Below are 114,417 nucleotides of genomic sequence, written 5' to 3'. Positions count from 1 at the left end.
GCACGTCCTGTTCGTTCTTCACCAGCGCACCGGCCAGCGGCGGGATGGCTTTGGTCGGATCGCGTTCGCGCAGCACGGCTTCGCCGATGTTGTCGGCCATCAGCAGTTTCAGCCAGTCGACCAGTTCCGAGGTCGACGGCTTCTTCTTCAGGCCCGGCACCTTGCGCACGTCGAAGAACACGTCCAGCGCTTCGCTGACCAGATCCTTCTTGATGTCCGGGTAGTGAACATCGACGATTTTCTGCAGGGTGGTTCGGTCGGGGAAGGCGATGTAATGGAAGAAGCAGCGGCGCAGGAACGCGTCCGGCAGCTCTTTCTCGTTGTTGGAGGTAATGATGATGATCGGACGCTTCTTGGCCTTGATGGTCTCGTCGATCTCGTAAACGTAGAACTCCATCTTGTCGAGTTCTTGCAGCAGGTCGTTGGGGAACTCGATGTCGGCCTTGTCGATTTCGTCGATCAGCAGGATGACGCGCTCTTCGGACTCGAACGCTTCCCAGAGCTTGCCCTTCTTCAGGTAGTTGCGCACATCGTGGACTTTTTCATTGCCCAGTTGCGAGTCGCGCAGACGGCTGACCGCATCGTACTCGTACAGGCCCTGATGAGCCTTGGTTGTGGACTTGATGTGCCAGGTGATCAGCTTGGCGCCGAACGATTCGGCCAGTTGCTCGGCGAGCATGGTCTTGCCGGTGCCCGGTTCGCCCTTGACCAGCAGCGGCCGCTCCAGGGTGATGGCGGCGTTGACCGCCAGCTTCAGGTCATCGGTGGCGACGTAGGCCTGGGTGCCTTCGAACTTCATCTGCTAATCCTCGAACGGTAACGCCGACCTGAACGGGCAGGGCGGGGGCGAAATAATCGGATGCCCGACTATAACGCGCGGCCCGGTCGACTGTGAACGCAGACGGCTTATTCAGTCTCTGAATGGGGCGTCACATGTTGACTCAGTTTCGGCACGAGGCCAGTATTCCTGGTATCGCCGATTTGGCGATAGCCTTCGGGCATGACTACCAAATACCGATTTCGCGAAAAATACCGCATTCAGTTGCGCGAGAAGGATCACCCTCCACCCCATGTTCACCTGACCGGTGGTGGAGTGGATGTGATGCTGAGCCTGGAAACCGTCGAGCTCATGATGGGCAAGGCACCGCCACTGATCGTCAAGGAAGCGTTGGCGTGGGTTTCGGCCCATCAGACGCAATTGCTGGAGGACTGGAAACGATGTTACCCATGAAGCGGCCACGATTGGCCGCAGTGCAGGCTGTTGGCGATGCTTGCCTGTCGCTGACCTTTATTGATGGCCAACGGCTGAACTTGGACTTGAGCCGCGATCTGCAAACCTATCCGGGGCTCGCTCCGCTACTGGACGCTGAAGTGTTTGCAACCGCTGAGTTGGGTGACGACGGCTGGAGCGCGGAGTGGCTGGAACCGGATATCCAGATTGGTGCCGATACCTTGTATCGGGACGCGCTCGCGCAAAATGCGCCGGACGAAAACACACGGATTTTCATGGATTGGCGCGCTCGCACCGGTCTACCGTTGAATGAGGCGGCCGAAGCATTGGGTATCAGCGCCCGCAGCATCAGTCGCTACAGTAATGGTCGGGAAGCGGTGCCGCGATCATTGGCCCTGGCCTGTCTGGGTTGGGATTCGTTGCAGGAGAAACCTGCACTGATCGCGGCAGAGGATACCGGGCGCTACATCGTCAACCGTAAAACTTAGCCCGCATCCGGCTTCGGCCGTTCATACCGGGCATTGAAGGCTTGAATGAATCCGTTGCGCAAAATCTGCAAAAACGCTTCGAACGCGTTGATATCTTGCTGGTGCACGCTGCCGCTGAGTTCGACCCGGGTGGCAAACTGGTTCTTGCCCTGGTTTTTCAGCACGGTTTCCGTGCCGCCGACCAGCGCTTCCCAGATCGAGCGGAAGATTCCCTTGTTCTTGTTCTCGACATCCTGCTGCCAGTTGAACACGTCCACGTCGCGCAGCAGCGGTTTGATGTAGCCCTTGAGCTGGCCCTTGTTGGCGGCGGCTTCGATGACCACATCGCCGTGGCCGGCGTTGAAGTCGAATTTGCCGTAGGCCGAGGCGAAGTCGTTCATGCGCTTGAGTTCGATGTCGCGGGCCCGCAGGCGAAATTCGAAGTCTTCGAAATTGCTCAAGGGGTCGAAGGTGGCTGTGGTTTCCAGCGGGGCATGCCCCAGCAGCAGAGCCTTGCCTTCGAAGCGAGCATCGCGTTTGCCTTCTTTGTCGACCACGTTGGTCAGGTTGTAAATGCTGGCGTCGACGTTGGTTGCATTCATGTTTACCGGTGGTTTGGAGTTGAAGTTGCGAAAGCTGATCCGCCCATCGCTGATCTGCACTTCGTCGAGCGTGATAGGCAACAGTTTGCCCAGTTGTTCACGCCAGTCGGTGCCCTGACCGGTCTGGGAGTTCTGCTTGTTGGCACCACCATCGACGAAGTTCACCTGAGGTTTAAAGAATTTCACCTGCGCCACGACAGCATGGTCGTACCAAAGCGAGTGCCAACTGACAGACAGGTCGATAACCGGCGCATCGACGAATGGCACCGGCACCTTGCCGTCAGCCTTGACGATTTTCAGGCCATTGATCTTGTAGGCCCCGCGCCAGAGCGCCAGATCGACGTCGGTGATCTGGCCGCGGTAGTCGCCCATGTTGGCCAGCTTGTCATTCAGATAGTCGCGCACGAGGTAGGGCAGGGCGATGTGCAGGGCGACCAGCAACACCACAACAGTGGCGAAAATCCACAATGGCCAACGGTAGCGACGCTTCATGGCAGCAAATTCCGAACGATGTAAAGCGATTGACTGCCGCCTGCCGCAGACGTTCGGCCCGACTGGACTGACACGGGCAACAGGCTTACCTTGGAAGGCTGAATTCAACGCTGCACAAGGACCCAGCCATGAGCCGTATTTTTGCTGACAACGCCCATTCCATCGGCAACACGCCGCTGGTGCAGATCAACCGCATCGCGCCCCGTGGCGTGACCATTCTGGCCAAGATCGAAGGTCGCAACCCGGGCTACTCGGTCAAGTGCCGGATTGGCGCCAACATGATCTGGGACGCCGAAAGCAGCGGCAAACTCAAGCCGGGCATGACCATCGTCGAGCCGACCTCCGGCAACACCGGCATCGGCCTGGCCTTCGTGGCGGCCGCGCGAGGTTACAAATTGCTGCTGACCATGCCGGCCTCGATGAGCATCGAGCGGCGCAAAGTGCTCAAGGCGCTGGGCGCAGAGCTGGTGCTGACCGAGCCAGCCAAGGGCATGAAAGGCGCTATCGAAAAGGCCAACGAGATCGTAGCCAGTGACGCGGGCAAATATTTCATGCCGGCCCAGTTCGATAACCCGGCCAACCCGGCCATTCATGAAAAGACCACCGGCCCGGAAATCTGGAATGACACCGATGGCGCCATCGATGTGCTGGTGGCGGGCGTCGGCACCGGCGGAACCATCACCGGCGTGTCGCGGTATATCAAGAATACGGCAGGCAAACCGATTCTGTCGGTGGCGGTGGAGCCGGTGTCTTCGCCGGTGATTACCCAGGCGCTGGCAGGTCAAGAAATCAAGCCGAGCCCGCACAAGATTCAGGGCATCGGTGCCGGGTTCGTGCCGAAGAACCTTGATCTGTCGATGGTTGACCGGGTCGAGTTGGTGACGGATGACGAGTCCAAGGCCATGGCCCTGCGCCTGATGCAGGAGGAAGGGATCCTGTGCGGGATTTCCTGTGGTGCGGCCATGTCGGTGGCGGTGCGCCTGGCGGAAACCCCGGAAATGCAGGGCAAGACCATTGTGGTGGTGCTGCCCGACTCCGGTGAGCGTTATCTGTCGAGCATGCTGTTCAGTGATCTGTTCACCGATCAGGAGAACCAGCAGTAAGGGGTGCGTTGATTCAGGTCAGCCAGGGTTCAGGATCGTTATGTTAATAAGTGCTTTGTTGCGCAATTCTTAACACTGAATCTTGAGTCGGGCGGGTTTTTCCCGGAGCCGGTAGTGTTTATCATGGCCGGCCGCCATCTCGGGTAAATGACATGGCGTGGCGTTGTCTTATTTCAAGGAGTTGTTGATGACCTTTTCGTTAGCCGCCAAGGTGTCGGTGTTGCTGCTGTTTGTGGGCAGCATCCTCTACGTGCATTTGCGCGGCAAGGCGCGTTTGCCGGTGCTGCGGCAGTTCGTCAACCACTCGGCGCTGTTCGCCCCTTATAACGCCTTGATGTACCTGTTCTCGGGCGTGCCATCCAAACCATATCTGGATCGCAGCAAGTTTCCGGAGCTGGACGTGTTGCGTGATAACTGGGAAACCATTCGCGACGAAGCCATGCATCTGTTCGACGAGGGTTATATTCGCGCCGCCGAGAAGAACAACGACGCCGGTTTCGGCTCGTTCTTCAAAAAGGGCTGGAAGCGTTTCTACCTCAAGTGGTACGACAAACCTCTGCCATCGGCCGAAACCCTGTGCCCGAAAACCGTGGCGCTGGTCAGTGCCATCCCCAACGTCAAAGGCGCGATGTTCGCGCTGTTGCCGGGCGGCAGCCATTTGAACCCGCACCGCGATCCGTTCGCTGGTTCCCTGCGTTATCACCTTGGTCTGTCAACGCCAAACTCCGACGATTGCCGAATCTTCGTCGACGGTCAGGTCTACGCCTGGCGCGACGGTGAAGACGTGATGTTCGACGAGACCTACGTGCATTGGGTCAAGAACGAAACCGACAAGACCCGCGTCATCCTGTTCTGCGACATCGAGCGTCCGCTGAGCAATCGCCTCATGACTCGCATCAACCGCTTCATCAGCGCCTGGCTGGGCCGTGCCACGGCACCGCAGAACCTCGACGACGAGCGTGTTGGCGGGATCAACCAGGCTTACGCCTGGAGCAAGAACTTCAGCGACAAGTTCAGCGGTGGGGTCAAACAGTGGAAACGCCGCAATCCAAAGGCCTACCGCGTAATGCGGCCGGTGCTGGCGGTGGTGGTGTTGACGTTGCTGGGGTATTGGCTGTTTGGTTGAGGCTGGAATTAAAAGCATAAAAAACCGCTCGTTTGAGCGGTTTTTTGTTTTCGGAATCAGGGACGGCCAGCAAGTAAGCTTGGTTCATCGATAGCGGTGCCGGTTGCAATGATCTGTAAGAGCCGTCTTTGACTGGCTGTCAGAACCGCCGGATCAGATTCACCCCTTATTGCATGCGCTTTTTTCTTTCTGGGGGATTTTTTTATTTCTTTGCGCATATTCACACCGTGGTTGATCAATATTTGAGCGTTTTTCACAATACTAGGCTCCCTACTGTTTTGACAAGGCGACCCTCGTTATCCAAACCGAAGCCGAGTTGTTCGTAAATTGGTATTGCTCCCTGGAATGGTTCTTGAGCCTCGATCAAGCTACTGCCAATGATGCGGGCGTATTGCTCAATTGCCAGAACGGATAGCGGTGCAACACGGTTTTTCAATGGATGTGTTTCTCTTGGCCGCCCCTCCAGTCGTACGATTCGGATGCGTTGTCGACTTTTATTCGGGTTGGCGAAGCAAAGTCCGCACAGTTCAGATTCAAACCAGATTGCGATGTCGAGAGCGAGAGGTTCGCGCGCTTTCCATCCAATGACTTCTTCCCATGAAAAATGTGGGCTCTCCCAACACTCAAAAGCACTCAGCGCCAACGAGTCGATGGGTTCGAAACGTACTTTCGAAAGGTCAAGCGTTGTGGGACCGGCCATCTCCAAATCAATCTGGAGTTGAGTCGTGGCAAGGCGGGCAAGCTTCCTGGCTTGCGATTTGTACAACTGATACCGCAGATGATTCCGTTCCCTTGGCATATGATCTCGCGCATTCCATGTCCCCCATCAATGGTCGTTGCAATTGCAAACGAGCCTATGCGCCTGCCTCCTGCCTGTCGCTACTGGCCCTTTGTCCAAGTCGTTGCAATCCATGTCGCGGGCTGGTTATAGTCGGCGCTCGTGAGTCGTATGACTCACCTTTCAACCCTTCAAAAAAGATCAGCCCAGATGCCTGCATCCCTCATCAACGCGGTAGTCGATTCAGCGCTTAACGCTGGCGTCGTGCCGTGCGGGAATCAGCAGCCTGTGCAGATCAGTCATTACCCTCCACCTGTCAGTAGCACGCCGGTGTGCGCAGTCGTATCACCGCCGGGCGTTGGTATTTCGGGCTGATCAGCGTTTGCTGCTGACCCCTGTGCCCGCCTGAAAAAACCTACTGAATTTCAGCTTCGGCTGAGTTGGCTATTTGCCTGACTACAGGTGGTATTCATGTTTGTCCTTTCGAAAAAATCCGCGCTCGCGGCGGCGTCCACGAGCCTGTTCGTTCTGCTGTGGAGCAGCGGGGCGATCTTCTCCAAGTGGGGGCTCGCCCACGCTTCGCCTTTTGCCTTTCTGCTGATCCGTTTTGTGATTGCCCTGTGCGGGTTGGTGCTGCTGGCACCGTTGCTCAAGTTGAAACTGCCCAAGGGCGGCAAGCCGATGCTGTATGCGATGGCCACCGGGGTGGTGTTGTTGGGGGCTTATCAGATTTTCTATCTGCTGGCGCTGGACCTTAAGGTCACGCCCGGGGTGATGGCGACCATCATGGGCGTGCAGCCGATTCTCACGGTGGTGATCATGGAGCGGCAGCGCTCGGCGAGCCGGATGTTTGGGCTGGCGTTGGGATTGGCCGGGTTGATCATGGTGGTCTACCAGGGCATCGGTCTGGCCGGAATGTCGCTGGCGGGGATGTTGTTCGGGCTGCTGGCGCTGGCGAGCATGACCTTCGGCTCGATCATGCAGAAGCGCATCACTGACAATCCCCTCGGCACGCTGCCGGTGCAGTATCTGGCGGGGCTGCTGCTGTGCGGGGTTTTCGTGCCGTTTCAGCCGTTCCACTTCGAGCACAGCGCCGGCTTCATCGTGCCGGTGTTGTGGATGGGGCTGGTGGTTTCCGTGCTGGCGACGTTGCTGCTGTATCGACTGATCGCCCGGGGCAATCTGGTGAATGTCACCAGCCTGTTCTATCTGGTGCCGGCCGTGACGGCGGTGATGGACTACTTGATCTTCGGCAATCGCCTGGCGGCGTTGAGCGTGCTGGGGATGCTGTTGATCATCGTCGGTCTGGTGTTCGTGTTCCGTAAATCGGCCTAATAGCCGCGCATGAAAAAGGCCCGGGAGGAAACTCCCGGGCCTTTGTGCATCTGTGAATCAGCGAGTGGCGATTTCTGCCGGTTTCACCACAGCGGGTTTCAGCACCAGCCACAGCGCAATGGCGATCAATACCCCGCCATACAAGTGGGCCATCGACAGCGGCTCATCGAGAAACAGCGCCCCCCACAATACGCCGAATGGCGGAATCATGAAGGTCACGGTCATCGATTTCACCGGCCCGATGGAACTCAGCAGGCGGAAGTAAATGATGTAGGCAAACGCAGTGCAGCCCAGCCCAAGGCCCAACAGCGACAGCCAGACATTCCAGCCACCCCAGCTCACCGGCGGCGCAGTGATGACGCTGTAACCGAACAGCGGCAACAGAAACAGGGTCGCACCGAGCATGCTGCCCAGCGCCGACAGACGACTGTCGAGCCCGCCGGCCTGATCCAGCCAGCGTCGGGCGAGAAACCCGGCGAAGCCGTAGCAGGTGGTCGCGAGCAGGCAGGCGACCGCGCCCATCAGCAGGTGCAGATCGAACGCGACCGGGCCGGCGCGGGTCAGCACGCCCACCCCGAGCAGGCCGAGGAACACCCCGGCGAGTTTGGCCAGCGTGAGTTTTTCACTGAAGAACAACCCGCCGATCAACACGCCCATCAACGGCGTGGTGGCATTGAAGATTGCGGAGTACCCGGCCGGAAGCACCTGGGCGGCGACCGAATACAGCGTCGCCGGCACGCCGGAGTTGATCACGCCGAGCAACATCACAGTCTTGAGCTTGCCTTTGAAATCCCAGCTGATGCGCATCAGCCCGAGGATCACCAGCAAGCCGACGGCGGCGATTGAAACGCGGAAGAATCCGGTCGGAACCGTACCGATCGCGGGAGCGATGATGCGCATGAACAGGAAGCTCGCGCCCCAGATGGCAGCCAGCGACAACATGCGGAAAATATCGACAGGGCTCACGGGCCACTCCTTCCTTGATCGGGACGAGAGTGTTGCCGAGGGCCCCGGCGATGGCAACCGCTAATCGGGCATTTAATTGTCTGATCAGATCACGAAGCGCGTGACCAGTGCGTTCAGGTCGACGGCCAGGCGCGACAGTTCCTGACTGGCGGCAGACGTCTGGGTGGCGCCGGCAGCAGTCTGGGTCGACAGATCGCGGATGGTCACCAGGTTTTCGTCGACTTCCCGGGCCACCAGCGCCTGTTGCTCGGCGGCGCTGGCGATCACCAGGTTGCGCTGGTTGATCTGCGAAATCGACGCGGTGATTTTCTCCAGAGCCTGGCCGGCGCTGTTGGCCCGGCGCAGGGTGTGGCTGGCCTGCTCGGCGCTGTTTTGCAAGGCGCCGACGGTGGCACTGGTGCCTTGCTGAATGCTGCTGATCATCAGCTCGATTTCTTCGGTGGAGTTCTGCGTGCGCTGGGCCAGCGAACGGACTTCATCGGCAACCACTGCGAAGCCACGTCCGGCCTCGCCGGCGCGCGCGGCTTCAATCGCAGCGTTCAGAGCCAGCAGGTTGGTCTGCCCGGCGATGCCGCGAATCACCTCCAGCACCTTGCTGATGTCTTGAGCCTGAGTCGCAAGGCCCTCGGCCTGTTCGGATGCGCCGAGCACGGCGCTGACCAGTTCCTGAATCGAGCTGATGGTCTCGCTGACCTGCACATGCCCGTGCTTGCTGTCCTCGTTCGACGCTTCGGAGGCCTGGGCACTGGACACCGCATTGGCGGCCACTTCATCCACCGCCGTGCTCATCTCGGTGACCGCCGTGGCGGCCTGCTCGATCTGGTCATTTTGCTGTTGCAGGCCGCGGGTGCTCTGTTCCATCACCGAACTCATTTCCTCGGCGGCGGAGGCCAGTTGCTGGGCCGACTCGCTGATGCCGCGAATGGTCGAACGCAGATTGCCCTGCATCTCGGCCAGAGCCGTGAGCAACTGCGCCGCTTCATCACGACCGTCGCTGTCGATGCGACCGCTGAGGTCTCCCGAAGCAATCCGCCGTGCGACGTTCAGCGCCTGATTGATCGGCGTGGTGATGCTGCGTGTCAGCAACCAGGCCAGCAACAACGTGGCAATCAGGGCGATAACGATGATCGTGGCGACGATCCACAGCGCCTGCTGGTACATCGCCGCCGCGGACTTGGCGGCGGCATCCGCACCTTGCTGATTGAGGCTGATCATTTGCTCCAGCGTCTTGTCGAGCACCGTGCCCTGGGGCGCCAGTTCAGTGCTCAGGCGCGCGTAGGCTTGTTCGTTTTGTCCGGCATCAAGCTGTTTGATGATCTGGTCGAGGATGCTCAGGTACTTGGCGGTGTCGGCGCCCAAGCCTTCCAGCATCGCCCGTTCCTGATCGTTGGCAATCAGGGCCTTGTGATCGTCGAGGCGCTTGAGCAATTCCTGACGTTGCGCCGTGAGAAGGCCCTTGCTGCGTTCGCGAACGGCAGCCTGAGTACTGGTGATCAGGCGCAGGGATTCGAGACGAATACTGGCAATGTTCGCCGCTGCGTCATGGATGCTTTCGATGCTGGGCATCCACGATTCCTCGATCACCGCCGCGCTCTCGCGCAAGGTTTTCATCTGGCCCAGACCAAACAGGCCGACCACCAGCAGCAGACAGGCCAGAACGGCAAAACACAAACTGGCGCGCAAACCGATGCGCAGATTCCGGATAGACATCAATGTGCTCCTTGGGGATTGGGGGAGAGGTCGTCCTCGTGGGCCGAGGATCTTGTTGTGAGGCGGGTGATGGCGGGGTGTATATCAAAGTGCCACTATCTTGGTAAGGCCAGTCGCTGACGGGAATGGGCAGGCATGAACAACTCGGGCAAAAGCGCGGGCTAGAGATGTCGCCGCTGAATTGGATCCGAAACCCAGAGAAGACGCGGGCTGGCGCCCAGTGGTGGGGGGAACCGAAGTGGGTATTTATTGACCGAACGGTCGATTAAAAAAACTTTGATAAAAACTGTGTCGCTGTACAACCCGCAAGAGCATTTGGCAGAAATTGCGCTTCTCCTGCGCCCGCTTCCGTGGCTAAGCTCAGGCCTTCGAGCACAGATTCTCCAATTCCCGCAGAGGTCTCATCTATGCCGCAGCAATGGCCAGCCACCGACATCGCCCGTCTGATCCTCGATGGCTTTGACGATTACCGCGAGCATTTCCGGCGGATCACCGACGGCGCCCGGGAGCGCTTCGAGCAGGCCCGCTGGCAGGACACGCAAACGGCGTCGGCGGCGCGGATCAACCTCTACGAAGAAAAGGTCGGTGAAACCGTCGCCCGTCTGCGCGAGTACTTCGAGCCGGACACCTTGATGGACGTCACCTGCTGGCCGCTGGTGAAAAGCGCCTACATCAGCATCATCGACCTGCGCTTCGACGATGAACTGTCCGAGACCTGGTACAACTCGATTTTCTGCGGCCTGTTCAGCCACGACCTGATCAGCGACGGCTGCATGTTCATCCACACCACGCGCCCGAGCCTGCGCCGCGCAAGGGCCGCACAGACCCGCACCTACAAGCCCCAAGGGCAGATCTCGGGCATGCTTGCGAGCATCTTTGCCGATTATCGCTTCAACGAGGCCTACGCCGATCTGCCCGGTGACTTGCATCGCCTGGAAGCGCAACTGCGCGAGAACCTGCCGGACTGGGTGTGCAAGGACCCGGAACTGAGCGTCGAGCTGTTTTCCTCGGTGCTGTACCGCAACAAGGGCGCGTACCTGGTCGGGCGGATCTACACCAACGACGATCAGTGGCCGCTGGTGATTCCGCTGCTGCACCGCGAAGGGCGCGGGATTCAGATCGACGCATTGATCACCGACGAAGCGGAGGTGTCGATCATCTTCTCCTTCACCCGTTCGTATTTCATGGTGGATGTGCCGGTGCCGGCGGAGTTCATCGGTTTCCTCAAACGCATCCTGCCGGGCAAGCACATCGCCGAGCTGTACACCTCGATCGGTTTCTACAAGCACGGCAAATCGGAGTTCTACCGCGCCCTGATCAATCACCTGGCCAACACCGATGACCAGTTCATCATGGCGCCGGGCGTGCGCGGCATGGTCATGAGCGTGTTCACGCTGCCGGGCTTCAACACCGTGTTCAAGATCATCAAGGACAGGTTCTCGCCGTCGAAAAACGTCGACCGCGCCACGGTGATCGAGAAGTATCGATTGGTGAAAAGCGTCGACCGGGTAGGGCGCATGGCCGATACCCAGGAATTCGCCGACTTCCGTTTTCCCCTGAGCAAATTCGAGCCGGCGTGCCTGGCGGAGCTGCTGGAAGTCGCGCCGTCCACGGTGTCGCTGGAAGGTGAAACCGTGCTGATCCGCCACTGCTGGACCGAGCGCCGGATGACCCCGCTCAACCTCTATCTGGATAACGCCAACGAAGCCCAGGTGCGCGAAGCGCTGGAGGATTACGGGCTGGCGATCAAGCAACTGGCGGCGGCCAACATCTTTCCCGGCGACATGCTGCTGAAGAACTTCGGCGTCACCCGCCATGGCCGGGTGGTGTTCTACGACTACGACGAGATCTGCTTTCTCACCGAAGCCAACTTCCGCCACATTCCGGCACCGCGTACGCCGGAGGACGAAATGGCCTCCGAGCCTTGGTATTCGATCGGGCCTCTGGATGTGTTTCCCGAGGAATTTCCGCCGTTCCTGTTTGCCGATGCAGCGCAGCGCAAGCTGTTCGATCAGTTGCATGGCGAGTTGTACAACGCCGATTACTGGAAGGGATTGCAGGAGGCGATTCGGGCGGGGAAAGTCATCGATGTCTTTCCATATCGGCGAAAGGGCCTTGATAACGAATAAAGCAGCCGCGAGCCGCAAGCTACAAGCCTCAAGTCAAAGACCGCATTCAACTTGCGGCTTGTAGCTTGCCGCTTGTAGCTGCTTTTCTGCGACAATCGCGTCCTTGCGCCACTAGACGACCGAATTGCGTACCCGATGACCGACGAATCGCCCTCCATCGACAAACTGCTGAAAAACCTCGATCACGCCATGCTCGCCGACCGCCACCGGCTGCGGCGGCAGTTGCTTGAGCTGCGCAAGAAACCCGACGAGGCCAAGCTGGCCCAGTGGGTGGCGCGCATGCAGGCGTCCTGCGATCAGGTGCTGGCGCGCAAGGCCAGCCTGCCGGTGATCCGTTACGACGACAGCCTGCCGATTGCGGCCAAGCGTGACGAAATCAAGAAGGCCCTGGAAAAGCATCAGGTGCTGATCATCGCCGGTGAAACCGGCTCGGGCAAAACTACCCAGTTGCCGAAAATCTGCCTGGAAATCGGTCGCGGCCAGCACGGTTTGATCGGCCACACCCAGCCTCGGCGGATCGCAGCGCGCAGCGTGGCCAGCCGGGTCGCTGAAGAACTCGGCACGCCGCTGGGCGCGCTGGTCGGCTATCAGGTGCGCTTCGAAGACCAGAGCGATTCCAATACCCTGATCAAACTGATGACCGACGGCATCCTGCTGGCGGAAACCCAGAACGATCGCTACCTCGAACGCTACGACACGATCATCGTCGACGAAGCCCACGAACGCAGCCTCAACATCGACTTCCTGCTCGGTTACCTGAAAACCCTGCTGCCGCGTCGCCCGGATCTGAAAGTCATCATCACTTCGGCGACCATCGATCTGGAGCGCTTCTCCAAGCATTTCGACGATGCGCCGATTGTCGAAGTGTCCGGCCGCACCTTCCCGGTTGAAACCTGGTATCGCCCGCTGACGCTCGAGCAGGACGAAGAAGGCAACCGCGTCGAGGACGACCTGACTGTCGATCAGGCGATCCTCGCCACCCTCGACGAAATCGCCGCCTATGAGCGCAGCGAGCGCCGCAGTCCCGGTGATGTGCTGGTGTTCCTGCCCGGCGAGCGCGAGATCCGCGACGCCGCCGACATGCTGCGCAAGGCCCAGCTCAAACACACCGAAATCCTGCCGTTGTACGCGCGCCTGTCGCCGGCCGAGCAGCAGCGGATCTTCCAGTCCCATCCGGGGCGTCGCGTGGTGCTGGCGACCAACGTTGCCGAAACTTCCCTGACCGTGCCGGGCATCCGTTACGTGATCGACAGCGGCACCGCGCGCATCAGCCGCTACAGCTACCGCGCCAAGGTCCAGCGACTGCCGATCGAAGCGATTTCCCAGGCCAGTGCCAACCAGCGTAAAGGTCGTTGCGGCCGGGTCGAGCCGGGTATCTGCGTGCGCTTGTACAGCGAAGAGGATTTCCTCGGTCGCCCGGAATTCACCGATCCGGAAATCCTGCGCACCAACCTCGCGGCGGTAATCCTGCAGATGCTCCATCTGCGCCTCGGCGAGATCACCGATTTCCCGTTCATCGAGCCGCCGGACGGCAAGGCGATCAGCGACGGTTTCAACCTGCTGCAAGAACTCTCGGCGGTGGATCGCAACAGTCAGTTGACCCCGCTCGGCCGTCAGCTGGCGCGTCTGCCGGTGGATCCGCGCATGGGCCGCATGCTGCTGGAAGCGGCCAAACTCGGCAGCCTGCAGGAAGTGCTGATCGTCGCCAGCGCCATGTCGATTCAGGATCCGCGCGAGCGTCCGCCGGAGCGTCAGCAGGCCGCTGACCAGGCCCACGCTCAGTGGAAGGACGCCGATTCGGACTTCGCCGGGCTGGTCAATCTGTGGCGCGGTTTTGAAGAGCAGCGCCAGGCGCTGACCGCCAGCCCGCTGCGCAACTGGTGCCGCAAGAATTTCCTCAACTACCTGCGCCTGCGCGAGTGGCGCGATTCCCACCGTCAGTTGAGCCTGATCTGCCGCGACTTGCAGCTGAGCCTGAACAAAGAACCGGCGGATTATCCGAAATTGCACAAAGCGGTGCTGGTCGGCCTGCTCAGCCAGATCGGCCAGAAAACCGAGGACGGCGACTATCTTGGCGCCCGTCAGCGGCGGTTCTGGATTCACCCGTCGTCAGGCATCGGCAAGAAACGCCCGCAGTGGGTGATGACCGCCGAACTGGTGGAAACCACCAAGCTTTATGCGCGGATGGTGGCGAAGATCGACGCCGACTGGATCGAGCCGCTGGCCGGGCACCTGATCAAGAAAAACCACTTCGAACCGCACTGGGAGAAAAAGCGCGGCCAGGTCGTGGCGTTCGAACAGATCACCCTGTTCGGCCTGATCGTGGTCGGTCGTCGACCGGTGCATTACGGGCCGGTGGACCCGGTGGTCTCGCGAGAACTGTTCATCCGCGAAGGTCTGGTGCGCGGCGAGATTCAGTCCCGGGCCAAATGCCTGACTGCCAACAAGCAATTGCTCGAACAACTCGACGAACTGGAAGCCAAGGCTCGTCGTCGGGACATTCTGGCCGACGAGGAAACCCTCTACGCGTTCTACGACGCGCGACTGCCGGCGGAGATCCACCAGACCGCGACGTTCGACAGCTGGTATCGGGTCAACAGCCAGAAAGATCCGCAACTGCTGATCATGCGCGAGGAAGACGTGCTGGCCCGCGAAGCCAGCGAAGTCACCGCCCAGCATTATCCTGACACGCTGCACATCGGCGATCTGGAACTGGCGCTGAGTTACCACTTCGAACCGAATCACCCGCGTGACGGCGTGACCTTGCGTGTGCCGGCGCCGCTGTTGCCGATGCTGCCGCCGGAGCGCCTGGAATGGCTGGTGCCGGGGCTGATCGAGGCCAAGTGCATCGCGCTGGTGCGCAACCTGCCCAAGGCTTTGCGAAAAAACTTCGTGCCGGTGCCGGACTTCATCAAGGCCGCGCTGCAACGCATGACCTTCGCCGAAGGTTCGTTGCCGCAAGCGCTGGGCCGCGAACTGCTGCGCATGACCGGCGCGCGGGTCAGCGATGAGGCCTGGGCGGAAGCGGCGCAGCAGGTCGAAAGCCACCTGCGGATGAACCTGGAAATCGTCGACGGGCAAGGCAAGTTCCTTGGCGAAGGCCGGGATCTGGCCGAACTCACTGCACGTTTCGCCGAAGCCAGCCAGGCCGCGTTGGCCGTGCCGCAAAGTGCGAAGAGCCAGCAACCGGTGGAGGCCAAGGTCTTCGCGCCGGTGGCGGAAAAGACTCAGCAGAAGATCGCCGGGCTGTCGATGACGGTCTATCCGGCGCTGGTGGAAGAGGGCGGTACGGTCAAGGAAGGTCGTTTCTCGACACCGGCCGAAGCCGAATTCCAGCATCGCCGCGCCTTGCAACGTCTGCTGCTGCAGCAACTGGCCGAACCGGCGAAGTTCCTGCGCGGCAAGTTGCCGGGCCTGACCGAACTGGGCCTGCTGTACCGCGAACTGGGGCGGGTCGATGCGCTGGTGGAAGACATTCTGTTGGCCAGCCTCGACAGCTGCATTCTCGAGGGCGAAGACCCGTTGCCGCGTGATGGCGCAGGTCTGGCGGCACTGGCCGAGCGCAAGCGCGGCAGCTGGACCGAACACGCCGAGCGCGTGGCACGCCTGACGCTGGAAATCCTCAAGCTCTGGCACGGTCTGCAAAAACGCTTCAAGGGCAAGATCGACCTGGCTCAGGCGGTGGCGCTTAACGACATCAAGCAGCAGCTCAGTCATCTGGTGTATCCGGGCTTCGTCCGGGAAACGCCGATGCTGTGGCTCAAGGAGTTGCCGCGTTACCTGAAAGCGGTCGAGCAGCGTTTCGAGAAGCTGGGCGCGCAGGTGCAGAAGGATCGGGTCTGGAGCGGCGAGCTTGCCGGGCTCTGGACGCAATACCAGACCCGCGCTGCCAAGCATGCCCAGGAAGGCAAACGCGATCCGCAGCTTGAGCTGTATCGCTGGTGGCTGGAGGAGTACCGGGTTTCGCTGTTCGCCCAGCAGTTGGGGACGAAAGTACCGATCTCCGACAAGCGGCTCAACAAGCAATGGACGCAGGTGGAACCCTAGCGAGTGCCTGATCGCTCCCACGCTCTGCGTGGTAGCGCTTCCCCGGACGCTCTGCGTCCGCTTTTGGGACGCGGAGCGTCCCTGGCTGCATTCCCACGCGGAGCGTGGGAACGATCAGCAAAAGGCGCCAAAAGCCAAGGTTTATGGCAAACTTCGCGCCTATAAACGCCGGCCCCGCGGTTTTGAGCCTTCTCAACTGCGGGCGAGGTCGGAATAAAGCGATGCCAGGTTTTTGCGTCCCTGATACGGGAATGGACCCTTTGCGTGTTGGCACGTCGGTGCCAGCACTTTCTGCCTGAACAGATTAGAGAAACGACCATGCATAACGTCGTCATCAGCGGCACCGGCCTGTACACCCCGGCCAACAGCATCTCCAACGAAGAGCTGGTGCAGTCTTTCAATACCTACGTCGCCCAGTTCAATGCGGACAACGCCGAAGCCATCGCCAACGGCGAAGTCCAGGCCCTGACCGAGTCCAGCGCCGCGTTCATCGAAAAAGCTTCCGGCATCAAGAGCCGCTTTGTCATGGACAAGGACGGCATCCTCGACCCTGCGCGCATGGCGCCACGCCTGCCGGAGCGTTCCAACGACGAATGGTCGGTGCTCTGCCAGATGGCCATCGGCGCTGCCGAACAAGCCCTGCAACGTGCCGGCAAAACCGCCGCCGACATCGACGGCGTGATTGTCGCCTGCTCCAACCTGCAGCGCGCCTACCCGGCCATCGCCATCGAAGTCCAGGAAGCGCTGGGCATCCAGGGTTTCGGTTTCGACATGAACGTGGCCTGCTCGTCGGCGACCTTCGGCATCCAGCAAGCGGCCAACACCGTGCAACTGGGTCAGGCCCGGGCGATCCTGATGGTCAACCCGGAAGTCTGCACCGGTCACCTGAACTTCCGTGACCGCGACAGCCACTTCATCTTCGGTGACGCGGCCACCGCCGTGATTATCGAGCGCGCCGATCTGGCCACCTCCAAGCACCAATTCGACGTGGTCAGCACCAAACTGCTGACCAAGTTTTCCAACAACATCCGCAACAACTTCGGCTTCCTCAATCGCGCGGCGGAAGAGGGCATCGGCGCCCGCGACAAACTGTTCGTGCAGGAAGGCCGCAAGGTGTTCAAGGATGTCTGCCCGATGGTCGCCGAACTGATCGGCGAACATCTGGAAGAGAACAAGCTCAACGTCGGTGACGTAAAACGCTTCTGGCTGCACCAGGCCAACCTGAGCATGAATCACCTGATCGTGCGCAAGTTGCTGGGCCGCGAGGCCACCGAAGAAGAAGCCCCGGTGATTCTCGACACCTACGCCAACACCAGCTCCGCCGGTTCCGTGATTGCGTTCCACAAATATCAGGACGATCTGGCGGCCGGTTCGCTGGCGGTGTTGAGTTCGTTCGGTGCCGGTTACTCGATTGGTAGCGTGATTCTGCGTAAACGCTAAGAGCGAGTTCATTTCCTCTTAATCGCGCTGACGTTTCCTACATCCGAATCGGCGCGAACGCTGTAATTTTCGAAACTGGCGGCAGGAGAGATCCTGCCGCTATCATTTTCGGAGTCAGGAAAAGGGGATTGATGGATGGCGGTTGACGACACACAACTGCTCGAGCGGTTGTTGGCAGGTGAACAGAAAGCCTTCAAGGAACTGGTCAGCACCTATCAAAGCCCCATGCGCGCGGTGGCCTACGCGATTGTCGGCCAGCGCCATGTCGAGGAAGTGGTGCAGGATGCCTGGCTGTCGGTGGTGCGCAATATCGGCCGTTTCGAGGGGCGCTCCAGTCTCAAGACATGGCTGCTGACCATCACCGCCAACTCGGCCAAGAGCCGCTACAAACTCAATCGTCGCGAAGTGTTGCTGGATGATCTGCCGTCCCCCCACGGCACCATCGACGACGATCGCTTTTCTCCCGGCGACGGCCACTGGCTGGTCGCACCGTTCGCCTGGCACCAGGACACCCCCGAGGCATTGCTGACCGAAGGCGAGCTGCGTGAATGTCTGGAGCATACGTTGCTCAGTCTCTCCGAACTTCAGAGCAGTGTGCTCACGCTGCGCGAGCGTCAGGGGCTGGAGCTGGAGGAAATCTGTAATCTTCTGGAGATCTCGCTCTCCAATGTCCGCGTGTTGCTGCACAGGGCACGCTTGAAGGTCTTCGCGACCGTGGAGCATTTTGAGGAGACGGGAGAATGTTGACCTGCAAGGAGCAAGTGGCGCGATCCAGCGATTATCTCGATGGCCAGTTGAGCTTTCGCGAGAAGTTGATGGTGCGTCATCACCTGATGTTCTGCCGCAATTGCCGGCGGTTCATTCGCCAGATGCGTTTGATGCAGGCGACGTTGCGAGCGATGCCGCAAAAGCCTGAAGAGGGCGTGGACGCGTTGGCAGAGCAGCTGGCAGCGCTGCGGCGCAAGGACAGTCCCTGAAAACACAGCCTGGCGCGACCGCAGCGAACGGATGATGGGGATCGCTGCGGCCGCGCCAGTCTGTTGAAGCCTCTTCAAACGATGGAAGCGGATGTACAACCCATCGTTTGAAGTCTGTCGCCGGGTTGCTTAGAACTTCGCTTCCGCGTCCAGCTGCAGGGTGTTGGTGTCTGCATCACGCTGGGTACGGCTGGAGAAGTCGGCCTTGGTCAGGAAGTAAGTCGCACCGATGGCGAAGTTCTTGTCGATGTCGTAGCCGACCTTGAACTTGTGGCCACGGGAACCGGTTGTGCCGTTGGCGAAGTCCGAATCGGTGAAGGCACCGACCACCGCGTTGCGCTGCACGTCACGATAGTTGTAGTCGAGGTTCAGGCCGAAGACTTTCGACTTGGCACCTACCAGCCACGCGGTGTCCTGATCGGTCACTGCATCGTTGTTCTTCACGTACTGACCGTAGAACGACAGCGGCATTGGCAGGCCGCCGATGTCGACCTGGCTGAAGCCTTCGTACAGACGGAATTCGTTGTCTGCCGAGTTACCGTTGACGGCCAGGGCGCACGGCGTGGAAGTGCCGGTGCAACGGCTGTCTTCGTCGTTCTGGTAGGCGTAGACGCTGCCGCCCAGGGTCAGTTTCAGGTTGTCGGTGATGGCGAAGCGGCTGCCCAACTGGCCGGCGGTCAGGCGCAGGTCGTGACGGAATTGCACGCCGTCGCCGTCGACGTTGTCCTTGAGGTTGTAGTTGCCCAGGCTGCCGAACAGCTCGACGCTGCTGCCCAACGGATACTTGTAGGTAACGGCCAGACCTTCCGGGTTGATGTCGCTGTCCCAGATCACGTCGCCCATGCTCACCCACGGTTGCAGCATTTTGCCGCCGATGATGTGCAGGTTCTTGATCTGATCCGGGTGGTAGTCGATGTAGCCCAGGTCGAGCCAGATTTGCTTCTTGTCGAAGTAATTGTCCTGGTCCTGGTTGGTCGAACGGGCGTCGTCGCCGCCGCCGGTGGCGATACGGATGCCGGTGTCGACTTGCGGGTTGATCTCGGTGTACGCACCCAGACGGGCACGGATGCGCTGGCGATCCTTGTCGCGGCCGCCGTTGTTCGGCTCGCCATCGATCTTGATGGTTTCCTGACGGATACGCACGTCACCCTTGAACTGGGTCTTGGCGGCCCAGGCCAGTTTCTGGTCGAAACTGCTGAGTTCGTTGGTTTTCTTCGCGGTCGCCGCGATTTGCTCGTTGGTCTCCTGCTGCGCCTGCTGCGCGATTTGCTGGGCCTTCTGATCCTTGGCCAGTTCAGTTTGCAGTTCAACGTACTGCGCCTGGGAAATCGAACCGTTAGCCTTGAGCATGTCGAGCAGTTTGGCGTCGACTGCGGCACTGGCCGGAACACTCATGGCCAGCAACAGGCCACCGCACAGGGCCGCCGCAGTTTTCGTGGAAGCAAGACGCATAGCAATCTCCGAAGATGAAGGGGATGGCTGAACCATCCTGGGCACAACCGACGGTTTGACGGTCGGAAAACAGTGTCCGGGGGTAGAACCCGGCGCTCTAAAAACAGGCGCCAGTATCGCGATGGTTTATGACAGAGCAGTGGCACGATGATGGCAGGTTGATGACGATACAAAGCTGCCGTGAACTATTGATTTAGAGCGCTGTCGCGTAATCGGACGTGGGCAACGCCCCGCCGATCAGCGATACTCGCCGGGCGTTCACGCCCGAAAGTGGAGAGGAAAATGCCGCTGCAACGTCTGCATAAACTGTCGGAAATTCCAGCGTCCGACTGGGATGTTCTGGTCCCGCAAAACCAGCCGTTTCTGCGCCACGCCTTCCTGGCTTCGCTGGAGGACAGCGGCAGCGTCGGCCCGCACACCGGCTGGCAAGCGGAGCATTTGCTGCACGTCGAAGCGGGGCGCGTGATCGCCGCGTTGCCCGGTTATCGTAAGTGGCACTCCTACGGCGAATATGTGTTCGATCACGGCTGGGCCGATGCCTGCGCTCGGGCCGGCATTGATTACTACCCCAAGTTTTTGAGCGCGGTGCCATTCAGTCCGGTCAGCGGCCCACGGTTGTTGGCAGCGAATGTCGAGGACGGATTCGAGCTGCTCAAGAGCCTGCCGGGGTATCTGGAAATCGAAGAACTCTCCAGCGCCCACATCAACTTCACCGACGCGTTTACCGATGCCGCCATGGCCGAGCAGCCGGGCTGGCTGCAACGCATCGGCTGTCAGTACCACTGGCAGAATCGCGGCTATCGCGACTTTCAGGATTTCCTCGACGTGCTCGCCTCGCGCAAGCGCAAGCAGATGCGCAAGGAGCGCGAGCAAGTGGCGGGACAGGGCTTCGAGTTCGAATGGCTGGAAGGCCGCGAACTGGACGAGACGCAGTGGGATTTTGTCTACGCCTGTTACGCCAACACCTACGCGGTACGCCGGCAGGCACCTTACCTGACCCGGGAATTCTTCAGCCTGCTGGCCGAGCGCATGCCGGAATCGATCCGCGTGGTACTGGCCCGGCAGGGCTCACGGCCGGTGGCGATGGCGTTCAGCCTGGTGGGCGGCGACAGCTTTTACGGGCGTTATTGGGGATGCCTGGCCGAGTTCGACCGGCTGCACTTCGAGACCTGTTTCTATCAGGGCATGGACTATGCGATTGCCCAGGGTTTTCAGCGCTTCGATGCCGGTGCCCAGGGCGAGCACAAACTGATTCGCGGCTTTGAACCGGTGATCACCCATTCCTGGCATTACCTGCGTCATCCCGGTTTGAAAGCAGCGGTCAAAGACTTCCTGCACCAGGAGCGCGCCGGTGTCCTGGCCTATGCCGAAGAGGCGAGGAGCGCCTTGCCGTATCGGCAAGCCTGATCCTCGCCGACTCCCTCAGCTGTCTTCCTTGCCTAACCAGCGATAGATCACGCCACCAATCACCGCACCGAGCAGCGGCGCGACCCAGAACATCCACAACTGGGCGATGGCCCAGCCGCCGACCATCAGCGCCGGGCCGGTGCTGCGGGCGGGGTTGACCGAGGTATTGGTGACCGGGATCGAGATCAGGTGAATCAGCGTCAGGGCCAGGCCGATGGCGATCGGTGCCAGTCCCGCCGGAGCGCGTTTGTCGGTGGCGCCGAGGATGATCACCACGAACATGGCGGTCATCACCAGCTCGGTGACGAAGCCGGACGCCATCGAGTATTTGCCCGGGGAGTGCTCGCCATAACCGTTTGAGGCAAGGCCTGCGGCGATGTCGAAGCCTTCCTTGCCGCTGGCGATGTGGTAGAGCAGGGCCGCTGCCAGAATCCCGCCGATCACCTGGGCGATGACGTAGGCAGGCAGTTCCTTGGCCGGGAACCGACCGCCGACGACCAGACCGACCGACACGGCCGGGTTGAGATGACAGCCGCTGATGTGGCCGATGGCAAACGCCATGGTCAGCACCGTCAGACCAAAGGCCAGGGCCACCCCCAGCACACCGATTCCCAAGGGTGAAGACGCGGCAATGACCGCACTGCCGCAACCGCCCAACACTAACCAGAACGTACCCAACAACTCAGTGACTGAACGTTTGAACAGAGACATGAGAGTGTCCTTGATAGACGTACTATCGAGACTGGATCGAGTGGTGCTTCCTTGCAGATTTACGACAGGTTCCGTTCCGGAGCCTTGGGTCAGTACAGCAGGGTTCATGCGAATTTCCAGCAGGCGATAAAAAACCGCCAGAGCCCATAGTTAAAGGGCTCTGGCGGTTTTATCTCACGTTGATCGTTCCCACGCGGAGCGTGGGAACGATCAGAAGCGCGGTTCAATCGATGCCGACAAACCCTCCGGTCTGGTGCGCCCACAACCGCGCATACAACCCGCCATGGGCCAGCAGTTCGGCATGGTTGCCGCTTTCGGCGATCTTGCCGTTTTCCAGCACCACCAGCCGGTCCATGCGGGCAATGGTCGAAAGGCGGTGGGCGATGGCGATCACGGTCTTGCCCTGCATCAGGGTTTCCAGGCTTTCCTGGATCGCCGCTTCGACTTCCGAGTCCAGCGCCGAGGTCGCTTCGTCCATGATCAGGATTGGCGCGTCCTTGAGCAGCACCCGCGCGATCGCGATCCGCTGACGCTGACCACCGGACAGCTTCACCCCGCGTTCGCCGACATGCGCATCGAATCCTGTGCGCCCCTCGGCGTCCGACAGCAGCGGAATGAACTCATCGGCACGGGCCTTGCGCACCGCTTCCCAGAGTTCGGCGTCAGTGGCGTCGGGCTTGCCGTACAGCAAGTTGTCGCGGATCGAGCGGTGCAGCAGCGAGGTGTCCTGAGTGATCATGCCGATCCGCGCGCGCAGGCTTTCCTGGCCGACTTCGGCGATGTTCTGGCCGTCGATCAGGATCCGCCCGCCCTCGACGTCGTACAGGCGCAGCAGCAGGTTGACCAAAGTCGATTTGCCGGCGCCGGACGGGCCGATCAGACCGATTTTCTCGCCGGGTTTGATGGTCAGGTTGAGGTCGCCGATGATGCCTTTCTTCTTGCCGTAGTGAAAATCCACGTGCTCGAAACGCACTTCACCACGGGCCACGGCCAGCGGTTTGGCCTGCTCCCGGTCGGTGACGCTGACCGGTTGCGAGATGGTCTGCAGACCATCCTGGACCATGCCGATGTTTTCGAAGATACCGGTGACCACCCACATGATCCAGCCGGACATGTTGACGATGCGGATGACAAGGCCGGTGGCCAGGGCGATCGCGCCGACACTGATCAGCGATTGCGTCCACAGCCACAGGGCCAGCGCCGTGGTGCCGACGATCAGCAGGCCATTCATGGTGGTGATGGCCACGTCCATGCTGGTGACCACGCGGCCGGCCAGCTGGGCTTTTTCGGTCTGCTCCTGGATCGCCTCTCGGGCGTAATGCTGTTCGAAGTTGGTGTGGGCGAACAGCTTCAGGGTGGCGATGTTGGTGTAGCCGTCGACGATCCGGCCCATCAGCTTCGAGCGCGCATCGGAGGCTTCCACCGAGCGGTCCTTGACCCGTGGCACGAAGTAATAGAGTGCGCCGACGTAGGCCGCGATCCACGTCAGCAGCGGGATCATCAGGCGCCAGTCGGCCTCGGCGAACAGCACCAGCGAACTGATCGCGTAGATCAGCACGTGCCACAACGCATCCACCGCTTGCACGGCGGAATCGCGCAGCGAGTTGCCGGTCTGCATGATGCGCTGGGCAATGCGCCCGGCGAAGTCGTTCTGGAAGAAATTCAGGCTCTGCTTGAGCACGTAACTGTGGTTCTGCCAGCGGATCAGGCTGGTCATGCTCGGGCTCAGGGTCTGGTGCACCAGCATGTCGTGCAGCGCCAGGAACAGCGGGCGCAGCAGTAACGCTACCACCGCCATCCACGCCAGTTCGACGCCGTGCACCTTGAAGAAGTCGACGTTCGGCGTGCCCTGGGCGAGGTCGATGATGCGGCTCAGGTAGCTGAACAGTGCCACTTCGATCAGTGCACCGAACAGGCCGACGATCAGCAGGGCGACGAAGCTCGGCCAGACCTGCTTCAGGTAATAGGTATAGAAGGGCAGAACGCGGTCCGGCGGAGACGCCGTCGGGGCGTCGCGGAATATGTCGATCAGTTGTTCGAAACGGCGATAGAGCATCAGATAACCGCCCGGAGCACGGGCTCTCCTTTTATCAGTGTGAGCGGCGCGATGGGTAATCGGCGCCGCTCGATATGCCCTGTAAAGCTTAGTCGATGCGCTTGGCCGACTTGATGATCACAGGGTCGACCGGCACGTTTTGCATGCCCTGTTTGGTGGTGGTCTGGGAGTTGACGATGATGTCGACCACGTCCATGCCCTTGACCACTTTGGCGAACACCGCGTAACCGGCGTCACGGCCCGGATCGAGGAAGGCGTTGTCGGCCACGTTGATGAAGAACTGGCTGGTGGCCGAATCCGGATTGGAGGTACGCGCCATCGACAGGGTGCCACGAACGTTATGCAGGCCGTTGCTGGCTTCGTTCTTGATCGGGGCCTTGGTGTCTTTTTGCTGCATCTGCTGGGTGAAGCCGCCACCCTGGGCCATGAAGCCCGGGATCACGCGGTGAAAAATCGTGTTGTTGTAAAAGCCGCTGTCGACGTACTCGAGGAAATTCTTGGTACTGATCGGCGCCTTGACCGGGTCCAGCTCGATTTCGATCTGGCCGTTGGTGGTGTCCAGCAGCACGTGCGGTGCTTTTGCCGGCGTGGCAGCCATCAGGTTGGCAGCGAACAGCAGGGTGCCGGCGGCGAGGGCGAGTTTTTTCAGCATGGGTCAGTGATCCTGAGGGTGATTATCGGCTGTGGCGAGGAACTCCAGCAGCGTTTGATTGAAGCGTTCGGGCTGGTCGAGCGGGGTGGCGTGGCGCGAATCGGCGATTACCACCAGCCGCGCATCGGGCAGCAGTCTGACATAGGTTTCTTTCAGCGAAACGGGGGTGTAGTCCCGGTCGGCGCTGACGACGAGGGTTGGACAGGTGACCCGGGAAAGTCGTTCCTGGACCCCCCAGCCAACAATCGCATCGAAGCTGGCGAGATAAGCACGTTTGTCGTTTTTTGCCCAGCGCTCTGCCATCTTCTGGCGCAAATCGGCCTGCTCCGGTTTGGGGAACAGCTTGGCGCCAAGGGCCTTGCCGATGGTGGCGAGGCTGAGCACACGCATCAGGCTCCAGCGCTTGAACCACTGCCAGTAATCGTCGCGGGTACGCACCTTGACCTCGGGCGCGCTGTTGACGATGGTCAGGCTCTTGAGCATCCGCGGCTGATCGACGGCGAGCTGAAAGCCGATCATGCCGCCCATGGACAGCCCGGCGTAGTGCACCGGGCCGAGTTTCAAATGCTCGATCAGGGCGACGATGTCAGCGCTGAAGCCGGCGATGCTGTAGCGCTCGCGGGGCTTGTCGGAGCGGCCGTGACCGCGCACGTCCGGGACGATCACCCGGTAATGCGCGGCTAGGGCAGGAATCTGCATTTCCCAGTCCAGAGTGCTGGAGCCCAGACCGTGAACCAGCAGCAACGGATCGCCGTGGCCATATTCCTCGTAGTGCAGGTTGCAACCTTCATGCTCGAAATACGCCATCGGTGAACTCCGTGTCAGGCTTGTTCGGGGGCGGCGAACGGTGCGTCCAGCGGCAGGGTGTCGAAGGTGCGCAGCAGTTCGATGAGGATTTGCGTGGCTGGGCCCAAGGGTTTGTCCTTGTTCGAATACAGATAGAAGCTGGAGTTGCGGTTGCCGCCTCTGTCCAACGGTAGCAGCTTGAGCGAGCCGTCTTTCAGTTCCCGCTCGATCATGTGGCGTGGCAGCCAGGCGAATCCCAGGCCACTGCTGACGAACGTCGCAGCCGTGGCGAGACTGCCGACGGTCCAGCGCTGCTCGGCGCCGAGCCAGCCGACGTCCCGAGGTTGCTGGCGGCCGGAGTCGCGGATGACCACTTGCATCTGGGTTTCCAGGTCTTGAAAGCTCAGCTCGCGGTTGAGCCGATGCAGCGCATGATCAGGATGGGCGACGGCGACAAATTCGACATCGCTCAATTCCGCGCCGAGGTAACCGGGAATGCTCAGCCCGGTGATGGCCAGGTCGGCCACGCCTTCGAGCAGCACTTCTTCGACGCCCGACAACACTTCCTCACGCAGACGCACCCGGCAGCCACGGCTCTGCGGCATGAAAGCGGTCAATGCGCGCACGATACGGGCGCTCGGGTAGGCGGCGTCGACCACCAGCCGTACTTCGGCTTCCCAGCCCTGCTCCATATGATGGGCGAGGTCTTCCAGTTGGCTGGCCTGTTTCACCAGTTGTCGCGAGCGGCGCAGCAACACGCCGCCGGCTTCGGTCAGCACAGCCTTGCGACCGTCGATGCGCAACAGTGGCACACCGAGTTGATCCTGCATGCGGGCGACGGTGTAGCTCACCGACGATTGCGAACGGTGCAGGGCCTCGGCGGCCTGGGCGAATCCGCCGTGGTCGACCACGGCCTGCAACGTTCGCCATTGATCAAGGGTCACGCGGGGCGCTTTCATCAATAGCTCCTCTTGTCCTAAGCTGGCGGTCCCTCATGGAGACTGCCGAATGAAAAAATTCTGTTGTGTGTTGCTGGCGCTGCTTCCGCTGACTGCGTTCGCGTACCCGATCGATGTGGAAAAGGACCTCAACGGCCTGAAGATCGACTACAACGCGTTCGACACCGATAACGACATCGGCTCCATCCAGGTCAACAACTACGGCGACGTCGACGCGACCTGCAAGGTGGTATTCACCAACGGCCCGGAAGCGCCGCGCACGCGCAATATCGAGGTGGCGGCGGGCAAGCATAAAAACGCCACGGCCAAGTTCACCCGGACCATCATCAAGCTGCGCATCAAGCTGAGTTGCACCCCGAAATAGCGTCATGGGCCTGTGGGAGCGGGCTTCCACAGGCTAAGGCTTGCATCTAAACGAATTTTTCGATGCTTTGCAGCAATTATTTGCGCTTTTTCATCGATACGGCACTGTTTAACCTTCACTCCATCGACTTACAACATTCTCGGATGGAGGCTACACAACATGTCCCGCGTTCTGATCATCGAAAGCAGCGCCCGCCAGCAAGACTCGGTTTCCCGTCAACTGACCCAGACCTTCATCAGTCAGTGGAAAGCGGCGCATCCGGCCGATCAGATCACCGTACGTGACCTCGCCGTGAACCCGGTACCGCACCTGGACATCAACCTGCTGGGCGGCTGGATGAAATCCGCCGAGCAGCGCAACGACAGCGAGCAGGCCTCGCTGGACCGTTCCAACGAATTGACCGATGAATTGCTGGCCGCCGACGTGCTGGTGATGGCGGCGCCGATGTACAACTTCGCCATCCCGAGCACCCTGAAAGCCTGGCTCGACCACGTCTTGCGTGCCGGCGTGACCTTCAAATACACCGAAACCGGCCCGCAAGGCCTGCTCAGCGGCAAGCGTGCCTATGTGCTGACCGCTCGCGGCGGGATCTACGCCGGCGGCCCGGCGGATCATCAGGAACCGTACCTGCGTCAGGTGATGGGCTTCATCGGCATTAACGACGTGACCTTCATCCACGCTGAAGGCATGAATCTGGGCGGCGACTTCCAGGAGAAAGGCCTCAACCAGGCCAACGCCAAACTGTCCCAGGTCGCCTGATATGTTAATCGCCAGATAATCGCCGATTGTTCTAGTGACCTGGCGCAACCCCTTCAAGGCTCTACGCGCATCGAACCTCCCTTTGCACTTGTTGCTCCTGAGTGCTGTAGCCCGATTGAACGCTTTAGCGAGATCGGGCTTTTTTTTGCCCGGGATTTAGCGATGGCTGGCAAAAACCGCTATCGTCGCCGCCATTCGAAATCGAGGCGAGCATGGGCTATCTACTTTTTGTCACGCTGATCCAGGCGTTTTCCTTCAGTCTGATCGGCGAATACCTGGCCGGTCATGTCGACAGCTACTTCGCGGTGCTGGTGCGTGTGGTACTGGCCGGGCTGGTGTTCATTCCGCTGACGCGCTGGCGCTCGGTGGAACCGGCGTTCATGCGCGGCATGCTGCTGATCGGCGCGTTGCAGTTCGGCGTGACCTACGTCTGCCTGTACTTGAGTTTCCGCGTGCTGACGGTGCCGGAAGTGCTGCTGTTCACCATCCTCACGCCATTGCACGTGACGCTGATCGAAGACGCACTCAACCGACGCTTCAATCCGTGGGCGCTGATCGCCGCACTGGTGGCGGTCGCAGGCGCGGCCGTGATCCGCTACGACCGGATCAACCCGGATTTCTTCATGGGCTTTTTGCTGCTGCAACTGGCCAACTTCACCTACGCCGCCGGGCAAGTGCTGTACAAGCATCTGGTGGCGAAACACCCGAGCGATCTGCCGCACTACCGGCGCTTTGGTTTCTTCTACCTCGGCGCACTGGCGGTGGCGCTGCCGGCGTTCCTGCTGTTCGGCAAATCCAATTTCCTGCCCGAAGCACCGCTGCAATGGGGCGTGCTGGTGTTCCTTGGTCTGGTCTCCACCGCACTCGGTTTGTACTGGTGGAACAAAGGCGCGTGCCTGGTCAACGGCGGCACCCTGGCGGTGATGAACAACCTGCACGTGCCGGTGGGCCTGCTGCTGAACCTGCTGATCTGGAATCAGCATGAAGAGTTGGGTCGATTGTTCCTCGGTGGCAGCGTGATTCTGGCCGCGGTGTGGATCAGCCGGTTGGGGATTCGCAAGCCGCAGGCCATTGGCTGAATTGTCATTCCACCCCTTATTTCCACCGCGATAACTATGTACCGCACCTGACTACCGCTTGATCGACACGCTGTGCCCTACAGACAAGGAGTGACTGTATGGCACAGAACAATTTCAACGATGGAACGTCGGGAAGCGTCGTCATCCGAACCGGGCCGCCCGCTTCGGGTGGCGGCTCGGGTGGTGGTTTTGGTGGCGGTGGCGGGGTATCGGGCGGCTTCGGCAAGGTCAGCAAGAGAAGGCAAAAGGCTCGGGCCAAGGCCAAAGCCGAGGCAGCTCAAAAAAAGCAGGCAGAGCAGGCTGAGGCAACAGCCAAGGCACAAGCCGAAGCGGCACAGGCACAGGCCGCCGCCACGCAGGTTCAGGAACAGGCGCGTTATCAAGCGCTGATGCAGTTCCTGGCGGGATTGGCGCAGCGACATGACGCCATCAGGGCCGAGGTCGATCGTCGCTTTGCCGAAAGAACCAGGCAACTTGCGCCGCTTCTGGATCAGGAGATTTTGGCGGCGCGCAGGGCCCCTGACAGCCGCTACAGCGAGCGCTGGCAGCTCTACCTGATTACCAAGGAAAAAAATGAAATCGACGGGCTGATTGCCCGCAAATCCGTAGACCTCGATGCAAAGAACGCGACCGCCCGCGCCTTCGATGGTCAGGATCCGCTGATTCGAACTTCCAACGATTACCTGACACGACTCGGCCAGTTCGGCCAGGCGCTCGACGACGGCCACCGGATCTGGGAAAGCGCTTACACCGCCGCCCATGAGGCGCGATTACTTACCTCGCAGATCCATGCCCTGCGGGAAAAGTCCGCAGCTCTAGGCAGGCATCACGCCGAGCAGACCGTGGTCTGGCGTGCAAGGGAAGCGGTTTGGGAGGCTCAGCGCCAATACGCTGCGCAACGCGAGGCACGGGTTCGATTCAAGCAACAGGCCGATGAAGATGCGCGGGTCAGTCGAACCCGGCAGGCCAATACGCTGACCGTTCCGATGTCGTCGATGACGCACGGCGCGATGGTGTTGACGCGTTCCGGAGCACTCGTCGCCCAGCAAGCGGGTGCACTCATCGAGGCAGGTGTACGGCAAGCGGTCAAACACCTTCCCCTCGCCATGCTGGTTCCCCATCCGTCCACGGTATTGATCGGCGGGTTGGTGTATTCGCCAACGCTGGGTGATGGAGAACTGACGCCGGAGCAGCGACGACGATTGTTTCAGTCTGTCGCCGTGCCTGCCGAGGTGCTGGGGCTTTCTGATGAGCAGACGCTGCGCTCGATAGCCGATTCCGGCGGGTCGGTGGACATGCCTTATCGGCTCAAGCCTGAGGCCGTTGCGCAAGGCACCGCCGTCATTGCCGTCACCACCGGTAACGAGATCAGCCCCAGTGTGCCGGTCATCAATGCGGTGCCTGATCCGCTGACGGGCAACTACACCGCAGAAGTCCCCGGTTCACCACCCCGACACCTGCAGTTCACGCCCGATGCGAGCATCACCAAAGAGGTTCCGAGTCAGGGCCGGATAGCGCTGCTGCCACCGGTTGTTCAGGACTTGCCGAAGGGCGTCGACCTGCGCATTCAGGACTGCATTATCTGCGTGCCGGGTTCGGCGCCGATGTACCTGTCCTTCAACTTGCCACCCTTGGGCGCGGGCGTTGTCACCGGTAACGGTCAACCCGCGACGGCTGACTGGTGGAACACCGCCAGCCGCAGCACCGGTGCAGCCATTCCCAGTCAGATCGGCGACCAGTTGCGTGGGCGGGAGATTCAGTCGTTCGGCGCGTTTGACCAAGTGTTGTGGCAAACACTCGGTGAGCAATCCGCGTTGACCAGCCAATTCGACAAGGTCAACAAAAAACGCGTCGAGCAAGGTTTCGCCCCCTATGCGCCGAAGAGCACATGGGTGGGAGAACGCCGCGAGTTCGAACTGCGTTTTCAGGACGATGCATCAGTCGGCGAAAACCCGTTCAATCTTGACCGGGTCAGCATCGTCGCGCCGCAAAGTGCCCACGGACGACGTGGTGTTCTACCCGCCGTTCAGCCATGGCCGGTTCCTACAGTGGGCATTGGAACCTGGACCCCGTTGGTGCCGCCGGGCAGCGAACACCTCGGGCCGACCACCACACCGATTTCCCCGTCGACACCCACGGCTTATCCCGGCAACCCGTTCATCCCGATCCTACCGGCAAACGAGACGTTTCCGGCTGTCGATGAAGGGCAGGCGGGTGCGAGTATTCCGGGGTTCCCGGGGGATATGGAGCTGCCTTCACCGGATCTGGTGTTTGCCGGTCCACCGGTTGAGCCGCTGGAGGTCGGGCCGTACAACGAACTCAGTGGGCGAAGCAGGGGGGATGGGTTGGATATTGACCATATTCCTTCGCAGAAGGCATTGGAGTTGTACCTGCGGAATAATTTTCCCCATATGTCTCCGCGTGAGCGTCGAAATTTTCTTCAACGGGCTCCTAGCATTGCCATACCGTTTAATGTGCATCGAAAATTTAGTGAAACCTACGGGGGGCGTAATACCTCTTCAAAACAAGGACAAGATGCGATCAATATCGAGAGTTCAGTCGATCAGAATTTTGATGCGATAAAAACTGGATTGTTGGAAGCAGGGTTTGCTGAGGCGGAAGTTGAAGCTGGACGTAAAAAACTACATGGTCTTCACAAAGAGCAGGGGTGGTATTGATGAATTCTTTGAAGATTAGTGAGCTTATTGCAGGTGTAGGGCTTCCTTTTGGCGCTCTAGTCACACAGGGGTTGCTTGATGAACAGCCTCTGGTGGAGCTATATCCGGGGTGTGACTTGCAAGATCTTGAGATTGAAAACGGGGTGGAGCTGACATTTCTCGCCGAGTCCAAGAAGCTGGAGAGCGTATTTATCACCTTGGTCAAAACGATGCCTATGACTGTCATTTACGAAGGTGATCTTCCAACGCCCTTCAAGTCGGTTATGACACAAACCGATGTTCATGCAATTTTCGGAGCGGCTATGGAGACCCGGGGGCCGATAAAGATGCCCAAGCCAATGGGTCAAACTGGAGGTTGGGAATCCTATCTACTCGATCAAAATACCTATCCAGGTAAAAAGGTGGTGTTTCAATACACCGCTGACATGCAAGTCAAAACGTTGGTTTTTACCATGGTGGAAAAGTAGCAAAACTAAGTGTCTGAATGGTGTTTTCCGGAGATATGTTGTGATTTTTAAAGACAATCTTGAAGACTACACCGAGGTGGAGTTTTTAGAGTTTCTGCGCGCTCTTTATGAAGAAAGAGATGATATGTCTGCTGACGATTACGACGCTTTTATAATCAAGGGAGTAGAACACTTCGAGCGGGTGACGCAGCATCCTGATCGCTCGGATGTGATTTTTTACCCGAAAGAGGGGCAGGAAAGTTCGCCTGAAGGTGTTCTGCGTGTCGTGAAAGAATGGATCGTGCTCAGCGATAAGCGGGGATTTAAGCCAGAATGATTTTTCATAAGGAAAGGGATATGCAATGAAAAATACTGCACGTATCGAAGACTACACAGAGTCCGAATTCCGAGCGTTTCTTACAGAGCTTTTTGAGGGCGGAGAGGAACTGTCTGGTGACGAGTTTGATCGCTACATGATGAGACGCGTAACACATTTCGAGCTTGTCACCGAACACCCCGACCGCTCGGACGTCATCTTCTACCCCAAGGAAGGACGTGAAGACAGCCCCGAAGGCATTCTGAAAGAAGTGAAAGAGTGGCGCGCGCTCAATAACAAACCTGGCTTCAAACCTGAGTAACTTTGAAGCAAGTGACCAAGGACGGAGGGCATTCGCTTGAATGCCCTCCGGTGTCATGCGGACCTACAAGGAAGTTAAAAACCATGAAACTCAAACCAACCCTCGGCGATTACACCGAGCCGGAGTTCCTGGCACTGGTCGAGCGGATCTGGGCCGTCGATATGCCCAAAGCGGATCACGACCGATTGATCAATCATTTCGACCGGATTTCAGGTCATCCCAAAGGGGCCGATCTGTTGTTCTATCACCCCGAGGATGATCCCAATCCGAACTCCAGTGGCTCGGTCGTTTACTACGTCAAAGACTGGCACCGCAAACAGGGCCGGGTTGCGTTCAAAGGGCAGGCCGCTTCTGCGGCGGTTGCGCCTGCGCAAGGGCCACGGGCGCCGCTGGACCAAGCGCAGATAATCCGACAACGCATTGCCCAGACTCAGGCTGAGGTGCAAAAAATCATTGCCGATCTGGCCGTTTCCGAGCGCGCCGCCCAGGCGGCACTCGCGGATCTGCAACTGCGCATCAGCCATTTGCGCCAGCAACTGAGTACGCAAGTGCTCATTGCTCAACGAGAACTGGATATACGTGCGCTGGAGGGAAGCGAATTTGAGTCCCGCCTTGCCCTGCAACGCTATCAATTCTGGAAGCTGCGCGTGCAACTCAAAAGAGACAATGCACAGCGCGAAGTCACGTACGCTCGGGCGGAAAAAGGACAGTGGCAAGGTATTGCGCAGCAGATCAGTGCTGTTTATGACGGCTATGGGGCGAAGTTGAATCAACTTAATGCGCGTCTCAGACAGCTTCAAACTGAGGCCGAAGCGCTGTTGTCTACGGCGCAGACTCAACTTGTTGGTCTACGCGATCAGCAGCAACTCGGGCCCGCGCAGGTCGGAGGGCAGCTGTTTGCCCCGCTGGCTTTCGTCAATGCACGCCCGGCAATCCTGGTCGATGGCGCACTTTCACGAACATTGGAAGGACCTCGTGTCGATCTGCAAAAAGCCATTCGCTCGGCGGTGGCAGAGTTCACCTGGCAGATCACTTCAAACGCCCGGACCGATCAAGTTCAGTATGCGGCAGTGCTACGGTTCGACTTTCGCAGCCGAGCGGAAGTTGGCCGTTATGGAGTTTGCGTTCCTCTGGCGGAATTTCTGCCGATTGAAGGAACGGACTGGTTGTCTCTGGCGGCAACCCTTGGAAGGGTCAATGTTCCGTTCAGAATGACTAGCGGTACTTATGCCGTGCCGGTCGGCACCCTGTCGCAGGGCGTCAGAGAAATCAAAACCTTGTTTCAGGTGGAACTGGCACCGAGCAGTGTTGCAATTACGGCGTCTGGCGTAAGAGTTCGCTCCGCGATCTGGAATGAGTCTTCTCAAACCTACCGTTTCACCGCCGATGGAGCCACACCCATCACTGTGAGCTGGTGCCATCCGGACACGCTGGAGGTTTTCCGGCCACCCACCTCCATTGCTGATTATCGACTGGGCACGGTTCGATCATCGCCGGTGCCATTACTGGAAACATTCACCGCTCCGGCAACGCTTGCTTACGATGACTATGTCGTGGTGTTCCCTGCCGATTCGGGCCTGGAACCTGTGTATGTGATGTTCAGGAATCCACTGGAGTTTGCCCAGGAAGCCGGCACTACTCCGGCGCCAGTTGCCCCACCAGAAACGCGATAAACGCCCGGGTCTTCTGCGGCACTCGCCGGGCTGACGAATACACCGCGTTGATAGTGATCGCCGGGGCTTGCCATTCGCACAGCACCGGCACCAGTCGTCCGGCTGCCAATGCTTCTTCGACGATGAAGTCCGGCAGCAGCGCAATGCCCATGCCGGCCTCGGCCGCTTGCGCCAGCAGGTCGCCGTTGTTGGCGTGCAACGGCCCGGTCACGTTCACGCGCTGGGTCTCCTTGCCATTACACAATTGCAGGCTGACGCCACTCTGCAGATAGCCGTAGTTCAAGCATTGATGTGAGCGCAGATCCTGCGGGGTCTGCGGCGTGCCCGCGCGTTCGAGGTAAGCGGGGGAGGCGACCATGATTCGTGGGGCAGGCGCCAGTTGCCGGGCGATCATGGTCGAGTCGGGCAGGCTGGCGATGCGGATGGTCACGTCGAACCCGCCGCGCACGGGATCGACCTGCTGGTCGCTGAGCACCAGTTGCAGCTCGATGTTCGGGTGCTGCTCGTGGAACAGCGGAATCAGCTTGCCCAGCCGTCGCAGGCCGAACGACATCGGTGCGTTGACCCGCAACACCCCGCGCAATTCGCCCACCCCGTCCCGCGCTCGCTGTTCGGCCTCGTCCAGTGCCGCAATCACTTCCCGCGCCGCTTCGAAATACTCGGCGCCGGCTTCGGTCAGGTGCAGGCTGCGGGTGGTGCGTTGCAGCAGTTGCACGCCGATGGCTTCTTCCAGCGCCTGAATCTGTTTGCTGACTTTCGAGCGGGGCACGTCCATGGCCCGGGCGGCGGCTGCGAAGCCGTTCTCGCCGACCGTCACCACGAAGGCGCGCATGCATTCGATGCGATCCATGATTGTCCCTATTTTAGAATCAATGATTCTCGATTTTATGGAATTGTCCCTTTATCGGCTAGCCCCTAAAGTGACATCCAAGCCGAGACAACAACGCCGAAGACGGCAAGCCACTCGACTCACCCATTACCCAATCGAAACTCTGAATCGACATCAAAAGGAACGCGCCATGTCTATCCGTGAACTGCTGAACCCAACCAACTCCGCCCTGATCCTGATCGACCACCAGCCGCAAATGGCTTTCGGCGTGCAGTCGATCGACCGTCAGACCCTGAAGAACAACACCGTCGGCCTGGCCAAGGCTGCCAAGATCTTCAACGTACCGACCATTTACACCTCGGTCGAAACCGAAAGCTTCAGCGGCTACATCTGGCCGGAACTGCTGGCGGTACACCCTGAGCAGAAGCCGATCGAACGCACCTCGATGAACTCCTGGGAAGACAAGGCGCTGGTTGACGCGGTCAAGGCCACCGGCCGCAAGAAACTGATCATCGCCGCGCTGTGGACCGAAGTCTGCCTGACCTTCCCGGCCCTGGAAGCCCTGGCCGAAGGTTACGAGGTGTACATCGTCACCGACGCGTCCGGCGGCACCACCAAAGAAGCCCACGACATGTCGGTACAGCGGATGATTCAGGCCGGTGCGGTGCCGGTGACCTGGCAACAGGTGCTGCTCGAGTACCAGCGTGATTGGGCGCACAAAGACACTTATCAGGCGGTAATGGACCTGGTGCTGGAACACAGCGGTGCGTACGGCATGGGCGTCGATTACGCCTACACCATGGTGCACAAGGCACCGCAGCGGCAGGCCTGATAAATCGGCGGGACAAAAAAAGACGCAACCTGGGTTGCGTCTTTTTTGTTGAGCTCAAGAAAGCTCTACATCAGATGTTTTTCGGCTTCCGGAATATGGCTCGCGCCAAGGACTGCCGGCAATATCCCGGAACGCAAATCCCCACCACTCGGCTGCTGATACAGGCTCAAGCCAAACTCCGGCAGCACCGCCAGCAGGTAATCGAAAATATCCCCCTGGATCCGCTCGTAATCGGCCCAAACCGTGGTGGTGGTGAAGCAGTAGATTTCCAGCGGAATGCCCTGGGCGGTGGTCTGCATCTGGCGGACCATGCAGGTCATGTTCGGCTGGATCTCCGGGTGGCTCTTCAAGTAAGCCAAGGCATAGGCGCGGAACGTACCGATGTTGGTCATGCGCCGACGGTTGGCCGACATCGCCGCGACATTGCCCTGCGCCTCGTTCCAGGCCTTGAGCTCGGCTTTCTTGCGGCCCATGTAGGCGGTCAGCAGGTGCACCTGGGAGAGTTTCTCCTCTTCATCGTCGCGGATGAAGCGCACACCGCTGGCGTCGATGAACAGGCTGCGCTTGATCCGCCGCCCGCCGGACTGCTGCATGCCGCGCCAGTTTCTGAACGATTCGGACATCAGGCGCCAGGTCGGGATCGAGACGATGGTCTTGTCGAAGTTCTGCACCTTGACCGTGTGCAGGGTGATGTCGACCACGTCGCCATCGGCGCCGACCTGCGGCATTTCGATCCAGTCGCCGACCCGCAGCATGTCGTTGCTGGTCAGTTGCACACTGGCCACGAACGACAGCAGGGTGTCCTTGTAGACCAACAGGATCACCGCCGACATCGCACCCAGACCCGACAGCAGCAACAGCGGCGAACGGTCGATCAGGGTGGCGACGATGATGATCGCGCCGAACACGTACAGGACCATTTTCGCCAGTTGCACATAACCCTTGATCGAGCGGGTGCGAGCGTGTTCGGTGCGGGCGTAGATGTCCAGCAGTGCGTTGAGCAGGGCGCTGACCGACAGCAGCAGGAACAGAATGGTGAACGCCAGGGCCACGTTGCCGAGGAACACCATGGCGGTCTTGCTCAGTTCCGGCACCAGGTGCAGGCCGAACTGGATCACCAGCGACGGCGTCATCTGCGCCAGACGCTGAAACACCTTGTTATGGCGAAAGTCGTTGATCCAGTGCAACGCAGGCTGGCGACCGAGCATGCGGCTGGCATGCAGGATCAGGTAGCGCGCCACTCGTCCGAGCACCAGCGCGATCACCAACAACAGGAGTAGCGCCAGGCCGGCGTGCAGGAGCGGGTGCTGATCGAGGGCACCCCAGAGGTCTTGGGCGTTGAGCCAGAGCTGTTTGAAATCCATGAGCGAAACGATTCTTCTGTGAGACGCGACGGGCGATTAGAGCATTTAAGACGCTGTGTATTACCGTTGGAGACAAATCGAGCAACAAAAAAGCCACTGATTACGGCGGATTTCACAAAGAAACTCGGCCTGAGCGCTCGAAACCGGTAACCTATGCAGCTGATTTTTTGCATATCTTCGAGGTAGCACCCGTGTTTTCCCAATTCGCCCTGCACGAACGCCTGCTCAAAGCCGTGGCCGAGCTGAAATTTGTCGAGCCAACGCCTGTGCAAGCCGCGGCCATTCCGCTGGCGCTTCAGGGGCGTGACCTGCGGGTGACGGCGCAAACCGGTAGCGGCAAGACCGCCGCTTTTGTCCTGCCGATCCTCAACCGCCTGATCGGCCCGGCCAAGGTTCGCGTCAGCATCAAGACCCTGATCCTGCTGCCGACCCGCGAGCTGGCCCAGCAGACCCTTAAGGAAGTCGAGCGCTTTTCGCAGTTCACTTTCATCAAGTCCGGCCTGATCACCGGCGGTGAAGACTTCAAGGTCCAGGCCGCCATGCTGCGCAAGGTGCCGGACATCCTGATCGGCACCCCGGGCCGGATGATCGAGCAACTGAACGCCGGCAACCTCGACCTCAAAGAAGTCGAAGTGTTGGTGCTCGACGAAGCCGACCGCATGCTCGACATGGGTTTCGCCGAAGACGTGCAGCGTCTGGTCGACGAATGCCCGAACCGTCAGCAGACCATGCTGTTCTCCGCCACCACCGGCGGTTCCGGCCTGCGCGAGATGATCGCAAAGGTGCTGAACAACCCCGAGCACCTGCAGCTGAACGCGGTCAGCCAACTGAACGACACCACCCGTCAGCAGATCATCACCGCCGACCACAACCAGCACAAAGAACAGATTGTGAACTGGCTGCTGGCCAACGAGACCTACCAGAAGGCCATCGTCTTCACCAACACTCGGGCCATGGCCGACCGCATCTACGGTCGCCTCGTCGCTCAGGAATACAAGGCGTTCGTGCTACACGGCGAGAAAGACCAGAAGGATCGCAAACTGGCGATCGACCGTCTGAAGCAGGGCGGCGTGAAAATCCTGGTGGCTACCGACGTGGCGGCCCGTGGTCTGGACGTTGACGGCCTGGATCTGGTGATCAACTTCGACATGCCACGCAGCGGCGACGAATACGTGCACCGCATCGGTCGTACCGGCCGTGCCGGCAACGACGGTCTGGCGATCTCGCTGATCTGCCACGGCGACTGGAACCTGATGTCGAGCATCGAGCGCTATCTGAAGCAGAGCTTCGAGCGCCGCACCATCAAGGAAGTCAAAGGCACCTATGGCGGACCGAAAAAGGTCAAGGCCTCGGGCAAGGCCGTCGGTGTGAAGAAGAAAAAGACCGACGCCAAGGGCGACAAGAAGAAAACCGCCGCCAAGACCCCGACCAAGCGCAAGAGCGCCAACCGTCCGAAACCGGACGCTCTGGTGAGCAGCGACGGCATGGCCCCGCTGAAACGCCGCAAGCCGGCAGCGCCAGCGGTGGAATAAACCGTTTCAGGCAACCAATAAAAAACCCGGACACGGTCCGGGTTTTTTATTGCCTGGGTTTATCAACTGCCCAGCAGGCCAGTGGTGTCGGCGTCAAAACGCCGCTTGGCCTGATCGGCCGCCGGTTTGAGCTGTGCGAGCAGGGCAGCCTCGCTGTACAGCCCGGTCAGTGCCAGCTCTTTTGGCGTTGGCTCGATCGGGATCAGCACGTCTTCGTCCGCCGCATGCAGCCAGATCGCCACGAAGTGCAGCGACGACACAAACAGCATCCGCAGCTCAACGGTTTTGCCCTTCAGCTGCGGTGATTGTTCCGCCAGTTTCAGCGCACCGACCGTGGCGGCCGCCAGGTTGCCGTGGTTCAGCGAGGCGAACTCGACGTGACCGCGTACTTCGGCCAATTGCGCATCGGCAATTGATACCCCGCCAGAAAACACCAGGTAATGCCAGTCGCCGACTCGGGCGTTTTTCAGGCCTTTGCCCTGGCTCAAGTCGTCCAGACTGAGCGAGTAGCCGCGATAGGCCTCGCTGAGGCTGATCCCGGTGGGCGCGGCGCTGGCGAACTGGCGATTGACGCCGAAACCCTGGGTCTGCAACGCGGCCTGCAGGGCCGGACGCAAGGTCTGGACGCCGTTGGAAGGCGCTTTTGGATAAGTCAGTTTCATGATGCCGCCCCCTGGTTTTTCGCCGTGAAGTAGGTGTGGGTCCAGTTACCGCCGCCGTTGTAGGAGCCGGGGAAGGCACTCAGCGCGCGGGTCGAATAGCCGTAGATCGAGTCCGCGACCAGCACGTAATTGCCGTTGGTGCCATAGATCGCCAGGAAGTGCGCACCGCCACCGTACCAGGCACAGCGCAGGCCTATCGGGCGGCCCATATTGATCTGGTTCTGGATGGCCGACATCTGTAGCGAGCCCGAATTCATGCCGTTGAAACTGCGGGTGATCTTCAGCGCTACGTCCAGATAGCCGTACACGTTGCACGGCCCCGGTTGATTGCAGCAATTGCGATCCAGCGCGGCACTGGCAACGGCGCATTGGGTCCAGGACCCGGTGCCGTAATAATTGCCGACCGAGGCGGAAGCGGCGGCCCAGCACCAGTTGGTCTGGGTCTGTTGCTGCATGATGAAGTTCAGGCTGGCGGCCGCGAGGGCGCGTTGTTGAACAGCTGCCTCGACCTCGACCAGTTGCGGGTCGAGCAGATGGCTGATCAGACATTCGGGCAGGGTGTTGCCAGTGAATGCCGTTGTCTCAGTGGTTAACATTTTTCAATCCTCCATGAATGAAAACAAACGTTCCGCGTTTGCGGGATAACGCTATTGCCGAGCGATCGGTGCTAAAGGGTTGCCATCTCCGATGGCCGGTTCCGATCAGGCTCGGGGTAACCCTAGGTGTGAATATGCATTTGTGCAAATAACAAAATGCACCAATGCAAATTTAAGGACAAAAGAAAGCAGGCCTTGGTATCGATCCAGCCGGATCGATACCAAAGCCTGCCGTTGTCTGCGCGGGTGCTATCCCTCGGTTTTCTTCTCGGCCGAACCCAGTTCCTTCAAGCGCTGATCGATCAACTGGCATTTGTCCGGCAGATCGGCGGAGGCAGTGCCCAAGTCCATTTTCTGCAACTCGGCGTTGATCTCTTTGGCCTTGGTCGGGTTTTGCTCGGTGAGCTTCGCGACTTCCTTGGCCAGTTGCTCGCGTTTGGCGGTGGCTTCTTCCGGCGTACAGGCCCAGACGGGCAGGGCGCAGGCAAGCGTGGCGGCGAGGGTGAGCTTGAGCAGGGTTTTCATGGGGGCAGGCCTCAGTTCCGGTTAAGGCGGGTTAACCGGTTGAGGGTTTTGGCCGAGCGAAAGTTCAGTTTCTGTATTGAAGGTTTGCCCTGTAATTGACCGTTTTCGGGGGCTCCACTAGGATGCGCCACTATATTGATATCAACTGGCACTGAAGGATCGAACATGCTTTCTAGAGTTGTCACCGCGGGCCTGCTGCTGGCGCTGGCCGGTTGCACCAACGTCAAGGTCGAGCCGGTGGCTCCTCAATACAAGATCTCGACACTGTGCATCGAGGAAAATCCGAAAGTGGTCGTGGGCGACTTCGTTGCTGGCGTTCAAACAGTGTTGCGTCGCCACGGCATCGACAGCCAGGTGTATACCGCTCCGGTTCCTGCCAACTGTGAATATCGCTTGAACTACACCGCCATCCGCTCCTGGGATCTCTCCATGTACTTGTCCGATGCCACCGTTCGACTTTACAAGGGCGAGCAGCAAATCGGTTTTGCCCATTACAACCTGACAAACGAGGGCGGTTTCGATTTGTCGAAACTGGCCTCGGTCGAGGAAAAAATGGCGCCGGTGTTCAACCAGCTGTTGGGGCAAAAACAATGAGCCCGTTTATCCAGCGTCTCTCGGCCCTGTTGTTCCTGCTGATGCTGAGCGGGTGCAGCCACCATCAAACTGCTCAACCGTACTTCGAGCCGCCCCAGCCACCGCAGGGCAAGGCGCTGGTCTACATGATGCGTTCGCAGGTGATTCAGGGCAGTTTCTACGACAGCATTTTCAGCATCAATGACAGTGCGGTCGTGGCACTCGGCAGCAAAAACTATTCGTGGGTGTATGTCAGCCCTGGTTTGCACAAGGTTTCCGCAGGGCAGCGCCCGAACCCCGGCAATGTCTTCCTGAACCTGCCCGTCGAGGCGGGCAAAGAGTACTTCGTCGAATACACACAGGAAAACATGATGGAACTGATCCGGTTGCGCAAACCGGAGGAGGGTAAGCCCATGGTTCGCGGTTACGAATACTTGCGGGTCGAGTGATGTTCTCGGGTAACGAATTCAAGGCGGACGTGCTGGGTGATCCGCCCCTTTGCCGTTGTGAACCCAGGAAGGACACGCGATGACCGAAGATAAGATTTACCAAAGGCTCGGACAGCTGTTGGTCGATGAGGCGCCTGAGTCAGCGATGAGAGTGATCGTTGATGTGGAGCTTTCGCCCGAGGACGATCACTGTCAGTTGCTGTTTGATTATGTCGACGGAAAAGGCGAGCGGGACTGGTTCAGTCCGAGCAGTGGTGAGGTTGACCGCATTGTCATGAACAGCCTGGTTGCCCTTAGAAAGTTGCACAGAGCGCAAAACCTTACGGCCGGACTACCCGCGTGGAACGCCTGTGAGATTGCCATGGACATTGTGGGCGGCAAGTTGGAAATCGACTTCAGGTATGACGAGACGCTTTATCTGCAGACTGACTGACGCAAAGCATCCTTAGCGACTGGCGTCGCTTTACCGTATTTGAAGCAGAGACAGATTCAAAAGGTCGAACAATCTGTCTCGCTTCATCGCAATCAAGTGGCGATCAGGTCGCGTGGCAGCAACTGGATTTCGTTTCTCCCTCATACCGGTCATGGTGCCGCACCCATTCCATGATCTCGTCCTCATTGCGGCCCTTGGGCGTGAGGTCGAGGTAGTTGTAGGCGCCGACCAACAGGTCGAGGCCGCGGGCATAGGTTGAGTAAGTGTGGAAAATGTCGCCGTTGTCGGCGCGATAAAACACGCTGAGCCCGGGCATTTCTTCCTCGACGCTGTCGGTCTTTTCGTAGTTGTACGTAGCCTTGCCTGCCTCGACATCTTCAGCGCGGGCGCACACGCCAAAGTCGTAGTTGAAATCGCAACCGTCCGACGACACCCAGTCGAATGTCCAGCCCATCCGCCGCTTGAAGGCCTGGAATTCGGCGAACGGTGCGTGGGACACCGCCACCAGCGCAATGTCGTGATGGGCCAGGTGTTGGTTGGCGCCGTCGATGTGGTCGCTGAGGAATGAACAGCCCGGGCAGCCTTCCTCCCAGCCCTTGGCGAACATGAAGTGGTAAACGACGAGCTGGCTGTGTTTGCCGAACAGGTCGGCAAGTTTCAATTCGCCGTTCGGGCCCATGAAGCGGTAATCCTTGTCTACCTTCACCCAGGGCAGGGCGCGGCGTTTGGCGCTGAGCCGGTCGCGTTCCTTGGTGAAGGCCTTTTCATCGGCCAGATGCTGCTTGCGGGCGGCGAGCCATTCTTCGCGCGACACCACCGGATGATTCTCAACGTTCATGATGATTTCTCCTGCGGGGTTGAAACCGTCTGTCGCAGACTAGTCGTTCAACCACCCGGGAATTCGACAGACCGCCGGTCGGTCGGGGCGCCGAATAATCCTGAACGGTGACGCAGCGCTCCGGTCACAACCTGTGAACGCGCCAAAAAATCACGCGCACCGGAGGTTGAATCAGGATGACGACTTATAACTGGGATTTGATTGAGCGCCTGCTGCATGAAGTGCAGAACGGCGCGGGCCACAGCTTTGCGCCACGGTCTTTTGCCGAAGACTATGCGGCGGAAAAAGCGGCGGCGGGCGAGCCGATCGAGAATCTGGATCACCTGAAAACGCTCGCCTGCGACTACGAAAAGCTGCTGCTGGAGCGCGGCTACATCGAGCCCCGTGGCGAAGATGAAGGCAGTACCGGCAACAACTTCAGCCTGACCCCGCGTGGCTCCAGCCTGTTGAGCCTGATCGACAGCAGCATTCCCGGCAACGATCATCCGCGTCAGGTGCTCGATGAGCAGGAAGATGCGCTGGATGAGCTGACATTCGATGAGGTGGCCTCCAAGGCGCAGATTGCCTGAGGCGTTGCACGAAAAACCGTGGGAGCGATTTTGCTCGCTCCCACATGGGTTTTTCAGTGATCTCAGCTTTTTTGTGCGGCCTTCAGGCACTTCAAGTCATTGAAGTCCTTGCGCACCCCTTCGATTTTTTTCAACAGGCGCTGCCTTTGCTGCGGCGTGCTCTCTGCCATCAGGTCGACGAACAGCGAACGGGCCTGCGCCTCGGTATTGGCGTAGGCCTTTTGGTAATCCGCTGTCCATAAACGCTCGCGATTGACCAGAAGCGTCTCGATCCGTTGTGGGAATTCAGGACTTTTGCGTTGCGCCACCGCCGCGCTGAACTGCTTCTGCCAATGCGCACGGTTGGCGATCCACTGGGTGTTCTGATCGCCCAGGGCGGTTGACCAGGCCATCACCCGCTGTTCCTGTTTGGCGCTCAACGGGCCGAGCCAATCGTTGAGACGCTTGTCCATGCGCGCGCCTCGTTCGGCAATCTGCTGCGCCAGTGGTGGCTTGAGGTATTCCTGCTGGCGCTTTTGCAGATCCTTGGCAAACGCGTCGTTCATTTCAGCGACCTGCCGATCATCCAGCCCTTGCAGCAATTCAATCGCCGACGGGGTGATTTCCCGGGCGGTTTCGGCGATCGCCTGCTTGGCTTCTGCGGTGCGGGCCTGGAGCGCTGCGTCGGTGACCTGATTGGTCTCGACCATGGTTTGCAGGCGATCCAGCCAATCGAGATAACCCGGCAATTGCGTGGTGCAATGCCAGTTCAAGTGTTCCCTGAGTCGCTCGTTGAACCAGTCCTTCTGCTCGCCGTTCATGTCCAGGTAGTCGCTGAGCGTCCACGGAATGATCACGTCAAGATTGCGATAGGCCAGGCCAACACGGCTGCAGGCGCCGAGGGCGAGGGTCAGGATCATTAGAACTGCGATGCGTTTGAACCAGCTAGACATGGGCGAGTCCTTGCGAAAGCCAGCCTTGAGGGTCTGATTCTCATGTGAACACAGGATGGCCCCGGCAGTTCAGCCCATCAAAAGAACGGGCGTTCGGCCTTGAGCGTGACCAGCCCGTCGCACTGACTGTTATGCCCGGAATAGGCCGAGCAATCGCTGCCGCTGAGGCTCGAATTGCTGTAGATCAGGTCGAGGTCGATGCCCATGAACGGCCGGGAAAGTTTCACCGACCAATCGGTAAAACTGCTGACATAACCCCCGTCCACCGAGACCGGCGTGTTGAGTTGATGGGTGGTGTATTTCATGCTGATCCCGATACCGAACGGCTGATTGCCGCCCAGGTCGGCAAACAGGGTGTTGTTCTGTTTGTCCGGATCGTTGCTCAGGGCGATGCCGATCCGGCTGCCGAGCAGGGTCAGGCCACCGAACAGTTCCTGGCTGTCGAGGGTGTCGACCTTGGGGTAGCTGTAATGGATCATCCCGACTTCGTAGCCGAGGGTCTGATCGAAAGGTTGTTTAAAGCCGACGTAGGAGTCGATTTCGAGATTCTTCCCCGGCGTGAGGCCCATGCTCGGTGCGTACTGGCCTACATACAGGCCGCTGTCGTGGCTCAGGTCCAGACCGCCGTGGAACGAGCCGACTGCCGAAGGTTTGACCAGCCCCTGGGCCATGCTGCGGCTGGGCGTGGTGCCGAGCTTGAGGTCGAAGTCACCGAGTTCACGCTGGAAAATCTGCGCGTGCGCGGCCGTGCTCGCCAGCAGGCCTACAAGCAATAAACAGGATGATTTGAGCATGCGTCACTCCTTGAGCAGCGAGCGCAGGGCGATAAAGCCTGCTGAAACGCTTGATCCAGACGCGTGCAAGGATACCGGCGAATGATCGGCATCGAGGGCCGTTCGTCGATTTCTGCTGTTTTACAGGTTTGATTAAACGCGAGAGAGGTCTTGCGAGGGATCCGGTCCAGACGCTTCGAAGCTCAAAGCGCCTTTGGACTGGTGTGCTGCGGGGGTGTTACTTCTTGCCCAGGCTGATCTGCTTGGACGGGCCGAACGTCTGGCCGCTGACGCCCTTGGCAATTTGCTGGATTTCGCCGCCGGACTTGAGGAATGCCGCGATCTGATCGTTGATCGATTCGCTGGTTTCAACGGCTGGAGCTGGCTTTGCTTTGCTGGAGGATGCTTTTACACGCATGGCGGCCATTAACCTGTAGAAAAGTAACTCGGCCAGGCATCGTACAGGAATAACTTGACAATTGCTTGGTAAATATCCCCCGGAATAACCCAGTGGGCGGGTGGATTATTCGTGATTAATTATTCGAAATATCCCGCTAACCTGCTGTTTTAAATAACAACATTTAGGCGATTCCATGATGTTCGGCGCTGTCGGGAACGCGTGATAGCCGTCACGCTGGCCTGACGAGCGGCGTCCATCCAACCCGAAATCCAGGAAAATCAAGGCCTCCCACAGATTTTCGCGCGGCCGGCCGATCGGACGGCCAACCAGCACGGCAAAACCGGGTAGAATGCCGCCCACGCAATGAGGGTATTGGAAATGGCTTTAGTCGGGCGTTACAACAGTTTGCAAGTGGTTAAACACACTAACTTCGGTTTATATCTGGACGGCGGTGCCGACGGCGAAATTCTTTTGCCCAACCGTTATATCCCCAAAGATATTCCCAGCGAAGATGAAGACTGGCTCAATGTTTTCATTTATCTGGACAGCGATGACAAACTTATTGCCACCACTGAAAAACCAAAAGTTCAGGTCGGTGAATTTGCCAGTTTGAAAGTTGTTGAAGTCAACAGCATCGGCGTGTTTCTCGATTGGGGCCTGCCGAAGGATCTGCTGCTGCCTTACTCCGAAGAAAAACGCCAGATGACCGCCGGCGAGTACTGCGTGGTGCACGTCTACCTCGACAAACACACCCGCCGCATCACCGCCACCGCGCGCCTGGATCGTTATCTGGACAAGACCCCGGCCAACTATAGCGCTGGGCAGGAAGTTGATCTGCTGGTCGCCGAAGCCACCGACATGGGCTTCAAGGCAATCATCAACAACAAGCACTGGGGTCTGATTCACAAGAATGAAATCTTCAAGTTCATGCGTTCCGGCATGCGCGAGAAAGGTTTCATCAAGGAAGTGCGCGCCGACGGCAAGATCAGCCTGAGTCTGCAACCGGTAGGGCAGGAAGCGGCCAGCAGCCTGAACTCGAAGATCCTCGCCAAGTTGCGCGAAAACGATGGCACCCTGGCCGTCAGCGACAAGAGCGATCCGGCACTGATCAGCAGCCTGTTCGGTGTCAGCAAGGGCAATTTCAAGAAGGCCATCGGTTCGTTGTACAAGAACGGTCAGATCGTCATTCATGCCGATCGCATTGAACTAACCTGAGTCTTGCGTGGCCCATGTTGCATGGGCTTACTTGAGATCGGCAGATGAAAAAAGCGTTGATTGCCTACGTTGCCACACTGCTGGCGTTTCTTCTGCTCGACGGGCTCTGGCTCGGCGTGCTGATGGCGCCGACCTATCGTGAACTGCTCGGTTCGCTGATGCTCGAAAAACCGTTGCTGGTACCAGCAGCGATTTTTTATTGCCTGTACGTTTTCGGCTGTGTGGTGTTTGTGGTGCTGCCGTCGCTGACCTGGCAACGCGCCGCCCGCATGGGCGCGCTGCTCGGGTTGGTGGCTTATGGCACCTATGACCTGACCAATTGGGCGACCTTGCGCGGCTGGTCGATGCAGGTGTCGCTGATTGATTGGGCCTGGGGGACGTTTGCCACGGCGCTGGCCTGTACGGTCGGGTTTTGGGCCGCTCGCCGAGGCTGACGGCGGGCATGACGCAACAGGGCAATTGCATGTCTTTGCCGGGCGGCAATTTCTGTCCGACTGGTTGATAATCCCTGCCATCCTTTTTAGCCCCGGACAAAGAGCCGGGGCTTTGTTTGACCATTGGAAAAACTGCCATGTCGTGTGTGTTCGAGGTGTCGAAGTGAGCGTCAGTCGGCGCAGTGCCGACGGTTTTGCCCTGCAAGTGATGATCGGCCTGTGCCTGATCTGGGGCGTGCAGCAGGTGATGATCAAGTGGGCGGCGACCGACATTGCGCCGGTGATGCAGGCGGCGGGGCGGTCGGGAATTTCCGCGTTGCTGGTAGGACTGCTCATCTGCTGGAAGGGCGGCTGGGATCAGGTAGGTAGCACCTGGCGCGGCGGCTTGCTGGCCGGTGCCTTGTTCGGTCTGGAGTTCCTGTTCATCTCCGAAGGCTTGCAGTTGACCACGGCGGCGCACATGTCGGTGTTCCTTTACACCGCACCAATCTTCACCGCGCTGGGTGTGCATTTCCTGTTGCCGAGCGAGCGTCTAAGACCGGTGCAATGGCTGGGGATCTTCATGGCATTCGTCGGGATCGCCGTGGCGTTTGCCGGCGGTGTGTCGTGGGACAACCTCGACCGCCGGATGTTGATGGGCGATGCCCTCGGCGTGCTGGCCGGCGCCAGTTGGGGCGCAACCACCGTGGTGGTGCGCGCCTCGCGTCTGTCGGAAGCGCCGGTGACGCTGACGCTTTTTTACCAGCTGATTGTCGGCTTCATCGGCCTGTTGCTGATCGCGCTGCTCAGCGGCCAGATCACCCACGTCAGCCTGACCGTCGTAGCCGTGGGCAGCGTGCTGTTCCAGGGACTGGTGGTGTCGTTCTTCAGTTACCTGACCTGGTTCTGGCTGCTGCGCCGTTATCTGGCGGCCAACCTTGCGGTGTTTTCTTTCATGACGCCATTGTTCGGCGTGACCTTCGGCGTAGTGCTGCTCGGCGAAGAACTCAGCCTGAACTTCATCGTCGGTGCCGTGCTGGTGTTACTCGGCATCACCTTCGTCAGCGCGGAACAGTGGGTGCGTCGGCGTTTGCGCAAAGCCCTCGGCCAGCCGTAACGGATTTGCACGCCAGACCGCCGGCAATCAGCAGGCCGCTGCCGGCGATCACCAGCGCCGGTTGCAGGCCGCCGCTGAAATGGCTGCTGACCGCCGCCAGCAACGGCCCGCTGAGCTGGCCGACGGCGAAGCACGCAGTGAGCAGGCCGGCGTTGCGCTGGGTGGCGTGGGGCGCCAGTTCCCGGGAGCGTTGCATCACCAGTTGCATGCAGGCCAGGAACGGCGTGCCGCACAGGATCACGCCCAGCGCCAGACCAGGGCCACTGCCCAGCAGACAAGCGAACACCCCGGCGGCCTGCAGCCACAACGTCGCCATCAACCAGTGCCGGGTGGTTTCCGGATCGTGCCGACGCAAACTCACCAGCAGCACCCCGATTGCAGCGCCGAGGCCGAAGCACGGCCAGAACAGATCCGCCTGCCACTGCCCGTGAAACTGCGCGTTGGCCATTTGCGACAGAAACGTGGCCGGAATGATGTAGCCCACGCCATACAAGGCATACACCACCGCCAAACGTCCAATGCCACGATTTGACGAACCGACCGCAGTCGGCGCGGCCGATACACCGACGCCCGGTTGCGGCAGGATCCGCACGATCCCCAGCAACATCACCAGCGCCACGGCGGCGTAGATCAGCCACAGGGTGGCGGAAGTCTGCTGCGCCAGATGTGAGAACAGCGCCAGCAGCCCAGTCAGAAAAATCCCCAACCCCGGCCCGGCAAATACCAGCGCCCCCAACCGTGGGCGACCCGCCGCCGCAGCCAGTGGCTGACTCAACGCAGTAATCATCACCAGCACCCAGGCGCTCGCCACACCAGTGCCGAAGCGCAGTAACAAATGCGACCAGAAACCGTTGGCCCAAAACGACGCCAGCGTCAGCAGCACACACAACCACAAGCCACCGTGCAGGCGCCGCTGCACCTGATCCGGCCGCCGGGAAAACATCGCATCCACCGCGCCGAGCAGGTAACCAAGGTAGTTGGCCGCCGCAATCAGACCGGCGGCGGTCAGGTCGATCTGGCCTTCGCTGAGCAGGTGCGGCAGTTGCGGGGTGAGGGCGAAACGCCCGATGCCCATGGCCATCATCAGGGCAATGAAACAGGCGGATAAGCGAATCAGCGGTGACATGGTCTGAATTCCGTTGGAGGTTCAATGACCGTCAGGCTAGGACTGATTGACTTTCTTTAAAATTGAATAATAGTGAGAAACTTGTTCTGTTCAGGAGAAAGGTTGTGGAGTTCAGCCAATTGCGGATCTTCCAGGCCGTTGCCGAAGAGGGCTCGATCACCCGCGCCGCCGAACGTTTGCACCGCGTGCCGTCGAACCTGTCGACCCGGCTTAAACAGCTGGAGGAGCAACTGGGCGTCGAACTGTTCGTCCGTGAGCGTCAGCGTTTGCAGTTGTCGCCTGCGGGAAAAGTCCTGCTGGACTACACCGGCAAACTGTTCGCCTTGCGCGATCAGGCCTGCGCGGCGGTGATGGGCGGGCAGCCGGCGGGGGATTTCGTGCTCGGTACGCTGTACAGCACCGCCGCGATCCATTTGCCGGCGCTGCTGGCGCGCTATCACAAGCAATATCCGGCAGTGAATCTTCAGGTGCAGTCCGGGCCCAGTGGCGAGTTGCTCGAAGGCCTGCTCACCGGGCGCCTCGACGCCGCGCTGGTGGACGGCCCGCCGCAACTGGCCGGGATCGACGGTGTGCCGTTGTGCAACGAGCGACTGGTGCTGATCAGCGAGGCCGATCACCCGCCGGTGCGTAGCGCCAGGGATGTCGAAGGGCGGGCAGTGTTCACCTTCCGCCATGGCTGCGCCTATCGCGCACGGCTGGAAGCGTGGTTCGCCCACTATCAGGCGGCGATGGGGCGGGCGATGGAGATCGAGTCCTATCAGGGCATGCTCGCCTGTGTGATTGCCGGCAGCGGTGTGGCGCTGATGTCGGAGTCGATGCTCGCCAGCCTGCCGGGGCGCGAAAGCGTGGCGGTGCATCCGCTGGCCGAACCTTTTGCCAGTGCGACAACATGGCTCATGTGGCGCCGGGGCATGGTCGGTGCCAACCTCAACGCGTGGATTGAACAGCAGCAGGCGCTCTATCCCGTGGCTGGCGAGGACGTGCGGGAAACGGCTTGAACGAACGGACAGGGATTTGGATCAATTCAGTAACAGATCATTGCGGATTTGGCCGAGCATTGCGTAGGACTTCGGACTATTATCAGTGCGAAGCGGCCTCAGAATTCCGGACGCTCAGCACCACCCTGAAGGGGGCATGACGATGAAAGAGAAAATTCAAAACTGGCTGCACGATTTGGGTGTTGCCCTCGGCTTGATCGAACCGCCTCTGCAACCGGTCCCGATTCGCACCGATGACGAACAGCGTCGGCGTCAGCCACGTCGGCGGTAATGCCCCGCTTTGAAGGATCAAAGGATTTAAACGACAAAAGATCGCATCCGGCCGTCGCTCCATGGAGTGGCGGCCGGGTGCGATCTTTTGTTTTCAGTGACGCCCGATTTCCATCAGAAACCGGCTCAGGTCATTCACGGTTTTCGCAGTCTTGAGCATCCGATCCTCTTCGGCGGTGAAGGCCGTCAGTCCGAATTCATCTTCCAGATGGAAGATCAGATCCTCGATATCCGCTTTTTCCAGCCCCAGTTGCGCAAGGCTGGTGTGGTCGTCGAATTCACGATTTTCCAGCAGGCGCAGGATGAAGCGGTGCACGGCAGCACGCACGGCAGCTCTTCTCATGGCAGATTTTTATTGTGGTTGATCTGACTGAAGTACAGCAGGCCTCAAGCGTGCCGGCGCAACCATTCGTCAATCATCCCGCGCAGGTGCTCTCCGGAAAAACTGCCGAAGTGCCCGCCATGCACCGTGCGGATCTTCAACCCCTGCAAGCGCCGCAGGCTGGCGGCGTAGTCGTCGAGGTTGGAGTGGTAGGCGTCCTCGATCAACGGCCCGTCGTAAATGATGTCGCCGCTGAACAGGGTTTCGCTGGCCGCTTCGTAGAGGCTGATCCCGCCCGGTGAATGCCCCGGCGTGTGCAGCACCTGCAGCGTGCGATTGCCCAGGTCCAGCACATCGCCGTCCTCGACAAAACCAGTGGCCGGCGCCGCCTTGACCCGATATTCGGCGTAGCACAACGGGCAATCCGGGTGCGCGTCGAACATGTCGTCGCCGACGAAGGCCCGGCTCAGATCGTTCTCGCCATCCGGCGCCGCCAGAATGTCCGCCTCGGCCGGGTGCACCAGCCGTTCGGTAAATTCGTGATGCCCGGCGATGTGGTCGAAATGGCAATGACTGGCCACCGCCACCAGCGGCCGTTCGGTCAGCCACGGCAGTTGTTCGCGCAGGCTGACCAGCCCGGAACCGCTGTCGAGCAACAGATCCTTGTCCCGGCCCTGAACGTGCCACAGGTTGCAGCGATAGAACGGGCGGATGAACGGCTCGTGAATCAGCCGAATGCCGTCGCTAAGGTGCTGCACTTCGAACCACTGATCGCGAGAAACAATCTTCATAAGCACTTTCCTTGAGACGAAAAAAACGGGTGTGGCAACCGACGCCACACCCGCCGAAGAAAGTTGTTGCTACCGCTTCAGCTTAGATCGCGCTGGCCACCACGTTTGGGCGACGGGACATCAGGCTGACCACCACAAAACTCACCAGCCCCACAGCCAGGCTGTAGTAGATCGGCGTGTTGGCATCCAGACCATCCTTGAACATGAACAGCAGGGCGGTGGCGAAGCCCAGGCCCATGCTGGCGATGGCGCCGGCGGTGGTGGCGCGTTTCCAGAAGATCGCACCGATCAGCGGGATCAGCATGCCGCCCACCAACAGGTTGTACGCGAGGGTCAGGGCGCTGATCACGTCGTTGACCACCAGCGCGATGCCCAGCACCACGACACCGGTCAGCAGGGTGAACAGGCGGTTTACCCCCAGGCTCGACTGTTTGCCGCCACGCAGTTTCGGCAGCAGGTCTTCGGTCAGGGTGGTGGCAGCGGCGAGCAGGCCGGCGCTGGCGGTGGACATCATCGCGGCCAGGGCAGCGGCGATCACCAGGCCACGGATGCCATCCGGGAGCGACAGTTTGACGATGGCGGCGAAGGCGTTGTTGACGTTGTCCAGATCCGGGATCAGCACGTGCGCCGCCATGCCGATCAGGGCACAGGCCAGACCGTAAAGGATGCAGTAGATGCCCGCGAAGCTACCGGCGTACTGAGCCACTTTTTCGTTCTTGACGGTGAACACCCGTTGCCAGATGTCCTGACCGATCAGGATGCCGAAGAAGTAGATCATGAAGTAGGTGATGATCGTGTCCCAGCCGATGGTGGTGAAGCTGAAGGCGGTGGCCGGCAGTTTCAGCACCAGTTCGTCCCAGCCGCCGACGCGGTACAGGCAGATTGGCAGGAGGATGAACATCAGGCCGACGGTCTTGATGATGAACTGGACGATGTCGGTCAGGGTCAGCGACCACATGCCGCCGATGGCCGAGTAGATCACCACCACGCCACCGCCGAGCAGTACCGAGATCCAGAACGGCAGGCCGAACAGCACTTGCAGCACGGTGCCGATGGCGAGGATCGAGGTCACGCCGATCATCAGCGCGTAGGCCAGCATGATTGCCGCGCTGGCCGAGCGGGCCATCGGGTTATAGCGTTTTTCCAGGACCTGGGTAACGGTGTAGATCTTCAGTTTCAGCAGCGGCTTGGCGAGGAACAGGTTCAGCGCCACGATGCCGCAACCCAGTGCCGCGCACAGCCAGAAACCGGAGATGCCGTGCACGTAGCCCAGGCGCACGGTGCCGACGGTGGACGCGCCGCCGAGAACGGTCGCAGCCATGGTGCCCATGTACAGGCTCGGGCCTAGGTTACGCCCGGCGACCAGGAAGTCCTCGTTGGTCTTGGCCTTGCGCATGCCAAAGTAGCCGAGCAAGAGCATGCCGGCGGCGTAGATGAGGACGACGAATAAATCCAAAGCCATGATGGCGTGTCTCCGATTGTCTTTTTTATGGTGAAACAAAATTGGTTCTATGAGGCTGCCCTTGTGGGAGCAAGCCCGCTCCCACAAGGTTGATCAGGCAGCCTGACGCAGCGCCGCTTCAGCCGGCGCATGCGCGCCTTTGCTGCGGGGATCCTTCGGGCCGTAGACCAGCGCCGGCTCCGGGAACAGGCTCAGCAGCATCAGGTACATCACCGAGGCCAGCCCGAGGGTCACCAGCAGGCTGATGTCGATGCCGCCGGCCAGCTCACCCAGCGGACCCACGAACTGCCCCGGCAGGTTGACGAAGCACAGGCCGACCGCCGCGCTCGGGATCCACGCACCCAGGCCGCGCCAGTTCCAGCCGTGGCTGAACCAGTAGCGTCCGCCTTGCTCGCCGCGAGTAAACACTTGCAGGTCGTCCGGGCAGTAGAAGCCGCGACGCACCACCAGGCCGATGATCATGATCACCATCCACGGGGTGGTGCAGGTGATGATCAGCACCGCGAAGGTCGACACGCTCTGCACCAGGTTCGCCGCGAAGCGCCCGATGAAGATGAAGGCAATCGACAGCACGCCGATCAGCAGCGTCGCCTTGACCCGCGACAGCAGACGCGGGAACACGCTCGACATGTCCAGCCCGGTGCCATACAGCGACGTGGTGCCGGTGGACATGCCGCCGATCACCGCAATCAGGCACACCGGCAGGAAGAACCAGCTCGGCGATACCGCCAGCAGACCGCCGACGTAGTTGTTGGCCGCGATGTAGTCCGGCGCCTGGATCGCAACGATGGTCGCCGTGGTCAGGCCGAACAGGAACGGGATGAAGGTGGCGATCTGCGACAGAACCACCGCCGCCATGATCCGCTGGCGCGAGGTTTCACGCGGGATATAACGGGCCCAGTCGCCGAGGAACGCGCCGAAGGAAATCGGGTTGCTCATGGCTACCAGCGCGGCGCCGATGAACGCGGCCCAGAAGCCCGGCTGGCCGAGGCTGACGGTGCCGGCGTAGTGCGAATCGAACGGGCCGGCGAAAGCGAAGATGCCCAGCAGGAACAGCAGGCTCGCGCTCCACACCGCGACCTTGTTCACCCACAGCAGGAAGCGGAAGCCGTAGATGCACACGGTCAGCACCAGAATCGCGAACAGACCGTAGGCCAGGCCCAGGGTCAGGTCGGTTTCCGGCAGGCCGATCAGGCGTTTTGCACCACCGATCAGCGCATCCCCCGAACTCCACACCGAGAGCGAGAAGAAGGCGATGGCGGTCAGCAGCGACAGGAACGAACCGACGATCCGCCCGTGCACGCCGAAGTGCGCACCGGACGACACGGCATTGTTGGTGCCGTTGAGCGGGCCGAACAGGCCCATCGGTGCAAGGATCAGCGAGCCGAGCAGCACGCCCGAGACAATCGCCCAGACGCCCGCCTGAAAGGACAGGCCGAACAGCACCGGGAAACTGCCGAGCACGGCGGTGGCAAAGGTATTCGCGCCGCCAAAGATCATGCGGAACAAGTCCACGGGACCGGCGGTGCGTTCGTTGTCCGGGATCTGTTCGACCCCGTGGGTTTCAATCTGCGTAAGGCTTTGGTCTTTGTTGTTGTTATTCATGATCTGCTCCGATCATAAAGGCGCGCCTCATCGTGTGTGAGGCGTCACCTGTTTGGCTAAGGGGATGGCAGCCCTTCCGGCATTGCGGACAAATGTTCGTGGCAGGCCAGCCAATGGCCTTGTTGTTCTAGGCTCGACGCTTGTTTTCTGAAAACAATCGTCTCGCGCTCCTGGCTGAAGTGTTGCTCCCCTTGCATGCGCAGCTCGGTGGCCACGTCATGGATGAAAATCGCCACGTCACCCTGCAGGCTGACGAAGGCGTTGCTCGAGGTGCAGGACAGCACCTCGAAGCCATCCTCGGCGCGCCAGTTGTCCCACAACGCCTGATAGGCATCGCGCGACAGCAAGGGCTGTTCGAGGGTGTAGAACACAAAGCTCGCATCGGCGCTGAACGCGCCGAAGTAGGCTTCGCGATCGTTGCGGGCGAAGGCGGACACCAGAGCGGCGGCCGCTTTCAGAACCTGATCACGTTCGTTCATGACCCGACCCTCAGCGGTGGACCACGCCCGGCAGTACGCAGAGCATTTCGTACAGCAGGTTGGCGGCCAGCAGCGAGGTGTTGCCGGTGGTGTCATAAGCGGGCGAGACTTCTACCAGATCGCAGCCGATCAGGTCGAGGCCCTGGCAGCCGCGAACGATTTCAATCGCCTGAATGGTCGTCAGACCACCGATTTCCGGGGTGCCGGTGCCTGGCGCCCAGGCCGGGTCGATGCCGTCGATGTCGAAGCTCAGGTACACCGGGCCGCCACCGACTTTCTCGCGCACTTCAGCCATCAGCGGCGCCAGCGACTTGTGCCAGCACTCCTCGGCCTGAACGACGCGGAAGCCCTGATCGCGGCTCCAGTTGAAGTCGTCGGCGGTGTAACCCTGCGCCCGCAGACCGATCTGCACCACGCGGTCGCAGTCCAGAAGACCTTCTTCGACCGCACGACGGAAGGTCGTACCGTGGGCGATTTTCTCGCCGAACATGTGATCGTTGACGTCAGCGTGGGCATCGATATGCACCAGACCGACCTTGCCGTGCTTTTTGTGGATCGCACGCAGGATCGGCAGGGTGATGGTGTGGTCGCCACCCAGGGTCATCGGGATCACGTTGTGCTCGAGGATGTTGTCGTAGGCTTCTTCAATGATGCGCACGGCGTCGAGCAGGTTGAAGGTGTTGATCGCCACGTCACCGATGTCGGCAACCGACAGCGAGTCGAACGGCGCAGCGCCGGTGGCCATGTTGTACGGGCGGATCATCACCGATTCGGTGCGGATGTCGCGCGGCCCGAAGCGGGTGCCGGGGCGCAGCGAAGTACCGATGTCCAGCGGCACGCCAACGAAGGCGGCGTCCAGACCGGCAGCGGTCGGTACATGGGGGAGTCGGAGCATGGTGGCGATGCCGCCGAAGCGCGGCATTTCGTTGCCGCCCAGTGGTTGGTGAAGAATCTTGTCCACGGGTAGGGCCTCATCGTCTTTGTTTTATTTATGTCGGCACGCCGTATTCGCAAGGTCACGGGCACCGCTGTGGGCCGATTCTGCGAAATGTAGTGGGGCGGAAGAATCGCTACGGGCAAATACTTAGTTCAGAAATTTCTAAACTAATGCGAGGGAGATGGATAGACTTCTCGCTGATCGTTCCCACGCAGAGCGTGGGAACGATCTATGGGGAACGATCCTTGGAGTAGACATGGCCAACGCTTTACCCGACCTGAAACTGTTGCGCATCTTCGTCAGCGTCGTGCGTCATCAGGGGTTTGCCAACGCGCAGCAGGAACTCAACCTGTCGACCTCGGCGATCAGCACCTACATGAGTCAGCTCGAAGCCGCGCTGGGTCTGGTGCTGTGCCATCGCGGGCGCGGCGGTTTCAGCCTGACCAGCAAGGGCGAGCTGTTCCATCAGGAAACCCTGCGCCTGCTCGCGGAGCTTGAAGGTTTCGAGCAATACGCCGCGGCGCTCAAGGGCGAGTTGCGCGGCACGCTCAACCTCGGGGTGATCGACTCCACGGTCAGCGACAAGGCCTTGCCGTTCGCCGAAGCCATCGGCGCCTACAGCCAGGAACACCCGGCGGTGCATCTGCATTTGTCGGTGATGAGCCCGTATGAGCTGCAACTCGGCGTGCAGGACAATCGTCTCGATCTGGCCATTGGCGCGTTTTCCACGCGCATGAGCGGTCTGGTGTACATGCCGCTGTATCGCGAACAGCATTGGCTGTATTGCAGCAACCGGCACCCGTTGTTCAACGAGCGGCGGATTCCCGAGCAGGTCATCACCCAGCAACGCATGGTCGGTCGCGGTTACTGGAGCCAGGCGGAACTGGCGCGCCACGGTTTCAAACACAGCGCCGCGACCGTGGAAAGTATGGAAGCGCAGCTGATTCTGGTGCTGTCCGGCGCCTACATCGGTTACCTGCCGGAGCACTACGCCCAGGCCTGGGCCGACAAGGGTGATCTGCGGGTGCTGCTGCCGGCCACCTTCGGTTATCAGGCGCCGTTTTCCATGATCATGCGCCGTGGCCGCAGCCGCGAGCCGCTGATCCAGACCTTCCGCGATCTGCTCAAAGCGCAGCTCAATCAGGCATAAGAACATGTCCAGACCCCAATGCCCGCGCTGCCTGCGCCCACAAACCCATTGCCTGTGCCCGCTGATCCCCAGCCTCGACAGCCGCACCCGGGTGTTGCTGTTGCAGCACCCGAGCGAGGTCAATCACGCGCTCAACACCGCACGGCTGGCAGCGCTCGGGTTGAACAATGCCGAGCTGATCGTCGGTGAGGTATTCGAGGATTTGCCCGCGCTGCTGAATCGGCCGGGGTATCGGGCACGGTTGTTGTTCCCGGCGGACGATGCGCAGCCGATGCAGGCTTACGCGGCTTGCGATGAACCGCTGTTGCTGGTGGTGCCGGACGGCACCTGGCGCAAGGCGCGCAAGATGCTGCACCTCAATCCGTTGCTGGCGGCGTTGCCACGGGTGACGTTGGCCCAGGGCGGGGTTTCGCGGTATCGGCTGCGCAAGGCTCCGGAGCCAGGGGCGTTGTCGACGATTGAGGCGATTGTTCAGGCGTTGCAGACGCTGGAAGCGCCGGCCTCGTTCGAGCCGTTGCTTAAACCGTTCGAGGCGCTGATCGAGGGGCAGATTGCGGCGATGGGGGAGGAGACTTTCCAGAAGAATCACGGAGGCTGATCGCCTGATCGTTCCCACGCTCCGCGTGGGAATGCCGCCCGGGACGCTCCGCGTCCCTTCGAGACGGTGACGCAGAGCGTCACTGGATGCATTCCCACGCAGAGCGTGGGAACGATCAACGTGAGAGCGATCAATCACTAGCGCTCGCGCATCGCCTCGGTCCGGGCTTTCAGCACCGGTTTGAGCAGGTAATCCAGCACACTTTTCTCCCCGGTAATGATGTCCACCGTCGCCACCATCCCCGGAATGATCAGCAGAGGTTTCACATCCCCGCCCAGATGGTTTTTGTCGGTGCGCACCTGGATCAGGTAGAAGCTGTTGCCCTTGTCGTCGGTAATCGTATCGGCGCCGATCAGTTCAAGCTTCGCGCTCAGGCCGCCGTAGATCGTGTAGTCGTAGGCGCTGAACTTGACCATGGCTTTCTGGCCCGGATGCAGGAACGCCACGTCCTGAGGGCGGACCTTGGCTTCGATCAGCAGGTTGTCTTCCAGCGGCACGATTTCCACCATGTCACTGCCCGGCTGCACCACGCCGCCGATGGTGTTGACCTTCATTTGCTTGATCACCCCATGCACCGGCGAAGTCACGGTGGTGCGGCTGACGCGGTCGTCGATGGCGATGCTCGAAGCAGTGATTTTAGACAGGTCGGTACGTTTCTCATTGAGCTCCTTGGCCGCTTCGGAGCGGAATGTCTGTTCCGATTCGTCGATCTTGCTGCGGATCTCGGCGATGGCCGATTCGGCGCGGGGAATGGCCAGGGTCGTGGCGTTCAGGGAACCGCGGATTTCCACGGCACTGCGCTTGAGCCGCAAGATCTCCACCGGCGACACGGCACCGGTCTTGACCAGCGGTTCGGACATGTTCATTTCCTGATTGACCAGCGCCAGGCTCGAACTGTATTGCCCCTGTTTCGAGCGAAACTCCGCCAGTTCCTGAGTCTTCTGCCGCAGTTGTTCGCTGAGGGTTCTCTGTTCGCTGGCCAGCCGCCGCTGCCGTTGTTCATACAGCGAACGCTCGTCCTCGGCCACTTGCGGCGCCTTGGCGATCACTTCGTCCGACAGCTTGAACGGCCGGCCCTCTGCTTCGGCGGACAAGCGTTCGACCTGCGCGGTCAAGGCATAACGATCGGCCTCGCTCTCACCCTTGTTCGACAGAAACCGCGTGTCGTCCAGGCGCAGCAGTTTGTCGCCCTTGTCGACCATTTGTCCTTCGCGCACGAAGATCTCGGTGACGATCCCGCCCTCCAGGTTCTGGATCACCTGGACCTTGCTCGACGGAATCGCCTTGCCTTCGCCCATGGTCACTTCCTGCAACACCGCGAACTTGGCCCAGACCAGCGCACTGATCAGCAGCGCCGCCGCCAGCCACACGGTGATGCGCGACCAGCGTGGCGAATCCTGCAGCGAGGCACCGGCGGTTTCCGGCATGAATTCGGCTTCGGCGCTTTTACCGAAGCTGTCGAAATAACCGCGGGATTTTGAAGGTGAGGAAGCAGACATGGGGTAACTCCTAGACCGCTGCCGAGCCGACCCGGCCCTTGCGCAACGCATCGATGACCGCTTCTTTCGGACCGTCGGCGACGATCCGGCCGTTGTCCAGCACCAGCAACCGGTCCACCAGGCTCAGCATTGAAGTGCGGTGGGTGACCAGCAGCAAGGTTTTGCCCTGCACCCACCCGTGCAGCTTCTGGCGCAGGACGTCTTCGCTGCTGTTGTCCATGGCGCTGGTGGGTTCGTCGAGCAGCATGATCGGCGGGTCGAGCAACAGCGCCCGCGCCAGCAACACTGCCTGGCGCTGGCCGCCGGAAAGCAATTGCCCGCGCTCGCCCACCGGCCGGTCGAAGCCTTGCGGGTGCTGGCGGGCGAGCTCGGTGACGCCGGTCAGTTCGGCCACTTCGAGCATCCGTGAATCGCTGATGTAGCGGGCGCCGAGGGTCAGGTTGTCGCGCAGGCTGCCGGCCAGCAGCGGCAGGTCATGGGCGACGTAGCCGATCTGCTGGCGCAGGTCGGCGACATCCAGTTGCCGCAGGTCGAGGCCGTCGAGCAGCAACTGGCCTTCGTCCGGTTCGTAGAAGCCCATCACCAGTCGCGCCAGGGTGCTTTTGCCCGAGCCGCTGCGGCCGATGATGCCGATCCGTTCGCCGGGTCTGACGCTGAAGCTGACGTTGCTCAGGGCCGGGGCGTTCTGGCCGTTGTAGTGGAAGGTCACCGCGTTGGCGTCCAGCGCACCTTGCAGTTGCGTGCGCTCCAGTGGCCGCTGTTTGCCGTCGCGTTCCTGAGGCAGCGACATCAGCGCATCGGTGCTTTTCATGGTCAGTTGCGCTTGCTGGTAACGAGTAATCAGCCCGGCGATCTGGCCCAGCGGTGCGAGCACGCGGCTGCCGAGCATGTAAGTCGCTACCAGCGCGCCGACGCTGAGGTTGCCGGCGATGATGCTGTAGACCCCGGCCACAATCGTCGCCATCCCCGAAAACTGCTGGATGAACAGCGTGCCGTTGGTGGCCAGCGCCGAGAGATTACGGGCATGGCTGTCGAGGCGGGTGAGGGCGCCGTGGGTGCTCTCCCATTTGTGCTGGCGCTCGCTTTCGGCGCTGCAGGCCTTGAGGGTTTCCAGGCCGCCGAGGGTTTCGATCAGCAGCGCCTGACGCTCGGCGCCGAGGCTCAGGCTTTTCTGCACGGTGTCGCGCAGGCGGACCTGAATGATCATCGCGAACACGATCGTGATCGGAAACGCCAGCAGTGGAATCACCACCAGCCAGCCGCCGAGCAGGCCGATCACCACCAGCATCAACACCACGAAGGGCAGGTCGATCAGGCTGGTCAGGGTCACGGCGGTGAGAAATTCGCGCAGGCCCTGAAAATCATGAATGCTCTGGGCGAAGCCGCCGATGGTCGCCGGCCGGGCTTTCATCGCCATGCCGGTGATGCGTTCGAATAAAGTTGCGGAAAGGATCACGTCGGTTTTCTTGCCGGCAGTGTCCAGCAAGTGCGCGCGCACCACCCGCAGCACCAGTTCGAAACCGGTGCCGATCAGCAGCCCGATGGCCAGCACCCACAGGGTCGACGTGGCCTGGTTCGGCACCACGCGATCGTAGGTCTGCATGACGAACAGCGGCACCATCAGGCCCAGCAGGTTGATCAGGAAACTGGCGAGGATCGCGTCGCTGTAAAGCCATTTCGACAGCTTCAGGGTGTCGCGAAACCACGCCTGCACCCGTGGCACCAGCGGCGAGCGCAGGTCTTCCAGTTCATGCCGTGGCCGGGCGAACAAGGCTTGGCCGCTGTAGTGTTCGGTGAGTTCTTCACGGCTGACCCATTGCTCGCCGCCGTCGGCTTCGCTGGGCAGGATCAGCGCCTTGCCGTCTTCGCTAAAACGCCGCAGCACTGCCGTGCGCCCGTTGCCCAGCAGCAACAGCACCGGCAGGTTCAGCGGTGAAATGTCCTTGAGTTCCCTGCGCAGCAAGCGCGCCTGCAACCCGGCCCGGGCTGCGGCGCGGGGCAGCAGGTCCAGGCTCAGGCGTTGTTTGTCCAGGGGCAGCCCGGCGCTCAGGCTGGCGCGACTGACCGTCGCGCCATGCAGTTTGCAGAGGATCAACAGACCATCGAGCAACGGGTCATCGAAGCTCAGCCGCGGATCGATCCCGGTGTTACCGGGTTGCATGCTGGTCATATTGATCGCTCCCGTTGAACTGGCTCGGCTATCCACATCAACCCTGTGTTGATCGTTCCCACGTCGAAGCGTCGAACCGTACTGATCGTTCCCACGCTCTGCGTGGGAATGCCTCTAGGGACGCTCTGCGTCCAGTGACGCGGAGCGTCACGGGCTGCATTCCCACGCAGAGCGTGGGAACGATCAAAAACACAGCCTTCGGCAGTGTGGTTATTTCAGCTCGGGCAAGCGCGCTTCGTTTTTCACCTCGGTCGCGGCAATCGCATCGGCCGGCAGCACCACCCGTTGCTTGCTCAACAACTGGCCCATGTTCGCCAGCACGCGGTACATCGAGTATTCCTCGGTGTAGCGGATTTCGGTGTAACGACGGTTGGCGTTGTACAGCTCGTTTTCACTGTCGAGCACGTCCAGCAGGGTGCGCTGGCCGAGGCCGAACTGATCCTGATACGCAGCGCGCACACGCTTGGTGGTCTCGGCGTATTCGCGGGCGGTCGGGGTCTGTTTCCTGGCGTTGAGCATGGCGTTCCAGGCCAGGTGAATGTTCTCGTTGAGCTGGCGCAGGGCGTTGTTGCGGATGTCCATCGCCTGGTTGATCTGGTGCGCGTCGGAGGCCAGTCGCGCCTTGTCGCTGCCGCCACGGAACAGGTTGTAGTTCATCACCACACCGACCCGCCATTCGTTGTCGTGACCTTCGTCGCCCTGCACGTTGTTGTTGGCGCCGACCGCCGCTTCCGCGTCGAAGCGCGGGTAGAACGGCGACTTGGCGACTTCGTACTGACTCTCGGCCGATTGCACGTCGGCCTGGGCGGATTTCAGATACGGGTTGTTCTCGACCATGCTCTGTTGGGCTTCAGGCAAGGTGGCGGGCAATTCGCCGCGGGTCGAGGCCGGGGTTTCCAGCTCATCCGGCATGCGCCCGACCACGCTGTAGAAGTTCGACTCGGCATCCGCCAGATCGACTTCGGCGGTGTCGAGGTTGTTTTGCGCCAGCGCCTTACGGGCCACCGATTGATCGGAGTCGGCGGTGCTGCCCACCCCGCGCTCGGTGCGCAGGCCAATCTGGTCGTTGACGCGCAAGTGCGCCTGCAGGTTGTTCTTGGCCAGGGTCACCAGTTCGCGACGCTTGAGCACTTCGAGGTAGACCTCGATGGTGCGCAGGGCCAGGTCCTGGGCGGTGCCTTGCGCGTAATAGGCACGCGAGTTGGAAACGCCCTTGGTGCGCTCGACTTCGTTGGCGGTGTTGAAACCGTCGAACAGCATCTGCCGCAGCCGCAGCTCGGACTGGGTGTAATTGAGGATTTCGGTGTGGTGGTTACCGAAGGCCCGGGTGTTGGTGTTGTCGCTGTAGCCGCGCCCGTAAGCAGCGTTCAGATCCACCGACGGATAGAAGCCGCCCTTGGCGACCTTCACCTGTTCATCAGCCGACAGGCGCGCATCCACGCGCGAGGCCAGTTCGGGGTGGGTGGCGATGGTGCTCTGAATCGCCTCGGTGAGGTTCATGGCCTGGGCTTGGGAAGTGCAAGCCATGGCCAGCAAAACCGCGCTGCAGAGGGGGGTTAGTACGCGCATGGGTGCATCTCCCTGAGTCCTGATGGTGTTCCGCTGTCGCCAATTTATTGACGATATTTTTAGTAGAAAGCGTTTCATGCCTGTAACAACAGAGCTAAGAACATCCTGAAGCGTAGCTAAGAAAAAATTTTCATAAGGGTTATGCCAAAAAAAACTTATGCGGTTCGCCAAATCCAGCACATTGTTCCACTCGAAAGCCTTTGTTTTATGCGCTTTAGGGAGCACAGAAAGGCTTGAGGAAAGTTCCACTCACTTTGCGACATACGGCGAAGTACTGCTAAAGGGGAGGGACGCGTAGCGGCTGATGAGCGACAGATTTTTGTCACTCGGGTGATTCACCACCGTTACGTAGCGCTAGTGGGCCTGCTGCAGTGAACAGAGATTCCAAGTGCCTGATGGCGCTGGCATTTCTGGATTTGCGCAACCTGCGAAACGAACTGTCGAGGTGCGAGCGTCGCCCCGACAACCCGCTTGAGCCATGGGCTGCTTCGCGAACCAGCGCCGACGGTGGTCGGCAGCGGAGGAATGCACATGGCAACGCTCATCGGGATCGTCACTAAAGTCATTGGTCAGGTTTTCGCTCAGTCGGCGGACGGCTCTCGTCGCGCACTGGTCGAAGGCGATCGGCTGTTTGCAGGGGATCAATTGATCACCGGGGCGCAGGGGGCGGTTGCCGTTCATCTGCAAAACGGCCAGGAACTGACCCTCGGCCGCGACAGCAGCCTGACCATGACCGGCCAGTTGCTCGCCGATCAGGCGGCCCACGTCAATGCACCGGAAGCGGTGACCCCGAGCGAGTCGCAACTGACCGACGTCGAACAGATCCAGAAAGCCATTGCCGCTGGCGATGACCCGACCCAAACCGCCGAAGCGACGGCGGCTGGTCCTGGCGCCACCGGTGGTGCGCCGGGCGCGCTGGGTGGCGGCCACAGTTTCGTGTTGTTGACTGAAGTGGCGGGCCGGGTCGATCCGGTCATCGGTTTCCCCACCGCCGGTTTCAATGGCATTCCCGAGTTTCCCGAAGAACGCCACAACGCGGTGATCAACAACGGTGACGACACCGCGCCGATCGCTCCACCACCACCGCCAGTCAACAATCCGGTCACACTCACCGGACTGTCGGTTGCCGGTGGCGAATTGAATCTCAACGAAGCCAATCTGCCCGACGGTTCCGCCGCCAACCCTGGCGCGCTGACCCAGACCGGCAGCTTCACGGTGTCGGCGCCGGACGGTCTGAGCAGCCTGAGCATCGGCGGCATCAACGTGATCGTCGGTGGTGTGCCGATCGGTTTCCCGCAATCGATCACCACGCAACTGGGCAACACCCTGACCATCACCGGCTACAACCCGGCCACCGGCACGGTCAGTTACAGCTACACCCTCAACGGCAACGAAACCCACGCGGCGGGCGACGGTGCCAATAACCTCAGCGAGCAATTCACCGTGATCGCCGGCGACAGCAATGGCGACACCGCCACCGGCACGCTGGACGTCAACATCACCGACGACGTGCCGAAAGCGTTCGATGACAACAATGGCACGGCATCAGAGACCCAACTGACCCTGACCGGCAACGTCCTGACCAACGACGTGCAGGGCGCCGACCGCGTACCTGTCGGCGAAAACGCCGGCCCGATCACCCCCGGTACCTTCATCGGCACTTACGGCACGTTGGTGCTGAATGCCAACGGCACCTACACCTACACGCTCAACACCAGTGATGCGGACTTCAAGAATCTGCACGGCGGCGGCAACGGCACTGAAACCTTCACCTACACCATCACCGATGCTGACGGCGACACCAGCACCGCCAACCTCGTGCTGCAGATCCACAACAACGACGACCCTGTAATCATCAACGGCCTCGACGTGAATGGCGGCGAGCTCACCGTCTACGAGAAAAACCTCGGCGACGGCAGTAGCCCTGACGCTCCAGCCCTGACCCAAAGCGGCACCTTCACCATCACCGCGCTGGACGGCGTTACCACGTTGACCATTGGCGGCATCGCTGTAGTCACCAATGGCGTGGCGGCAGGCTTCCCGCAATCGGTAACCACGCCCTTGGGCAGCACGCTGACCATCACCGGCTTCAACGCGGCGACCGGCGTCGTCAGCTACAGCTACACCCTGGTCGACAACGAAGCGCACCCGAACGCCAACGGCGCCAACGTACTCAATGAGCAGTTCGCCGTGACCGTGGTCGACGACAACGGCACCACCGCCAATGCCACGCTGGACGTGAACATCGTCGACGACTTGCCAAAAGGCGTGGACGACAGCAACGCCGGCACCGCCTCGGAAACCAATCTCACGCTGAGTGGCAACGTCCTGACCAACGACGTGCAAGGCGCCGACCGCGTACCTGTCGGCGAAAACGCCGGCCCGATCACCGCAGGCACTTTCACCGGGACTTACGGCACTCTGATGCTGAACGCTAACGGCACTTACACCTACACCCTCAACACCAGCGACGCCGATTTCAAAGCGCTGCACGGCGGCGGCAACGGCACCGAAACCTTCACCTACACCATCACCGATGCTGACGGCGACACCAGCACCGCCAACCTGGTGCTGCAGATCCACAACAACGACGATCCGGTAATCATCAACGGCCTCGACGTGAATGGCGGTGAACTCACCGTCTACGAGAAAAATCTCGGCGACGGCAGCAGCCCCGATGCGCCAGCCCTGACCCAAAGCGGCACCTTCACCATCACCGCACTGGACGGCGTCACTACGCTGACCATCGGCGGCATTGCCGTGGTCACCAACGGTGTGGCGGCAGGCTTCCCGCAATCCATCGTCACTCCGTTGGGCAGCACCCTGACCATCACCGGTTTCAACGCCGCCACCGGCGTCGTCAGCTACAGCTACACCCTGGTCGACAACGAAGCGCACCCAACCGCCAACGGCGCCAACGTGCTGAATGAGCAGTTCGCCGTGACCGTGGTCGACGACAACGGCACCACCGCCAACGCGACACTGGACGTGAACATCGTCGACGACCTGCCAAAAGGCGTGGACGACAGCAACGCCGGCACCGCTTCGGAATCCAGCCTCACCTTGAGCGGCAACGTCCTGACCAACGACGTGCAAGGTGCTGACCGTGTACCAACCGGCCCGAATGCCGGCCCGATCACCGCCGGCACCTTCACCGGGACTTACGGCACCCTGGTATTGAACGCCAACGGCACTTACACCTACACGCTGAACACCAACGATGCGGATTTCAAAAACCTGCACGGCGGCGGCAACGGCACTGAAACCTTCACCTACACCATCACTGATGCCGACGGCGATACCAGCACCGCCAACCTGGTGCTGAACATCCACAACAACGACGATCAGGTGTACCTCAATGGCCTCGACGTCAACGGTGGCGAGCTGACTGTCTACGAGAAAAACCTTAGCGACGGCACCAGCCCCAACACCCCGGCACTGACCCAGAGCGGCACCTTCACGGTGACAGCCCTCGACGGTCTGCAAACCCTGACCGTGGGCGGTATCGCCGTGATCACCAACGGCGTCGCGGCCGGCTTCCCGCAATCGACCATCACCCCGCTGGGCAGCACGCTGACCATCACCGGTTACAACCCGGCAACGGGCGTTGTCAGCTACAGCTACACCCTGGTGGATAACGAAACCCATCCGACCGCCAACGGCGCCAACAGCATCACCGAGAACTTCAACGTGGTGGCGACGGACACCGACGGCAGCACCGCCACCGGGCAAATCAACGTCAACATCATCGACGACCTGCCGACCGCCAAACCCGACGCGACGTCGGTGCAGGAGGGCGGCACCGTCAGCGGCAACGTGCTGGACAACGACATCGGCGGCGCCGACGGCCCGGCAGCCAGTGGCGCAGTAGTGGGCGTGCGCGCCGGTTCCGACACCTCGACCTCTGCCATCGGCGGCCTCAACAGCAACATCAACGGCACCTACGGCTACCTGACCCTCGACGCCAACGGCAACGCGGTCTATCACAGCAACCCGAATGCCGTCAGCGGCCCCGGCGCGGTGGATGTGTTCACCTACACCGTGCGCGATTCCGACGGTGACGAAAGCACCACCACCATTACCATCGACGTCTACAACAGCAAACTGTGCGCGGTCAGCGACACCGACGTCACCGTCTACGAAAAAGCCCTCGATCTGACCAAGGACGGCCAGGATCTGGCTCCTGGCACGGTCACCGGCAGCGATCCGAACAGCACCGGGGAAACCGCGTCCGGCACGCTGGTCGGCTCGGTCACCGGCGCGGTCGGTGCAATCAGCTATGCGCTGGTCGGCAGCGCCACCGGCAACTACGGGCAGATCGTGCTCAACCCCGACGGCACGTACACCTACACCCTGACCTCACCGGCCAGCACCACCCCGCACGCCGATGACGGCGCCAACACCCTGACCGAAACCTTCACCTACCAGGCCACCGATTCGCTGGGCAACATCGTCACCAGCACCATCGTGGTCAACATCGTCGATGACGTGCCGAAGGCGATCAACGACAGCAACGCCAGCACCGCGTCGGAAACCCAGTTGACCCTCAACGGCAACGTGCTGACCAACGACGTGCAAGGCGCCGACGTGGTGGCGACCGGCCCGAATGCCGGCCCGATCACCCCCGGCACCTTCACCGGCACTTACGGCACCCTGGTGCTGAATGCCAACGGCACGTACACCTACACGCTGAACACCAACGATGCGGATTTCAAAAACCTGCACGGCGGTGGCAACGGCACCGAGACCTTCACCTACACGCTGACCGATGCCGACGGCGACACCAGCACCGCCAACCTGGTGCTGAACATTCACAACAACGACGATCCGGTGGTCCTCAACGGTCTCGACGTGTATGGCGGCGAGCTGACCGTTTACGAGAAAAACCTCAGCGACGGCACCAGTCCCGACACCCCGGCGCTGACCCAGAGCGGCACCTTCACCGTCACCGCCCTCGACGGTCTGCAAACCCTGACCGTGGGCGGCATCGCCGTGATGACCAACGGCGTGGCGGCCGGCTTCCCGCAATCGACCGTCACCCCGCTGGGCAGCACGCTGACCATCACCGGTTACAACCCGACCACCGGCGTGGTGAGTTACAGCTACACCCTGGTGGATAACGAAACCCACCCGAACGCCAACGGCGCCAACAGCATCACCGAGAACTTCAACGTGGTGGCGACCGACACCGACGGCAGCACGGCGACCGGGCAGATCAACGTCAACATCATCGACGACCTGCCGACTGCCAAACCCGACACCGGCTCGGTGGCGGAGGGCGGCACGCTCAACATCAGCGTGCTGGGCAATGACATCAGCGGCGCAGATGGCGCGGCGATCGTGGTTGGCGTGCGCGCCGGCGGCAACACCGCGACCTCGGCCATCGGCGGCCTCAACAGCAACATCAACGGCAACTACGGTTACCTGACCCTCGATGCGGCCGGCAATGCGGTCTATCACAGCAACCCGAACTCGGTGAGCCCGCCGGGCGCCACCGACACCTTCACCTACACCATCCGCGACAGTGACGGCGACGAAAGCACCACCACCATCACCGTCAACGTCGCCGACAGCAAACTCGTGGCCTCGACCGATCAGGACGTGACCGTCTACGAAAAAGCCCTCGACCTGACCAAGGACGGGCAAGACCTGGCCCCCGGCACGGTCACCGGCAGCGACCCGGGCAACACCGGCGAAACCGCGACCGGCACGCTGGTCGGTTCGGTCAGCGGCGGCAGCGGGGCGATCACTTACACCCTGGTCGGCAGCGCCACCGGCACATACGGGCAGATCCAGCTCAACGCCGACGGCACCTACACCTACACCCTGACCTCGGCGCCGAAAACCACGCCGAACGCCAACGACGGGCCGAACACCCTGAGCGAAAGCTTCACCTACAAAGCCACCGATGCGCTGGGCAACAGCACCACCAGCACCATCGTGGTCAACATCGTCGACGACGTGCCAAAAGCGGTGGCGTCGGATCGTTCGGTGGCGGCGGTGGAGATCGATTCCAACATCCTCATCGTCCTCGACATCTCCGGCAGCATGGCCGACGCCTCCGGCGTGCCGGGCCTGTCGCGGCTGGAGCTGGCCAAGCAGGCGATCAGCGCCTTGCTCGACAAGTACGACGATCTGGGCGATGTGAAAGTGCAGCTCGTCACCTTCAGCAGCAACGCCACCGACCGCACTTCGGTGTGGGTCGATGTCGCGACGGCCAAGACCCTGCTGGCCGGCCTCAGCGCGGGCGGCGGCACCAACTACGATGCGGCCGTGGCGACCATGTACAACGCGTTCAACACCTCGGGCAAACTCACCGGGGCGCAAAACGTCGGCTACTTCTTCTCCGACGGCAAACCCAACGAGGGTGACATCGGCACCGCCGACGAAGCGACGCTCAAGGCGTTCCTCGATGCCAACAACATCAAGAACTACGCGATCGGCCTGGGTAGCGGCGTGAGCAACGCCAACCTCGATCCGCTGGCGTATGACGGCATCACGCACACCAACACCAACGCGGTGGTGGTCACCGACCTCAACCAGCTCAACTCGGTGCTGTCCGGCACGGTAGAGGGCGCTCCGGTCACCGGTTCGTTGATCGGCGAGGGCGGCACGTTCGGCGCCGATGGCGGGTTCATCAAATCCATCGTGGTCGACGGCACCACCTACACCTATGACCCGAAAGCCAACGGCGGCCAGGGTTCACTGGTCGCCAGCGGCGGCGCCAACCACGGCACGTTCAACACGGTGAACAACACCCTGAGCATCGCCACCAACAACAGCGGCACCCTGGTGGTCAACCTCGACACCGGTGACTACAGCTACACCTCGCAGAAAACCACCGCTGTGGTGATCACCGAAAACATCGGCTTCACCCTCAGCGACAACGACGGCGACCTCGCCAGTTCGACGCTGACCGTAAAAGTGATCCCCAACGCGCCTCCGGTGGCGGCGGACGACCACATCATCACCAACGTGCTGTCGGGCAACATCGTGGTGCCGGGCGAACTGTTGCTGGCCAACGACACCGACCCGAACGGCGATACCCTCAACGCCACGCCAACCTCGTTCAACACTGGCTGGGTCTCCAAAGCGGCAGACTTTACCGGCAGCGGCGCGATCAGCTTCACCGGCACCAACGCCAACACCGCCGCCAACCAGAACCTGGCCAACGTGCGTAACTCGTTCAGCGCCAACGCCGCCACCATGACCGCCGTGCTGGTGGTCAGCGGCTACCTCGGCGCAGTGACCAACACCAACGCCAACGATGAAGACCGCATCACCGTCAACCTGCGCCAGGGCGAAACCCTCAACCTGGACCACAACCTGGCGGCCGGTCACATCACCATGGAGTACTCGATCAACGGCGGCGCCTACATCGCCCTCGCGGACGGCCAAACCCTGACCGCGACGTCCGATGGCGTCTACCAGATCCACATCACCAACATCAGCAACACCACGGGCAGCAACGCCAACGCGGCGGAGAACTACCAGCTGACCATGACCCTCAACTACGCCGGGGCCCACGACATCACCCCGGACTACCACGGCACCTACACCGCCAACGACAACCATGGCGGCAGCGACACGGCGAACGTGACCATCAGCTATCAGGACGGCCACACCCTCACTGGCACCTCGGGCGATGACGTACTGGTGGCCGGCACCGGCGACAACATCATCAACGCCGGCGACGGCAACGACGTGCTGACCGCAGGCTCCGGCAACAACGAACTGCACGGCGGCGCCGGCAACGACTTGCTCTACAGCGGCCCGGGCAACGACCTGCTCGACGGTGGCACTGGCATCGACACCGCCAGCTACGCCCACGCGACCGCCGGGGTGACGGTCAACCTCGGCCTGCTCGGTGCGCAAAACACCCTTGGCGCCGGGACAGACACCCTGACCGGTATCGAAAACCTCGTCGGCTCGAACTTCAACGACACCCTCACCGGCGACAACAATAACAACGTGATCAACGGCGGCCTGGGCAACGACATCCTCAATGGCGGCGGGGGCGATGACCTGCTGATCGGCGGGATGGGCAACAACACCCTGACCGGCGGGTCGGGTGCCGACACCTTCCAGTGGCTCAAGGGCAACAGCGGTCACGACCTCGTCACCGACTTCACCCCCGGCACCGACAAGCTCGATCTGTCGCAACTGCTGCAAGGTGAAAACGGCACGTCGGCGTCACTGGATGACTACCTGCACTTCACCGTCACCGGCAGCGGCGCCTCGCTCATGACCAGCATCGACGTCAGCGCCATGGCCGGCGCCACCCCGAACCAGACCATCGACCTGGCCGGCGTCAACCTGGCCAGCCACTACGGCGTGACGCCGGGGGCGGGGGGCTTGATCGCCAGCGGGCACGACACGGCGACGATCATCAACGGCATGCTCAATGATCATTCGTTGAAGGTGGATACGGTTTGATCTGAACGCTGAAACGACAAAACCCGCCGCCCCGATCAAACGGGACGGCGGGTTTTTCTTTGCGCGTAGATCGTTCCCACGCTCCGCGTGGGAATGCAGCCCGGGACGCTCCGCGTCCCAAACAGCGGACGCAGAGCGTCCATTGAGGCATTCCCACGCAGAGCGTGGGAACGATCAGGCGGCGATCAGGCTACAGCGGGCGCCTCAGCCTTCAGTTCCAGATTATCCAGCACCCGATTCACCGCCAGTTCCCCCAGCATGATCAACTGCGCAATCCCCAAAAGCACATGCCGCTGCGAGCCGTCCACCAGCCCGGCGAAGTCATTGGCCATGACCTTGGCCGAGGTCAGGGTTTCGCAGGCGTCGGCCAGCAGTTCTTCGCTGTCGATGCCGGGAGCGATGAGGTAGCGGGCGTTGGGTTTGAGCAGCGGTTTGCGGGGGAGCAGCGGATTGAGGTAGTGATCAAGGGCGCGTTCGGCGGCTTCGTGGAATTTCTTGGAGTCGAGGGTTTCGTAGGGGGAAGTCGAATCGACTTCGGGCGGGTTTGGCGTGGGTTTGATCATGGCGAATCTCCGTGATTGGATTTAGCCGCCACGACTCATCGCTAAACAAGTAAAGGTGGCGGCTGTACGCAGGTTAGCGATCCGGGTCACAGAAACCCCGGGTAGACCCGAAGGTCTCCCACGCACAGCCACCATTACGCCAAGTGCAGAGAAGAGACTGCAATCGGGATTGGGCAATTGTTGCGTCTGTAGGGAGTCGGATCGCTAAACCCGATCGCTGTTTTTCAGCGACCGCCAAACAATAGAACCCGCCCCCAAGGCGCACAAGCCGGCGGATTCTGGCGGATGCGTAGGCAAAGGCGCAAGGTTGCGTGGCTTTGCGGACATAACCTTCAACACTATTCAACAAGTGCCTTGGCTTGACCCGAAACGACAAAAGCCGCCCTCCCGGTTGAAGGGAGGGCGGCTTTCTAGGTTGTGACTGGAAAATAAATGCGTCCCCTTCTTCTCTTTATTTTATCTTTCTTTATTCAGCTCCGATGATCGCGAAATTGAAGCCGCCTGGTGCTTGGATGGCCCCGTTGTGCGCCGTAGCGGAAAGATTGATGCCGAGACGTACAGGTATGTCTCGAGTGGGCTGAAGGGGGATTCGCCACCGCCCGCCCCCAGCGACGATGGTCGATCCGTCAAATTTGTACCCTGCATTTGTATTCGAAACCTCGCCCCTCACCTGTCGATTCGCGGGTCCTTCGCCGAGGTCTACTTCAATCTCGAACGTGACGCTGCGCTGCGTGAGTTTTAGCGCTTGGCCTGAAGAAATCATGACATTGTTCGCATAGACACCCATGATCTTTGGCGCCTGTAGCACCTTCTTGACTACGGTGTACGGGGCTGAAATCGGATTATTTCCGTACAGAGCTTCTGCGCGAAATGTATACGTCCCTGCAGGGCCGATACCCAAATATGCTTCCCAGCCGCCGTTCGACCACGCCTGCGTTTCCACGGATGAGATCCCGCCTGTTACCCGTACAGACAAGCCTGGCGTTGCGGTGCCCTTGATACGCACGACCGAATCCTTTGCTGAATACTCCCACGTGGTCCCTCCGTTCGGGACAACAGTGTTTTCATAGCCGTATAACTCCGTGATGGTCGGTGGATCGGCAACGACTACCGTTAACAACCAATCATTGCTCCAGAGAGGGATGCCCGAGTACAAGCGTTTCGCAACCAGACGGCGAGGGCCCAATGCCAGCGGGAACGTTTTTTCCCAGATGCCGGTTGTCCGGTCTGCGATTGCCGTGTCGATGACGACGGCGGTGGCTCCGCTTCCCTCCCAAATCTCTACACTCTGCCCTTTGCTGGCCTTGCCGCTCACCGTCACGGTGGGGCTGACGGTTGTTTCGCCTTGCAGGATTTCCTTGCCTTTGTCGTCCAGAATCTTGTCGATGGTCGGTACGACCACAGGCGTCACGGTGAAATTCCGCTCATCCGAGACCTGCCCCGACCCATAACCCGCCTTGGCCGTGAAGCTGTGCAGTGTTTCGCTCAGCCCGGTGACCGTTTTGCTCCAGATCCCGGTGACCGGGTCTGCGGTTGCGTCGCCTTTATCGGCGTTACCATCCAGAATTTTCACGTTCTGGCCCTTGGCGGCCTTCCCCGCCAGGGTGACGGCCGTTTCCACGGTGGAACTGTCTTGAGGTATGTCGGCCCCGCTCGGCGAGCCCATGACCGAAGTGATTTCCGGTTTGTCATCCGCCGCCGTCCCTACGACAAACTTCAACGGATTCGAATGACTGGTCTTGCCCGTCGCATCCCGAACGATGTGATAGCGGATACTCAACTGTTCATCGCGATGGGCCTCAAAATACTGCCGTACAAACTCCGCATCGAGCAGAAATTTCACGGCTTTGCCGGCACTCAGTGAGTTGAGGGTTTTGCTGTCCGTAAACAGCAGCACATCTTGGGCATCATGCAGTCGCCAGTGCACCACATCCTTGGGCAGGGTCGGGTTATTGACCGGGTCGGGGCAGGTGACTTCGCTGATGCCGTTGGGCAGATCCTTGGGTTCAAACGTACCGTCCTTTTCACCGAGCAGGATGGCCCGAACCAGCTCAAACTTCGGCTCGCCGATATTCAACGGCGAGGCTGGCGGGGAAGGCCTGCGAACGATCTCGCCGTTCTCGTCTTCGCTGAGCACCTCGTACCACACCACCAGGGTGCCGCCTTCGCCGGGTTTCAGGTGCTCGGGGCCTGGCACCAGGACGATGAAACCTTCGAGGTCTTCGGCCTCCGGTGGGGTCGGAAAGACCCAGTCCAGTTCGGGCTCGAAAACGGTGTCATCCGGAAGGGTAATGCTCCAGTGAATTTCAATGGCGTTGTCCGGGGTGATCAGCGGATCGTAGGGGATGCGGACGATCACGTTCGGCAAGTCTGGATTCAGCGCTCCTCCCACCTCACTTTCGACGATGGGGGCTGCCAAGCGTGTGGGCTCGCCGATGATATTGATGAAACGGCCTCTGGAGCGCTGAATGATGCTGTCGCCACGTTCCAGGTCGAAGAAAAACACCCCCTGGGTTTTTGCCAGTGCCCGGGCACCGTCGTTGTCCATCGGTACCGGGACCACCAGCGGTGGTTTTTTGTCGATGGTCTTGCGGGCATCGACCTGGATGCTTTCGCCGTCGAGGGTGGTGCCCTGCATGTGCATGATGATGGTGTCGCCCTGGTTGTAGTCATCGGACGATGCTGCAAAGACCTGGAGCAACAATGGCTCTTTATCCAACTGATCGACGTCGAGTTCGTTCCCGTCGGCCTGCTCAAGAATCGGCGCATCCAGCCGCGAGTTGCCGGTGTCGACGACGATGCGCGTTGCCTTGCTCCAGTCCTCGGAATCGTTGTCTGCAAAGTCCCTGACGAAGGATGCCACCGCGAGCCCCTCGCTTCCGGAGTCACCCTTGTCAAGGATGATGTCTTTGCTGATGTGGATGATGATAGGGTTCTTCACCGGGTCGTCGATCTGCTCCTGGATGACCGGCTCCGACGGCTCCAATTTGCCGCCCCAGCTCACCCAGCTCACGTCGCCGACGGCGATGTCGGGGTACGGCAGACTGGAGCGGCTGCCGGGTTTGGCCACGACCAGAACGTCCACACCGTTTTCGGCGGTGTCCTTGTCGACACCGTCCTGGACAATTTCCGCCGGCCTGAACGCTACGTGCAGGTTGGAGTGCCCCTGCCCGGGATCGGTGTCCTGGCCGGCGGGGATTTCCAGTTTGACCTTGAGTTTGAGCGGTGGCGTAAAAGGCTCTGGCGCCTGGTTGTAGCGCGTCACCCGATAGGCCAGATCCCAAGAGCCGCTTTGAAAAATGCCCGGTGGGACGAACAGGGTGGCACGCTGGGTCAGTTCGGCGGGCTGGGTTATGGTTAGACGATCGACCATCTTGTCGTTAATCAACAGCTCAACCTTGTCGAGCAGACTTTTGTTTGACCAGACCGGGATCTGCACTTTCATGCCCAGAGTGGGGAAGTTGAGCAGCGCGGCGGCGCGGTTGATGGCCCACTCTCCGCTCGGCAGCAGCTTGGCGCCGGGGATGTCTGGGGCGAGCAGGGCGAGTGTGCCAATGGCTTTTTTGGGTTGGACGAGCATGGCGGGAACTCCTGCCGAAAAATATGGACGGTGGAGTGATTGAGCGATCAAACGGGTCATTTGGCTACTGTCAGATCTGACAGGTGGGAGAGGTTTTTCGACCGACGGTCGCACACGTGTACTTCTGGTCAGGCGGTTTTGCTCAGGCGCCGGTCATAACGAAAACGGCCGCGAGGACCGTTTTCGATTGTTCGCTGATCACCAGGTAGTCATCGAATCCCTACAACATCGGAATAATGCCCTGACGTCCTGATATCTACCACCGCGCCCGAAGTAATATATTTGGCTTTTTTAGCCGGAAATGGAAACCAGAAATTGCTGTTATCCGTTGACCAGTAATGGTGGGTACTCATTGGCCAACGTGCTCCGTAAGCCAGATGCATTTCGTGCAGTTCCGCCAGGCTCGGGATCCGTGCACCTGCTGCCGCGACGCTTGAGTTGGCCTGCGTCCAGGTTGCATTCCCGAAACCGAAACATTGGATCACGTTCGTCACCGTCACGTTGTAACTCTTGGATTGGTTGGCTGCATCTCTGGCTGTGATGGTGGTTGTTCCCCGGCCACGCACGGTGACAAGCCCTGAGGAACTGTCAACTTCCGCTACACGCGGATTGCTGGAGGTATAGGTGTAACCTGGGCGGCCACCGGAGGCTCGATGTTGCACCGAGTTACCCGAATTGAACTCGGGAAGAACATTGGGGTTGCCCGGAATGATGTAGGTCTTGCCACCCAACGTGACCGGGCTTTCGTTGAAGTGCAATGGTGCTAACGGGCTCTCTCTGGTAAAGCTGCGTGACACGGTCTGTTGATTGTTGACAACTGACCTTGCGTAAACCGTGTTCGAGCCCATATGAATGCTGAGGCTGAGCGACCAGGCACCGCTCGCGTTGGCATTCACGGTTTGCCCCCCCACGTTGTTGAGAAAAATCTGCACGCTGTACAACGGCGTTGCCGCCCCGAACACGGTCACCGAAGTGTCTGTGGTTTTGCCGCCATTACCCAGTTCCCCGCCTGAATGCCGGACCGAAGTGAGGGTGGTGGTGAGGTGGGCCTTGACTGTAAATGAGTGAGCGGGTGACTCAAGCTGATCACCGTAAAGCGCTCTGGCCTTGAGCGAGTAAAACTTCTGGCCAAGACTCGACAACGGGGTGCTGCCATTGCCGTTGCCATCCAGATCAATCGGCTGCCCGATTGGCGATGCGCCGTCGTAGAGCTGAGCTTTCTGGCCCGGATCGGCATTGACACTCACCGTCACCTGGTTGTCGTAGCTTGTGCCGTTGTCGCCTACTGCTCCCTTGCTGTCCCTGACGCCGGTGATACTGGGTAACTTGCCCTCTTTGATGGTGAAGGATCTCGGGTCACTGGTTTTATCGTCGGCCTCATATTGAGCGATGGCAACGACGCGGTGCAGGCCTTCGCTCAAGTCCACGGTGATTGTCCACTCGCTGTTGGCATCGACGGTTGGCATCCCCTTTGAGAGCCCATCGATCTGAACATCGACTTTCTCGGCCCGAGTGGCTGTCCCTTCGATCGTCAAACGTTTGTCGAAGGTCGGATCCCCTTCGGGAATGACCGTACCCGATGGCGTTTTCACGGTGGTGATGACAGGCGTGACGTACTCGTAGTGCTGGCGGATGACCAGCGGCAGTTTCGGGAAAACGATGGCGGCATCTTCATCCGTGCTGTTATCGAAAATGACCTTGCAAACCACGGTGGCGTTGGAGCCGTGCAGCAGCTTCAGCAATTCCGTTTTGAGCAGGGTTTCATTCAACCCTTGTGTGAGCTGTGTTGAGTTCACTTCACGCGCGGTGAGTAGATCGATTCTATAGTCGCCCGTGCTGGCCTGGCCTTCGATATACAGCCAGATCAACTGCTTGAGGGCAATGAAAGGCCATGCCTTGACCAGAACCTTCGCGTTCCCGGCGAGCTCCATTACCAGTAGTTCACCTGCCGTTGCTTCTGGAACCTCGGGCCGCGGCAGTTCCGTTTCAGGATTCTGGAAGTTGAGAACCTTCAGCGGGAGGATTTCCGAGGGGGTCCACAAGCCATAGCGTTGGACGTCGTAATTGACCGCTACCTCACGGTTGATGTTGGCCCCGACGAAGGAGGGCGGCAGGTGGAATCTCACGGTGCCGGTGGCCTCGGCAGGTTTCTCCAGGTCTTCCGAAGTCCCGGCGCCTGGCGAGCCCCGCCATTTCAATCCGAGTATGTCGAGCAGGGCGTCCATGGACGGGTAGCTGCAATCGATGTCCACGCCATTGATGGCGTGCATCGGATTCAGAGTGCCGCCAGGGGCCTGGGCGACCGTAGGCGGCGGTAATTTGCCCAGGGGAATGCCAACCAGCACCTCAAGAGGGTCTGAATAGCTGTATTTTCCGGTGGCCGCGTGCAGCAACGTGTAGATGACTTTCACGTAGTAGCCGATATTGGCCGAGACATATTGTTTGTCCACCCGGAATCGTACTGGTTGGCCAACTGTCGCCAACGTGATCGGCACGCAGCCGGATGTACTGCCGTAAAGGTTGATCCCGATCCAGCGGAAGGTGAGCGTATCGCCCTTGACCCAGTTCACTGGCAAGACCCGCACATGAACCAGCTTGTCAGTTTGCGAGGGGTCGATAATGTCATCCGGAGCCTCTTCAACTTTGGGTGCCGGATGCGTTGCCTGCCATGATCCCACGTTGACCCGCAGGAACTCGGACTCACTGGTGCCGTACTGGCCGGGATCATCGTTGAATACCCGGTATTGAAGTTTGAGACTGCCGTTTTCCAGGACTTTGACGTGCTCGCCCATGACGTAAATCGTCACTTCGCCTGCCTTCTGCTCTTCGCCCGATACGGTGTGTTCTTCTTCATGCAGGTAATCATCACCGTTGGATTTTTTACCCAGCCAGATCACCGTCAGGAAATCGCCATTGTTGATGGCGGGATATCTGATTACCACCGATGCCGCTTGTATCAGGGCGGGCAAAATGTTCCCGACCACTTCGCTGATGGCAGGTGCCGGCAGCAATGATGGATTGCCGATCACAGTGGCGAACGTACGCCTGGAATAAAGTGTCGGGCTGCCATCCTGTTTACGTAACGCATAAGAGGCATCGAGGGTGCCTTGTGCGAAGAGTTTGACGAATGCGTACTCAACCGGGATTTCATGAATATAAGGCGGGGTGCGTACTATGGCTTCAACGGTGAACGTTCGAGGTGGTCTGTCGGGAATCGGGGTGCCGATCACCGTGAACTTGAGAGTGTCACCCGCCGCGTAGACGTCGCCGGCCTTGATCAGTACCTGCAGGGTGACAGGGTTGGCGTCCAGGTCGGCAAGAATGATTTTTCCGTCATCTGCTTCCTTGATGATGAGTGCATTGAGGCGCGATACCCCGGCATCGACCTGCACGGAAGTGGACTTTGACCACTTCACACTCCAGTTATAAACGAGATCGCAGATGTTGTAGTGGATGATCAATGCGGCGCTGTCGCCGGCCGTCAGGATATCTTCGGGCCGGGCCATGACGATAATCTCTACGGTGCCATCCACTTCTGCCTGCGTCAAAATATGAGGCGGAAGAAACACGCTGCCCCACTTCACGAGGATGATGTCGCCCTCGGCGATGTTTGGATAACGCGTGATGATCAGGGGCACGCCGCTATCAAGCCATGGTTTGGTGACGCCGTTTTCGATGACATCTTGCGGTAGCCCGACGATAGGCAGCGCCGAGTGCCAAGGTTCAAAGGGCTCCTCATCGTCACCGGCCGGGTCGTCTACTTCCAGCAACAGCGTCAATGTGGCCGATGGGTCGTCGGGTTTGGTTTCGCCTGCCCGGGTCAATACGTAATGGCAGGTGAAAAGGCGGCCTGGTACAAGCCCGTCCGTGCGTACGAAAAAGAACCATCTCCGATCGAGGTCCTCATCCTTGACCTTGAGTTCGCCGACCTTTTTGTCATTCAGGATGACTTCCAGCAAGTCACCAATCGCCATATCCGGGTAAGGGTCGATAACGGCAAACAGCCCTGCCTCGTTCGCTTCGTATGCTTTTCTGTTGATTCCCCCGTCGGCACCCGGTACCGGGATGACCATGTCGGCGAAGTAGGGTGGGTACAATCCCGAAGACGGAGCGAACAGTTCATTACGACTGGGGAACAAGGACCGGCGGAAAGTGAACATGATCAACTCCATCCGAAGGGAAATACCAATGGCGTCAAGGGTTTCTGGTTTTGGACGCGAAGGCCGGCGATTACAGGATTACCGGGCATGAACGCACATCTGGACGTTCGAGCTGTGGATCCGGGACTGGAGTGATTTAAGGCGTGAAGCGAGGGAATTGTCGACTGTCAGAAATAACAGGTCGGCTAGCGTTTCCGATGAACGGTTCGTTGCTTTGAAAAGCTTGATGGCAGGGTGAGATCAGGGTTTGGACAACGTCTTCTGCCGCAAGATATAAACCGTCACCAGCACCGCACTGGTCAGCATGAACCCCCGCGCCCACACCAGCGGCACCAGGTAGCACGAGAACAGAATGCTCGCCCACATCAGCCCGATCGCGTAGACCTTGCCCTTGAGCGGAATGCCGTTGCCATCCAGGTAATCGCGGATCCATGGCCCGAGCCGGGGATGCTCGACCAGCCATTGATAGAAACGCGGAGAGCTGCGGGCGAAGCAGGCGGCTGCCAGCAGAAGGAAGGGGGTGGTGGGGAGAACAGGCAGGAAAATCCCGATCACCCCCAATGCCACGCTCAGCCAGCCGATGGCCAGCAGGATGTAGCGCAACATCAGGGGGCGGTTGCCTATGGGGTTGTCCATAGGCCGGATCTTAGTGGTGACGTGGCTTGAGGATCGCCGGTTTTTCGTCGGGCGCCTGGCACAGCAGGTACAGCGCGGTCAGGGCTTCCGGGATCTGGACGATCATGTCGTCCATCAGGTTGGCGTCCTTGGCGATGTCTTCGAACTCGGGCTGTTCGTCGAACAGGCCCGAACCGACCATGATCGGCAGGAGCATTTCGCTGACTTCTTCTTCGGCGGTTTCGAACCAGGCCGCTTCGCGCAGGAACACGCCTTCCATGAAGCCGATGCACCAGCCGCGCAGTTCGGAATCGTCCGGGTCGTCGCCCAGGTCCAGCTCGCATGGCAGCTCGAACTCTTCGTCCGACGCCAGTTGGCGGGCGATGTGGGCCTTGAGACCGATCAGCGTGGCTTCGATCTCTTCACGCTGCGCTTCGCTGCTGTAATGCGGCTCTTCGGCGAACAGGGCGTCGATCCATTCACGCTCCGGCACGTCTTCGGCGCAGATCGACAGCGCGGTCAGGTAACCGTGAGCGGCCACGTAGTCCAGCGCCTCTTCATGCAGCTCGTCGGCGTCGAGGAAGACTTGCAGGCGGGTTAGTTGCTCGGCGAAGGACATTAAAGGGCTACCTTGGGGGAATAAACAATGCGGGAATTCTAGGCCTTCTTGAGCCCTCAAGCCAGCCGCACGGCAGATTTGCCCGCACAAGCTTCTTATCGGCGGTGCCCTTTGCCGGGGAGGGCTCGGGTATACTGCCGCGCTTTGCGATCCCTGCCGGTGTCGCGGCTGATTGTGTACGGCGCGATGCAATGCGCGCTTACGTTTTGTTTAAAGCAGCCTCGGCTGTCTTGAACCAGCCTGTGCAGGGATGTTTCAGTGGATTTTTGGAGTTTTTATGCTCGAACAGGCTCAACGCGTCCTCAAGGACATCTTCGGCTACGACAGTTTCCGTGGCCGTCAGGGTGCAATCATTGAGCGCGTGGCCAGTGGCGGTGATGCCCTTGTGCTGATGCCGACCGGCGGCGGCAAATCCCTGTGCTTCCAGGTGCCGGCGCTGCTGCGCGATGGCCTGGCGGTGGTCGTATCGCCGCTGATCGCATTGATGGACGATCAGGTCGCCACTCTCGAAGAGCTGGGCGTGGCCGCCGCCGCGTTGAACTCCACCCTGAGCGCCGAACAGCAGCGCGACCTCGCCAACCGGATCAAGCGCGGCGAAGTGAAAATGCTGTATCTGGCGCCGGAGCGGCTGGTGCAGCCGCGCATGCTGTCGTTCCTGCAAGGCTTGAACATCGCCCTGTTCGCCATCGACGAAGCGCACTGCGTATCGCAATGGGGCCATGACTTCCGCCCGGAATACCTGCAACTGGGGCAGTTGGCGGAAATGTTCCCCGACGTGCCGCGCATTGCCCTGACCGCCACCGCCGACAAGCGTACCCGCGAAGAAATCGTCACCCGCCTGCACCTGCAGAATGCCGAGCGTTTCCTCTCGAGTTTCGACCGGCCGAACATCTTCTACCGCATCGTGCCCAAGGAGCAGCCGCGCAAGCAGTTGCTGGCGTTCCTTGCCGAGCGGCGCAGCGATGCCGGTATCGTCTACTGCCTGTCGCGCAAGAAAGTGGAGGAGGTGGCCGCGTTTCTCACCGAGCAGGGCTTCCCGGCGCTGCCGTATCACGCCGGTCTGCCCAACGATCTGCGCGCCTATCACCAGAAGCGCTTCCTCAACGAGGAAGGCCTGATCATGGTCGCCACCGTGGCGTTCGGCATGGGCATCGACAAACCCAACGTGCGCTTCGTTGCTCACCTCGATCTGCCGAAATCCCTTGAGGCTTATTACCAGGAAACCGGACGTGGCGGCCGTGACGGTCTGCCGGCGGACGCGTGGATGGCCTACGGCCTGCAAGACGTGGTGATGCTCAAGCAGATGCTGCAGAACTCCGAAGGCGACGAGCGCCACAAGCGTCTGGAGCAGCACAAGCTCGACGCCATGCTCTCGCTCTGCGAAGAAACCCGCTGCCGCCGTCAGGCGCTGCTGGCCTACTTCGACGAAGACATGCCCGAGCCGTGCGGCCACTGTGACAACTGCACCGACGGCGTGCAGACCTGGGACGCCACCGAGCCTGCGCGTCAGGCGCTCTCGGCGATCTATCGTACTGGCCAGCGTTACGGCGTCGGCCATCTGGTGGACGTGCTGCTGGGCAAGGACAACGAAAAGGTCCGCAGCTTTGGTCATCAGCACCTGTCGGTGTTCGGCGTGGGCAAGGCGCTGAGCGAGAGCGAATGGCGCTCGCTGTTCCGTCAACTGGTTGCCCGTGGCCTGGCCGATGTCGATCACGAAGGCTACGGCGGGCTGCGCCTGAGCGATACCTGCCGGCCGCTGCTCAAGGGCGAAGTGACCCTTGAACTGCGCCGCGACCTCAAACCACAGATCACCGCCAAGAGCGGCAGCAAGAGCCCGGCCAGTCAACTGGTGCGCGGCGAAGAACGCGAACAGTGGGAAGCCTTGCGCGCCCTGCGGCGCAAACTGGCGGAAGAACACGGCGTGCCGCCGTACGTCATCTTCCCCGACTCGACCCTGCTGGAAATGCTCCGCAGCCAGCCGACCTCGCTGGCGGACATGGCCCGGGTCAGCGGCGTCGGCGCGCGCAAGCTGGAGCGTTACGGCGAGGCCTTCCTCGAAGTGCTCGGCGGCGAGGCCGAGGCGCCGAAAGTGGTGGCCGACGTGCGTCACGAACTGATCACCCTGGCCCGCGCCGGCATGACGCCGTTGCAGATCTCCGGTCAATTGCAGTGCTCGGAAAAGAACGTCTACGCCATGCTCGCCGAAGCCATCGGCAAGCAGCAGCTGTCGCTGGAACAGGCGCTGGATCTGCCGGAAGACCTGATGGGCGAAGTGCAGGATGCTTTCCTCGACGGCGAAGGCGAGTTGCCGTCGGTCGCCGAAGTGGCCGAGCTGTTTGCCGGTCGAGTGCCTGAAGGTGTGCTGTATTGCGTACGGGCTGCGCTGCAATCCGAGTTTGAAATGTGAGAGGGCGTTTGTGCCAACCGCTATACCGATGTAACGATTCAGTACAGGACGCCTCTTGCCTATAGCCAAATGTCATGCTTAGCTGACTAATAATTAGTTTTTCTCTATTTGTTCAGTCTAATCATGAGTGTTTTATGCCGTTAACCGATCAACACCGTTTTGGCATGCAATTGGCCCAGATGTCCCGTGGCTGGCGTGCCGAACTGGATCGCCGGCTGGCCGGTCTGGGCTTGTCCCAGGCACGCTGGCTGGTGCTGCTGCATCTGGCGCGTTTCGAAGAGGCGCCGACTCAGCGGGAGCTGGCGCAGAGCGTCGGCGTCGAAGGGCCGACCCTGGCCCGTCTGCTCGACAGCCTGGAAAGCCAGGGCCTGGTGCAACGCCAGTCCGTGATGGAAGACCGCCGGGCGAAAAAAATCGTGCTGTGCGCACCGGCCTTGCCGCTGATCGAGCAGATCGAAACCATCGCAACACAATTGCGCAAGGAATTGTTCGAAGGCGTCGACGAGGCGGATCTGAAGGTCTGCATGCGGGTTCACGGGCACATTCTGGCTAACCTGGAAAAGTCTTGAGGCATAACCGCGTGCCGTTTTTTTGAGAGATCGCGCTGGGCGGACTATAAGAACTACTGGGCAATATCGTGTTCGTACCGGATGTGCGAACGCATAGAAGTCGGTTTTGCTTATTCAAGGGATGCTCATGCTCGGAAGTCGGCACGTGGTAAAGCGTTGCGCCAACTCGCTGCTGGTGGCCGGTGTTCTCACCTGGTCCACCGCCTCATTGGCGCTGGGGCTCGGTGACATCACCGTGCATTCAGCCCTCAATCAGCCGCTCAAGGCTGACATCGCGCTGGTGGATGTCGGGGGCGTCAGCGAAAGCGAACTGGCGGTTCGTCTGGCCTCGGCGGACGAGTTTGGCCGCGCCGGTATCGAGCGCGTGTTTTTTCTCAATGACCTCAAGTTCACCCCGATCCTGCGCGGCAATCGCAACATGATCCGGGTGACTTCGACCAAACCGGTCAACGAACCCTTTCTGAATTTCCTGGTGCAGCTCGATCAGCCCAATGGCCATCTGGTGCGCGAATACACCGTGCTGATCGACCCGCCGGGCTCTCCGGGAATTGTCCCGGCCACCGACGAGCCAACGGCGCGCGCGCAATCCTCGGAATTTCCGACCCCCGAGACTCCCACCGCAACTACGCCGGCCAAACCTGCTGCGTCGGTGCAGCCACCGGCTCCGGTCGCCGACGCGCAGGCCGAACAACTGGCGGCGAGTCTTGTGCAGAACCAGCAACTGCAAAAAACCATCGATGAATTGAACGCGAAGCTTCAGGCGCAGGAAGTGCTGATCGCTGACGGCAAGAAACAGCTCGGTGATTTGCAGGCCCGCCTCATTGAAGTGCAACAGGCGCCGCCGGCACCTGTCGCACCCGTGGCGCCTGTGCCTGCGCCGGTCATTGCCCCGGTTGAGTCCCCGGAGGATTCACTCAACTGGCCGCTGCTCGGCGGACTGCTGCTGGTACTGGGATTGCTGGTGGCAGGGCTGTATGTGCGTCGGCACCGCCAGCAGGAACAAGGGGCTGAGGCGCCGACACCGTTCCTGCCGGTTCGAAACGAACCCCCGGTCGACGACGCCGAACCGATGCAGCCGAGTGCCGCTCACAGTGCTGTCGAACATCGCGAGGAACACGCCAACGGCGATGTGCTGGAAGCGGTCGGCATTTATCTGGCCTACGGACGCTTGGGCGAGGCTGCCGGTCTGTTGCGCGATGCGTTGCAGCGGGAACCGGAGCGCATCGACCTTGGCGTGCAGTTGCTTGAAGTGCTGGGGCGGCAGGGCGACACGCCGATCTATGACGAGCAGGAAAACCGCCTGCGCCAGCTCGGGGTCGAGGATCAGCGCTTGCAGGAGATTCGCGCCCGCTACCCGAAACTGGCCAGCGCCGCACCTCTGGCGGCAGCGGCTCCGGTGATTGCTGCGCTGCCGATCGAACCCCCTGTGGAGCCGGAACCCGAAGACAATTTCGAACTGAACCTGGATCAGCTCTCGATGGCGTCGAGTTGGGATCTTGAGGAGACTCGCTCCACCACCGACGCACCTGAACAGGCGCCATCAACGCTCGGCTCCGATCTGCAGGTACTGCCACAGGATTTCGAACTGCCGGAAACCCTGCCCGACGACGCTGAAACCGCCGAACTGGAATGGATCGCCGAGCCGGAAGCGCAGCCGCTGGACGAGGACTTTCTCAACGAATTTGGCGATCCCGGCACGTCGCTCTCGCTGGAGCCACTGGAGCTGCAGGCGCCGGAATCCGAACCCTCGGACGCCGCAAACGCCGGCAAACTCGAACAGGCCCAGACCTGCATCGACGACGGCGATCTCGACAGCGCCATTGCCTTGCTCAACGAACTGCTCAAGGAAGCCGACGAACCCCTCAAGCAAACGGCGCGCACGCTGTTGGCGGGGATTCGCTGAGCGCCGTCAGAAGGTCTGGCCGAGGTTCAGATACACCGCCTGTTCATCCGCATCGTTCAGGCCATAGCTGAAGTTCAGCGGCCCCAGCGGCGTATCGAAGCCGATGAACACGCTGGCGGCGTTGATGTAGCCACTGTCGAACTCGTTGTCGTTGTTCCACGCCCGGCCGCGTTCCAGCGAGGCGCCGGCGTACAGCGGGAAGTCCAGCGGCAGGTACGAGCGGGGGGTGAGGCGGCGGTAATACACCGCACGCATCAGACTGACGTTCTGCCCGGAGATCGCGTCCTCGCGGAAACCGGACAATTGCCGGGCGCCGCCAAGCAGGAAACTGGAGGTCACCACGTTGGCATCGTCCAGCGTTCGACCGTAACGACCGCCCAGGATCAGCGTATCCGGGCCGCTGCTCATGGCCTTGTCCAGTTTGAATTCCCACTGCCGGTAGCGCGTGTCGGAACCCAGGCTCGGCTCGAACTGCACCAGGGTAAGGCCGATGTCTTCGCCTTCGTGGGGGTAGTAGACGTTGTCCAGCGAGTCGAAGGAGTACTTCAGCGCATAGAACCCTTCGTTGAAGTTTTCGCTCGGCAGGTCCTGATCGCCGATCCGTACATCGGCCTTGCCCCAGGCCTCGCCAACCCCGAAGCGCACTTCGCCGCTGTTGCCGATCTGCCGGCCGACATTCAGGCCGAAGCCGTAGCGCTCGACGCGATATTGGGCAATCGGATCGTTCTCCAGAACCGAGTCGACGTTCTGCGCGGCGAACGATGCATAAGGCGCCACGAAGTAGCGAGAGCCCACGTCCAGCGGTTGATAGAACTCGCTGTATAACTCTTGTTTATCGCCGATCTGTGCCCGGGTCAGCCATTCCGCGCCGAGCCGGTTGATGCCGTTCATGCGGTAACTGGCGCCGAGGTTGAAGGCGCTGTCACCGCGCATGTCGTCCGACAGGCTGAGGCCGACCCGCAGGTAATCGGTGCCGGTGCGCTTGCCGCGCGCGCTGATCACCAGCGTGTGATCCGTGCCCTTGTGCACCACGCGGTATTGCACCTGCTCGAAATAATCGAGGCCGTACAGGGTGCCCATGTCGGTTTGCAGGCGACCCAGATCCAGCGGTTCGCCGATATGCTGGCGGATGTAATAGCGGATCACGTCATCGCCGACTTTCGAGTCGTTCTCGACCTTGATCGCAGTGATGATCGGCGTGCGCTGGCCCGGCGCGCGGGCAACGTTGAGTTCGGCGTCCTGCGACTGCACGGGTTTGAGACGCGCGAGGCGCACGTTCAGGGCCTGGGTTGCGCGGTAGCCGGCGTCAATCATCTCCTGGCCGCGACCGAAATCGGTGGAACCGAAACTCGCCAGCGGCGGCTGGATCAGCACGTCGTCGGGATGCAGGGTCGCCAGTTGCTCTTCGGAGTTGCGTCGGGTCATCAGGGTGATCGACTGGTTCAGCACATCGACCACGGTCACCAGTTGCTTGCGGTTGCGCAGTGGGGTGCCGATGTCGACCACGATGGCCACGTCGACGCCCATTTCCCGCGCCACATCGAGGGGAATGTTGTCGGTCATGCCGCCATCCACCAGCAATCGGCCGTCGAGTTCGACCGGGGCGAATACCGCCGGGATCGACATGCTGGCGCGGATCACCTGGGGCAGATGGCCCTTGCGGAACACCACTTTTTCGCCGTTGGCGATGTCGGTGGTCACGGCGCGGAACGGTATCGGTAGCTTGTCGAAATCCCGGGTGTCGCTGGTATGGGCCAACAGGCTTTCGAGCAGCAGCGCGAGGTTCTGGCCTTGAATCACGCCCAAGGGCAGGCCGAGGCTGCCGTCGTCGCGAAAGCTCAACTTCTGTTTCACCAGAAAATCGCGGTCGTCCTGCTTGCGCCGGAACGGTACGTCTTTGCGGGGCGGGGCGTCGGACAATGCCTGCTGCCAGTCGATGGTCAGGGCGAGTTTTTCCAGCTCGTCAATCTTGTAACCCGAGGCGTACAGCCCGCCGACCACCGCGCCCATGCTGGTGCCGGCAATCGCATCGATCTTGATGCCTTGCTCTTCCAGCGCCTTGAGCACACCGATGTGCGCCAGGCCACGGGCCGCGCCGCCGGACAGCACCAGTCCGACTTTCGGGCGTGTGGTCTCACTGGCATGGACGCTGACACCAGCGAACAGCGGTAGGAAACCAAGCAACAGGCAGATCAGCAGACGACGCATCGTGAGTCTCGGGGCGAGCGATAAAGCCGGCTATTATAGCGGCGCCCTCTGGCTCAGGAGTTTCAGCAATCATGACCGTCACAAAACCGGAAATCGTCATCACCTATTGCACGCAATGCCAGTGGCTGTTGCGCGCCGCGTGGCTGGCGCAAGAGCTGCTCAGCACTTTCGGCGACGATCTCGGCAAAGTGTCCCTGGTGCCGGGCACCGGCGGGATATTCCACATCACCTGCAACGACGTGCAGATCTGGGAACGCAAGGCCGACGGCGGTTTCCCCGAAGCCAAGTTGCTCAAGCAGCGGGTGCGCGACCGGATCGACCCTGACCGCGACCTCGGCCACAACGACCGTACTCAGTGAGAGGCGGCTTCGGCCGCGACGGTTTTCTTGTCGCTGCTGCCTGACATCCGGCTCGACACCACGATCGCAACGATGATCAGCGCGCCGCCGATCAGCATGCGCAGGGTCGGATCTTCATCGAACAGCAACCACGCCACGGTAATCCCGTACACCGGCTCCATGGCAAACACCACTGCGGCGGTGCGCGCCTTGATCACCGCGAGACTGGCGACGAACAGACTGTGGGCGACGCCGGTGCAGAACACCCCGAGCAGACCGATCCACAACCAGTCGATGGCCCGTACTTCGCTCAGTTGCGGCGCCGCCACCGGCAGCAGACACAACGCCACCACCACGTTCTGACACAGCGCCGCCTGCACCGCCGGAATGCGCCCGGAGCTGGCGCGGTTGGTCAGGGACAACAGGGAAAACAGCAGGCCGGACAGGATCGCCCAGAGCAGGCCGGTGGTTGCGCCGCTGGCCAGATCGAACGCTGGCGTCACCAGCACCAGCCCGATACTGACCAGCGCTACCAGCACGATTTCATTGGCGCGGATGCGCTCACGGAAGATCAGCCCTTCGAGGATCACCGTGAAGGCCGGGAAACTGGCGAAACCCAGGGTCGCAATGGCGACGCCCGCGACCTTGACCGCAATGAAGAAACTCACCCAATGCCCGGCCAGCAGCACACCGCTCAGGGCCAGGCGCCGCCAGTCGACGGCCTGCAGTTTCTGCCAGCCGCCCTGTTGGGCGAAGCGGGCGAAAAACGCCAGGGCCAGCACGGCAAACGCGGCGCGCCCGAACACGATGACGGCGGGCGTTGCGGCCGCGAGTTTGCCGAAGACGCCGGTCAGGCCGAACATCAGTGCGCCGATATGCAGGGCGCCGAGGGCGGTACGGGGAGTCATTGCTGTCCTTTTTCCAAACACCATTACAGGCACACATTGAAGCGTGTAACGACGGAAAAGTCTGTCGGCAGGCTATCGACTTTTGTCGTCAGCCTCGCGTCGCAATTGTGTAGGAGACGTACCGAACTCACGCAGGACGGCGGCCGAGAACGCGCTTTGCGAGTTGTAGCCGACCCGGCTGGCCACTTCACCGACGGGCAGCGTGGTGTTGCGCAACAGCGCGACGGCTTTGTGCAGCCGGCGAGTGCGAATGTAGTCCATAGGCGTTTGCCCGCATTCGGCGACGAACCGCGCATGCAACCGGGCGCTGGACAATCCGGCGACACGCGCCAGATCCGCCACTTGCAGCGGATAGGCCGCGTACTGCTCGATGTGCGCGTCGAGTGCCGCGTAGGGCAGGCGGCGCGCGACGATCTCGGCGGGTGGCACGTGGTTCAGGCTCGCCAGCAGCAACACCGCGCCCTGTTGCGCAATCAACGGATCGTCCACCGGACTGTTCGCCAGCCAGTTGACCAGTTGACCTTGCCCGGCATCCAGCGACAACCGCGCGGCGTTGTCCAGCAGACGGCGGCTGGCATCGGCGTGATTGCCCAGCGAGCGCGTCAGCCATTGTGCGTCCGGCACATCCAGCACCAGACAACGGCTGCCCTTGGGACTGCCGCACGCGTGATGCGCGCCGGCGGGGATCACCACGAAGCTCTGCTGCAAGACCTGGCTGCCGTGCCCTTCGACTTCGAAATCCAGCGCACCGGACAGGCCGAACACCAGTTGCGCGTGGTCGTGGCTGTGGGCGATCAGGTCGTGGCTGTAATGGCGCAGGGTCAGGATCGGTTGCATGGCGGTCTCCGGGCGAGCCGCCAGTCTACACCGGCGCAGGGGCGGCGCGTTTGTCACACGACTGACGCATACCTGTCATGGTCGATTAACCGGGGGCGCGCAGAGTGGCGAAAACATCGCAGAGGGTTGCCCATGACCAGCGCCGAGCTCGCCAGACCCAGCCGTAAACAACGGGTTCGCACCCTGTGGATCTCCGACGTGCACTTGGGCACGCGGGATTGCCAGGCCGAGCATCTGTCGCAATTTCTCAAGGGCTATCACGCCGACAAGATCTACCTGGTCGGTGACATCATCGACGGCTGGAAACTGCGCGGCGGCATGTATTGGCCCCAGGCGCACACCAACGTGATTCGCCGCTTGCTGACCATGAGCAAGCGTGGCACCGAGGTGATCTACGTCACCGGCAACCACGACGAATTCCTGCGCCGCTATTCGAAACTGATTCTGGGCAACATCCAGCTGGTCGACGAGGCCGTCCACGTCACCGCCGATGGCCGGCATCTGCTGGTGATTCACGGTGACCAGTTCGACGTGATCACCCGTTACCACCGCTGGCTCGCGTTCCTCGGCGATTCGGCCTACGAGTTCACCCTGACCCTCAACCGCTGGCTCAATCACTGGCGGGCGAAATACGGTTACGGCTACTGGTCGCTGTCGGCCTATCTCAAGCACAAGGTGAAGACGGCGGTCAGCTTTATCAGCGATTTCGAGGAAGCCATCGCCCACGAATGCGTGAAGCGCGAGTTGCACGGGGTGGTCTGCGGACACATTCACCACGCCGAGATCCGCAAGGTCGGCGAGGTGGATTACCTCAATTGTGGCGATTGGGTGGAGTCGTGCACGGCGCTGATCGAGCACTGGGACGGCACGATCGAGTTGTATCGCCTGGCCGATGCGCAGGCGCGAGAGGCCGAGTTGAAAGCGGCGAAGGTTGCCGAGCTGGTCTGAGTTTTCAAATCGATTCAGGCCGGGCTGTGCTCTTCCATCGCCGCCTTGTAGATCGAGTTCTTCGGCTGGGCAAACAGCCTTTCCATCATCGGCTCGAAGAAGCTCAGCGGCAGGGTGTCGTACTCGGGGTCGAACGCCGCCGCGTCGTATTTGGCGCAGAACTCCGCGGTCGCCAGAAACTGCGGGTGCTCGCTGAACTGCTCGCGCAGGTGCCGATCCATGCCCAGGTGATGGAAGAAGTAGTAGCCCTGGAAGATCCCGTGCTTTTCCACCATCCACAGGTTCTCGGCACTGACGAACGGCTTGAGGATGGCGGCGGCAATGTCCGGGTGATTGTAGGAACCGAGGGTGTCGCCGATGTCGTGGAGCAGGGCGCAGACCACGTATTCCTCGTCGCGCCCGTCGCGAAAGGCGCGGGTCGCGGTTTGCAGCGAGTGGGTCAGGCGATCCACCGGGAAACCGCCGAAATCGCCTTCGAGCAGTTTCAGGTGGGCCATGATCCGGCCCGGCAACTGACGGGCATAGGCGCTGAAATCCGCCGCAATGATCGCCCAGTCGTCCGGTGTGCCGTCCTTCATGTGGGTGAAACGGGCATTGGCATTCATCGGCAATCCTCTTGGTCGGAATTTCTAGAACGGCACGCGGCCCAGGATCATGTCGCGGTACATGACGAAGTCGCCGAGCAGGCTGTAGAACGGGTGCTGGAAGGTGGCCGGGCGGTTTTTCTCGAAAAAGAAATGGCCGACCCAGGCAAAGCTGTAGCCAGCGAGCGGCAACGCAAGTAAAAGCAGCCAGGCGCCCTTGGCGATGGTCAGGGCGAGAATGAAGATCACCAGCGTCGTGCCGATGAAATGCAGGCGACGGCAGGTGCTGTTGCTGTGCTCGCTGAGGTAATACGGGTAGAACTCGGCGAAGCTGTTGAAAGGCTTGATGGTTTCCACGACTGCGATCTCTGTGGTTATTGTTCTGATTGCAAGTTGTTCGGCGGGTAGCTTATTTGAGTCTAGAGTGATCAATGGCGTCGGCCAGTGACAATCGGCGCCACTTTACTATCCTTGGGAAATCGGCCGTAGTATGCGGCTCACCATGTCATCCAAGAAAAAACGCCATGAGCGAACGAACGACTTCTGCAAGCTGGGCGATGGGGATTGTCAAGGCACTGGAAATGGACGGCCTGGATTGCCGGGTTCTGTTCAGACAGCTGGGGCTCGACTACGCGGCGCTGGAGGATCCGGACGCACGCTTCCCACAGGATTCCATGACCCGACTCTGGCAACGGGCGGTCGAGCTGTCCGGCAATCCTGCGATCGGCCTGAACATGGGCAAGGTGGTGCGGCCGGCTTCGTTCCATGTCGCGGGCTATGCACTGATGTCCAGTAATACGCTGGCGGAAGGTTTTCAGCGTCTGGTGCGTTATCAGCGGATCATCGCCGAAAGTGCCGACCTGAGTTTTCGCCTGCTCGATGAAGGTTATGCGCTGATTCTGACGGTGCATGGCGATCACCTGCCGCCGACCCGCCAAAGTGCAGAAGCTTCACTGGCCTGCGCGCTGGCGCTGTGCGGCTGGCTGACCGGGCGCACGCTGCACCCGCGCAAAGTGCTGGTGCAGGGCGATGAGCCGGATGATCTTGAACCCTACAAACAAGCCTTCCATGCACCGCTGGTGTTCAACGCGCCGTATGACGCGCTGATCTTCGAACGGGCCGACATGGAAGCGCCGCTACCCACCGCCAACGAAGCGATGGCGCTGCTGCATGACCGGTTCGCCGGGGAGTATCTGGCGCGTTTTTCCGAAAGCCGCGTGACCCACAAGGCGCGTCAGGTGTTGTGCCGCCTGCTGCCGCAGGGCGAACCCAAGCGCGACACGGTGGCGCAGACCCTGCACCTGTCCCAGCGTACCTTGCAACGACGCTTGCAGGAGGAGGGCACCAGTTTTCAGCAGTTGCTCGATGACACCCGCCGAGAACTCGCCGAGCAATACCTGGCGCAACCGAGCATGACCTTGCTGGAGATTGCCTATCTGTTGGGGTTTGCCGATCCGAGCAATTTCTTCCGCGCCTTCCGTCGCTGGTTCGACACCACGCCCGGCGATTACCGGGCGCGGTTGCTGGAGGCGCCGAAGGCGATCAGTGACGCCAGAACGCCGGAATACACAGTACAAACACCGTAATGATCTCCAGTCGGCCGAGCAGCATGCCGAACGACAGAATCCACTTGGCCGCATCCGGCAGGCTGGCGAAGTTGCCGGCCGGGCCGATGGTCTCGCCCAGGCCCGGGCCTACGCCGGACACGGTGCTGGCGGCGCCGGTCAACGCGGTCATCCAGTCCACGCCCAACAGCGACAGCAGCAGGGCGATCACGCAGATGGTGATCGCGAAGAAGAACGAGAACGTCAGGATCGAACGAACGATTTCCTCGTCGAGGCGGTGACCGTTGTACTTCTGCTTGATCACCGCCCGTGGGTGAATCAGCTGGTTAAGGTTGGCCTTGAGCAAAATGTAGGCGACCTGGAAACGGAAGATCTTGATCCCGCCCGCCGTCGAACCGGAACAGCCACCGACGAAGCCCAGATAGAAGAACAGCATCAGCGAGAAATTGCCCCACAGGCTGTAGTCCCCCAGCGCAAACCCCGTGGTAGTGACCACCGACGTCACGTTCAGCGCCACATGGCGCAGCGCGTCCAGCCAGTGCAGGTTGGTGGTCCACCAGTACCAGGTGCCGAGCACCAGCCAGGTCGCCAGCAACATGCCGAGCAAACCCTGCACCTGTTGATCCTTGATCAGCGCCCGACGGTTGCCGCGCAGCGTCGCCACGTACAGGGTGAACGGCAGACTGCCGAGAATCATCACCACCACCGCGACCCAGTGCACCGCCGGTTGCGTCCACTTGGCCAGGGACTGGTCGGAGGTCGAGAACCCGCCGGTGGAAATCGCTGACATCGCGTGGTTGATCGCATCGAACGGGCTCATCCCGGCCCACCAGAACGCCAGGCTGCCGAGAATCGTGATGCCGACGTAGGCCGCCACGATCAGCCGCGCCACCATGTGCGAGCGGGGCATGACCTTTTCCGAGCGGTCCGAGGATTCGGTCTGGAACAGCCGCATGCCACCGATGCGCAGCAGCGGCAGGATCGCCACCGCCATGCCGATGAAGCCGATGCCGCCGATCCAGTGCAGCAGCGAGCGCCACATCAGGATGCCGGGGGACATGTCGTCCAGATGGTTGAGCACGGTCGAGCCGGTGGCCGTGATGCCGGACATGCTTTCGAAGAACGAGTCGGTGTAACTGATGTGCTGGGTCAGCAAAAACGGCAGCGCGGCAAAGATGCACACCACCAGCCAGCTGCTGACGGTCAGCAGGTACATGTCCCGGGGGCGCAGGTGAATGTGTTCCGGGCGACCGGGAATGACCAGCGCGAGGCCGGCGACGAAGGTGATCATGCTCGCCCAGAGGAACGACGGCAGATCGCCGGTGCGCTCGAAAATCACCAGGGTGGCCATGGGCACGACCATGGCGACGGCCAGGGTGATCAGGAAGATGCCGATGATGAAACCAATGATCCGTAAGGTCGGCAACGCCATGAAGTCCGCTCGGGCTGATGTGGGAAGGGCGCCATTCTACCTGCGGTGCAAGGCATGTAAACCGACGCGTCTGGATCACTTGCAGCTAGAATAGCCGGACATTTTTTTCAGGAGGTGGCCGATGCAGGCTCTCGACGCTTTGCTCAACCGTGTTTCCGTTCCACGACTGATCGATCCGGCCCCCACTGCCGCACAGCGCGAAGTGCTGTTCGCCGCCGCGACCCGCGCACCGGATCACGGCCATTTGCAGCCGTATCGCTTCCTGACCGTCGAAGGCGCGGCGCGTGAGCAGATGGGCGAGTTGCTGGCCGAAGCTGCGCAGATGCAGGAAGGCGAAGTCACCGAAGCGATGATTGACAAGGCTCGCAACGGCCCGCTGCGGGCGCCGCTGGTGGTCGTGGTCATCGCCAAGTTGCAGGATCACGTCAAATACCCCAAGGCCGAGCAGTTGCTGGCCGCAGGCTGTGCGGCTCACGGGATTCTGCTGGCGGCTTACGCGCAGGGGATTGGCGCGGTGTGGCGCACCGGTGATCTGGCGTACTCGAAACATGTCGCCAAGGGTTTGGGCCTGACGGATGACGAAGAGGTGATTGCGTTCCTGTACCTCGGCACGCCGCAGAAAGAACCGCGGGTGGCGGAGAAGGTTGATTTGGCGGAGTTTGTCAGCGCCTGGCCGGCAAAGGCCTGACACACTAAATAAATGTGGGAGCGAGCCTGCTCGCGATAGGGGGCAGCCAGTCACATCACCATTGACTGACAAAAAGCTATCGCGAGCAGGCTCGCTCCCACATTGGTTTCACGGTTGGACAATTGCCCCCGGTACGAGAGGCAATTCAAGACTCGCCACAAACCCGCCCTGCGGATGATTGGCCAGCACCAGCGTCCCGCCATGCCGCTCCGCCGCCCGCCGGGCAATCGCCAGTCCCAGGCCATGGCCCGCAGCGGTCTGCCCCGGCGCCCGATAAAACGGTTCGCCCAACTGGCTCAGGTGCTCGGCCTGCACCCCCGGCCCGTGGTCACGCACGCTGACCACGATCCGCTCGCCCTGACGTGACGCCTGCATTTCAATCGACTGCCCGACCGGGTTGAAGCGCTGGGCATTGCGCAGCAGGTTGTCCACGGCGCGTTCGATCATGGTCGGCCAGCCTGTCAGATTGAGCGCCGGCTCGGCCTCCAGACGCACGGTCTGCTCTGGCGAACCCAATTGAGCGTCTTTTTGCAGGGTGGCGAGCAGGGCATTCAGATCCACCTCTTCGGCGCTGGCGTTGTCGGCATCGACTCGCGCCAGCACCAGAATTTCACTGATCAACGCTTCCAGCCGGTCACACTCGCGGGTCAGGCGCGGCCAGAGTTTTTCCCGTTCTTCGGGGCTCGCCCGTTCGGCCAGTGCCAGTGCGATGCGCAGGCGTGCCAGCGGTGAACGCAACTCGTGGGACACGTCGCGCAGCAATTGGCGCTGACTGCCGATCAGGCTTTGCAGGCGGGCGCCCATGCGGTTGAAGTCGTTGGCCAGCACGCCGAATTCATCGCGACGGTTGGCCAGTTGCGCCAGGCTGTTCTGCTGATAGGTGGTCTGGCCGAGGTCATGCACCGCGCCGCGCAAACGGCTGAGCGGGCGAGTGATGGAAAAGGTCACCAGCAGGCTGAACAGGGTCAGCACCACCAGCGCGATACCCAGTGCACTCAACGGCCAGAGCAGGCTTTCGCGGTGCCAGGCGTCGAGTTCCGGGTGCGGGATGCGGTAGATGAAGAGGTAGGTGTCGCCGCTTTTGTCGCTGGTGAATTCGTCGGTCAGTCGGCGCCAGGGCAGGCGTCGGTCATCGTTGTTCTGCCGCGCCTCGAAGGCTGCCGCACGCCGGGGGAAGGTGCCGCGCACCACCGGGTCGCCGCTTTCATTCAGCACTTGCACGTCGATGTGGTACTGGCGTTTGCGCTGTTCGAGGATGTCCTGGGCGGCGTCTTCGCCTTGGGCTTCGTAGGTCTGCGTCCATTCGGCGGCAAGGGTGTTGAGGCCCGGATGGCGGCTGAGGATCCACGCGTCCTGGTTGAGCATGTGCCCCAGCAGAATGGAAAGCCCTGCAACCAGAGCGATGGCCAGCCAGAAGCTGGCGAGGATACGCCAGAACAATGAACGCACAGAAAATCCTCAAACAAAGAAAACCCAACGGCGGTGAGCCGTTGGGTCGGGGCGTGACGCTAGAACATTATTGCGCCTTTTGCGGCTGTTGCGCTTTCCAGGCTTTGAACTCGGCCCATTCGGCGCGACGTTCGGCCTGTTTCTTCTGGATCTCGTCGAATTTCTTCTGTTGATCCGGTTTCAACACGGCGCGAACATCAGACTCGGCTTTCTTGTGGTTGGCCGCCATCTCGTCCTTCATGGCTTTCTGGTCGGCTGGCGAGAGTTTCTCCAGGTATTTTTCGACCGTCTGTTTACGCTCGTGCATCTGCTCGCCCATGATCTTGCGGATCTGCTCGCGCTGTTCGCGGGACAAGTCGAGCTGGCTGTACGGGCCTTTGCCGTGCATGCCGTGCATCTGACCGCCATGGCGCGGGCCGTCCAGCGGGCCACCATCCTGTGGCATGGCCATGGCGACGGTCGGCAGGGCAGCGGCAAACATCAGAGCGATAAGAGTCTTGCGCATGGTGAATCTCCTTTGTCTCGTTCCCGGTACGTTCCGGATGAGTACAGATTACGGAGATCAAGGTCAGCGACGGTCAGCGCTGTGTAAAGCTTGGGTAAACACGTTTTCGCGCCGACCTGACAAAACTGACAGACGATCAGAGGCTGTAGTAGTAGCCACGGCTGCGCAGGGCAACGATGCGCGGGCGGCCGTCGGGGTGCGGGCCGATCTTTTTGCGCAGGTTGCTGACGTGCATGTCCAGGCTGCGGTCGTACAGCGTCAGCTTGCGGCCGAGGGCGATCTGCGCCAGTTCCTGTTTGTCCAGCGGCTCGCCCGGTTGCTTGAGCAGGGCTTCGAGCAGGCGGCTTTCGGAGACGGTGAGGGTGAATTCCTTTTCGTCGATGCTGACCACGCCGCGCACCGGGCTGAAGCTCAGGTCGCCCAGCTCGAGCTGGGTCGACACGGCGGCCGGATGACTGCGGCGCAGCACGGCGCGCAGGCGGGCGGTCAGTTCGCGTGGATCACAGGGTTTGGCCAGGTAATCGTCGGCGCCCAGTTCCAGGCCGAGGATCCGGTCCAGCGGCTCGCCCCGGGCCGAGAGCATCAGCACCGGCAGGTCGGCGTGATCGCTGCGCAGTTGCTTGAGCAGTTCCAGACCGCTGCCGTCGGGCAGCATCACGTCCAGCACCACGGCCGCCGGCGCGGTTTCGGCCAGCGCCTTGCGGGCGCTCTGGCCATCGTGACAGGCCCGGACCTGAAAGCCTTCCTGGCTCAGCCAGCTACTCAGGAGTTCACACAACTCCTGGTCATCATCAATCAGTAACAGCTCGCTCATGACTCACTCAATTTAGCCATTGCCGACGTTTTCGGCTTGCTCCACTGGCAAAGATACCGCAGAGCAGCGCCAATAGCGCTACCCCGGCCCCGGTGACGAACCATTGCTGCTGTTCGGTCAGCAGGCGCGGCAGCGGGCTGGCCTGGGCTTCCTTGAGTTGCAGCTTCAGACGCTGGTTCTCCTGGCGCAACCGGGCGAGCTGGGCGCTTTCGCGGGTGTTGTCGGCATTTTGCAGTTGTTTGCTCAGTTCTTCCCGTTGCTGCTCGCTGGCCTTCAGGCGCTGCTGCAACTCGGTGATCTGGCTGCCGGCGCTCAATGAAAGCGGCGTGGAGCTGTTGCCTTCGGTGCTTTCTTCACCATGGGCGGGCGCCATGATCGACAACGTGACCAACATCAGACACAACGGACCCTTGCGCATCGCGACTCCTGTTTCCAAATGGATATTGGGCAGGTTGTCGGCCGGCAAACGAGAATAATGAGCGATTGAGAACGCGATGAACCGACAAGGTTCATCGCGCTGAGGGCTTTTGCGGGGGAGGTTACGGCAGGACTTGCTTGAACGGCTTCACGACAACATTGGCGTAGACGCCGGCGGCGACGTACGGGTCGGCATCGGCCCAGGCTTGCGCCGCGCTCAGGGAGTCGAATTCGGCGACGATCAGGCTGCCGCTGAAACCTGCTGCGCCCGGATCATTGCTGTCGACCGCCGGGTGCGGGCCGGCCAGCACGATGCGGCCTTCGCCCTTGAGCACTTGCAGGCGTTCAAGGTGTGCCGGGCGCGCAGCGAGGCGGGCTTCCAGGGAGTTGGCGACGTCGGTGGCAATGATGGCGTAGAGCATGTCAGTCCTCGGTTTTTGGCGTTGTGGTATCGGCGTCGTGCAGGTGACGGGACAGGTAGATGCCCTGACCGACCAGGAACAGCACGGTCATGCCCAGGCTGCCGAACACCTTGAAGTCCACCCAGATGCTCTGGAAGGTAAAGGCGACGAACAGGTTGGCGGCCCCGCAGAACAGGAAAAAGGCGATCCAGGCGATGTTAAGGCGGGTCCAGACCGGATCCGGCAGGGTCAACGCGTGGCCCATGATGCGCTTGATCAGCAGGCGGTCACCGATGAAATGGCTGCCGATGAAGGCCAGGGCGAACAGCCAGTTGACGACCGGGGCTTTCCATTTCAGGAAGGTTTCGCTGTGAAAGGCCAGGGTCAGGCTGCCGAACACCAGGCAGGCGATCAGGGTCAGCCACTGGCTCTTCTCCAGCTTGCGCTGCTTGATGAAGAGCGCGCCGTACACCACCAGGGAACTGATGATCAGCATGGCGGTGGCACTGTAAATGCCGCCTACCGTCAGTTCATGGCCGGCAACGTCGACGGTGCGTGGATCGAGTTTGTAGACGATGAAGAACAGCAGAAGCGGGATGAAATCGATGAATTGTTTCACAGTGAGAGCCAGAAGCTGGATGTGGCGGCATAATAACAAACATATGGGCGCGCGATAGCGCCAGCTGATTTGAGGTAACACATCCCCGTGAACGTTGATTTGCACTGCCACAGCACGGCCTCCGATGGCGCCCTGGCGCCTGCGGCACTGGTTGCGCGTGCGTTCGAGAACGGCGTGCGAGTCCTGGCCCTGACCGATCACGACACCCTCGAAGGCCTCGACGAAGCGCGCACGGCCGCCGAGGGGCTGGGCATGCAACTGGTCAACGGCGTCGAATTGTCCTGCACCTGGGGCGGGGCGACCATTCACGTGCTCGGCTACGGTTTTGACGTCAATGCCGCGCCGTTGGTCGAGGCGATTGCGCAGTTGCACGACGGCCGCTGGCTGCGGTCTGAAGAAATAAGCCGCAAGCTCGCCCTCAAGGGCATGCCGAATGCGCTCGACGGCGCGCGGCAGATCCAGCAGGAATTGGGCGACAGCGGCAACGCGCCGGCCCGCCCGCATTTCGCCGACTGGATGGTGCGTGAAGGTTTTGTAAAGGATCGCGCCGAGGCGTTTCGCAAATGGCTCGGCGCCGGCAAGCTGGGGGACGTCAAGCAGCACTGGCCGACCCTGGAAGACACCGTCGGCACGTTGCGCGCCGCCGGCGCCTGGGTCAGCCTGGCGCATCCGTGGCACTACGATTTCACCCGCAGCAAGCGCCGAAAGCTGATTGCCGACTATATTCAAGCGGGCGGGCATGCGATCGAAGTGGTCAATGGCCATCAGCCTGCGGAACAGGTGGGCAGCCTGGCGATTCTTGCCCGTGAGTTCGGTCTGCTGGTCAGCGCCGGCAGTGATTTCCATGGCCCTGGTGGCTGGTCCGAGATCGGCCAGTACCGGCCGGTGCCGGAGGACCTTCCACCGCTGTGGGGTCGGTTCAAACATGACCCAGTTATTGCCGCCGTCTGAACAGGTAGAGAATGTGAGTCAATTTTTCCAGATTCATCCGGAAAACCCGCAAGCGCGCCTGATCAAACAGGCGGTCGAGATCATCCGCAAGGGCGGAGTGGTGGTCTATCCCACGGACTCTTCCTACGCAATCGGCTGCCAGATCGGCGACAAGAACGCCATCGAGCGCGTTCGACGCCTGCGTCAGCTCGACGAGAAACACAACTTCGCACTGATCTGTAGCGACCTGTCGCAGCTGGGCAATTACGCCAAGATCGACACCGGGACCTTTCGAATCCTCAAAGCCCACCTGCCGGGGCCGTACACCTTCATTCTCAACGCCACCCGCGAAGTGCCGCGGCTGTTGCTGCATCCGAAGAAGCGCACCATCGGTCTGCGGGTGCCGAGCCATCCGATCGCGCTGGCGCTGCTGGCCGAACTGGACGAGCCGTTGATGAGCGTGACCCTGATCATGCCGGGCGATGAAGACCCGTTGAGCGACCCGTACGAAATGCGCCAGTTGCTCGAGCATCAGGTGGACCTGATCATCGACGGCGGTTCCGGCGGTATCAAGGCCTCCACCGTGATCGACCTCACGGGCGACGATCCGGAAGTGACCCGCGTCGGTTGCGGCGATCCCGCTCCATTCATGGTCGAGGCCTGAATGTCCGCAGTGGAAACCGTTGATCCCCAGGCCGGTGCCCAGCAGGAACTGCCGTTTGCCATGGTCTATGGCCAGGCGGTCACGGAAATGCCGCTGGACCTGTACATCCCGCCGGACGCCCTGGAAGTCTTCCTCGAAGCCTTCGAAGGCCCGCTCGACCTGTTGCTGTACCTGATCCGCAAACAGAACATCAACATCCTCGACATCCCCGTGGCGGAAATTACCCGCCAGTACATGGGCTATGTCGAGCTGATGCAGTCGGTGCGCCTGGAACTGGCCGCCGAGTACCTGGTAATGGCCGCGATGCTGGCCGAGATCAAGTCGCGGATGCTGCTGCCCCGGGCCGAAACCGTCGAGGACGAAGAGGACGACCCGCGCGCCGAACTGATTCGCCGCCTGCAGGAGTACGAACGGTTCAAGGCCGCCGCCGAAGGCATCGATGGCCTGAGCCGGGTCGGTCGCGACGTGATCGTGCCCAAGCTCGACGCCCCGGAAGCCCGCGCGCGCAAGCTGTTGCCGGACGTGGCGCTGGAAGAAATCCTGATGTCCATGGCCGAAGTGCTGCGCCGGGGCGACATGTTCGAAAGCCATCAGGTCAGCCGCGAGGCGCTGTCCACCCGCGAGCGCATGAGCGACGTGCTGGAGCGGCTCAAGGGCGGCGGGTTTGTGCCGTTCGTCGAGCTGTTCACCGCCGAGGAGGGCAAGCTCGGGGTGGTGGTGACCTTCATGGCGATCCTTGAACTGGTCAAGGAATCCCTGATCGAGCTGGTGCAGAATGAGCCGTTCGCCGCGATCCACGTGCGAGCCCGAGCCGAATAACGAGTCCCGATATGAACCTGACTGAACCCCGCGAGCTGGCGTCCCTGCTTGAAGCCTTTCTGTTGGCCTCGGGAAAGCCGCAATCCCTTGAGCGCCTGTATGAACTGTTCGAGGAAGGCGAGCGCCCGGAACCGCCGGTTTTCAAGAAAGCCCTGACCCTGCTCGGCAAATCCTGCGAGGGCCGGGCGTTCGAGCTCAAGGAAGTCGCCTCCGGCTATCGCCTGCAAATCCGTGAAAAGTTCGCACCGTGGGTCGGTCGCTTGTGGGAGGAGCGTCCGCAGCGCTATTCCCGCGCACTGCTGGAAACCATGGCGCTGATCGCCTACCGCCAGCCGATCACCCGGGGCGAAATCGAGGACGTGCGGGGCGTGGCGGTCAACACCAACATCGTCAAGACGCTGCTCGAGCGCGAGTGGATTCGCATCGTCGGTTACCGCGACGTGCCGGGCAAACCGGCGATGTTCGCCACCACCAAGGCGTTTCTCGATCACTTCAACCTGAAGAACCTCGACGATCTGCCGCCGCTGGCCGAATTGCGCGAGATCGAGGCGGAACCGGTGCTCGACTTCGACGACGCTCCGGTGCCACCGGGCTTGCAGGAACTGGCCGACGCCAGCGCCGAGCCGGAAGAGCCGAAGGAGGAAACCAGTTTCCATACCTTGTTGCTGGAACTGGACAGCATGGAGGAGGGGATCAAGACCGACTTCGACGACTTGCTGCGTGACGGGGTGGGCGGCGAATCGATGCCGACCGGGGTTGAGTCCGATCCGCTCGAGCCGCCGCACGAGGGTGAGCCAGAACCTGAATTCGAGCCTGAATTTGAGCATGAACCTGAATTCGAGCACGAACCTGAGCAGGAAGACGATGTGCTCGGCGTGGCCGAAGCCCGGGAAAAACTGCTGGCCGCCGTCGCCCGGCTTGAACAGCCCGCCCCGGAACCCGCCGCCGAGGAAGAGCTGAGCGAAGAAGAAGCCGAAGCCCGCGCCCTGGCCGAAGCCATTGAAGCCGAACGCCGCGAGTTCGAGGATTGAGCATGAGCTCGACCAAGGACCCGTGCATCAGCGTCTGCAAGTTCAGCGACGACATCTGCCTCGGCTGCGGCCGCAGCAAGCGCGAGATCCGGGCCTGGAAGAAACTCGACAAGGACGACAAGCGCACCGTACTGGCCGAAGCCGCGCTGCGTCTGATCAAGCTCGGGGCCACCGGTCGGCGGAAAAAGAAATAACCTTGGCCTGATCGACTAGTCTCTGATGCGCGCGCGGCCACATCCGCGTATGATTCGCGACCCTTCGGCGATCCCTTCGCCCGAAAACCCAGATTTCAACGCTTCAGCGGCTCAATTCAGCGCCGCTGAACAGACCACACCGGGAGGTGCCCAGATGAGTGACATCAATCAGAAAGACGACCAGGAAATCGGCCCAGCAGGCGAAAAGCTGCAGAAAGTCCTCGCCCGTATCGGCGTCGGCTCGCGCCGTGACGTCGAATCCTGGATCGCTGCCGGCCGGATCAAGGTCAATGGCAAAGACGCCACCCTGGGCCTGCGTGTCGACATGCACGACGCCATCACCATTGATGGCAAGGTCATCAAGCGTGAAGAAGCCGCCGAGTCGGTTCGCCGCGTGATCATGTACAACAAGCCCGATGGCGAGATCTGCACCCGTGACGACCCGGAAGGCCGTCCGACCGTGTTCGACAAGCTGCCGCGTCCGAAAGAAGGCCGCTGGATCAACATCGGTCGTCTCGACATCAACACCACCGGTCTGCTGATGTTCACCACCGACGGTGAACTGGCCAACCGCCTGATGCACCCGTCCTATGAGATGGACCGCGAGTACGCGGTGCGTGTACGCGGCGAAGTCGATGACGAAATGATCGAGCGCCTGAAGGCCGGCGTGGTGCTGGAAGACGGCCCGGCGCGGTTCACCGATATCCAACAGGCACCGGGCGGCGAAGGCTTCAACCACTGGTATCACTGCGTGGTGATGGAAGGTCGTAACCGTGAAGTACGTCGCCTGTGGGAATCCCAGGGCCTGGTGGTCAGCCGTCTGAAGCGCGTGCGTTTCGGTCCGGTGTTCCTCAACTCCGACCTGCCGATGGGCCGCTGGCGCGAAATGAGCCAGTACGAAGTCGACGTGCTGAGCGCCGAAGTCGGCCTGACCCCGGTGGCCATGCCGCAACTGAATGCCAAGAGCAAAGACAAGCTCGACCGCATGCAACGCAAGTCGTCGCGTCCGATGGCCCGTACCGAGCGCGTGCGTACCCTGCGTCCGGCCAACGGTGCGCCAATTGGCGCCGGTCCGCGTCCGGTTCGCGAGCCGCAGATCGAAGGCGAGCGTCCAGGTCGCAAACCGGCAGCGCGTCCGGATGGCGAGCGCGGTCCACGCACACCGCGTCCGGCCAATGGCCGTACCGAGCGTGGCGAAGGTCGCGGTACGCCGGTGGCGGATCGTCCAGTCGACACCAAGCGTCCGTCCAAGCCATCGCCGAAGCGTCCAGGCATCAAGCTGGCTGACGATGACAAACCGTCGGGCAAGCGCCGTGGCGCACCGGCCAGTTCCGGTCAGCGTCCGGGTTTCGGTCGCAAGAAGCCGGAATAACGCGGTTGTAAGCTTCGAGCGGCAAGCTTCAAGCTGAAAACAGAAAACGCCAACCTCAGGGTTGGCGTTTTTTTTTGGACTTTTTATTTCTTTTTTTCGGGCGTGTTTTTCTTTTTTTTAAACAAAAAACTTAACGCCTTTCAAATAGTTAGCCAGCTAACGTCAATCACCGGACGCCTCTTCGAGGGGTCTGGAGTGGAAACTTTACGTTACGCGCTGTCAGTGGATGTTTACGAAAAAGCCCTCGCCGTCCCATGAATCGGGTGGCTTTGCCTGGGTGTAAGGAAAATCTGCCGGAGCCAGGCTCACCGGGCCTTGCGCAGCGCTCTGGCGCGCTTGTTTCAGTGTCGTTTGGAGGGTGAGATGCGCTCCATGCCTGTCGTGCAGGTGCATAACAAGAAGGAGGCGCAATGAACGCCGTTATCCATTTTCACTTCTCCACGTGGGGCGAATCTTCCATCGTCCACGCCGATGGCCTGCAAAGGCCTGACTCAAATTTTGCAGCCGCCCGGGCTTCCCGGGGTGGACACATGCAATCCCGGCAACCGACACGCTGATCCGGCGAGGTCTGGCAGCAGGGGGTTAGCGGTGTACAATGCGCCGCGTTTTAACTGTGACCCTCTGCGTAATCGCGCAAACCTCAAGGTTTATCCGCCTTGTTCACTCCGCCGCGTCACAAGCGTGTCGGGTTCGATTTCGTCACAGATAAAAACAAACAGGTGACGCATGACCGTTGTAAAAAAGCTGAATTCCTGGTGCCTGCGCTGGGGTTTGATCAAGGTTGGCTGAAATCGCAACCTTGCAGCAACGTCTACTGAACATCATCAAACCTTGCGTGAGACCTTTTTCATGAGTGGACAAAACTCGCAATCAGGCGAGCTGAAACGCGGCCTGAAAAATCGCCATATTCAACTGATCGCCCTCGGTGGCGCGATCGGTACCGGACTGTTCCTCGGCTCGGCCGGGGTGCTGAAATCCGCCGGTCCGTCGATGATCCTCGGCTATGCCATCTGCGGCTTCATCGCCTTCATGATCATGCGCCAGCTCGGCGAAATGATCGTCGAAGAGCCGGTGGCCGGCTCCTTCAGCCACTTTGCGCACAAATACTGGGGCGGTTTCGCCGGCTTCCTGTCGGGCTGGAACTGCTGGATTCTGTACATCCTGGTGGGCATGTCGGAGCTGACCGCGGTCGGCAAATACATCCACTACTGGGCGCCGGAGATCCCGAGCTGGGTCACTGCCGCGGCGTTCTTTGTGCTGATCAACGCGATCAACCTGGCCAACGTCAAAGTCTTCGGTGAAGCCGAATTCTGGTTCGCGATCATCAAGGTCGTGGCGATCGTCGGCATGATCGCCCTGGGCAGCTACCTGCTGGTCAGCGGCCATGGCGGTGAGCAGGCGGCCGTGAGCAACCTGTGGTCCCACGGTGGTTTCTTCCCGAACGGCGTCAGCGGCCTGGTGATGGCCATGGCGATCATCATGTTTTCCTTCGGCGGTCTGGAAATGCTCGGTTTCACCGCAGCCGAAGCCGACAAGCCGAAAACCGTGATCCCGAAAGCGATCAACCAGGTGATCTACCGGATCCTGATTTTCTACATCGGCGCACTGGTGATCCTGCTGTCGCTGACCCCATGGGACAGCCTGCTGGAAACCCTCAACGCTTCGGGCGATTCCTACAGCGGCAGCCCGTTCGTGCAGGTGTTCTCGATGCTTGGCAGCAACACCGCTGCGCACATCCTCAACTTCGTGGTTCTGACCGCGGCATTGTCGGTGTACAACAGCGGCACCTATTGCAACAGCCGCATGCTGCTGGGCATGGCCGAGCAGGGCGACGCGCCGAAAGCGCTGGCGAAGATCGACAAGCGCGGCGTACCGGTACGTTCGATCCTGGCGTCGGCAGCCGTGACCCTGGTGGCGGTGCTGCTCAACTACCTGATCCCGCAACATGCGCTGGAACTGCTGATGTCGCTGGTGGTTGCGACGCTGGTGATCAACTGGGCGATGATCAGCTTCTCGCACTTCAAGTTCCGCCAGCACATGAACAAGACCCACCAGAAGCCGCTGTTCAAGGCGCTGTGGTACCCGTACGGCAACTACATCTGCCTGGCGTTCGTCCTGTTCATCCCTGGCGTGATGCTGCTGATCCCGGGCATTCAGATCTCGGTGTACGCGATTCCGGTGTGGGTCGTGTTCATGTGGGTCTGCTACGTGATCAAGAACAAGCGTGGTGCGCAACAGGCACTGCACGCAGCGAGCGCAGCCAAGTAAGCGTCGTTGCAAAAACAACAAACCCGGCCAAGTGCCGGGTTTTTTGTGCTTTCGCGGTATCCTGCGGGTTCTGATTACGGACGTTTTTCCATGCTGGTGATTTCAAACAACGTGCATCTGCCGGATGCCGAGATCGAACTGACGTACATCCGCGCCCAGGGCGCCGGTGGGCAGAACGTCAACAAGGTCTCCAGCGCCGTGCACCTGCGCTTCGACATTCCGGCCTCGTCCTTGCCCGAGTTCTACAAGGAGCGGCTGCTGGCGCTGCGCGACAGTCGCATCACCGGCGACGGCGTGCTGATCATCAAGGCCCAGCAGTACCGCACGCAGGAACAGAACCGCGCCGATGCACTGGAGCGTCTGACCGAGCTGATCCTCAGCGCCACCAAGGTTGAGAAGAAGCGCCGGCCGACCAAGCCGACGCTGGGCTCCAAGAAGCGTCGGCTCGAATCGAAGACCAAGCGCGGCAGCATCAAGGCCGGGCGCGGCAAGGTGGATTTCTAGTCTTCGCGGTACTTCGCCGTGTGGCGGTAGAGATAGACGCTCAGTGCCAGGCCGCTCAAAGAGGCGAGGGCGGCGAACAGGAAGATCGAGGCAAATCCGAAGCCCGCTGCAATCGCCCCTGCCAGCGGCCCGGTGATGCCCAGCGACAAGTCGATGAACAACGAATAAGCCCCGACCGCCGCGCCACGGCTGGAGGCCGGCACCAGGTTCACGGCTTCCACGCCCAACGCCGGGAACACCAGCGAGAAACCGAAACCGCTCAATGCCGCACCGGCCAATGCCCAGTGCGCGTCCGGTGCCAGCCACAGCAACAGCAGGCCCAGGGTTTCCACCGACAGGCAGGCAATCGCCACGCGGAAGCCGCCGAGGCGGTTGATCAGGTTGCCGAACAGCAGGCGTGCACCGATGAAGCTGGCGCCGAACAGGCTCAGGCACAGCACCGCGTTATCCCAATGCTGCGTGGCGTAATACAGGGTGATGAAGGTGGCGATGGTGCCGAAACCGATCGAGCCCAAGGCCAGTCCACAGCCGTGCGGAAAGACGCGCCCGAGAACGTGCATGAACGGCAGACGCTCACCGGCCACGATCGGCGCGGCGGTTTTCGGCCAGGCCAGCAGCAGCCCCAGCGTGGCCAGCAACAGAATGCTCACGCCCATGCTCCACAAGCCGAAACGGCTGACCAGCCACACCCCCAGCGGCGCACCGACCGCCAGCGCGCCGTAACTGGCGATGCCGTTCCACGAGATGACCTTGGCGGTGTTGGCGGCGCCGACCCGGCCTATGCCCCAACCGATCGAGCCTGACCCGACCAGACTTTCCGCGCTGCCCAGCACCAGACGGCCAACGAACAGGCTGATCAGGCTCAGGAGCGGCAGGTTGGGCGTCCACGCCGAAATCAGCATGAACACGCCGCTCAAACCACAACCGGCGAGACCGATCATCACCGCACGTTTGCTGCCCTGGTTGTCGATGATCTTGCCGGCATACGGGCGGCTGAGCAGGGTGGCGAGGTATTGCACGCTGATCACCAGCCCGGCGATGACCGCGCCGAAGCCCAGGTCGCTGTGCACATAGCCGGGCAGCACCGCCAGCGGAATGCCGATGTTCAGGTAGCCGATGAAGGTGAACAGGACGATGGAAACGACTTGCAGCGTGACCGCCAGGGGGCGCTGGGGTTCTGGCATAGAGGACGACATGAATTACGATCCACGGGAAGAGCAGAATAGATAGGCTGCTCATGATACCGATGCGGACGCGTCCAGGGCGGGGAAAAGTAAAACTATTTGGCCGGGGCGACCAATTGCGTGGTGACCAGGGCGGCCAGCGCGTTTTCTTCGCTGCCGAAACGGGCGAGCAGGGCGGCCTGTTTCTCGGGCGAGAGACGGCTCCAGATCTCGATCATCTTTTCGGTGGCACCGATCAGGGTCTCGGCCTGTTGTTCATCGAATTCTTTGGACATGGCAACTCAGGTTTCAGGCAGTGTGGAAAGCGCATGTTAGCGCTTTCCACACGGTCTGTACGGCGGGTGTTGCTTACTCTTCGCTGTCGGCCGGACGGCTCTCGGCGGCTTCTTTCGGCTCGGGCTGTTGGGCACCGGCTTGTTGCGTGGTCGTCTGCTCAGTTTCGTGCAGGCTTGGGAAGGGGAGATTCGGAATCTCGTGCATGGTTGCGCTCCTCGCTAAGTCTGTTGATAGATCTGGTAGATCCGCGCTTTCAGAAAGCCTGCGCAGGATACAGCAAGAAAAATGACAAACTCATTTTTAAATCCATTTGTTTCGACGGGCGGGATTGTCTAGACAAGTGCGACAGGGTGACGCAGGGCAAATGCAGGGGCGAGCCTGCTCGCGATGAGTGCGCCTGATCGTTCCCACGTCGAGGCGTCGAACCGTCCGCGTGGGAATGCAGCCCGGGACGCTCTGCGTCCCTGCCGAAGCGGACGCGGAGCGTCCATTGAGGCATTCCCACGCGGAGCGTGGGAACGATCAAGACCAGGGGGAGTTATTTGCAGACGTTGGCGATCGCTTCGGCCAGCAGGTCGAGGCGCGTCGCATCAATCCCGGCAACGTTGGCCCGGCCCGAGCTGACCATGTACATGCTGTGATGCTCGCGCAGGTTCTTCACCTGTTCCGGCGACAGACCGGTGTAGGAGAACATCCCGCGTTGCACGCCGATGTGCGCAAAACGCTCGCGCAGACCGTGCGGTTCCAGCGCTTCCACCAGACCGCTGCGCAATTGGGCGATGCGCAGACGCATGGCTTCCACTTCGTCGGCCCAGCGGCGTTTCAGCTCCGGGTCGGCGAGGATCGTGGCGACCACAGCCGCGCCGTGATCCGGTGGCGTTGACCACAGGTTGCGAGCGATGTGCGCCAACTGGCTGCGGATGTCGATGAGTTTGTCAGCGGTTTTCGCGCTGACGATCAACGCACCGGTGCGGTCGCGGTACAGGCCGAAGTTCTTCGAGCAGGAGCTGGTGATCAGCAGCTCGGGCAGCTCGGCGGCGAACAGCCGGGTCGACCATGCATCCTGCTCCAGACCGTCGCCAAAGCCCTGGTAGGCAAAGTCGATCAGCGGCAGCAAGTCACGGCGGCGTACCACCTCCAGCACTCGCTGCCAGTCGTCGTGGCTCAGGTCGAAACCGGTCGGGTTATGGCAGCACGCGTGCAGCAGCACCACATCACCTTTCGGCACTTCGTTGAGCACGGCGAGCATCGCATCGACGTCGAGGCGGTTGTCGCTGCCGACGTACGGGTAATGGCTGATCTTGACCCCGGCGGCCGCGAAAATCGTTTCGTGGATCGGCCAGGTCGGGTTGCTCAGCCATACGCCTTTGCCCGGCAGGCATTGGGCGATGAAGTCCGCCGCCAGACGCAGGGCGCCAGTGCCGCCCGGCGTCTGAGTGGCGCCGGCACGTTGCTCGGCGATCAGCTTCGAATCGACGCCAAGCACCAGCTCATTGATGACCTTGCCGAACAGCGGATTGCCGTGGCCACCGATGTAGGTCTTGGTGTCCTGGCTCTCGACCAGCCGCGCCTCGGCGATTTTCACCGCCTCGGGGATCGGCGTCAGGCCCTGGGCATCCTTGTAGACGCCGACGCCGAGGTCGAACTTGCGCGGGTTGGAGTCCTGCGCGTAGGCCTCCATCAGACCGAGGATCGGGTCGCCGGGCACCCGGCCGATGGCGTCGAAGTGCATTACTTGCGTCCTTCTGCAGTCTTGGCCACTTCGTCAGTGCGCGCGGCCATGATGAAGTCGTTGCGGTGCAGGCCCTTGATCGAGTGGCTCCACCAGGTCACGGTGACTTTGCCCCACTCGGTGAGCAGGCCCGGGTGGTGACCTTCGGCCTCGGAGATCTCGCCGACGGCGTTGGTGAACGCCAGCGCGTGCTTGAAATTCTTGAACAGGAAGACTTTTTCCAGCTGCATGATGCTGTCGCGTACTTCGATGTTCCAGTCAGGGATCTGCTTGATCAGGATCGGCAGTTCTTCATCGCTGACTTGTGGGGCATCGGCACGGCAGGCTTCGCAATGGGCTTGGTTCAAAGTGGACATGGTGGACTTCCTGAAATCTGAAGGTGTTTTTTTATATTGGCCGTCAAAGTCGCCACGCTAAACCAAAGTGGCGACGACTGACAGACTCACTTGTAAGCAAAAGTCGCGGGTCACGCGGCTTTCGGTTTTGGCGGAAACTTCGGTGCGTGCAGACCCAGCTGCATGCCTTGCTTGACCATGGCCATGATGTCTTCGTGGGCCAGGTCGAACAGGCGCTTGAGGTTCGGCAGGACAAAGTACAGCGGTTGCAGGATGTCGATGCGATACGGCGTGCGCATGGCTTCCAGCGGATCGAAGGCCTGATGCTCGGGCTCGTCCGACAGCGAATAAACAGTTTCTTTTGGCGAGGACAGGATGCCGCCGCCGTAGATGCGTTTGCCTTGCGGGGTGTCGACCAGGCCGAACTCGATGGTCATCCAGTACAGGCGCGCCAGGTAAACGCGTTCTTCCTTGGTCGCCTGCAGGCCGAGCTTGCCGTAGGTGTGGGTGAATTCGGCGAACCACGGATTGGTCAGCAGCGGGCAGTGGCCAAAGATCTCGTGGAAAATGTCCGGCTCCTGCAGGTAGTCCAGTTCTTCACGGGTGCGGATGAACGTGGCCACCGGAAACTGCTTGCTGGCGAGCAATTCGAAAAAGGTCTGGAAAGGGATCAGCGCCGGGACGCGGGCAACCTGCCAACCGGTGGTCTCGCCGAGCACCTTGTTGATCTCGCCCAGTTGAGGAATGCGGTCGTGGGGCAGACCGAGTTTTTCGATACCGTCCAGGTATTCCTGGCACGCACGACCCTCGATCACTTTCATCTGGCGGGTGATCAGCGTGTTCCACACCGCGTGTTCTTCTGCGGGGTAGTCGATAAAACCTTGCGCATCGGGCTCGCGGGCCACGTATTGCGTCTGCTTCATACTGCTCTCCTGCGAGGGGAATTTCGTTCTTGTTATGTCCTGCGATGGACTGAGAAATACCCCGGAACGTTTGTTGTTGCAGCAGGTTGAAGACTGGCTGAGTAGGAAAAGTCTCTTTAATTCGTAAAATTTTCGTTACGCTTCGTGCGATAAGTCGTGTTTGCGGTGACTGTCGGGTTTGAAAAGGCTTATGGCTGTCACATAATCTTGACGACTATCTTGCGCGCGGCGCAGAAAATTCCGGCGTCAGACCACCTTTTCACCTGTTTCGGGCCTTTATATGCGTATCAAAGTCCACTGCCAGAACCGCATCGGCATCCTGCGCGACATTCTCAATCTGCTGGTGGAGTACGGGATCAACGTCGCCCGTGGCGAGGTGGGTGGTGAGCATGGCAACGCGATCTATTTGCATTGCCCGAACCTGATCAACATTCAGTTCCAGGCGCTGCGACCGAAGTTCGAGGCAATTGCCGGAGTGTTCGGCGTCAAGCGGGTCGGGCTGATGCCCAGCGAGCGGCGGCACATGGAGTTGAATGCGTTGCTCGGCGCGCTGGAGTTTCCGGTGCTGTCGATTGACATGGGCGGCTCCATCGTGGCGGCCAACCGTGCGGCGGCGCAGTTGCTCGGTGTGCGGGTGGACGAGGTGCCGGGGATTCCGTTGTCGCGTTACGCCGAGGACTTCGACCTGCCGGAACTGGTGCGCGCCAACAAATCGCGAATCAACGGCATGCGGGTCAAGGTCAAGGGCGACATCTTTCTGGCCGACATCGCGCCGCTGCAATCTGAACACGACGACAGCGAAGCCATGGCCGGTGCTGTGCTCACCTTGCACCGCGCGGACCGCGTCGGCGAGCGGATCTACAACGTGCGCAAACAGGAGTTGCGCGGTTTCGACAGCATCTTCCAGAGCTCGAAAGTGATGGCAGCGGTGGTGCGCGAGGCCCGGCGCATGGCGCCGCTGGATGCGCCGTTGTTGATTGAGGGCGAAACCGGCACCGGCAAGGAATTGCTGGCGCGGGCCTGCCACCTGGCGAGCCCGCGTGGTCAGTCGCCGCTGATGGCGCTCAACTGCGCGGGGCTGCCGGAGTCGATGGCCGAGACCGAACTGTTCGGCTACGGCCCCGGTGCCTTTGAAGGCGCTCGGGCCGAAGGCAAGCTCGGGCTGCTGGAGCTGACGGCGGGCGGCACGCTGTTCCTCGATGGTGTCGGCGAAATGAGCCCGCGCTTGCAGGTGAAACTGCTGCGCTTCCTGCAGGACGGCTGCTTCCGCCGTGTGGGCAGTGATGAAGAGGTTTACCTGGATGTGCGGGTGATCTGCGCAACCCAGGTGGATTTGTCGGAGCTGTGCGCGCGCGGCGAATTTCGCCAGGATCTGTATCACCGCTTGAACGTGCTTTCGCTGCACATCCCGCCACTGCGCGAATGCCTCGACGGTTTGACGCCGCTGGTGGAGCACTTCCTCGATCAGGCCAGTCGACAGATCGGCTGCCCGCTGCCGAAACTGGCACCGGCGGCGATGGATCGGCTCAGTCACTACCATTGGCCGGGCAATGTGCGGCAACTGGAGAACGTGCTGTTCCAGGCGGTTTCGCTGTGCGACGGTGGCACGGTCAAGGCCGAGCACATTCGCCTGCCGGATTACGGTGTGCGTCAGCCGCTTGGCGATTTCTCCCTCGAAGGCGGGCTCGACGAGATTGTCGGGCGCTTCGAGAAGGCGGTGCTGGAGCGCTTGTATTCCGAGCATCCGAGCAGCCGGCAACTGGGTAAGCGGCTCGGGGTTTCGCACACTACGATTGCCAACAAGCTGCGTGAGTATGAAGTCGGCAAGGAGTCAGGCAGCGCCTAATCAGCCCCACACTGATCCCCCCCACGCTGATCGTTCCCACGCTCTGCGTGGGAATGCCTCAATGGACGCTCTGCGTCCGCTTTGGGACGCGGAGCGTCCCGGGCTGCGTTCCCACGCGGACGGTTCGACGCCTCGACGTGGGAACGATCCGCGATCCGCGATCAGCAATCAGCAATCAGGGTCAGGTGTTTGCCGCCAAGCGGCATGACACCGCCGGTTTTTCGTCTTCGATACATTTCCCTCCTCCCCGCAAAATCCCTCAAGTCCTTTGTTTACCGGGTCGTGGGCCGCCAGAAAAAAGTTGGTCTGCAAATTGCTTATGGCTCAGCAGTACAGCGGTGGGCGGCAAACGTCCGGCATGCAGAGGAAAGAGTGTGGACAAGTACCTTTATGTGGCAATGACCGGCGCCAGCCAGAACGCACTGGCGCAAAAGGCTCATGCCAACAACCTGGCGAACATCTCCACCAACGGTTTTCAGCGCGACCTGGAGCAGGCGCGTTCGATGCCGGTGTTCGGTGACAGCTTTCCGGCGCGTGCGTTTGCGATGAGCGAACGGCCCGCCACCGACTTCACGCCGGGCTCGCTGGTGCAGACCGGCCGTGACCTCGACGTCGCCGTGTCGGGTAACGGCTGGATCGCCGTGCAGAATCCCAACGGCGGTGAAAGCTACGTGCGCACCGGC

At 60.8% G+C, this 114,417-nt stretch carries 104 protein-coding genes (2 of these 104 running past the window's edge); 50 read left to right on the top strand and 54 right to left on the bottom strand.

Annotated elements, in window-relative coordinates; genetic code table 11:
- Window positions 1-799, bottom strand: the 5' portion of a protein-coding gene (locus AC07Y2_RS13965) for an AAA family ATPase (protein ID WP_007911294.1). 47 nt of this gene lie to the left of the window's left edge; the window shows 799 of its 846 coding nt (coding positions 1-799); the start codon lies at window positions 797-799; the stop codon falls past the left edge of the window.
- Window positions 800-1,000: 201 nt separating this feature from the next.
- On the opposite strand from AC07Y2_RS13965, the gene AC07Y2_RS13960 reads away from it, so the two are divergent.
- Window positions 1,001-1,231: a DUF4160 domain-containing protein gene (locus tag AC07Y2_RS13960; RefSeq protein ID WP_085666762.1), complete on the top strand. Its 231-nt coding sequence runs from the start codon at window positions 1,001-1,003 to the stop codon at window positions 1,229-1,231.
- Complete coding sequence (locus tag AC07Y2_RS13955) at window positions 1,219-1,719, top strand: helix-turn-helix domain-containing protein (protein ID WP_103385771.1); 501 nt, start codon at window positions 1,219-1,221, stop codon at window positions 1,717-1,719. Before AC07Y2_RS13960 ends, AC07Y2_RS13955 begins: the two co-directional genes overlap by 13 nt.
- Here the strand turns inward: AC07Y2_RS13955 and AC07Y2_RS13950 are convergent.
- Window positions 1,716-2,792: a DUF748 domain-containing protein gene (locus AC07Y2_RS13950; protein ID WP_103385770.1), complete on the bottom strand. Its 1,077-nt coding sequence runs from the start codon at window positions 2,790-2,792 to the stop codon at window positions 1,716-1,718. The genes AC07Y2_RS13955 and AC07Y2_RS13950 overlap by 4 nt on opposite strands.
- Window positions 2,793-2,920: 128 nt before the next feature.
- Between AC07Y2_RS13950 and cysK the strand changes: the two genes are divergently transcribed.
- Both cysK and AC07Y2_RS13940 read left to right on the top strand, forming a co-directional pair.
- Window positions 2,921-3,895, top strand: a complete 975-nt coding sequence (cysK, locus tag AC07Y2_RS13945) for a cysteine synthase A (RefSeq protein WP_011332943.1) — start codon at window positions 2,921-2,923, stop codon at window positions 3,893-3,895.
- Window positions 3,896-4,082: 187 nt separating this feature from the next.
- A complete protein-coding gene (locus tag AC07Y2_RS13940) occupies window positions 4,083-5,021 on the top strand; it encodes an aspartyl/asparaginyl beta-hydroxylase domain-containing protein (RefSeq protein WP_085747194.1) in 939 nt (312 codons plus the stop codon).
- A 56-nt stretch (window positions 5,022-5,077) separates the two neighbouring features.
- On the opposite strand, the gene AC07Y2_RS13935 is transcribed toward AC07Y2_RS13940, so the two are convergent.
- Complete coding sequence (locus AC07Y2_RS13935) at window positions 5,078-5,278, bottom strand: hypothetical protein (protein WP_074691111.1); 201 nt, start codon at window positions 5,276-5,278, stop codon at window positions 5,078-5,080.
- The gene (locus tag AC07Y2_RS13930; protein ID WP_039772608.1) at window positions 5,275-5,820 is read right to left on the bottom strand and encodes a hypothetical protein; all 546 of its coding nucleotides are present in this window, start codon (window positions 5,818-5,820) and stop codon (window positions 5,275-5,277) included. Before AC07Y2_RS13930 ends, AC07Y2_RS13935 begins: the two co-directional genes overlap by 4 nt.
- 450 nt (window positions 5,821-6,270) lie before the next feature.
- Here AC07Y2_RS13930 and AC07Y2_RS13925 point away from each other — a divergent pair, with 450 nt between their 5' ends.
- Complete coding sequence (locus tag AC07Y2_RS13925) at window positions 6,271-7,134, top strand: DMT family transporter (protein WP_085666757.1); 864 nt, start codon at window positions 6,271-6,273, stop codon at window positions 7,132-7,134.
- Between the two features lie 57 nt (window positions 7,135-7,191).
- Here the strand turns inward: AC07Y2_RS13925 and AC07Y2_RS13920 are convergent, their stop codons facing one another.
- Window positions 7,192-8,100: a DMT family transporter gene (locus AC07Y2_RS13920; RefSeq protein WP_074691112.1), complete on the bottom strand. Its 909-nt coding sequence runs from the start codon at window positions 8,098-8,100 to the stop codon at window positions 7,192-7,194.
- An 84-nt stretch (window positions 8,101-8,184) separates the two neighbouring features.
- Window positions 8,185-9,810, bottom strand: coding sequence for a methyl-accepting chemotaxis protein (locus AC07Y2_RS13915; protein WP_103385768.1), 1,626 nt, complete (start codon window positions 9,808-9,810; stop codon window positions 8,185-8,187).
- A 407-nt stretch (window positions 9,811-10,217) separates the two neighbouring features.
- Here AC07Y2_RS13915 and aceK point away from each other — a divergent pair, with 407 nt between their 5' ends.
- The 5 genes from aceK (at window position 10,218) to AC07Y2_RS13890 (ending at window position 18,403) form a co-directional block, all read left to right on the top strand.
- Window positions 10,218-11,939 (top strand): bifunctional isocitrate dehydrogenase kinase/phosphatase, encoded by a 1,722-nt coding sequence (gene aceK, locus AC07Y2_RS13910; RefSeq protein ID WP_103385767.1) that lies wholly within the window; start codon window positions 10,218-10,220, stop codon window positions 11,937-11,939.
- 135 nt (window positions 11,940-12,074) lie between these two features.
- Complete coding sequence (gene hrpA, locus AC07Y2_RS13905) at window positions 12,075-15,986, top strand: ATP-dependent RNA helicase HrpA (RefSeq protein ID WP_103385766.1); 3,912 nt, start codon at window positions 12,075-12,077, stop codon at window positions 15,984-15,986.
- 318 nt (window positions 15,987-16,304) lie between these two features.
- Entirely contained in the window at window positions 16,305-17,426 is a 1,122-nt protein-coding gene (locus AC07Y2_RS13900) for a beta-ketoacyl-ACP synthase III (protein WP_039772601.1), read from the top strand.
- A gap of 135 nt (window positions 17,427-17,561) precedes the next feature.
- A complete protein-coding gene (locus tag AC07Y2_RS13895) occupies window positions 17,562-18,173 on the top strand; it encodes an RNA polymerase sigma factor (RefSeq protein ID WP_039772600.1) in 612 nt (203 codons plus the stop codon).
- Window positions 18,167-18,403, top strand: a complete 237-nt coding sequence (locus AC07Y2_RS13890; RefSeq protein ID WP_039772598.1) for an anti-sigma factor family protein — start codon at window positions 18,167-18,169, stop codon at window positions 18,401-18,403. The genes AC07Y2_RS13895 and AC07Y2_RS13890 overlap by 7 nt, the downstream gene beginning before the upstream one ends.
- Window positions 18,404-18,532: 129 nt before the next feature.
- Here AC07Y2_RS13890 and AC07Y2_RS13885 read toward each other — a convergent pair whose 3' ends face one another.
- The gene (locus AC07Y2_RS13885) at window positions 18,533-19,855 is read right to left on the bottom strand and encodes a putative porin (protein WP_039772596.1); all 1,323 of its coding nucleotides are present in this window, start codon (window positions 19,853-19,855) and stop codon (window positions 18,533-18,535) included.
- A 282-nt stretch (window positions 19,856-20,137) separates the two neighbouring features.
- Between AC07Y2_RS13885 and AC07Y2_RS13880 the strand changes: the two genes are divergently transcribed.
- A complete protein-coding gene (locus AC07Y2_RS13880) occupies window positions 20,138-21,262 on the top strand; it encodes a GNAT family N-acetyltransferase (protein WP_103385765.1) in 1,125 nt (374 codons plus the stop codon).
- Window positions 21,263-21,277: 15 nt separating this feature from the next.
- On the opposite strand, the gene aqpZ is transcribed toward AC07Y2_RS13880, so the two are convergent.
- The 5 genes from aqpZ to AC07Y2_RS13855 form a co-directional block, all read right to left on the bottom strand.
- On the bottom strand, window positions 21,278-21,973 hold the full coding sequence (gene aqpZ / locus AC07Y2_RS13875) for an aquaporin Z (RefSeq protein WP_103385764.1): 696 nt from the start codon (window positions 21,971-21,973) through the stop codon (window positions 21,278-21,280).
- A gap of 223 nt (window positions 21,974-22,196) precedes the next feature.
- The gene (locus AC07Y2_RS13870; protein ID WP_039772592.1) at window positions 22,197-24,029 is read right to left on the bottom strand and encodes an ABC transporter ATP-binding protein; all 1,833 of its coding nucleotides are present in this window, start codon (window positions 24,027-24,029) and stop codon (window positions 22,197-22,199) included.
- An 88-nt stretch (window positions 24,030-24,117) separates the two neighbouring features.
- Window positions 24,118-24,681 (bottom strand): peptidylprolyl isomerase, encoded by a 564-nt coding sequence (locus AC07Y2_RS13865; RefSeq protein WP_039772590.1) that lies wholly within the window; start codon window positions 24,679-24,681, stop codon window positions 24,118-24,120.
- A 3-nt stretch (window positions 24,682-24,684) separates the two neighbouring features.
- Window positions 24,685-25,488 (bottom strand): alpha/beta fold hydrolase, encoded by an 804-nt coding sequence (locus AC07Y2_RS13860; protein ID WP_074691123.1) that lies wholly within the window; start codon window positions 25,486-25,488, stop codon window positions 24,685-24,687.
- Between the two features lie 14 nt (window positions 25,489-25,502).
- Entirely contained in the window at window positions 25,503-26,426 is a 924-nt protein-coding gene (locus AC07Y2_RS13855) for a PA3225 family LysR-type transcriptional regulator (protein WP_011332960.1), read from the bottom strand.
- A gap of 49 nt (window positions 26,427-26,475) precedes the next feature.
- Here AC07Y2_RS13855 and AC07Y2_RS13850 point away from each other — a divergent pair, with 49 nt between their 5' ends.
- From AC07Y2_RS13850 to AC07Y2_RS13815, 8 genes are all read left to right on the top strand, one after another.
- Window positions 26,476-26,790 carry a hypothetical protein gene (locus AC07Y2_RS13850; protein WP_011332961.1) on the top strand — a complete coding sequence of 105 codons (315 nt, stop codon included), beginning with the start codon at window positions 26,476-26,478 and terminating at the stop codon, window positions 26,788-26,790.
- Window positions 26,791-26,949: 159 nt separating this feature from the next.
- Window positions 26,950-27,549, top strand: a complete 600-nt coding sequence (locus AC07Y2_RS13845) for an FMN-dependent NADH-azoreductase (protein ID WP_011332962.1) — start codon at window positions 26,950-26,952, stop codon at window positions 27,547-27,549.
- Between the two features lie 212 nt (window positions 27,550-27,761).
- Complete coding sequence (locus AC07Y2_RS13840) at window positions 27,762-28,628, top strand: carboxylate/amino acid/amine transporter (protein WP_103385763.1); 867 nt, start codon at window positions 27,762-27,764, stop codon at window positions 28,626-28,628.
- 98 nt (window positions 28,629-28,726) lie between these two features.
- On the top strand, window positions 28,727-31,306 hold the full coding sequence (locus AC07Y2_RS13835) for a pyocin-S2/colicin E7-DNase domain-containing protein (RefSeq protein ID WP_103385762.1): 2,580 nt from the start codon (window positions 28,727-28,729) through the stop codon (window positions 31,304-31,306).
- Complete coding sequence (locus AC07Y2_RS13830) at window positions 31,306-31,773, top strand: DUF6392 family protein (protein ID WP_103385761.1); 468 nt, start codon at window positions 31,306-31,308, stop codon at window positions 31,771-31,773. Before AC07Y2_RS13835 ends, AC07Y2_RS13830 begins: the two co-directional genes overlap by 1 nt.
- Before the next feature lie 40 nt (window positions 31,774-31,813).
- On the top strand, window positions 31,814-32,089 hold the full coding sequence (locus AC07Y2_RS13825; protein ID WP_103385760.1) for a bacteriocin immunity protein: 276 nt from the start codon (window positions 31,814-31,816) through the stop codon (window positions 32,087-32,089).
- A 25-nt stretch (window positions 32,090-32,114) separates the two neighbouring features.
- Window positions 32,115-32,390: a bacteriocin immunity protein gene (locus tag AC07Y2_RS13820; protein WP_103385759.1), complete on the top strand. Its 276-nt coding sequence runs from the start codon at window positions 32,115-32,117 to the stop codon at window positions 32,388-32,390.
- Window positions 32,391-32,473: 83 nt separating this feature from the next.
- Entirely contained in the window at window positions 32,474-34,063 is a 1,590-nt protein-coding gene (locus AC07Y2_RS13815; protein ID WP_103385758.1) for an S-type pyocin domain-containing protein, read from the top strand.
- On the opposite strand, the gene AC07Y2_RS13810 is transcribed toward AC07Y2_RS13815, so the two are convergent.
- The gene (locus AC07Y2_RS13810; RefSeq protein WP_103385757.1) at window positions 34,026-34,913 is read right to left on the bottom strand and encodes a LysR family transcriptional regulator; all 888 of its coding nucleotides are present in this window, start codon (window positions 34,911-34,913) and stop codon (window positions 34,026-34,028) included. The genes AC07Y2_RS13815 and AC07Y2_RS13810 overlap by 38 nt on opposite strands.
- A 169-nt stretch (window positions 34,914-35,082) precedes the next feature.
- On the opposite strand from AC07Y2_RS13810, the gene AC07Y2_RS13805 reads away from it, so the two are divergent.
- A complete protein-coding gene (locus tag AC07Y2_RS13805) occupies window positions 35,083-35,724 on the top strand; it encodes a hydrolase (RefSeq protein ID WP_007956548.1) in 642 nt (213 codons plus the stop codon).
- Between the two features lie 65 nt (window positions 35,725-35,789).
- On the opposite strand, the gene AC07Y2_RS13800 is transcribed toward AC07Y2_RS13805, so the two are convergent.
- Window positions 35,790-37,088, bottom strand: a complete 1,299-nt coding sequence (locus AC07Y2_RS13800; RefSeq protein ID WP_064594211.1) for a mechanosensitive ion channel family protein — start codon at window positions 37,086-37,088, stop codon at window positions 35,790-35,792.
- 191 nt (window positions 37,089-37,279) lie between these two features.
- On the opposite strand from AC07Y2_RS13800, the gene AC07Y2_RS13795 reads away from it, so the two are divergent.
- Window positions 37,280-38,620 carry a DEAD/DEAH box helicase gene (locus tag AC07Y2_RS13795; protein WP_074691127.1) on the top strand — a complete coding sequence of 447 codons (1,341 nt, stop codon included), beginning with the start codon at window positions 37,280-37,282 and terminating at the stop codon, window positions 38,618-38,620.
- 62 nt (window positions 38,621-38,682) lie between these two features.
- On the opposite strand, the gene AC07Y2_RS13790 is transcribed toward AC07Y2_RS13795, so the two are convergent.
- The 3 genes from AC07Y2_RS13790 to AC07Y2_RS13780 form a co-directional block, all read right to left on the bottom strand.
- Window positions 38,683-39,282, bottom strand: coding sequence for a hypothetical protein (locus AC07Y2_RS13790; RefSeq protein ID WP_039772551.1), 600 nt, complete (start codon window positions 39,280-39,282; stop codon window positions 38,683-38,685).
- Complete coding sequence (locus AC07Y2_RS13785) at window positions 39,279-39,878, bottom strand: papain-like cysteine protease family protein (RefSeq protein WP_074691129.1); 600 nt, start codon at window positions 39,876-39,878, stop codon at window positions 39,279-39,281. Before AC07Y2_RS13785 ends, AC07Y2_RS13790 begins: the two co-directional genes overlap by 4 nt.
- A 249-nt stretch (window positions 39,879-40,127) precedes the next feature.
- The gene (locus tag AC07Y2_RS13780) at window positions 40,128-40,403 is read right to left on the bottom strand and encodes a hypothetical protein (protein WP_007956561.1); all 276 of its coding nucleotides are present in this window, start codon (window positions 40,401-40,403) and stop codon (window positions 40,128-40,130) included.
- A gap of 165 nt (window positions 40,404-40,568) precedes the next feature.
- Here AC07Y2_RS13780 and AC07Y2_RS13775 point away from each other — a divergent pair, with 165 nt between their 5' ends.
- From AC07Y2_RS13775 to AC07Y2_RS13765, 3 genes are all read left to right on the top strand, one after another.
- Complete coding sequence (locus AC07Y2_RS13775) at window positions 40,569-40,997, top strand: Sbal_3080 family lipoprotein (RefSeq protein WP_074691131.1); 429 nt, start codon at window positions 40,569-40,571, stop codon at window positions 40,995-40,997.
- Window positions 40,994-41,425, top strand: coding sequence for a DUF2846 domain-containing protein (locus AC07Y2_RS13770; RefSeq protein ID WP_219736955.1), 432 nt, complete (start codon window positions 40,994-40,996; stop codon window positions 41,423-41,425). The genes AC07Y2_RS13775 and AC07Y2_RS13770 overlap by 4 nt, the downstream gene beginning before the upstream one ends.
- Before the next feature lie 79 nt (window positions 41,426-41,504).
- Window positions 41,505-41,858, top strand: coding sequence for a hypothetical protein (locus AC07Y2_RS13765; RefSeq protein ID WP_103385756.1), 354 nt, complete (start codon window positions 41,505-41,507; stop codon window positions 41,856-41,858).
- Window positions 41,859-41,961: 103 nt separating this feature from the next.
- Here AC07Y2_RS13765 and AC07Y2_RS13760 read toward each other — a convergent pair whose 3' ends face one another.
- The gene (locus AC07Y2_RS13760) at window positions 41,962-42,696 is read right to left on the bottom strand and encodes a DUF899 domain-containing protein (RefSeq protein ID WP_103385755.1); all 735 of its coding nucleotides are present in this window, start codon (window positions 42,694-42,696) and stop codon (window positions 41,962-41,964) included.
- A gap of 176 nt (window positions 42,697-42,872) precedes the next feature.
- Between AC07Y2_RS13760 and AC07Y2_RS13755 the strand changes: the two genes are divergently transcribed.
- A complete protein-coding gene (locus AC07Y2_RS13755) occupies window positions 42,873-43,265 on the top strand; it encodes a hypothetical protein (protein WP_039772548.1) in 393 nt (130 codons plus the stop codon).
- A gap of 62 nt (window positions 43,266-43,327) precedes the next feature.
- Here AC07Y2_RS13755 and AC07Y2_RS13750 read toward each other — a convergent pair whose 3' ends face one another.
- From AC07Y2_RS13750 to AC07Y2_RS13740, 3 genes are all read right to left on the bottom strand, one after another.
- Entirely contained in the window at window positions 43,328-44,197 is an 870-nt protein-coding gene (locus tag AC07Y2_RS13750) for a DUF6279 family lipoprotein (RefSeq protein ID WP_103385754.1), read from the bottom strand.
- Between the two features lie 77 nt (window positions 44,198-44,274).
- Window positions 44,275-44,991, bottom strand: coding sequence for a TorF family putative porin (locus AC07Y2_RS13745; protein ID WP_039772546.1), 717 nt, complete (start codon window positions 44,989-44,991; stop codon window positions 44,275-44,277).
- Between the two features lie 217 nt (window positions 44,992-45,208).
- On the bottom strand, window positions 45,209-45,397 hold the full coding sequence (locus AC07Y2_RS13740; protein ID WP_170844885.1) for a PFL_1563 family small protein: 189 nt from the start codon (window positions 45,395-45,397) through the stop codon (window positions 45,209-45,211).
- Window positions 45,398-45,748: 351 nt separating this feature from the next.
- Here AC07Y2_RS13740 and AC07Y2_RS13735 point away from each other — a divergent pair, with 351 nt between their 5' ends.
- From AC07Y2_RS13735 to AC07Y2_RS13725, 3 genes are all read left to right on the top strand, one after another.
- Complete coding sequence (locus AC07Y2_RS13735; protein WP_064594229.1) at window positions 45,749-46,585, top strand: CvfB family protein; 837 nt, start codon at window positions 45,749-45,751, stop codon at window positions 46,583-46,585.
- 44 nt (window positions 46,586-46,629) lie between these two features.
- A complete protein-coding gene (locus AC07Y2_RS13730) occupies window positions 46,630-47,019 on the top strand; it encodes a DUF2177 family protein (RefSeq protein WP_074691140.1) in 390 nt (129 codons plus the stop codon).
- 163 nt (window positions 47,020-47,182) lie between these two features.
- Window positions 47,183-48,115 carry a DMT family transporter gene (locus tag AC07Y2_RS13725; RefSeq protein ID WP_103385753.1) on the top strand — a complete coding sequence of 311 codons (933 nt, stop codon included), beginning with the start codon at window positions 47,183-47,185 and terminating at the stop codon, window positions 48,113-48,115.
- Here AC07Y2_RS13725 and AC07Y2_RS13720 read toward each other — a convergent pair.
- Entirely contained in the window at window positions 48,060-49,241 is a 1,182-nt protein-coding gene (locus AC07Y2_RS13720; protein ID WP_103385752.1) for an MFS transporter, read from the bottom strand. The genes AC07Y2_RS13725 and AC07Y2_RS13720 overlap by 56 nt on opposite strands.
- 104 nt (window positions 49,242-49,345) lie before the next feature.
- On the opposite strand from AC07Y2_RS13720, the gene ptrR reads away from it, so the two are divergent.
- Complete coding sequence (ptrR, locus tag AC07Y2_RS13715) at window positions 49,346-50,239, top strand: putrescine utilization regulator PtrR (RefSeq protein WP_103385751.1); 894 nt, start codon at window positions 49,346-49,348, stop codon at window positions 50,237-50,239.
- A 142-nt stretch (window positions 50,240-50,381) separates the two neighbouring features.
- Entirely contained in the window at window positions 50,382-50,510 is a 129-nt protein-coding gene (locus tag AC07Y2_RS13710; protein ID WP_003184145.1) for a PA1414 family protein, read from the top strand.
- A gap of 93 nt (window positions 50,511-50,603) precedes the next feature.
- On the opposite strand, the gene AC07Y2_RS13705 is transcribed toward AC07Y2_RS13710, so the two are convergent.
- The 6 genes from AC07Y2_RS13705 to speB form a co-directional block, all read right to left on the bottom strand.
- Window positions 50,604-50,852: a phosphopantetheine-containing protein gene (locus AC07Y2_RS13705; RefSeq protein ID WP_039772540.1), complete on the bottom strand. Its 249-nt coding sequence runs from the start codon at window positions 50,850-50,852 to the stop codon at window positions 50,604-50,606.
- A gap of 44 nt (window positions 50,853-50,896) precedes the next feature.
- Complete coding sequence (locus AC07Y2_RS13700; RefSeq protein WP_039772538.1) at window positions 50,897-51,622, bottom strand: MBL fold metallo-hydrolase; 726 nt, start codon at window positions 51,620-51,622, stop codon at window positions 50,897-50,899.
- 82 nt (window positions 51,623-51,704) lie between these two features.
- Window positions 51,705-53,084 (bottom strand): sodium:solute symporter family protein, encoded by a 1,380-nt coding sequence (locus tag AC07Y2_RS13695; protein WP_039772536.1) that lies wholly within the window; start codon window positions 53,082-53,084, stop codon window positions 51,705-51,707.
- Window positions 53,085-53,177: 93 nt separating this feature from the next.
- Window positions 53,178-54,689, bottom strand: a complete 1,512-nt coding sequence (locus AC07Y2_RS13690) for a purine-cytosine permease family protein (RefSeq protein WP_007956582.1) — start codon at window positions 54,687-54,689, stop codon at window positions 53,178-53,180.
- A 56-nt stretch (window positions 54,690-54,745) separates the two neighbouring features.
- Window positions 54,746-55,168 (bottom strand): YybH family protein, encoded by a 423-nt coding sequence (locus AC07Y2_RS13685; RefSeq protein ID WP_103385750.1) that lies wholly within the window; start codon window positions 55,166-55,168, stop codon window positions 54,746-54,748.
- 10 nt (window positions 55,169-55,178) lie between these two features.
- Window positions 55,179-56,129, bottom strand: a complete 951-nt coding sequence (gene speB, locus AC07Y2_RS13680) for an agmatinase (protein ID WP_003222717.1) — start codon at window positions 56,127-56,129, stop codon at window positions 55,179-55,181.
- Between the two features lie 232 nt (window positions 56,130-56,361).
- Here speB and AC07Y2_RS13675 point away from each other — a divergent pair, with 232 nt between their 5' ends.
- Together AC07Y2_RS13675 and AC07Y2_RS13670 are read left to right on the top strand one after the other, a co-directional pair.
- Window positions 56,362-57,255: a LysR family transcriptional regulator gene (locus tag AC07Y2_RS13675; protein ID WP_039772530.1), complete on the top strand. Its 894-nt coding sequence runs from the start codon at window positions 56,362-56,364 to the stop codon at window positions 57,253-57,255.
- A gap of 4 nt (window positions 57,256-57,259) precedes the next feature.
- The gene (locus AC07Y2_RS13670) at window positions 57,260-57,853 is read left to right on the top strand and encodes a tRNA-uridine aminocarboxypropyltransferase (protein ID WP_103385749.1); all 594 of its coding nucleotides are present in this window, start codon (window positions 57,260-57,262) and stop codon (window positions 57,851-57,853) included.
- Window positions 57,854-57,990: 137 nt separating this feature from the next.
- On the opposite strand, the gene AC07Y2_RS13665 is transcribed toward AC07Y2_RS13670, so the two are convergent.
- The 3 genes from AC07Y2_RS13665 to AC07Y2_RS13655 form a co-directional block, all read right to left on the bottom strand.
- Window positions 57,991-59,352, bottom strand: coding sequence for an HlyD family type I secretion periplasmic adaptor subunit (locus AC07Y2_RS13665; RefSeq protein WP_103385748.1), 1,362 nt, complete (start codon window positions 59,350-59,352; stop codon window positions 57,991-57,993).
- Between the two features lie 10 nt (window positions 59,353-59,362).
- Window positions 59,363-61,522 carry a type I secretion system permease/ATPase gene (locus tag AC07Y2_RS13660; RefSeq protein WP_074691152.1) on the bottom strand — a complete coding sequence of 720 codons (2,160 nt, stop codon included), beginning with the start codon at window positions 61,520-61,522 and terminating at the stop codon, window positions 59,363-59,365.
- 210 nt (window positions 61,523-61,732) lie between these two features.
- Window positions 61,733-63,091 (bottom strand): TolC family outer membrane protein, encoded by a 1,359-nt coding sequence (locus AC07Y2_RS13655; protein ID WP_074691154.1) that lies wholly within the window; start codon window positions 63,089-63,091, stop codon window positions 61,733-61,735.
- A 531-nt stretch (window positions 63,092-63,622) separates the two neighbouring features.
- Between AC07Y2_RS13655 and AC07Y2_RS13650 the strand changes: the two genes are divergently transcribed.
- The gene (locus tag AC07Y2_RS13650) at window positions 63,623-71,527 is read left to right on the top strand and encodes a retention module-containing protein (protein WP_103385747.1); all 7,905 of its coding nucleotides are present in this window, start codon (window positions 63,623-63,625) and stop codon (window positions 71,525-71,527) included.
- 185 nt (window positions 71,528-71,712) lie between these two features.
- Here the strand turns inward: AC07Y2_RS13650 and AC07Y2_RS13645 are convergent, their stop codons facing one another.
- The 5 genes from AC07Y2_RS13645 to AC07Y2_RS13625 form a co-directional block, all read right to left on the bottom strand.
- Window positions 71,713-72,090, bottom strand: a complete 378-nt coding sequence (locus AC07Y2_RS13645; RefSeq protein WP_103385746.1) for a DUF6124 family protein — start codon at window positions 72,088-72,090, stop codon at window positions 71,713-71,715.
- Window positions 72,091-72,556: 466 nt separating this feature from the next.
- Window positions 72,557-75,670 carry a hypothetical protein gene (locus tag AC07Y2_RS13640; protein ID WP_178082844.1) on the bottom strand — a complete coding sequence of 1,038 codons (3,114 nt, stop codon included), beginning with the start codon at window positions 75,668-75,670 and terminating at the stop codon, window positions 72,557-72,559.
- 209 nt (window positions 75,671-75,879) lie between these two features.
- Window positions 75,880-79,830, bottom strand: coding sequence for an immunoglobulin-like domain-containing protein (locus AC07Y2_RS13635; protein WP_103385745.1), 3,951 nt, complete (start codon window positions 79,828-79,830; stop codon window positions 75,880-75,882).
- 240 nt (window positions 79,831-80,070) lie between these two features.
- The gene (locus AC07Y2_RS13630) at window positions 80,071-80,466 is read right to left on the bottom strand and encodes a YbaN family protein (protein ID WP_103385744.1); all 396 of its coding nucleotides are present in this window, start codon (window positions 80,464-80,466) and stop codon (window positions 80,071-80,073) included.
- Window positions 80,467-80,476: 10 nt separating this feature from the next.
- Window positions 80,477-81,064, bottom strand: a complete 588-nt coding sequence (locus AC07Y2_RS13625) for a UPF0149 family protein (protein ID WP_039765475.1) — start codon at window positions 81,062-81,064, stop codon at window positions 80,477-80,479.
- Window positions 81,065-81,341: 277 nt separating this feature from the next.
- Between AC07Y2_RS13625 and recQ the strand changes: the two genes are divergently transcribed.
- The 3 genes from recQ to AC07Y2_RS13610 all read left to right on the top strand — a co-directional run bounded on the left by recQ (window position 81,342) and on the right by AC07Y2_RS13610 (window position 85,943).
- Complete coding sequence (gene recQ / locus AC07Y2_RS13620; RefSeq protein ID WP_103385743.1) at window positions 81,342-83,471, top strand: DNA helicase RecQ; 2,130 nt, start codon at window positions 81,342-81,344, stop codon at window positions 83,469-83,471.
- 134 nt (window positions 83,472-83,605) lie between these two features.
- Window positions 83,606-84,040 carry a MarR family transcriptional regulator gene (locus tag AC07Y2_RS13615; RefSeq protein WP_039765478.1) on the top strand — a complete coding sequence of 145 codons (435 nt, stop codon included), beginning with the start codon at window positions 83,606-83,608 and terminating at the stop codon, window positions 84,038-84,040.
- A gap of 127 nt (window positions 84,041-84,167) precedes the next feature.
- On the top strand, window positions 84,168-85,943 hold the full coding sequence (locus AC07Y2_RS13610) for a motility hub landmark protein FimV (RefSeq protein WP_103385778.1): 1,776 nt from the start codon (window positions 84,168-84,170) through the stop codon (window positions 85,941-85,943).
- Window positions 85,944-85,949: 6 nt separating this feature from the next.
- On the opposite strand, the gene AC07Y2_RS13605 is transcribed toward AC07Y2_RS13610, so the two are convergent.
- A complete protein-coding gene (locus tag AC07Y2_RS13605; RefSeq protein WP_103385742.1) occupies window positions 85,950-88,151 on the bottom strand; it encodes a patatin-like phospholipase family protein in 2,202 nt (733 codons plus the stop codon).
- Between the two features lie 71 nt (window positions 88,152-88,222).
- Between AC07Y2_RS13605 and AC07Y2_RS13600 the strand changes: the two genes are divergently transcribed.
- Window positions 88,223-88,510 (top strand): Rdx family protein, encoded by a 288-nt coding sequence (locus AC07Y2_RS13600; RefSeq protein WP_103385741.1) that lies wholly within the window; start codon window positions 88,223-88,225, stop codon window positions 88,508-88,510.
- On the opposite strand, the gene AC07Y2_RS13595 is transcribed toward AC07Y2_RS13600, so the two are convergent.
- Both AC07Y2_RS13595 and AC07Y2_RS13590 read right to left on the bottom strand, forming a co-directional pair.
- Complete coding sequence (locus AC07Y2_RS13595; RefSeq protein ID WP_103385740.1) at window positions 88,504-89,397, bottom strand: DMT family transporter; 894 nt, start codon at window positions 89,395-89,397, stop codon at window positions 88,504-88,506. The genes AC07Y2_RS13600 and AC07Y2_RS13595 overlap by 7 nt on opposite strands.
- A 72-nt stretch (window positions 89,398-89,469) precedes the next feature.
- Window positions 89,470-90,234 carry an AraC family transcriptional regulator gene (locus tag AC07Y2_RS13590; protein WP_039765486.1) on the bottom strand — a complete coding sequence of 255 codons (765 nt, stop codon included), beginning with the start codon at window positions 90,232-90,234 and terminating at the stop codon, window positions 89,470-89,472.
- A 132-nt stretch (window positions 90,235-90,366) separates the two neighbouring features.
- Between AC07Y2_RS13590 and AC07Y2_RS13585 the strand changes: the two genes are divergently transcribed.
- Window positions 90,367-91,182, top strand: a complete 816-nt coding sequence (locus AC07Y2_RS13585; protein WP_039765488.1) for a UDP-2,3-diacylglucosamine diphosphatase — start codon at window positions 90,367-90,369, stop codon at window positions 91,180-91,182.
- A 14-nt stretch (window positions 91,183-91,196) separates the two neighbouring features.
- Here AC07Y2_RS13585 and AC07Y2_RS13580 read toward each other — a convergent pair whose 3' ends face one another.
- Both AC07Y2_RS13580 and AC07Y2_RS13575 read right to left on the bottom strand, forming a co-directional pair.
- Window positions 91,197-91,787 carry an HD domain-containing protein gene (locus tag AC07Y2_RS13580; protein ID WP_039765489.1) on the bottom strand — a complete coding sequence of 197 codons (591 nt, stop codon included), beginning with the start codon at window positions 91,785-91,787 and terminating at the stop codon, window positions 91,197-91,199.
- A 24-nt stretch (window positions 91,788-91,811) separates the two neighbouring features.
- Entirely contained in the window at window positions 91,812-92,123 is a 312-nt protein-coding gene (locus tag AC07Y2_RS13575) for an Mpo1-like protein (protein WP_039765490.1), read from the bottom strand.
- Window positions 92,124-92,290: 167 nt separating this feature from the next.
- Here AC07Y2_RS13575 and AC07Y2_RS13570 point away from each other — a divergent pair, with 167 nt between their 5' ends.
- Window positions 92,291-93,352 (top strand): AraC family transcriptional regulator, encoded by a 1,062-nt coding sequence (locus tag AC07Y2_RS13570; protein WP_011332998.1) that lies wholly within the window; start codon window positions 92,291-92,293, stop codon window positions 93,350-93,352.
- Here the strand turns inward: AC07Y2_RS13570 and AC07Y2_RS13565 are convergent.
- Window positions 93,309-94,763, bottom strand: coding sequence for a TrkH family potassium uptake protein (locus AC07Y2_RS13565; protein WP_039765494.1), 1,455 nt, complete (start codon window positions 94,761-94,763; stop codon window positions 93,309-93,311). The two genes, AC07Y2_RS13570 and AC07Y2_RS13565, sit on opposite strands and share 44 nt — an antisense overlap.
- A gap of 121 nt (window positions 94,764-94,884) precedes the next feature.
- Between AC07Y2_RS13565 and AC07Y2_RS13560 the strand changes: the two genes are divergently transcribed.
- Complete coding sequence (locus AC07Y2_RS13560; RefSeq protein ID WP_085666726.1) at window positions 94,885-95,451, top strand: nitroreductase family protein; 567 nt, start codon at window positions 94,885-94,887, stop codon at window positions 95,449-95,451.
- 108 nt (window positions 95,452-95,559) lie between these two features.
- On the opposite strand, the gene AC07Y2_RS13555 is transcribed toward AC07Y2_RS13560, so the two are convergent.
- The 6 genes from AC07Y2_RS13555 to AC07Y2_RS13530 all read right to left on the bottom strand — a co-directional run bounded on the left by AC07Y2_RS13555 (window position 95,560) and on the right by AC07Y2_RS13530 (window position 99,656).
- Entirely contained in the window at window positions 95,560-96,900 is a 1,341-nt protein-coding gene (locus tag AC07Y2_RS13555) for a sensor histidine kinase (protein WP_103385739.1), read from the bottom strand.
- A gap of 67 nt (window positions 96,901-96,967) precedes the next feature.
- Window positions 96,968-97,405 carry a Spy/CpxP family protein refolding chaperone gene (locus tag AC07Y2_RS13550; RefSeq protein WP_103385738.1) on the bottom strand — a complete coding sequence of 146 codons (438 nt, stop codon included), beginning with the start codon at window positions 97,403-97,405 and terminating at the stop codon, window positions 96,968-96,970.
- A gap of 136 nt (window positions 97,406-97,541) precedes the next feature.
- On the bottom strand, window positions 97,542-98,219 hold the full coding sequence (locus AC07Y2_RS13545) for a response regulator transcription factor (protein WP_007958370.1): 678 nt from the start codon (window positions 98,217-98,219) through the stop codon (window positions 97,542-97,544).
- 7 nt (window positions 98,220-98,226) lie between these two features.
- A complete protein-coding gene (locus tag AC07Y2_RS13540; RefSeq protein WP_039765500.1) occupies window positions 98,227-98,637 on the bottom strand; it encodes an SH3 domain-containing protein in 411 nt (136 codons plus the stop codon).
- A gap of 121 nt (window positions 98,638-98,758) precedes the next feature.
- Window positions 98,759-99,058 (bottom strand): YciI family protein, encoded by a 300-nt coding sequence (locus tag AC07Y2_RS13535; RefSeq protein ID WP_039765503.1) that lies wholly within the window; start codon window positions 99,056-99,058, stop codon window positions 98,759-98,761.
- Window position 99,059: 1 nt separating this feature from the next.
- Window positions 99,060-99,656: a septation protein A gene (locus AC07Y2_RS13530; protein ID WP_011333003.1), complete on the bottom strand. Its 597-nt coding sequence runs from the start codon at window positions 99,654-99,656 to the stop codon at window positions 99,060-99,062.
- Between the two features lie 87 nt (window positions 99,657-99,743).
- On the opposite strand from AC07Y2_RS13530, the gene AC07Y2_RS13525 reads away from it, so the two are divergent.
- From AC07Y2_RS13525 to arfB, 8 genes are all read left to right on the top strand, one after another.
- Window positions 99,744-100,607 carry a PHP domain-containing protein gene (locus AC07Y2_RS13525; protein ID WP_103385737.1) on the top strand — a complete coding sequence of 288 codons (864 nt, stop codon included), beginning with the start codon at window positions 99,744-99,746 and terminating at the stop codon, window positions 100,605-100,607.
- A gap of 13 nt (window positions 100,608-100,620) precedes the next feature.
- Complete coding sequence (locus AC07Y2_RS13520; protein ID WP_039765617.1) at window positions 100,621-101,250, top strand: L-threonylcarbamoyladenylate synthase; 630 nt, start codon at window positions 100,621-100,623, stop codon at window positions 101,248-101,250.
- Window positions 101,251-102,069 (top strand): segregation and condensation protein A, encoded by an 819-nt coding sequence (locus tag AC07Y2_RS13515; RefSeq protein ID WP_007958362.1) that lies wholly within the window; start codon window positions 101,251-101,253, stop codon window positions 102,067-102,069.
- An 11-nt stretch (window positions 102,070-102,080) separates the two neighbouring features.
- Window positions 102,081-103,100, top strand: coding sequence for an SMC-Scp complex subunit ScpB (scpB, locus tag AC07Y2_RS13510; protein WP_103385736.1), 1,020 nt, complete (start codon window positions 102,081-102,083; stop codon window positions 103,098-103,100).
- A gap of 2 nt (window positions 103,101-103,102) precedes the next feature.
- Window positions 103,103-103,294, top strand: coding sequence for a DUF1289 domain-containing protein (locus AC07Y2_RS13505; protein ID WP_007958358.1), 192 nt, complete (start codon window positions 103,103-103,105; stop codon window positions 103,292-103,294).
- Between the two features lie 154 nt (window positions 103,295-103,448).
- Window positions 103,449-104,666: a 23S rRNA pseudouridine(2605) synthase RluB gene (gene rluB / locus AC07Y2_RS13500; RefSeq protein ID WP_103385735.1), complete on the top strand. Its 1,218-nt coding sequence runs from the start codon at window positions 103,449-103,451 to the stop codon at window positions 104,664-104,666.
- A gap of 849 nt (window positions 104,667-105,515) precedes the next feature.
- Window positions 105,516-106,934: an amino acid permease gene (locus tag AC07Y2_RS13495; protein ID WP_103385734.1), complete on the top strand. Its 1,419-nt coding sequence runs from the start codon at window positions 105,516-105,518 to the stop codon at window positions 106,932-106,934.
- Between the two features lie 90 nt (window positions 106,935-107,024).
- Complete coding sequence (gene arfB, locus AC07Y2_RS13490) at window positions 107,025-107,438, top strand: alternative ribosome rescue aminoacyl-tRNA hydrolase ArfB (protein WP_011333010.1); 414 nt, start codon at window positions 107,025-107,027, stop codon at window positions 107,436-107,438.
- Here the strand turns inward: arfB and AC07Y2_RS13485 are convergent.
- From AC07Y2_RS13485 to phhA, 6 genes are all read right to left on the bottom strand, one after another.
- The gene (locus tag AC07Y2_RS13485; RefSeq protein WP_170844945.1) at window positions 107,435-108,622 is read right to left on the bottom strand and encodes an MFS transporter; all 1,188 of its coding nucleotides are present in this window, start codon (window positions 108,620-108,622) and stop codon (window positions 107,435-107,437) included. The genes arfB and AC07Y2_RS13485 overlap by 4 nt on opposite strands.
- A gap of 95 nt (window positions 108,623-108,717) precedes the next feature.
- Entirely contained in the window at window positions 108,718-108,897 is a 180-nt protein-coding gene (locus tag AC07Y2_RS13480; RefSeq protein ID WP_011333012.1) for a hypothetical protein, read from the bottom strand.
- Between the two features lie 73 nt (window positions 108,898-108,970).
- Window positions 108,971-109,102, bottom strand: a complete 132-nt coding sequence (locus AC07Y2_RS13475) for a hypothetical protein (RefSeq protein WP_007958347.1) — start codon at window positions 109,100-109,102, stop codon at window positions 108,971-108,973.
- Between the two features lie 334 nt (window positions 109,103-109,436).
- On the bottom strand, window positions 109,437-110,630 hold the full coding sequence (locus AC07Y2_RS13470; RefSeq protein WP_103385732.1) for an amino acid aminotransferase: 1,194 nt from the start codon (window positions 110,628-110,630) through the stop codon (window positions 109,437-109,439).
- Complete coding sequence (locus AC07Y2_RS13465) at window positions 110,630-110,986, bottom strand: 4a-hydroxytetrahydrobiopterin dehydratase (protein WP_003222798.1); 357 nt, start codon at window positions 110,984-110,986, stop codon at window positions 110,630-110,632. The genes AC07Y2_RS13470 and AC07Y2_RS13465 overlap by 1 nt, the downstream gene beginning before the upstream one ends.
- A 110-nt stretch (window positions 110,987-111,096) precedes the next feature.
- Window positions 111,097-111,888, bottom strand: a complete 792-nt coding sequence (gene phhA / locus AC07Y2_RS13460; protein WP_039765515.1) for a phenylalanine 4-monooxygenase — start codon at window positions 111,886-111,888, stop codon at window positions 111,097-111,099.
- A gap of 280 nt (window positions 111,889-112,168) precedes the next feature.
- Between phhA and AC07Y2_RS13455 the strand changes: the two genes are divergently transcribed.
- Both AC07Y2_RS13455 and AC07Y2_RS13450 read left to right on the top strand, forming a co-directional pair.
- Complete coding sequence (locus AC07Y2_RS13455) at window positions 112,169-113,734, top strand: sigma-54-dependent phenylalanine hydroxylase transcriptional regulator PhhR (RefSeq protein ID WP_039765517.1); 1,566 nt, start codon at window positions 112,169-112,171, stop codon at window positions 113,732-113,734.
- Window positions 113,735-114,108: 374 nt separating this feature from the next.
- Window positions 114,109-114,417, top strand: the beginning of a protein-coding gene (locus tag AC07Y2_RS13450; protein ID WP_007958343.1) for a flagellar basal body rod protein FlgF. Its footprint extends 432 nt past the window's final position; 309 of the gene's 741 nt are visible here — the first part of the coding sequence; the start codon lies at window positions 114,109-114,111; its stop codon lies off the right edge, out of view.

The organism is Pseudomonas sp. GW456-12-1-14-TSB6 (assembly GCF_059424205.1).
Note: the sequence above shows the minus strand (reverse complement) of the source record. Positions and strands in the feature narration are given on the sequence as shown.

Bases quoted from the DNA above. Each gene is read 5' to 3' on its own strand.
- AC07Y2_RS13710 (WP_003184145.1), top strand. From the start codon at position 50,382: ATGAAAGAGAAAATTCAAAACTGGCTGCACGATTTGGGTGTTGCCCTC.
- AC07Y2_RS13470 (WP_103385732.1), bottom strand. From the start codon at position 110,630: ATGCACTTCGACGCCATCGGCCGGGTGCCCGGCGACCCGATCCTCGGT.
- AC07Y2_RS13760 (WP_103385755.1), bottom strand. From the start codon at position 42,696: ATGAACGTTGAGAATCATCCGGTGGTGTCGCGCGAAGAATGGCTCGCC.
- AC07Y2_RS13900 (WP_039772601.1), top strand. From the start codon at position 16,305: ATGCATAACGTCGTCATCAGCGGCACCGGCCTGTACACCCCGGCCAAC.
- rluB (WP_103385735.1), top strand. From the start codon at position 103,449: ATGAGTGACATCAATCAGAAAGACGACCAGGAAATCGGCCCAGCAGGC.
- AC07Y2_RS13640 (WP_178082844.1), bottom strand. From the start codon at position 75,670: ATGCTCGTCCAACCCAAAAAAGCCATTGGCACACTCGCCCTGCTCGCC.
- AC07Y2_RS13720 (WP_103385752.1), bottom strand. From the start codon at position 49,241: ATGTCACCGCTGATTCGCTTATCCGCCTGTTTCATTGCCCTGATGATG.
- AC07Y2_RS13805 (WP_007956548.1), top strand. From the start codon at position 35,083: ATGTCTATCCGTGAACTGCTGAACCCAACCAACTCCGCCCTGATCCTG.
- AC07Y2_RS13550 (WP_103385738.1), bottom strand. From the start codon at position 97,405: ATGCGCAAGACTCTTATCGCTCTGATGTTTGCCGCTGCCCTGCCGACC.
- AC07Y2_RS13485 (WP_170844945.1), bottom strand. From the start codon at position 108,622: ATGCCAGAACCCCAGCGCCCCCTGGCGGTCACGCTGCAAGTCGTTTCC.
- AC07Y2_RS13635 (WP_103385745.1), bottom strand. From the start codon at position 79,830: ATGTTCACTTTCCGCCGGTCCTTGTTCCCCAGTCGTAATGAACTGTTC.
- AC07Y2_RS13850 (WP_011332961.1), top strand. From the start codon at position 26,476: ATGAAAAAATTCTGTTGTGTGTTGCTGGCGCTGCTTCCGCTGACTGCG.
- AC07Y2_RS13685 (WP_103385750.1), bottom strand. From the start codon at position 55,168: ATGAACGAACGTGATCAGGTTCTGAAAGCGGCCGCCGCTCTGGTGTCC.
- AC07Y2_RS13830 (WP_103385761.1), top strand. From the start codon at position 31,306: ATGAATTCTTTGAAGATTAGTGAGCTTATTGCAGGTGTAGGGCTTCCT.
- hrpA (WP_103385766.1), top strand. From the start codon at position 12,075: ATGACCGACGAATCGCCCTCCATCGACAAACTGCTGAAAAACCTCGAT.
- AC07Y2_RS13655 (WP_074691154.1), bottom strand. From the start codon at position 63,091: ATGCGCGTACTAACCCCCCTCTGCAGCGCGGTTTTGCTGGCCATGGCT.
- AC07Y2_RS13870 (WP_039772592.1), bottom strand. From the start codon at position 24,029: ATGCTCTATCGCCGTTTCGAACAACTGATCGACATATTCCGCGACGCC.
- AC07Y2_RS13955 (WP_103385771.1), top strand. From the start codon at position 1,219: ATGTTACCCATGAAGCGGCCACGATTGGCCGCAGTGCAGGCTGTTGGC.
- AC07Y2_RS13770 (WP_219736955.1), top strand. From the start codon at position 40,994: ATGAGCCCGTTTATCCAGCGTCTCTCGGCCCTGTTGTTCCTGCTGATG.
- AC07Y2_RS13790 (WP_039772551.1), bottom strand. From the start codon at position 39,282: ATGAAACTGACTTATCCAAAAGCGCCTTCCAACGGCGTCCAGACCTTG.
- AC07Y2_RS13885 (WP_039772596.1), bottom strand. From the start codon at position 19,855: ATGCGTCTTGCTTCCACGAAAACTGCGGCGGCCCTGTGCGGTGGCCTG.
- AC07Y2_RS13690 (WP_007956582.1), bottom strand. From the start codon at position 54,689: ATGAATAACAACAACAAAGACCAAAGCCTTACGCAGATTGAAACCCAC.
- AC07Y2_RS13645 (WP_103385746.1), bottom strand. From the start codon at position 72,090: ATGATCAAACCCACGCCAAACCCGCCCGAAGTCGATTCGACTTCCCCC.
- cysK (WP_011332943.1), top strand. From the start codon at position 2,921: ATGAGCCGTATTTTTGCTGACAACGCCCATTCCATCGGCAACACGCCG.
- AC07Y2_RS13505 (WP_007958358.1), top strand. From the start codon at position 103,103: ATGAGCTCGACCAAGGACCCGTGCATCAGCGTCTGCAAGTTCAGCGAC.
- AC07Y2_RS13580 (WP_039765489.1), bottom strand. From the start codon at position 91,787: ATGAATGCCAATGCCCGTTTCACCCACATGAAGGACGGCACACCGGAC.
- AC07Y2_RS13950 (WP_103385770.1), bottom strand. From the start codon at position 2,792: ATGAAGCGTCGCTACCGTTGGCCATTGTGGATTTTCGCCACTGTTGTG.
- AC07Y2_RS13595 (WP_103385740.1), bottom strand. From the start codon at position 89,397: ATGACTCCCCGTACCGCCCTCGGCGCCCTGCATATCGGCGCACTGATG.
- AC07Y2_RS13565 (WP_039765494.1), bottom strand. From the start codon at position 94,763: ATGGCGTTGCCGACCTTACGGATCATTGGTTTCATCATCGGCATCTTC.
- AC07Y2_RS13745 (WP_039772546.1), bottom strand. From the start codon at position 44,991: ATGCTCAAATCATCCTGTTTATTGCTTGTAGGCCTGCTGGCGAGCACG.
- AC07Y2_RS13495 (WP_103385734.1), top strand. From the start codon at position 105,516: ATGAGTGGACAAAACTCGCAATCAGGCGAGCTGAAACGCGGCCTGAAA.
- AC07Y2_RS13960 (WP_085666762.1), top strand. From the start codon at position 1,001: ATGACTACCAAATACCGATTTCGCGAAAAATACCGCATTCAGTTGCGC.
- AC07Y2_RS13675 (WP_039772530.1), top strand. From the start codon at position 56,362: ATGGCCAACGCTTTACCCGACCTGAAACTGTTGCGCATCTTCGTCAGC.
- AC07Y2_RS13895 (WP_039772600.1), top strand. From the start codon at position 17,562: ATGGCGGTTGACGACACACAACTGCTCGAGCGGTTGTTGGCAGGTGAA.
- AC07Y2_RS13925 (WP_085666757.1), top strand. From the start codon at position 6,271: ATGTTTGTCCTTTCGAAAAAATCCGCGCTCGCGGCGGCGTCCACGAGC.
- AC07Y2_RS13670 (WP_103385749.1), top strand. From the start codon at position 57,260: ATGTCCAGACCCCAATGCCCGCGCTGCCTGCGCCCACAAACCCATTGC.
- AC07Y2_RS13700 (WP_039772538.1), bottom strand. From the start codon at position 51,622: ATGAAGATTGTTTCTCGCGATCAGTGGTTCGAAGTGCAGCACCTTAGC.
- AC07Y2_RS13665 (WP_103385748.1), bottom strand. From the start codon at position 59,352: ATGTCTGCTTCCTCACCTTCAAAATCCCGCGGTTATTTCGACAGCTTC.
- AC07Y2_RS13765 (WP_103385756.1), top strand. From the start codon at position 41,505: ATGACCGAAGATAAGATTTACCAAAGGCTCGGACAGCTGTTGGTCGAT.
- arfB (WP_011333010.1), top strand. From the start codon at position 107,025: ATGCTGGTGATTTCAAACAACGTGCATCTGCCGGATGCCGAGATCGAA.
- AC07Y2_RS13650 (WP_103385747.1), top strand. From the start codon at position 63,623: ATGGCAACGCTCATCGGGATCGTCACTAAAGTCATTGGTCAGGTTTTC.
- AC07Y2_RS13540 (WP_039765500.1), bottom strand. From the start codon at position 98,637: ATGCGCAAGGGTCCGTTGTGTCTGATGTTGGTCACGTTGTCGATCATG.
- AC07Y2_RS13535 (WP_039765503.1), bottom strand. From the start codon at position 99,058: ATGCTCTACGCCATCATTGCCACCGACGTCGCCAACTCCCTGGAAGCC.
- AC07Y2_RS13810 (WP_103385757.1), bottom strand. From the start codon at position 34,913: ATGGATCGCATCGAATGCATGCGCGCCTTCGTGGTGACGGTCGGCGAG.
- AC07Y2_RS13755 (WP_039772548.1), top strand. From the start codon at position 42,873: ATGACGACTTATAACTGGGATTTGATTGAGCGCCTGCTGCATGAAGTG.
- AC07Y2_RS13740 (WP_170844885.1), bottom strand. From the start codon at position 45,397: ATGGCCGCCATGCGTGTAAAAGCATCCTCCAGCAAAGCAAAGCCAGCT.
- AC07Y2_RS13940 (WP_085747194.1), top strand. From the start codon at position 4,083: ATGACCTTTTCGTTAGCCGCCAAGGTGTCGGTGTTGCTGCTGTTTGTG.
- AC07Y2_RS13915 (WP_103385768.1), bottom strand. From the start codon at position 9,810: ATGTCTATCCGGAATCTGCGCATCGGTTTGCGCGCCAGTTTGTGTTTT.
- AC07Y2_RS13465 (WP_003222798.1), bottom strand. From the start codon at position 110,986: ATGTCCACTTTGAACCAAGCCCATTGCGAAGCCTGCCGTGCCGATGCC.
- AC07Y2_RS13840 (WP_103385763.1), top strand. From the start codon at position 27,762: ATGGGCTATCTACTTTTTGTCACGCTGATCCAGGCGTTTTCCTTCAGT.
- AC07Y2_RS13815 (WP_103385758.1), top strand. From the start codon at position 32,474: ATGAAACTCAAACCAACCCTCGGCGATTACACCGAGCCGGAGTTCCTG.
- AC07Y2_RS13515 (WP_007958362.1), top strand. From the start codon at position 101,251: ATGTCCGCAGTGGAAACCGTTGATCCCCAGGCCGGTGCCCAGCAGGAA.
- AC07Y2_RS13775 (WP_074691131.1), top strand. From the start codon at position 40,569: ATGCTTTCTAGAGTTGTCACCGCGGGCCTGCTGCTGGCGCTGGCCGGT.
- AC07Y2_RS13615 (WP_039765478.1), top strand. From the start codon at position 83,606: ATGCCGTTAACCGATCAACACCGTTTTGGCATGCAATTGGCCCAGATG.
- AC07Y2_RS13600 (WP_103385741.1), top strand. From the start codon at position 88,223: ATGACCGTCACAAAACCGGAAATCGTCATCACCTATTGCACGCAATGC.
- AC07Y2_RS13545 (WP_007958370.1), bottom strand. From the start codon at position 98,219: ATGAGCGAGCTGTTACTGATTGATGATGACCAGGAGTTGTGTGAACTC.
- AC07Y2_RS13605 (WP_103385742.1), bottom strand. From the start codon at position 88,151: ATGCGTCGTCTGCTGATCTGCCTGTTGCTTGGTTTCCTACCGCTGTTC.
- AC07Y2_RS13475 (WP_007958347.1), bottom strand. From the start codon at position 109,102: ATGCACGAGATTCCGAATCTCCCCTTCCCAAGCCTGCACGAAACTGAG.
- AC07Y2_RS13890 (WP_039772598.1), top strand. From the start codon at position 18,167: ATGTTGACCTGCAAGGAGCAAGTGGCGCGATCCAGCGATTATCTCGAT.
- AC07Y2_RS13780 (WP_007956561.1), bottom strand. From the start codon at position 40,403: ATGAAAACCCTGCTCAAGCTCACCCTCGCCGCCACGCTTGCCTGCGCC.
- AC07Y2_RS13750 (WP_103385754.1), bottom strand. From the start codon at position 44,197: ATGTCTAGCTGGTTCAAACGCATCGCAGTTCTAATGATCCTGACCCTC.
- AC07Y2_RS13695 (WP_039772536.1), bottom strand. From the start codon at position 53,084: ATGGCTTTGGATTTATTCGTCGTCCTCATCTACGCCGCCGGCATGCTC.
- AC07Y2_RS13860 (WP_074691123.1), bottom strand. From the start codon at position 25,488: ATGGCGTATTTCGAGCATGAAGGTTGCAACCTGCACTACGAGGAATAT.
- AC07Y2_RS13835 (WP_103385762.1), top strand. From the start codon at position 28,727: ATGGCACAGAACAATTTCAACGATGGAACGTCGGGAAGCGTCGTCATC.
- AC07Y2_RS13585 (WP_039765488.1), top strand. From the start codon at position 90,367: ATGACCAGCGCCGAGCTCGCCAGACCCAGCCGTAAACAACGGGTTCGC.
- AC07Y2_RS13845 (WP_011332962.1), top strand. From the start codon at position 26,950: ATGTCCCGCGTTCTGATCATCGAAAGCAGCGCCCGCCAGCAAGACTCG.
- AC07Y2_RS13880 (WP_103385765.1), top strand. From the start codon at position 20,138: ATGCCGCTGCAACGTCTGCATAAACTGTCGGAAATTCCAGCGTCCGAC.
- AC07Y2_RS13630 (WP_103385744.1), bottom strand. From the start codon at position 80,466: ATGGACAACCCCATAGGCAACCGCCCCCTGATGTTGCGCTACATCCTG.
- scpB (WP_103385736.1), top strand. From the start codon at position 102,081: ATGAACCTGACTGAACCCCGCGAGCTGGCGTCCCTGCTTGAAGCCTTT.
- AC07Y2_RS13730 (WP_074691140.1), top strand. From the start codon at position 46,630: ATGAAAAAAGCGTTGATTGCCTACGTTGCCACACTGCTGGCGTTTCTT.
- AC07Y2_RS13590 (WP_039765486.1), bottom strand. From the start codon at position 90,234: ATGCAACCGATCCTGACCCTGCGCCATTACAGCCACGACCTGATCGCC.
- AC07Y2_RS13705 (WP_039772540.1), bottom strand. From the start codon at position 50,852: ATGAGAAGAGCTGCCGTGCGTGCTGCCGTGCACCGCTTCATCCTGCGC.
- AC07Y2_RS13735 (WP_064594229.1), top strand. From the start codon at position 45,749: ATGGCTTTAGTCGGGCGTTACAACAGTTTGCAAGTGGTTAAACACACT.
- AC07Y2_RS13855 (WP_011332960.1), bottom strand. From the start codon at position 26,426: ATGAAAGCGCCCCGCGTGACCCTTGATCAATGGCGAACGTTGCAGGCC.
- aqpZ (WP_103385764.1), bottom strand. From the start codon at position 21,973: ATGTCTCTGTTCAAACGTTCAGTCACTGAGTTGTTGGGTACGTTCTGG.
- aceK (WP_103385767.1), top strand. From the start codon at position 10,218: ATGCCGCAGCAATGGCCAGCCACCGACATCGCCCGTCTGATCCTCGAT.
- AC07Y2_RS13610 (WP_103385778.1), top strand. From the start codon at position 84,168: ATGCTCGGAAGTCGGCACGTGGTAAAGCGTTGCGCCAACTCGCTGCTG.
- AC07Y2_RS13660 (WP_074691152.1), bottom strand. From the start codon at position 61,522: ATGACCAGCATGCAACCCGGTAACACCGGGATCGATCCGCGGCTGAGC.
- recQ (WP_103385743.1), top strand. From the start codon at position 81,342: ATGCTCGAACAGGCTCAACGCGTCCTCAAGGACATCTTCGGCTACGAC.
- AC07Y2_RS13480 (WP_011333012.1), bottom strand. From the start codon at position 108,897: ATGTCCAAAGAATTCGATGAACAACAGGCCGAGACCCTGATCGGTGCC.
- AC07Y2_RS13800 (WP_064594211.1), bottom strand. From the start codon at position 37,088: ATGGATTTCAAACAGCTCTGGCTCAACGCCCAAGACCTCTGGGGTGCC.
- AC07Y2_RS13785 (WP_074691129.1), bottom strand. From the start codon at position 39,878: ATGTTAACCACTGAGACAACGGCATTCACTGGCAACACCCTGCCCGAA.
- AC07Y2_RS13570 (WP_011332998.1), top strand. From the start codon at position 92,291: ATGAGCGAACGAACGACTTCTGCAAGCTGGGCGATGGGGATTGTCAAG.
- AC07Y2_RS13625 (WP_039765475.1), bottom strand. From the start codon at position 81,064: ATGTCCTTCGCCGAGCAACTAACCCGCCTGCAAGTCTTCCTCGACGCC.
- AC07Y2_RS13455 (WP_039765517.1), top strand. From the start codon at position 112,169: ATGCGTATCAAAGTCCACTGCCAGAACCGCATCGGCATCCTGCGCGAC.
- phhA (WP_039765515.1), bottom strand. From the start codon at position 111,888: ATGAAGCAGACGCAATACGTGGCCCGCGAGCCCGATGCGCAAGGTTTT.
- AC07Y2_RS13560 (WP_085666726.1), top strand. From the start codon at position 94,885: ATGCAGGCTCTCGACGCTTTGCTCAACCGTGTTTCCGTTCCACGACTG.
- AC07Y2_RS13865 (WP_039772590.1), bottom strand. From the start codon at position 24,681: ATGCTGAAAAAACTCGCCCTCGCCGCCGGCACCCTGCTGTTCGCTGCC.
- AC07Y2_RS13820 (WP_103385759.1), top strand. From the start codon at position 32,115: ATGAAAAATACTGCACGTATCGAAGACTACACAGAGTCCGAATTCCGA.
- AC07Y2_RS13930 (WP_039772608.1), bottom strand. From the start codon at position 5,820: ATGCCAAGGGAACGGAATCATCTGCGGTATCAGTTGTACAAATCGCAA.